At 52.7% G+C, this 115,343-nt stretch carries 100 protein-coding genes and 1 tRNA gene (2 of these 101 only partly in view); 49 read left to right on the top strand and 52 right to left on the bottom strand.

The window, feature by feature from the left end:
- Positions 1 to 968 carry the 3' portion of a molybdenum ABC transporter ATP-binding protein gene (modC, locus tag QUD59_RS17775; protein WP_286238611.1) on the top strand. 148 nt of this gene lie to the left of the window's left edge, so 968 of the gene's 1,116 nt are visible here — the last part of the coding sequence; its start codon lies beyond the left edge, outside the window; it ends in the stop codon at positions 966 to 968.
- 70 nt (positions 969 to 1,038) lie between these two features.
- On the opposite strand, the gene ydiJ is transcribed toward modC, so the two are convergent.
- Positions 1,039 to 4,107 carry a D-2-hydroxyglutarate dehydrogenase YdiJ gene (gene ydiJ, locus QUD59_RS17780; protein ID WP_286238612.1) on the bottom strand — a complete coding sequence of 1,023 codons (3,069 nt, stop codon included), beginning with the start codon at positions 4,105 to 4,107 and terminating at the stop codon, positions 1,039 to 1,041.
- Positions 4,108 to 4,252: 145 nt separating this feature from the next.
- On the opposite strand from ydiJ, the gene QUD59_RS17785 reads away from it, so the two are divergent.
- Together QUD59_RS17785 and QUD59_RS17790 are read left to right on the top strand one after the other, a co-directional pair.
- Complete coding sequence (locus QUD59_RS17785; RefSeq protein ID WP_286238613.1) at positions 4,253 to 5,209, top strand: LysR family transcriptional regulator; 957 nt, start codon at positions 4,253 to 4,255, stop codon at positions 5,207 to 5,209.
- Positions 5,210 to 5,258: 49 nt separating this feature from the next.
- Positions 5,259 to 5,990: a helix-turn-helix domain-containing protein gene (locus QUD59_RS17790; protein WP_286238614.1), complete on the top strand. Its 732-nt coding sequence runs from the start codon at positions 5,259 to 5,261 to the stop codon at positions 5,988 to 5,990.
- A gap of 6 nt (positions 5,991 to 5,996) precedes the next feature.
- Here QUD59_RS17790 and QUD59_RS17795 read toward each other — a convergent pair whose 3' ends face one another.
- Positions 5,997 to 6,707, bottom strand: a complete 711-nt coding sequence (locus tag QUD59_RS17795) for a hypothetical protein (protein WP_286238615.1) — start codon at positions 6,705 to 6,707, stop codon at positions 5,997 to 5,999.
- 223 nt (positions 6,708 to 6,930) lie between these two features.
- Between QUD59_RS17795 and QUD59_RS17800 the strand changes: the two genes are divergently transcribed.
- Both QUD59_RS17800 and rrtA read left to right on the top strand, forming a co-directional pair.
- A complete protein-coding gene (locus QUD59_RS17800) occupies positions 6,931 to 9,051 on the top strand; it encodes a VIT and vWA domain-containing protein (RefSeq protein ID WP_286238616.1) in 2,121 nt (706 codons plus the stop codon).
- Between the two features lie 10 nt (positions 9,052 to 9,061).
- Positions 9,062 to 10,129: a rhombosortase gene (rrtA, locus tag QUD59_RS17805; protein ID WP_286238617.1), complete on the top strand. Its 1,068-nt coding sequence runs from the start codon at positions 9,062 to 9,064 to the stop codon at positions 10,127 to 10,129.
- 35 nt (positions 10,130 to 10,164) lie between these two features.
- Here rrtA and QUD59_RS17810 read toward each other — a convergent pair whose 3' ends face one another.
- Positions 10,165 to 11,724 carry an amidase gene (locus tag QUD59_RS17810; RefSeq protein WP_286238618.1) on the bottom strand — a complete coding sequence of 520 codons (1,560 nt, stop codon included), beginning with the start codon at positions 11,722 to 11,724 and terminating at the stop codon, positions 10,165 to 10,167.
- A gap of 14 nt (positions 11,725 to 11,738) precedes the next feature.
- Positions 11,739 to 13,037, bottom strand: a complete 1,299-nt coding sequence (locus tag QUD59_RS17815; RefSeq protein ID WP_286238620.1) for an OprD family outer membrane porin — start codon at positions 13,035 to 13,037, stop codon at positions 11,739 to 11,741.
- Positions 13,038 to 13,337: 300 nt separating this feature from the next.
- Here QUD59_RS17815 and QUD59_RS17820 point away from each other — a divergent pair, with 300 nt between their 5' ends.
- Positions 13,338 to 14,108, top strand: coding sequence for a helix-turn-helix domain-containing protein (locus QUD59_RS17820; RefSeq protein WP_286238622.1), 771 nt, complete (start codon positions 13,338 to 13,340; stop codon positions 14,106 to 14,108).
- Between the two features lie 25 nt (positions 14,109 to 14,133).
- On the opposite strand, the gene ppsA is transcribed toward QUD59_RS17820, so the two are convergent.
- Positions 14,134 to 16,515, bottom strand: coding sequence for a phosphoenolpyruvate synthase (gene ppsA / locus QUD59_RS17825; RefSeq protein ID WP_286238623.1), 2,382 nt, complete (start codon positions 16,513 to 16,515; stop codon positions 14,134 to 14,136).
- 232 nt (positions 16,516 to 16,747) lie between these two features.
- Between ppsA and ppsR the strand changes: the two genes are divergently transcribed.
- Complete coding sequence (gene ppsR / locus QUD59_RS17830) at positions 16,748 to 17,566, top strand: posphoenolpyruvate synthetase regulatory kinase/phosphorylase PpsR (protein WP_286238624.1); 819 nt, start codon at positions 16,748 to 16,750, stop codon at positions 17,564 to 17,566.
- Between the two features lie 7 nt (positions 17,567 to 17,573).
- Here the strand turns inward: ppsR and QUD59_RS17835 are convergent, their stop codons facing one another.
- Complete coding sequence (locus QUD59_RS17835; protein WP_286238625.1) at positions 17,574 to 18,029, bottom strand: type II secretion system protein; 456 nt, start codon at positions 18,027 to 18,029, stop codon at positions 17,574 to 17,576.
- 281 nt (positions 18,030 to 18,310) lie between these two features.
- Positions 18,311 to 19,516, bottom strand: a complete 1,206-nt coding sequence (gene pobA, locus QUD59_RS17840) for a 4-hydroxybenzoate 3-monooxygenase (protein ID WP_286241062.1) — start codon at positions 19,514 to 19,516, stop codon at positions 18,311 to 18,313.
- 511 nt (positions 19,517 to 20,027) lie between these two features.
- Here pobA and QUD59_RS17845 point away from each other — a divergent pair.
- The gene (locus QUD59_RS17845) at positions 20,028 to 21,962 is read left to right on the top strand and encodes an FAD-dependent monooxygenase (protein WP_286238626.1); all 1,935 of its coding nucleotides are present in this window, start codon (positions 20,028 to 20,030) and stop codon (positions 21,960 to 21,962) included.
- Positions 21,963 to 22,034: 72 nt separating this feature from the next.
- On the opposite strand, the gene QUD59_RS17850 is transcribed toward QUD59_RS17845, so the two are convergent.
- From QUD59_RS17850 to QUD59_RS17860, 3 genes are all read right to left on the bottom strand, one after another.
- Positions 22,035 to 22,376, bottom strand: coding sequence for a DUF4144 family protein (locus QUD59_RS17850; protein WP_286238627.1), 342 nt, complete (start codon positions 22,374 to 22,376; stop codon positions 22,035 to 22,037).
- Between the two features lie 111 nt (positions 22,377 to 22,487).
- Positions 22,488 to 23,378: an alpha/beta fold hydrolase gene (locus QUD59_RS17855; RefSeq protein ID WP_286238628.1), complete on the bottom strand. Its 891-nt coding sequence runs from the start codon at positions 23,376 to 23,378 to the stop codon at positions 22,488 to 22,490.
- Positions 23,379 to 23,610: 232 nt separating this feature from the next.
- On the bottom strand, positions 23,611 to 24,396 hold the full coding sequence (locus QUD59_RS17860; protein ID WP_286238629.1) for a YqjF family protein: 786 nt from the start codon (positions 24,394 to 24,396) through the stop codon (positions 23,611 to 23,613).
- Between the two features lie 474 nt (positions 24,397 to 24,870).
- On the opposite strand from QUD59_RS17860, the gene nhaA reads away from it, so the two are divergent.
- Positions 24,871 to 26,322: a Na+/H+ antiporter NhaA gene (gene nhaA / locus QUD59_RS17865; RefSeq protein ID WP_286238630.1), complete on the top strand. Its 1,452-nt coding sequence runs from the start codon at positions 24,871 to 24,873 to the stop codon at positions 26,320 to 26,322.
- 558 nt (positions 26,323 to 26,880) lie between these two features.
- On the opposite strand, the gene QUD59_RS17870 is transcribed toward nhaA, so the two are convergent.
- Positions 26,881 to 26,957, bottom strand: a tRNA-Met gene (locus QUD59_RS17870).
- A 371-nt stretch (positions 26,958 to 27,328) separates the two neighbouring features.
- On the opposite strand from QUD59_RS17870, the gene ilvC reads away from it, so the two are divergent.
- From ilvC to QUD59_RS17905, 7 genes are all read left to right on the top strand, one after another.
- The gene (gene ilvC / locus QUD59_RS17875; protein ID WP_286238631.1) at positions 27,329 to 28,804 is read left to right on the top strand and encodes a ketol-acid reductoisomerase; all 1,476 of its coding nucleotides are present in this window, start codon (positions 27,329 to 27,331) and stop codon (positions 28,802 to 28,804) included.
- Positions 28,805 to 28,911: 107 nt separating this feature from the next.
- Complete coding sequence (gene modF, locus QUD59_RS17880) at positions 28,912 to 30,354, top strand: molybdate ABC transporter ATP-binding protein ModF (protein WP_286238632.1); 1,443 nt, start codon at positions 28,912 to 28,914, stop codon at positions 30,352 to 30,354.
- Between the two features lie 191 nt (positions 30,355 to 30,545).
- Positions 30,546 to 31,043, top strand: coding sequence for a putative pterin-binding protein (locus QUD59_RS17885; protein WP_286238633.1), 498 nt, complete (start codon positions 30,546 to 30,548; stop codon positions 31,041 to 31,043).
- Positions 31,043 to 32,992 (top strand): putative bifunctional diguanylate cyclase/phosphodiesterase, encoded by a 1,950-nt coding sequence (locus QUD59_RS17890; RefSeq protein WP_286238634.1) that lies wholly within the window; start codon positions 31,043 to 31,045, stop codon positions 32,990 to 32,992. The genes QUD59_RS17885 and QUD59_RS17890 overlap by 1 nt, the downstream gene beginning before the upstream one ends.
- A gap of 64 nt (positions 32,993 to 33,056) precedes the next feature.
- Complete coding sequence (locus tag QUD59_RS17895; RefSeq protein ID WP_286238635.1) at positions 33,057 to 33,887, top strand: AraC family transcriptional regulator; 831 nt, start codon at positions 33,057 to 33,059, stop codon at positions 33,885 to 33,887.
- Positions 33,888 to 33,968: 81 nt separating this feature from the next.
- Positions 33,969 to 34,664, top strand: a complete 696-nt coding sequence (locus tag QUD59_RS17900; protein WP_286238636.1) for an AzlC family ABC transporter permease — start codon at positions 33,969 to 33,971, stop codon at positions 34,662 to 34,664.
- Positions 34,664 to 34,969 carry an AzlD domain-containing protein gene (locus QUD59_RS17905; RefSeq protein WP_286238637.1) on the top strand — a complete coding sequence of 102 codons (306 nt, stop codon included), beginning with the start codon at positions 34,664 to 34,666 and terminating at the stop codon, positions 34,967 to 34,969. Before QUD59_RS17900 ends, QUD59_RS17905 begins: the two co-directional genes overlap by 1 nt.
- Here the strand turns inward: QUD59_RS17905 and QUD59_RS17910 are convergent.
- Entirely contained in the window at positions 34,966 to 35,904 is a 939-nt protein-coding gene (locus QUD59_RS17910; RefSeq protein ID WP_286238638.1) for a D-hexose-6-phosphate mutarotase, read from the bottom strand. The genes QUD59_RS17905 and QUD59_RS17910 overlap by 4 nt on opposite strands.
- Positions 35,905 to 36,030: 126 nt before the next feature.
- Between QUD59_RS17910 and QUD59_RS17915 the strand changes: the two genes are divergently transcribed.
- Both QUD59_RS17915 and QUD59_RS17920 read left to right on the top strand, forming a co-directional pair.
- Positions 36,031 to 37,038: an MsnO8 family LLM class oxidoreductase gene (locus QUD59_RS17915; RefSeq protein WP_286238639.1), complete on the top strand. Its 1,008-nt coding sequence runs from the start codon at positions 36,031 to 36,033 to the stop codon at positions 37,036 to 37,038.
- A 66-nt stretch (positions 37,039 to 37,104) separates the two neighbouring features.
- Positions 37,105 to 37,680 carry a DNA-J related domain-containing protein gene (locus QUD59_RS17920; protein ID WP_286238640.1) on the top strand — a complete coding sequence of 192 codons (576 nt, stop codon included), beginning with the start codon at positions 37,105 to 37,107 and terminating at the stop codon, positions 37,678 to 37,680.
- Positions 37,681 to 37,826: 146 nt separating this feature from the next.
- On the opposite strand, the gene QUD59_RS17925 is transcribed toward QUD59_RS17920, so the two are convergent.
- From QUD59_RS17925 to QUD59_RS17935, 3 genes are all read right to left on the bottom strand, one after another.
- Complete coding sequence (locus tag QUD59_RS17925; protein ID WP_286238641.1) at positions 37,827 to 41,534, bottom strand: AAA family ATPase; 3,708 nt, start codon at positions 41,532 to 41,534, stop codon at positions 37,827 to 37,829.
- On the bottom strand, positions 41,531 to 42,985 hold the full coding sequence (gene sbcD / locus QUD59_RS17930) for an exonuclease subunit SbcD (protein WP_286238642.1): 1,455 nt from the start codon (positions 42,983 to 42,985) through the stop codon (positions 41,531 to 41,533). Before sbcD ends, QUD59_RS17925 begins: the two co-directional genes overlap by 4 nt.
- A gap of 97 nt (positions 42,986 to 43,082) precedes the next feature.
- Positions 43,083 to 43,499: an acyl-CoA thioesterase gene (locus tag QUD59_RS17935; protein ID WP_286238643.1), complete on the bottom strand. Its 417-nt coding sequence runs from the start codon at positions 43,497 to 43,499 to the stop codon at positions 43,083 to 43,085.
- 190 nt (positions 43,500 to 43,689) lie between these two features.
- On the opposite strand from QUD59_RS17935, the gene trxC reads away from it, so the two are divergent.
- From trxC to hmuQ, 3 genes are read left to right on the top strand one after another with little or no spacing between them, the layout of a single operon-like run.
- A complete protein-coding gene (gene trxC, locus QUD59_RS17940; RefSeq protein WP_286238644.1) occupies positions 43,690 to 44,118 on the top strand; it encodes a thioredoxin TrxC in 429 nt (142 codons plus the stop codon).
- A gap of 8 nt (positions 44,119 to 44,126) precedes the next feature.
- On the top strand, positions 44,127 to 46,424 hold the full coding sequence (locus QUD59_RS17945) for a Tex family protein (protein ID WP_286238645.1): 2,298 nt from the start codon (positions 44,127 to 44,129) through the stop codon (positions 46,422 to 46,424).
- A 37-nt stretch (positions 46,425 to 46,461) separates the two neighbouring features.
- Positions 46,462 to 46,764, top strand: a complete 303-nt coding sequence (hmuQ, locus tag QUD59_RS17950; RefSeq protein ID WP_286238646.1) for a heme-degrading protein HmuQ — start codon at positions 46,462 to 46,464, stop codon at positions 46,762 to 46,764.
- Between the two features lie 56 nt (positions 46,765 to 46,820).
- Here the strand turns inward: hmuQ and QUD59_RS17955 are convergent, their stop codons facing one another.
- The 6 genes from QUD59_RS17955 to QUD59_RS17980 form a co-directional block, all read right to left on the bottom strand.
- Complete coding sequence (locus QUD59_RS17955) at positions 46,821 to 47,567, bottom strand: phosphate/phosphite/phosphonate ABC transporter substrate-binding protein (RefSeq protein ID WP_286238647.1); 747 nt, start codon at positions 47,565 to 47,567, stop codon at positions 46,821 to 46,823.
- 5 nt (positions 47,568 to 47,572) lie between these two features.
- Positions 47,573 to 48,040, bottom strand: coding sequence for a PAS domain-containing protein (locus tag QUD59_RS17960; protein ID WP_286238648.1), 468 nt, complete (start codon positions 48,038 to 48,040; stop codon positions 47,573 to 47,575).
- 35 nt (positions 48,041 to 48,075) lie between these two features.
- Positions 48,076 to 48,438, bottom strand: a complete 363-nt coding sequence (locus QUD59_RS17965; protein ID WP_286238649.1) for a roadblock/LC7 domain-containing protein — start codon at positions 48,436 to 48,438, stop codon at positions 48,076 to 48,078.
- A 65-nt stretch (positions 48,439 to 48,503) separates the two neighbouring features.
- Entirely contained in the window at positions 48,504 to 49,136 is a 633-nt protein-coding gene (locus QUD59_RS17970) for a hypothetical protein (protein ID WP_286238650.1), read from the bottom strand.
- Between the two features lie 23 nt (positions 49,137 to 49,159).
- Positions 49,160 to 50,512, bottom strand: a complete 1,353-nt coding sequence (locus QUD59_RS17975; RefSeq protein ID WP_286238651.1) for a hypothetical protein — start codon at positions 50,510 to 50,512, stop codon at positions 49,160 to 49,162.
- A gap of 20 nt (positions 50,513 to 50,532) precedes the next feature.
- Complete coding sequence (locus tag QUD59_RS17980) at positions 50,533 to 50,997, bottom strand: hypothetical protein (RefSeq protein ID WP_286238652.1); 465 nt, start codon at positions 50,995 to 50,997, stop codon at positions 50,533 to 50,535.
- Positions 50,998 to 51,381: 384 nt separating this feature from the next.
- Between QUD59_RS17980 and acnB the strand changes: the two genes are divergently transcribed.
- A complete protein-coding gene (gene acnB, locus QUD59_RS17985; protein WP_286238653.1) occupies positions 51,382 to 53,982 on the top strand; it encodes a bifunctional aconitate hydratase 2/2-methylisocitrate dehydratase in 2,601 nt (866 codons plus the stop codon).
- 108 nt (positions 53,983 to 54,090) lie between these two features.
- Here acnB and cysB read toward each other — a convergent pair whose 3' ends face one another.
- The 3 genes from cysB to rluC all read right to left on the bottom strand — a co-directional run bounded on the left by cysB (position 54,091) and on the right by rluC (position 57,256).
- Positions 54,091 to 55,065 (bottom strand): HTH-type transcriptional regulator CysB, encoded by a 975-nt coding sequence (cysB, locus tag QUD59_RS17990; protein WP_286238654.1) that lies wholly within the window; start codon positions 55,063 to 55,065, stop codon positions 54,091 to 54,093.
- A gap of 110 nt (positions 55,066 to 55,175) precedes the next feature.
- Positions 55,176 to 56,267: a DNA-binding protein gene (locus tag QUD59_RS17995; protein WP_286238655.1), complete on the bottom strand. Its 1,092-nt coding sequence runs from the start codon at positions 56,265 to 56,267 to the stop codon at positions 55,176 to 55,178.
- Positions 56,268 to 56,290: 23 nt separating this feature from the next.
- The gene (gene rluC, locus QUD59_RS18000; protein ID WP_286238656.1) at positions 56,291 to 57,256 is read right to left on the bottom strand and encodes a 23S rRNA pseudouridine(955/2504/2580) synthase RluC; all 966 of its coding nucleotides are present in this window, start codon (positions 57,254 to 57,256) and stop codon (positions 56,291 to 56,293) included.
- A gap of 509 nt (positions 57,257 to 57,765) precedes the next feature.
- On the opposite strand from rluC, the gene rne reads away from it, so the two are divergent.
- The gene (rne, locus tag QUD59_RS18005) at positions 57,766 to 60,603 is read left to right on the top strand and encodes a ribonuclease E (protein ID WP_286238657.1); all 2,838 of its coding nucleotides are present in this window, start codon (positions 57,766 to 57,768) and stop codon (positions 60,601 to 60,603) included.
- A 62-nt stretch (positions 60,604 to 60,665) separates the two neighbouring features.
- Here the strand turns inward: rne and QUD59_RS18010 are convergent, their stop codons facing one another.
- Both QUD59_RS18010 and QUD59_RS18015 read right to left on the bottom strand, forming a co-directional pair.
- Positions 60,666 to 60,833 (bottom strand): hypothetical protein, encoded by a 168-nt coding sequence (locus QUD59_RS18010; RefSeq protein ID WP_286238658.1) that lies wholly within the window; start codon positions 60,831 to 60,833, stop codon positions 60,666 to 60,668.
- The gene (locus QUD59_RS18015) at positions 60,826 to 61,011 is read right to left on the bottom strand and encodes an oxidoreductase-like domain-containing protein (protein ID WP_286238659.1); all 186 of its coding nucleotides are present in this window, start codon (positions 61,009 to 61,011) and stop codon (positions 60,826 to 60,828) included. The genes QUD59_RS18010 and QUD59_RS18015 overlap by 8 nt, the downstream gene beginning before the upstream one ends.
- Before the next feature lie 371 nt (positions 61,012 to 61,382).
- Here QUD59_RS18015 and QUD59_RS18020 point away from each other — a divergent pair, with 371 nt between their 5' ends.
- Positions 61,383 to 63,611 (top strand): NADP-dependent isocitrate dehydrogenase, encoded by a 2,229-nt coding sequence (locus tag QUD59_RS18020; protein WP_286238660.1) that lies wholly within the window; start codon positions 61,383 to 61,385, stop codon positions 63,609 to 63,611.
- Between the two features lie 148 nt (positions 63,612 to 63,759).
- Here QUD59_RS18020 and sthA read toward each other — a convergent pair whose 3' ends face one another.
- The 10 genes from sthA to QUD59_RS18070 all read right to left on the bottom strand — a co-directional run bounded on the left by sthA (position 63,760) and on the right by QUD59_RS18070 (position 74,150).
- Positions 63,760 to 65,160 carry a Si-specific NAD(P)(+) transhydrogenase gene (sthA, locus tag QUD59_RS18025; protein WP_286238662.1) on the bottom strand — a complete coding sequence of 467 codons (1,401 nt, stop codon included), beginning with the start codon at positions 65,158 to 65,160 and terminating at the stop codon, positions 63,760 to 63,762.
- A gap of 90 nt (positions 65,161 to 65,250) precedes the next feature.
- Complete coding sequence (gene nqrM, locus QUD59_RS18030) at positions 65,251 to 65,487, bottom strand: (Na+)-NQR maturation NqrM (protein ID WP_286238663.1); 237 nt, start codon at positions 65,485 to 65,487, stop codon at positions 65,251 to 65,253.
- Positions 65,488 to 65,497: 10 nt separating this feature from the next.
- Entirely contained in the window at positions 65,498 to 66,559 is a 1,062-nt protein-coding gene (locus QUD59_RS18035; protein ID WP_286238664.1) for an FAD:protein FMN transferase, read from the bottom strand.
- A complete protein-coding gene (gene nqrF / locus QUD59_RS18040; RefSeq protein WP_286238665.1) occupies positions 66,543 to 67,769 on the bottom strand; it encodes an NADH:ubiquinone reductase (Na(+)-transporting) subunit F in 1,227 nt (408 codons plus the stop codon). Before nqrF ends, QUD59_RS18035 begins: the two co-directional genes overlap by 17 nt.
- A gap of 34 nt (positions 67,770 to 67,803) precedes the next feature.
- Positions 67,804 to 68,412, bottom strand: a complete 609-nt coding sequence (gene nqrE, locus QUD59_RS18045; RefSeq protein WP_286238666.1) for an NADH:ubiquinone reductase (Na(+)-transporting) subunit E — start codon at positions 68,410 to 68,412, stop codon at positions 67,804 to 67,806.
- A complete protein-coding gene (locus tag QUD59_RS18050) occupies positions 68,412 to 69,071 on the bottom strand; it encodes an NADH:ubiquinone reductase (Na(+)-transporting) subunit D (RefSeq protein ID WP_286238667.1) in 660 nt (219 codons plus the stop codon). The genes nqrE and QUD59_RS18050 overlap by 1 nt, the downstream gene beginning before the upstream one ends.
- 3 nt (positions 69,072 to 69,074) lie before the next feature.
- The gene (locus QUD59_RS18055; protein WP_286238668.1) at positions 69,075 to 69,851 is read right to left on the bottom strand and encodes a Na(+)-translocating NADH-quinone reductase subunit C; all 777 of its coding nucleotides are present in this window, start codon (positions 69,849 to 69,851) and stop codon (positions 69,075 to 69,077) included.
- Positions 69,841 to 71,049 (bottom strand): NADH:ubiquinone reductase (Na(+)-transporting) subunit B, encoded by a 1,209-nt coding sequence (locus tag QUD59_RS18060; protein WP_286238670.1) that lies wholly within the window; start codon positions 71,047 to 71,049, stop codon positions 69,841 to 69,843. The genes QUD59_RS18055 and QUD59_RS18060 overlap by 11 nt, the downstream gene beginning before the upstream one ends.
- A gap of 2 nt (positions 71,050 to 71,051) precedes the next feature.
- Positions 71,052 to 72,392: a Na(+)-translocating NADH-quinone reductase subunit A gene (locus QUD59_RS18065; RefSeq protein ID WP_286238672.1), complete on the bottom strand. Its 1,341-nt coding sequence runs from the start codon at positions 72,390 to 72,392 to the stop codon at positions 71,052 to 71,054.
- 324 nt (positions 72,393 to 72,716) lie between these two features.
- Entirely contained in the window at positions 72,717 to 74,150 is a 1,434-nt protein-coding gene (locus QUD59_RS18070; protein WP_286238673.1) for a glyceraldehyde-3-phosphate dehydrogenase, read from the bottom strand.
- Between the two features lie 262 nt (positions 74,151 to 74,412).
- Between QUD59_RS18070 and mfd the strand changes: the two genes are divergently transcribed.
- Complete coding sequence (gene mfd / locus QUD59_RS18075; RefSeq protein ID WP_286238674.1) at positions 74,413 to 77,865, top strand: transcription-repair coupling factor; 3,453 nt, start codon at positions 74,413 to 74,415, stop codon at positions 77,863 to 77,865.
- Complete coding sequence (locus tag QUD59_RS18080; protein ID WP_286238675.1) at positions 77,865 to 78,560, top strand: CsiV family protein; 696 nt, start codon at positions 77,865 to 77,867, stop codon at positions 78,558 to 78,560. Before mfd ends, QUD59_RS18080 begins: the two co-directional genes overlap by 1 nt.
- 176 nt (positions 78,561 to 78,736) lie before the next feature.
- Here QUD59_RS18080 and QUD59_RS18085 read toward each other — a convergent pair whose 3' ends face one another.
- From QUD59_RS18085 to sohB, 7 genes are all read right to left on the bottom strand, one after another.
- Entirely contained in the window at positions 78,737 to 80,023 is a 1,287-nt protein-coding gene (locus tag QUD59_RS18085; protein ID WP_286238676.1) for a uracil-xanthine permease family protein, read from the bottom strand.
- Between the two features lie 15 nt (positions 80,024 to 80,038).
- A complete protein-coding gene (gene upp, locus QUD59_RS18090) occupies positions 80,039 to 80,665 on the bottom strand; it encodes a uracil phosphoribosyltransferase (protein ID WP_286238677.1) in 627 nt (208 codons plus the stop codon).
- A gap of 130 nt (positions 80,666 to 80,795) precedes the next feature.
- Positions 80,796 to 81,929 (bottom strand): mechanosensitive ion channel family protein, encoded by a 1,134-nt coding sequence (locus QUD59_RS18095; RefSeq protein WP_286238679.1) that lies wholly within the window; start codon positions 81,927 to 81,929, stop codon positions 80,796 to 80,798.
- 3 nt (positions 81,930 to 81,932) lie between these two features.
- The gene (nagZ, locus tag QUD59_RS18100; RefSeq protein WP_286238680.1) at positions 81,933 to 82,937 is read right to left on the bottom strand and encodes a beta-N-acetylhexosaminidase; all 1,005 of its coding nucleotides are present in this window, start codon (positions 82,935 to 82,937) and stop codon (positions 81,933 to 81,935) included.
- 5 nt (positions 82,938 to 82,942) lie between these two features.
- Positions 82,943 to 83,422, bottom strand: coding sequence for a L,D-transpeptidase (locus tag QUD59_RS18105; RefSeq protein WP_286238681.1), 480 nt, complete (start codon positions 83,420 to 83,422; stop codon positions 82,943 to 82,945).
- Between the two features lie 2 nt (positions 83,423 to 83,424).
- On the bottom strand, positions 83,425 to 84,084 hold the full coding sequence (locus tag QUD59_RS18110; RefSeq protein WP_286238682.1) for a TetR/AcrR family transcriptional regulator: 660 nt from the start codon (positions 84,082 to 84,084) through the stop codon (positions 83,425 to 83,427).
- Between the two features lie 83 nt (positions 84,085 to 84,167).
- Positions 84,168 to 85,232, bottom strand: a complete 1,065-nt coding sequence (sohB, locus tag QUD59_RS18115; RefSeq protein ID WP_286238684.1) for a protease SohB — start codon at positions 85,230 to 85,232, stop codon at positions 84,168 to 84,170.
- Positions 85,233 to 85,319: 87 nt separating this feature from the next.
- Between sohB and QUD59_RS18120 the strand changes: the two genes are divergently transcribed.
- The gene (locus QUD59_RS18120; RefSeq protein WP_286238685.1) at positions 85,320 to 85,655 is read left to right on the top strand and encodes an SCP2 sterol-binding domain-containing protein; all 336 of its coding nucleotides are present in this window, start codon (positions 85,320 to 85,322) and stop codon (positions 85,653 to 85,655) included.
- Here QUD59_RS18120 and nudC read toward each other — a convergent pair.
- Positions 85,629 to 86,450, bottom strand: a complete 822-nt coding sequence (gene nudC / locus QUD59_RS18125; RefSeq protein WP_286238686.1) for an NAD(+) diphosphatase — start codon at positions 86,448 to 86,450, stop codon at positions 85,629 to 85,631. The two genes, QUD59_RS18120 and nudC, sit on opposite strands and share 27 nt — an antisense overlap.
- Positions 86,451 to 86,997: 547 nt before the next feature.
- Here nudC and nhaB point away from each other — a divergent pair.
- Complete coding sequence (nhaB, locus tag QUD59_RS18130) at positions 86,998 to 88,503, top strand: sodium/proton antiporter NhaB (RefSeq protein ID WP_286238687.1); 1,506 nt, start codon at positions 86,998 to 87,000, stop codon at positions 88,501 to 88,503.
- Positions 88,504 to 88,608: 105 nt separating this feature from the next.
- Here the strand turns inward: nhaB and dnaQ are convergent, their stop codons facing one another.
- From dnaQ to QUD59_RS18145, 3 genes are read right to left on the bottom strand one after another with little or no spacing between them, the layout of a single operon-like run.
- Positions 88,609 to 89,325: a DNA polymerase III subunit epsilon gene (gene dnaQ / locus QUD59_RS18135; RefSeq protein WP_286238689.1), complete on the bottom strand. Its 717-nt coding sequence runs from the start codon at positions 89,323 to 89,325 to the stop codon at positions 88,609 to 88,611.
- Entirely contained in the window at positions 89,322 to 89,762 is a 441-nt protein-coding gene (rnhA, locus tag QUD59_RS18140; RefSeq protein ID WP_286238690.1) for a ribonuclease HI, read from the bottom strand. Before rnhA ends, dnaQ begins: the two co-directional genes overlap by 4 nt.
- On the bottom strand, positions 89,759 to 90,532 hold the full coding sequence (locus QUD59_RS18145) for a class I SAM-dependent methyltransferase (RefSeq protein ID WP_286238692.1): 774 nt from the start codon (positions 90,530 to 90,532) through the stop codon (positions 89,759 to 89,761). The genes rnhA and QUD59_RS18145 overlap by 4 nt, the downstream gene beginning before the upstream one ends.
- Positions 90,533 to 90,626: 94 nt before the next feature.
- On the opposite strand from QUD59_RS18145, the gene gloB reads away from it, so the two are divergent.
- The 7 genes from gloB (at position 90,627) to QUD59_RS18180 (ending at position 99,043) form a co-directional block, all read left to right on the top strand.
- Positions 90,627 to 91,400 (top strand): hydroxyacylglutathione hydrolase, encoded by a 774-nt coding sequence (gene gloB, locus QUD59_RS18150; RefSeq protein ID WP_286238693.1) that lies wholly within the window; start codon positions 90,627 to 90,629, stop codon positions 91,398 to 91,400.
- Between the two features lie 83 nt (positions 91,401 to 91,483).
- Positions 91,484 to 93,088 carry a LysM peptidoglycan-binding domain-containing protein gene (locus tag QUD59_RS18155; RefSeq protein ID WP_286238694.1) on the top strand — a complete coding sequence of 535 codons (1,605 nt, stop codon included), beginning with the start codon at positions 91,484 to 91,486 and terminating at the stop codon, positions 93,086 to 93,088.
- Positions 93,089 to 93,104: 16 nt separating this feature from the next.
- On the top strand, positions 93,105 to 93,353 hold the full coding sequence (locus QUD59_RS18160) for a hypothetical protein (protein ID WP_286238695.1): 249 nt from the start codon (positions 93,105 to 93,107) through the stop codon (positions 93,351 to 93,353).
- A gap of 110 nt (positions 93,354 to 93,463) precedes the next feature.
- A complete protein-coding gene (locus QUD59_RS18165) occupies positions 93,464 to 95,296 on the top strand; it encodes an extracellular solute-binding protein (RefSeq protein ID WP_286238696.1) in 1,833 nt (610 codons plus the stop codon).
- The gene (locus tag QUD59_RS18170) at positions 95,296 to 96,387 is read left to right on the top strand and encodes a microcin C ABC transporter permease YejB (protein ID WP_286238697.1); all 1,092 of its coding nucleotides are present in this window, start codon (positions 95,296 to 95,298) and stop codon (positions 96,385 to 96,387) included. Before QUD59_RS18165 ends, QUD59_RS18170 begins: the two co-directional genes overlap by 1 nt.
- Complete coding sequence (locus tag QUD59_RS18175; RefSeq protein ID WP_286238698.1) at positions 96,387 to 97,433, top strand: ABC transporter permease; 1,047 nt, start codon at positions 96,387 to 96,389, stop codon at positions 97,431 to 97,433. The genes QUD59_RS18170 and QUD59_RS18175 overlap by 1 nt, the downstream gene beginning before the upstream one ends.
- On the top strand, positions 97,430 to 99,043 hold the full coding sequence (locus QUD59_RS18180; protein ID WP_286238699.1) for an ABC transporter ATP-binding protein: 1,614 nt from the start codon (positions 97,430 to 97,432) through the stop codon (positions 99,041 to 99,043). Before QUD59_RS18175 ends, QUD59_RS18180 begins: the two co-directional genes overlap by 4 nt.
- Before the next feature lie 47 nt (positions 99,044 to 99,090).
- On the opposite strand, the gene QUD59_RS18185 is transcribed toward QUD59_RS18180, so the two are convergent.
- On the bottom strand, positions 99,091 to 99,738 hold the full coding sequence (locus QUD59_RS18185) for a hypothetical protein (protein WP_286238700.1): 648 nt from the start codon (positions 99,736 to 99,738) through the stop codon (positions 99,091 to 99,093).
- A gap of 339 nt (positions 99,739 to 100,077) precedes the next feature.
- On the opposite strand from QUD59_RS18185, the gene QUD59_RS18190 reads away from it, so the two are divergent.
- Positions 100,078 to 101,382, top strand: coding sequence for an NAD(P)/FAD-dependent oxidoreductase (locus tag QUD59_RS18190; RefSeq protein ID WP_286238701.1), 1,305 nt, complete (start codon positions 100,078 to 100,080; stop codon positions 101,380 to 101,382).
- Between the two features lie 35 nt (positions 101,383 to 101,417).
- Here QUD59_RS18190 and QUD59_RS18195 read toward each other — a convergent pair whose 3' ends face one another.
- Together QUD59_RS18195 and QUD59_RS18200 are read right to left on the bottom strand one after the other, a co-directional pair.
- Positions 101,418 to 101,804, bottom strand: a complete 387-nt coding sequence (locus QUD59_RS18195) for a tautomerase family protein (RefSeq protein ID WP_286238702.1) — start codon at positions 101,802 to 101,804, stop codon at positions 101,418 to 101,420.
- Between the two features lie 96 nt (positions 101,805 to 101,900).
- A complete protein-coding gene (locus QUD59_RS18200) occupies positions 101,901 to 102,266 on the bottom strand; it encodes a hemerythrin family protein (protein ID WP_286238703.1) in 366 nt (121 codons plus the stop codon).
- Between the two features lie 458 nt (positions 102,267 to 102,724).
- Here QUD59_RS18200 and QUD59_RS18205 point away from each other — a divergent pair, with 458 nt between their 5' ends.
- The 4 genes from QUD59_RS18205 to QUD59_RS18220 all read left to right on the top strand — a co-directional run bounded on the left by QUD59_RS18205 (position 102,725) and on the right by QUD59_RS18220 (position 105,776).
- Positions 102,725 to 103,498 carry an ABC transporter ATP-binding protein gene (locus QUD59_RS18205; RefSeq protein WP_286238704.1) on the top strand — a complete coding sequence of 258 codons (774 nt, stop codon included), beginning with the start codon at positions 102,725 to 102,727 and terminating at the stop codon, positions 103,496 to 103,498.
- 46 nt (positions 103,499 to 103,544) lie between these two features.
- Positions 103,545 to 104,294, top strand: a complete 750-nt coding sequence (locus tag QUD59_RS18210) for an ABC transporter substrate-binding protein (protein WP_286238705.1) — start codon at positions 103,545 to 103,547, stop codon at positions 104,292 to 104,294.
- A 67-nt stretch (positions 104,295 to 104,361) separates the two neighbouring features.
- On the top strand, positions 104,362 to 105,054 hold the full coding sequence (locus QUD59_RS18215) for an ABC transporter permease (protein WP_286238706.1): 693 nt from the start codon (positions 104,362 to 104,364) through the stop codon (positions 105,052 to 105,054).
- On the top strand, positions 105,051 to 105,776 hold the full coding sequence (locus QUD59_RS18220; RefSeq protein WP_286238707.1) for an ABC transporter permease: 726 nt from the start codon (positions 105,051 to 105,053) through the stop codon (positions 105,774 to 105,776). The genes QUD59_RS18215 and QUD59_RS18220 overlap by 4 nt, the downstream gene beginning before the upstream one ends.
- On the opposite strand, the gene QUD59_RS18225 is transcribed toward QUD59_RS18220, so the two are convergent.
- Positions 105,777 to 106,424 carry a LysE/ArgO family amino acid transporter gene (locus QUD59_RS18225; protein WP_286238708.1) on the bottom strand — a complete coding sequence of 216 codons (648 nt, stop codon included), beginning with the start codon at positions 106,422 to 106,424 and terminating at the stop codon, positions 105,777 to 105,779. It abuts the gene before it with no gap.
- 216 nt (positions 106,425 to 106,640) lie between these two features.
- Between QUD59_RS18225 and QUD59_RS18230 the strand changes: the two genes are divergently transcribed.
- The 3 genes from QUD59_RS18230 (at position 106,641) to QUD59_RS18240 (ending at position 109,752) form a co-directional block, all read left to right on the top strand.
- Positions 106,641 to 107,876: a GGDEF domain-containing protein gene (locus QUD59_RS18230; protein WP_286238709.1), complete on the top strand. Its 1,236-nt coding sequence runs from the start codon at positions 106,641 to 106,643 to the stop codon at positions 107,874 to 107,876.
- A 67-nt stretch (positions 107,877 to 107,943) separates the two neighbouring features.
- On the top strand, positions 107,944 to 108,858 hold the full coding sequence (locus QUD59_RS18235) for a LysR family transcriptional regulator ArgP (RefSeq protein ID WP_286238710.1): 915 nt from the start codon (positions 107,944 to 107,946) through the stop codon (positions 108,856 to 108,858).
- A 147-nt stretch (positions 108,859 to 109,005) separates the two neighbouring features.
- Complete coding sequence (locus QUD59_RS18240) at positions 109,006 to 109,752, top strand: GGDEF domain-containing protein (RefSeq protein ID WP_286238711.1); 747 nt, start codon at positions 109,006 to 109,008, stop codon at positions 109,750 to 109,752.
- A 13-nt stretch (positions 109,753 to 109,765) separates the two neighbouring features.
- Here QUD59_RS18240 and moaE read toward each other — a convergent pair whose 3' ends face one another.
- On the bottom strand, positions 109,766 to 110,224 hold the full coding sequence (gene moaE, locus QUD59_RS18245) for a molybdopterin synthase catalytic subunit MoaE (protein WP_286238712.1): 459 nt from the start codon (positions 110,222 to 110,224) through the stop codon (positions 109,766 to 109,768).
- A 162-nt stretch (positions 110,225 to 110,386) separates the two neighbouring features.
- Here moaE and QUD59_RS18250 point away from each other — a divergent pair, with 162 nt between their 5' ends.
- The 6 genes from QUD59_RS18250 to QUD59_RS18275 all read left to right on the top strand — a co-directional run.
- The gene (locus tag QUD59_RS18250) at positions 110,387 to 110,836 is read left to right on the top strand and encodes an NUDIX hydrolase (RefSeq protein WP_286238713.1); all 450 of its coding nucleotides are present in this window, start codon (positions 110,387 to 110,389) and stop codon (positions 110,834 to 110,836) included.
- Positions 110,837 to 110,849: 13 nt separating this feature from the next.
- A complete protein-coding gene (gene mnmA / locus QUD59_RS18255) occupies positions 110,850 to 111,968 on the top strand; it encodes a tRNA 2-thiouridine(34) synthase MnmA (protein ID WP_286238714.1) in 1,119 nt (372 codons plus the stop codon).
- A 19-nt stretch (positions 111,969 to 111,987) separates the two neighbouring features.
- Positions 111,988 to 112,644 (top strand): high frequency lysogenization protein HflD, encoded by a 657-nt coding sequence (hflD, locus tag QUD59_RS18260; protein WP_350227810.1) that lies wholly within the window; start codon positions 111,988 to 111,990, stop codon positions 112,642 to 112,644.
- Between the two features lie 158 nt (positions 112,645 to 112,802).
- The gene (purB, locus tag QUD59_RS18265) at positions 112,803 to 114,167 is read left to right on the top strand and encodes an adenylosuccinate lyase (RefSeq protein WP_286238716.1); all 1,365 of its coding nucleotides are present in this window, start codon (positions 112,803 to 112,805) and stop codon (positions 114,165 to 114,167) included.
- A gap of 65 nt (positions 114,168 to 114,232) precedes the next feature.
- Positions 114,233 to 115,069 (top strand): alpha/beta fold hydrolase, encoded by an 837-nt coding sequence (locus QUD59_RS18270; protein ID WP_286238717.1) that lies wholly within the window; start codon positions 114,233 to 114,235, stop codon positions 115,067 to 115,069.
- Positions 115,070 to 115,078: 9 nt separating this feature from the next.
- A protein-coding gene (locus QUD59_RS18275) for an RNA methyltransferase (RefSeq protein ID WP_286238718.1) crosses the window boundary here: on the top strand, positions 115,079 to 115,343 show its start. Its footprint extends 464 nt past the window's final position; the window shows 265 of its 729 coding nt (coding positions 1–265); the start codon lies at positions 115,079 to 115,081; its stop codon lies beyond the right edge, outside the window.

Below are 115,343 nucleotides of genomic sequence, written 5' to 3' on the forward strand. Positions count from 1 at the left end.
GTTCAGGTAAAACCACCTTTCTTCGCTGTGTGGCTGGCTTAGAACAGCCCGACGCCGGTGAGCTCCGGGTGAATGGCCAGATCTGGCAACAGGAGCGGTTTTCGCTGGCCACTTACAAGCGTCCCCTCGGGTATGTATTTCAGGAATCGAGTCTGTTTGCGCACCTCAATGCCCGGGAAAACCTTAAATATGCGATTAAGCGCTCCGGGCAACCCTGCGACAACGAATTTTATCAGCAGGTGCTCGACATCATGGGCATTAACACAATTCTCAGTCGCTACCCGGACCAGCTCTCCGGCGGCGAGCGTCAGCGCGTTGCTATCGCCCGGGCCCTGCTTATACAGCCAAAACTTCTGCTGATGGATGAGCCATTGGCAGGACTGGATATCGCCCGGAAACTGGAAATCCTCCCCTATCTGGAGCGCCTGCGACAACACTTTGCGATCCCGATGCTATACGTCAGCCACTCCATTGATGAGGTCACCCGGCTGGCCGATTATACGGTTGTTCTGGAGCAGGGCCGGGTCATCGCAGAGGGCCGCACAACTGAGGTATTTTCCCGTATTGACCTGCCGATCCGCTTTGAGCAGGATGCCGGTGCGGTGATTCCGGGAACGCTGGTTGAGCGGGATGAGCAGTGGAAGCTGATTCGAATGCGCTTCAGCGGCGGGGAATTATGGTTGCGTGACAGCGGTACCCCGTTGGGTGATGAGATACGGGTGAGAATACTGGCAAGGGATATCAGTCTGGCACTGACGCCTCAGGAGGATATCAGCATTCAGAATCGCCTGCCGGTTGAGATAGTCGAGATCGCCCCGGATCAGGATGAAGCCATGACCATGGTCCGGCTTAAAGCGGGTAATGAATATCTGATCGCCCGCATCACACGCCGTGCAGCAGCCCAACTGAATCTGGCTCCGGGTAAGCAGATCTGGGCACAGATTAAGTCTGTCGCGATTGTGGCGTAAGCGCGTTACTGCGCGCGCCGTATTCCGATCGGCGGATAACGGGCGGAATATCAGATTCCGCCCGATGTTTTTATTTTTCCTGCAATAACCCCAGCAGCATCTGGATCGGATGCGGAACCTGCACCTGATCTATGCGTTTCACCTGACTCCGGCAGGAGTAGCCCGTCGCCACCAGCTTATTGCTGTTGGCCGGGTCATTGATCACCTCCGACCAGCTCAACTGGTAGATATTGCGTGAGGTTTCAGCATTCGCGGTTTCATGGCCGAAGGTACCTGACATACCGCAACAACCCACCGGCTGCAGAGACAGCTTAAGCCCCAGCGCTTCATAGATCTGCTGCCACATGCGGATACTCGGTGCGGCATTGGTTTTTTCCGTACAGTGCGCCAGCAGTTTGTATTCTGTTTCTGTCTGATCGGCTCTGGCGACCGCAGCCAGTTTATCGCTTTGCGTCGACAGCCATTCCTGAATCAATTGAACCTCCGGCAGGTCTTTTTCAGGCACCACATAGCCATACTCCTGACGATAAGTCAGGGTCATGGATGGGTCGATACCAATTAATGGCACGCCGGTCTGGTTCAGCGCTTTAAGCATCTGCGCGTTATCTGCTGCCGCTTTTTCAAAGGCTTTCATAAAGCCATGTACATGCAGCGGCTTACCATTCGGTTTGAAAGGCGCCATCAGGACATAGAAACCAAGGCCGGTCAGCAGATCGACCAGATCCAGCACCAACTGGGTTTCAAAATAGCTGGTAAATGCATCCTGAACGATGATCACCGCATCCTCGCGCTCTTCTGCGGTGAGGGATTTAATCAATGCCGGGGTTGCAAACGCAACACCACGGGATTTCATACCGGAGATCAGACTGTTGCGACAGATACTCGGGCTATCCACCATCCCGGCATGTTTACGGAAGATTCCCTGTAGTGTCCGGTTCTGCATCGCCCAGTTGTAGGGCGCCGGGAACCTGGCCAGCCAGGGGATCATGTACTCCAGCGACCCGACCATATAGTCCTTAGCCGGACGCAGGTAACGGCCATAATAGACCTCAAGGAACCGGGCCCGGAAATCCGGTACATTCACCTTGATGGGGCACTGCCCGACACAGGATTTACAGGCCAGACAGGCCATCATCGATTCATGCACCTCATGGGAGAAGTCATATTCCTGATCGCGCTTCTTCGACAGGGTGTTTTTGATCCGTTTTGGCAGTGAACCGAGAAAAGAGCTGCGTTTCACCTTATCAGCTTCAGACACCAGATCAGTGCCGGTTTTCTCCATCAGTCGCAGCCATTCACGAATCAGTGACGAACGTCCTTTCGGCGAATGAATACGCTGCCGGGTTCCCTTCCAGGAGGGGCACATGGCATCGTTTGGATCGTAGTTAAAGCAGGCGCCATTACCGTTACAGAACATGGCCGCATCATACTCCTGACGTACCATAGGGCTGATCTGACGATCATACTGACCACGGGTCGGCACCGCATCGATCTTCAGCAGCTCAGCACCTTCAATAGCCGGTGTCGCGATCTTACCCGGATTCATCTGGTTACGCGGATCAAACCCGGCTTTAATGCGCTGCAGTTCCGGGTAAAGTTCACCAAAGAACTCCGGCGCGTATTCGGAACGCACCCCTTTACCGTGTTCACCCCAGAGCAGGCCCTTATATTTCACGGTCAGTGCCACGACTGCGTCGGTGATATCCCGAATCAGGGATTCCTGCGCCTGATCCTTCATATCGATCGCCGGGCGCACATGCAGCACCCCGGCGTCCACATGGCCGAACATCCCGTAAGCCAGATTACGGTCATCCAGCACCTTGCGGAACTCCATAATAAAGTCAGCCAGATTTTCCGGCGGCACCGCGGTATCTTCAACGAACGGGATAGGTCGTTCCTGGCCCTGAGCGTTACCAAGCAGACCCACCGCCTTCTTACGCATCGTCCAGACTTTATTGATCTCTGCTGCACCGAAGACCACAGAAAAACCAAAGCTTTTACCACTCTGGCCCGCTACTGCCGTCAGATGCGCTTCCAGTTTAGCCACATCCTCTCGTAGCGCCTGTTCATCATCCGAGGTGTATTCCACCAGATTAATACCCCGAATCTCCGGCTCACCCTCCGCCTGAGGGAAATACTGACTGACGGTATCCCAGATAATATCGCCCATCGCCAAATTCAGGACTTTGGAGTCGATTGTCTCGATAGAGGTCGGGTTCCAGTCCATCAGATCGGTCGCGTCACGCAGCGAGGCTTCAAAGCTGTCGTATTTAATATTCACCAGCGCAGCGTATTTAGGGATTGGTAACACATTCAGTTTGGCTTCGGCGATAAACGCCAGTGAGCCTTCGGCCCCACAAAGCACCGAATTCAGATTGAAACGCCCTTGCTCATCACGAATATGTGCCAGATCATACCCGGTCAGGCAGCGGTTAAGTTTCGGGAATTTGGCATCAATAAGGTCTTTCTTCTCTGTGAAGACATGATCAACCAGACGGTGAATCTCACCCACCCGGTCCTCGCGCTGTTTGATCTGCTCCAGCTCATCATCGGTCAGTGGTTTTGAGTTCCACAGCGCACCGCCAAGCAGCACCGAGTTCAGCTCAAGTACGTGATCACGGGTCTTGCCGTACATCACCGACCCCTGACCACTGGCATCTGTATTGATCATGCCGCCGACAGTGGCCCGGTTACTGGTAGACAGCTCCGGCGCAAAAAACAGACCGTAAGGCTTCAGTGCCCGGTTCAGCTGATCCTTCACCACACCGCCCTGCACCCGCACCCAGCGCTCTTCCTGATTGATCTCCAGCACTTCGTTCATATGCTTGGATACATCAACAATCAGGCCGTCAGTCAAAGACTGGCCGTTAGTACCTGTACCGCCGCCACGGGCACTCATCTTCACCTCAGCAAAGCGCGCTTCGTCTGCAAGCTTTGCGATCAGCACCAGATCGGCTGCATGTTTCGGGTAGAGTACGCCCTGAGGCAGCATCTGGTAGATACTGTTATCCGTGGACAGCACAATACGGTTGGCATAATCGGGATTCAGATCGCCGGCAAAACCCGCCTGTTTAAGGGCTTCAATAAACTCGAGATAGATCGCTTCGGTGGTGTCCACCTGGGAAAGACGAGGAATCATAAACGCTCACCTGAAATACCCATCGCACGTTGGCCTTGCTCAGGGGCCTGCAAATGGGTACTGAGATTAAATTGATAGATTGGCCGCTATAATGCAGAATTGTGATTTATCATTCAAACGATAAAATTCAATGAATTAATTGATTATGTCGAATAATATATCGATCCGTCATCTCCGGGCTTTTATTGAGGTGGCAGCCTGCGGCAGCTTTACCCGGGCAGCCAGAAATCTACACCTCACCCAATCCACCCTGACCGCCACGATCAAGCAGCTTGAGGATCAGGCCGGCCTGAAACTGCTCGATCGCACCACCCGGCGGGTTTTACTCTCAGGTCAGGGAGAAGCCTTTTTACCCGTTGCCGAAAAGCTCCTCTCAGATTTCGACACCGCTTTCAGTGACCTGCAGGCCACTGCAAGCCACCAGCAGGGCAAGGTTGGTGTCGCCGCCTCCCCCTCCATGATCAGCCGGATTCTGCCAGAGATTATTAAACACTATCACCAGCAATATCCGGGCATCGGCATCTACCTGCGCGACGACAATGCCGGCGGGATAGAACGGCGGGTACTGGAAAACGAGGTTGATTTCGGCCTCGGCGGCAATCACTCCAATCAGCCTGAACTGAATTATCAGCCGGTTCTGCGAGACCGCTATGGTGTCGTGCTTGCCAGCGATCACCCACTGGCCGGCTCAGCCCGGCTCTGTTGGCAGCAGATCGCCGGATTACCACAGATACAGCTAACGGCGGATACGGGTACCCGTTCGCAACTTTTGAAACTGCAACAGGCCAATAATCTTGAACTCAACCTGCCTGAAGCATTAATCGAGGTCTCGACCCCCGCAGGGCTGGCCGAGATGGTCAGAGCAGGTCTCGGGATCGCCCTGTTGCCCGCACTGGCCGCCAGTACCAGTGCGTTTACCGGCTTAAATTTCATTCCCCTGAGTGATCCGGAGCTGCAACGCCAGATCTGTATTATCAGCCGTCAGGGCCGTGCACTGAGCCCCGCCGCGGAGAGCCTGCTGCAATTGATCGGACAATCCTTTACCGACATGGGGCTGCCGCATCATGTCAGCCTCAGCCATGGCGCGGTATTCCGTGATTAAAGCCCCGGCATTGGGTATATTCCGTTAACCAAACCAGTCGGAGCAGAAAATGGCACAGGTAAGCGCACTGATCGACACCCTGAAACGGGAGCTTAAAGCTCAGGGAAAAACCTATTCAGATGTGGCCGCGCAACTGGAACTCAGTGAAGCATCTGTTAAACGTCTGTTCGCAGAGAAAAATTTCACCCTGCAGCGTCTTGAATCGATCTGCGATCTGCTGAACATGGAGCTTTCCGAACTGGTCCAGCAGATGAGCAAAGAGCAGTTCCAACTGACTCAACTGACACGCGAGCAGGAAAAAGAGATCGCCCATGATCTGATCCTGCTACTGATCACCGTCAGTGTGATAAGCGGTATGACTTATCAGGATATTCTTGATACCTATAACATTCCCGAAACCGAATGCATCCGTAAACTGGCGCAGCTTGACCGGCTTAAAATCATCGACCTGTTACCCGGCAACCGGGTCAAACTACTGGTGGCACCTAACTTTCACTGGCTGCCTAACGGCCCGATCCAGCAGTTTTTCCAGCAGAAAGTGGAACAGGATTTTTTCAGCTCACGCTTTGATAAAGCCAACGAGAAGCTGATCGTCAGTAACGCCATTCTGACGGACAGCTCCAACGCACAGTTGCAGAAGAAGATGGAGCGACTGCTCAGCGAGTTTAATGAACTGATGCAGGAAGACCAGTCGGCGCCGAACCATAAAAAGCACGGCACCACCATGGTCCTTGCTATCCGCCAATGGCAGTATTCGCTGTTTAAAAAAGTCCTTAAGTAACAGCGATCACACCAGCGCCTTACCTTCTGAGACGACGCTCACCCTGCCCTCATCTGTAAAGCTGAGGGCCACCGCGGGATAGCGGCGATTCTCTCCGAGCAGATGGCTGAACTGCTCAAGCACCGCGTCAATCTCAGCCTGAGAACCGGCCTGCTCATAAGCTTCATGGAATGGCTCCAGCGCTTTCAGGGCAGCTACGTGGGAAGACAGTGCATTGAGAGTACTCATCTCCCTCGCCACGGCCGGCTCCTCTTTCAATGCCTGCCGGAACTGATCCGCATAGGCATAGTCTGCCGGAAAGACCGGGTTGCCGGCACCATCGTAGCGGATCTCAGACGGCATCTCCGGAATATCATGGCGCTGCAGAAACCCCGGCAGGATGCCGGAAAGATGATCCTGTAACGCTAACAGGTTTTCACTGCTGGGCAACAACAGACTGTCCAGATCGAACAGGTCGCCTGTGGCATTGGTTTTCGGTTCGAAATAGCTGTCCAGATCCACATCCCGATCACCACCAGCGGTCTTAAGCGTATAAACAGACTCAGACTCACTCAACCGCTTTGCATCTTCAGACAGAGACACCTGATTGCCGCTCTCATAGTCGGAGCGGCCAATGTTTGCCCCTGAAGCCGCTTCCGGGCTCACCAGGCTCCGGATATTCTGACTCCGCTCTACCGCCGAGAGATACTGATAGGTCTGGCTATTCTCTAGTTGCATGGCATGCGTCCTTCAATGTCGTCCTTGTATAAGTCTGTAATTAACAGCAAGTTCAGGGCCAACAACGAAGAGAGGATGCGCCTCTTCTGATTCCGCTCTTTGGCTGACAGCAGGTATCGCATATTGCAACCTTGAGCTTAGTTTTACTGAACTTATTCTTAATAAGTATTATTTGACCCTGTACAGGCGCACTCTGCCTCCACTTTCTCTGGAGGACACAACCATGAAACACTCGTCTGCAATTCTGAAGACTACCCCTCTGATCAGTGCCATGGCACTGGCCGGCGCACTGCTGCTATCTGCCGAGGCAGAATCAGCGGGCCTGCTTAAGCCCCACAATACCCACTACCCTGACCTGCAGATCAAATCTCATCATGTCGATGTCGTGATTGAAGATATGTATGCCACCACTACGGTGGAACAGGTTTTCCATAACCCTAATCCCAGCGATCTGGAAGCGATCTATTCATTCCCGGTACCCGACAAAGCGGCTGTCGGTGAATTCAGCTACTGGATCGACGGCCAACCGGTATCCGGCGAGGTCATTGAAAAACAACAGGCCAGACAGATATACGAGAGCGAGAAGCAACAGGGCCGGGAAGCGGCACTGGTGGAGAAAGACAGCTATAAAACTTTCGATATATCCGTGTTTCCTGTGAAAGCGAATCAGGATGTACGGATAAGGCTGGTCTATCTGCAAAACACAATGACCGATACCGGCATCGGCCGTTATGTGTACCCGCTTGAAGACGGCGGTGTCGATGAGCAGAAGCTCAGCTTCTGGAGTCGCAACGAAGCGGTTGAAGAAGCCTTTTCCTTTAACGTAAAACTACGCACCAGCTATCCGGTGGACAGCATTCGTATGCCAAAGCACCCCGGCGCCAACCTGCAACAGATCGGGCCACACGACTGGAGCGCAACGCTGACCAATCAGGCCAGCATGACAGGGAGCAGCGAAGAGCACTCAGGCCAGATTCAGACAGCACAGCCTGTGGCAAACCTGAATCAGGATATCATGCTGTATTGGCGACATGCCCCCGACCTGCCTGCTGCAGTCGACATGCTCGCATACAAAGAACAGGGTAACCCGCGCGGTACATTCAAACTCAGCCTGACACCGGGCAGCGACCTGCCCCGGATATCAGCAGGCCGGGACTGGGTCTTTGTGCTGGATATCTCCGGCTCGATGCAGGGCAAGTTTTCCTCTCTGGTTGAAGGAGTCCGTCAGGGACTTGGCAAACTAAGCCCCAACGACCGCTTCCGCATCGTACTATTTAACGACCGGGCACAGAGTTTCACCCAGGGGTTCATACCGGCAGAACCGGGTCAGATTAACAGCATACTGCAGCAACTTGATCAGGTTCGCCCCGGCAACGGCACCAATCTCTATGCGGGCCTGAAAACCGGCATCGATCAGTTGGACACAGACCGCAGTACCGCACTGGTACTGGTAACAGATGGGGTGGCCAACGTCGGTAATACCGAGAAACGCAGATTCCTTGATCTTTTGGAAAAACGCGATCTGCGACTGTTTACCTTCATTATGGGAAACAGTGCTAATCGGCCTCTGCTTGAAGAGATGACACGGGTCTCAAACGGTTTCGCCCTGTCCATCTCCAATGCGGATGATATTGTCGGTCAACTGATGCTGGCACAGCAGAAAATGAGCCATGCAGCCCTGCGCGATATCGAAGTTGAAATTGACGGCGTTCGCAGCAAAGATCTGGTGAAACCACGTCTGGCGAATACCCTTTACCACGGCCAGCAACTGACGCTGCTGGGTCATTACTACCAGCCAGGTGAGGCTGAAATCCGCCTGACAGGCACCGTTAATGGCCAGAAGAAAACCTACACAACCCGATTTAATCTGCCGGAGACCTCAGAAACCCATCCCGAACTGGAGCGACTCTGGGCGTTTGCCGCCATTGAGGAACTTCAGGCAGAGATGGACTATCTCGGCGTGGATAAGGATAGCGAACAGGCCATCGTCGATACCGCTGTAGAGTACGGTCTGGTAACTGACTACACCTCGATGATTGTGGTGCGGGATGAGGTGTTTAAAGCGCTGAATATCCAACGCAGCAATCAGCAGCGTATCGCTAAAGAGGAACAGGCACGCAGCTCACGTGCCACTCAGCCTGTCACTGCCGAACAGCACCGTGTTGATAAACAGCAACCGATGTTTGTTGATCAGAATGCAGCACAGGCCAATCAGAGCCAGCCCCGTGCCAGCGTATCTCCCTCACGCTCCGGCTCCGGTGCCGGTGCCGTGTCTCCCTGGTTAGTGTTTCTGATCGCCGCCAGCATAGCGCTGCTACAGCTACGCCGCCTGAAGCAGAACTGAGCCGGAGCTGATGATCACCATGCAAAATCCCATTCAAGCCAGGGCCGCCCTTACGGGCGGCCCTGAAGGTCACGCCGGTCGGTGGCCTTTTATCACCCTGATGACCGCGGCCTGCGTACTGTTGAGCGCTCTGGTACTGCCTTTAGAGATGTCGCTGCAAGTCTTAAGCTTTGATTACACAGCCATCACCAACCAGTATGAGGTTTGGCGCCTTATTACCGGGCATTTGGTACATAGCAGCTATGACCACCTGTTCTGGGATCTGCTCGCCTTCAGCGCCTGCTGTTATTACCTTGAAACCCGCGCTTACCACCTGCTGGTTCCCGGACTGCTTGCTGGTTTAGTCAGCGTTAATCTGTATTTGCTCTCCCCTTATGCCACAATCGAGTATTACAGTGGCCTTTCAGGCGTTCTGTATTGCCTGTTCCTGCTCAGCGGCTGGCACTGGGCACAATCGCAAAACAGCCTGATTGGCGCTGTTCCACTGGCTTTATTGCTGGGCAAAACCTTAGTTGAATGGATGCAGGGAGATACGGTGTTTGTAAACCAAGGCTGGCAACTGCTCAATGAAGCTCATCTTTCCGGTCTGGCTGGCGGTGTCGGCTGCCTGCTATGGCATCGCCTCGCCCGCTACAGAAACATCATCCTTATAGCGGGTATGCCCTTGCTTCTGAGCGGATGCTCCATTGCCGCGTATTCGCCGGTCGTGCTCTCTGATCTTTCCGGCGCAGGTGATAAGGACTTATCGCAGCAGGCACCGTTCAGCCAGTACATCGGTCAGCCCATGCATTTCACAATCAACACATCTGAGCGCTGGTACCTGAAACGATTTCGGAGCGGCCGCCTGACGATTGAGCCCGCAACAGAACATGAGCAGAAAACTCGAGTATGCAGTTTAAATAAACCCGATAGCTATTTGATTATTAAAAGAATTTATTACAAACAAAACTACCATCAGAATTATTATGATGCTGATGTCAGATGCAGCGGACAGACCTATTTACAGGTTCCGCTGAATATCTGGAGCGATAATTTTGCGGACGCTATAAGCCCGGCGGATACAAAAAAGCAGCCCTGAACCGGCTGCTTTTTGATGCTTAGCTGATCAATCGATCAGGCTTTAAGTGAGGGTTTAATCTCTGTAAGCCGTGAAGCTTTTTCATAAGCATGGGCGATCTTCAGCAATTTAAGATCTTCCTTGTTGCGTCCTATCAACTGGATACCCATCGGCCTGCCCTGAGCATCAAACCCGGCCGGGACATTAACCACCGGACAACCTGACAGAGTTCCCGGCGTAACGATCTGCATCCAGCGATGATAAGTATCCATCGGGGTGCCATTGATCTCTTCTGGCCAATGGGTTGCGGCAGCAAAAGGAAATACCTGCGCCGTTGGTAGTGCGACCACATCATACTGATCAAACAGTTTATCCAGCGCCAGGTACCATTGGGTGCGCGCTTTTGATGCAGCATAGACATCCATCGCAGAGAGTTTAAGTCCGCCCTCGATCTCCCAGATTGCCTCAGGCTTCATCAGGGCACGGTTACTCTCTTTGGCGTAAAGCCCACTGGCAATGCCGGCAATCAGGAAGTGACGCAGTGTTAACCAGGTCTGCCAGAGCTCATCCACAGAATACTGCATGGTCACCGGTTCAACACTGCAACCCATAGTTGAGAAGTGCTTCAATGCACCTTCACACAGGCTCATCACCCCCGGCTCTGTCGGCAGATTACCATTGAAATCCCCCAGCCAGGCGACTTTCATCCCTTGGGTATCAGTGTCCAGTGAATGCATAAAGCGGTTGGGATCTGATTTATGTGACAACGGCACACGGGAGTCATAACCGGACATGACCGACAGCAGCATCGCCGTATCCTTAACCGTGCGCCCCATCGGCCCCTCATAACCCAGTTGCTGGAAGAACACCTCTTTGGTCGGCCCAAAAGGAACAACTCCCTGAGAAGGACGGAAGCCAATGATGTTGTTGTAGGCGGCCGGGTTACGCAGAGAACCCATCATATCACTGCCATCAGCCACCGGAACCATGCCTGTGGCAACCGCCACCGCTGCACCTCCACTGCTGCCACCAGCACAAAGCGCCGGATCATAGGCGTTGCGTGTCACCCCGAATACTGTGTTATAGGACTGAGAACCCAGTCCGAATTCCGGCGTATTGGTTTTACCGATCAGGATCGCGCCGGACTGACGCAACCGCTCGACAAACACCGCATCATGCCCGGGCACCCAGTCCTTCAGAATCGGTGAGCCCAGCGATGTTTTAATCCCTTTGGTAGCAGCCAGATCTTTAACGGCATGGGGAAAACCGTGCATCCAGCCTCGATACCGCCCCTGATCCAGATCCTTATCCGCCGCTTTGGCCTCTGCCAGCAGCGATTCCTGATCCCTTAATGAGACGATAGCGTTATAGACCGGATTGTAGCGTTCAATCTGTGCCAGGTAGCTCTGCATCACCTCAACACAGCTAACACTGCGGCTGCGAATCGCCTTCGACAGATCATCAGCGGTTAATGACAGAAGCTGTTCCGGGGAGTTAACAGCCACACGCTCTCTAGCCTGAGCCATCGAACTGATCAGATTAGCAGAAGCGGCCAGAACGCCGAGACTGCCGCCTTTTTTCAGCAACGAACGGCGGGAAATTGCTTCAGTACTCATATGCTCACTCCTGATTAGAATTTAACGCTGTAATTGAGATAGATACGATCGGCATGGTGGGTAATCAAACCTGCATTTGAATACTTGGCCGCTGTGCGTTTAACGCCATCCGGTGTGCCATCGGTATTGTGTTCCACATGCAGCCAGGCCAGATGTAATCCTTCCAGCGCACCACCGAAGCGATACTGCAATACACTCTGCAGCTCATCCCGGTCGAAATCATCAAAGCCTGCCGCTTCAGTCGAATAGGCATAATGCGCATCCCAACGCAGTGCCGGCAGCCCCAGATCCGCAAAGCTCATACCGGCACTGACTTTGAACATGCGTTCATCTTCAAGACCAAACCAGTAAAAGTTCTTGGCACTGCTGTCCCAGGTTCCGTAATCCTGAGCGAAGAAAGTGCGATCGTAATCATCACCCCTCACTTCCGTCATACTCAAACCAACGTAGTAAGGGCCGTGACTGTATTTCGCACCCAGCTCATAAAAGCGGGCACTATGTTCCGGTTCACTGCTGAACGGGCCTGCACCGGCATATTCAAACAACGCACCTGCGTCCTTCTGTTGCCCGTACTGGAGTTTAAGATTCAGGGCATCTTTATCTCCCAGTGCAATCTTATGGGAAAGTGCCAACTGATAAGATTTGAGGTAATCATCTGATTCAGCGTATTCGACACAGAGCCGGGTGTTTTCGCTGAAGTTATAGCTCGCGCCCATCAGACGCAGATAGTCGATCTGATCACCGTTGAAGGTTCTCAGGTCTTCAGAGAAGGTTGAACCGTTACGCGGGCTGAAACCGTCTATCTGGGTGAAGTAAACAGAACCGCCATCAAAACGATAATCCATATCCCACCCCAGCGTGCTGGTCGGCAGTATCCGGGTAGTGTTGTCTTTATATTGCATCCGGTTACGGACTTTTTTACCCAACCCTACGTGTAATGAGATACTGCCTTTCTCGTAGCCTTTCAGCTTCAGATAGGCTTCGGTCAGCTTACCTATCCCATCAGGGTTCTGGATCGAATCATCCGCATTCAGGTTAGTCACATTATTCGCGTCAGCACCGATATTCAGATCCCCCGCCATGGCGGCTGTAATATTCAGGGCAAGCAGATCGCGATAGTAACCAGACTGGAATCCGAGCTGCAGTGCATGCACCCACTCGTCACGGGTCGGGCCGACACCATCATCCGGATCTTCATTCCAGTAATACTGGGCGTAACGCACACTCGTGGCCGCATCATCCACAAAGCTGTCTGCGAACACCGGGAAGGGGGTGAGCAAAGCCACCAGACTTATGATTTTTTTATCATTCATTGTTTTACTTTTTATTGATGATTGAAGAGGAGTAAAAAATACTAAGTCGGGGTGAATCGCGGAGTAAATCGAATCTGGTTTCACATTATGGAACCAAACCGTTTGTCGCAGGTTGCGTTACAAATCCTGCAAGATCATTACATTTGGTTACCATTTATTAAATTCAATTATTGATTGCTGATTAAAATACAGTCACGATAAATAAGCTCTGTATGCTCAGACAGGAGACCTGCGAATAAGGCCCGCAGTATATGCAGAGTAGTATGAGGACGTATTCGCAGGTTTCACAGGCAATGCAGTATGACCACTAAATCCATCGCAAAAGCCAGGTCCCTGATGGACCTGCTGGCCACGTCCTGTGAGGGCAGCGCGAACCTGGAAACCCTGCATATCCTCTCGGGTTACCCAAAGGCAACCGTTAAACGGATTCTGGACGATATGCAGGAGCTGGGGCTTGTCTATCGCCGACTCGCGGATAAACGCTATGTTCTGCTGAATATGGATCAGGCGACCTTTGATCCGATCAATATACTGGTTAAAGACCTCTCTCCGGTACTGCAACACCTGCATCAATCAACCGGGCTGTTCTCCGACTTCGTGATGCTGCGTCAGGGACAGCCCAGCATAATAGAAAGCAACTTCAGCCTGTCTAACCTGCGCTCAACGGCTGACCGGGTGATCGGTGCCCGGCCGAGTCTGCGGGAATCCGCCGCCGGGCGCACTCTGTATGCCGAAACCAATGCCTGCCCGGAGCTTGATAAAATTCATGAGCACTGGGCTGATACGCTGCAACAGGAAAAGTCCAGAGGCGTCTACCAGCGCATCGAAGGGAGCTGGGAGTATGGATTCGACAAACCATTTGATATACGCGCCATCGCCCTGCCGGTGCGCTTCAAAGGAGAAACCATTGCCGCACTCAGCCTTTACTGGAATGGTCGCATACAGCAACAGGCCGGCAACAACCATGAGCAAGTACGCTTGCTGGCTGGCGCCCGGGATAAAATGGAAGAGATTATTGCGGATCGTGCGATGCTGTATCGGCGCTTAGCGCTGGAGCTGCCTTTCGACTAGCCCAGCGCTAAGCGGTGTGCAGCGTTTACGCTTCGCCGGGTTCTGAACCATTGTTGGCCAGGAAGAACCAGGTATCCAGTACTGAATCCGGGTTAAGCGATACGGTACTGATGCCCTGCTCCATTAACCAGCGGGCCAGATCAGGATGATCTGACGGGCCCTGACCACAGATACCGATATATTTACCCTGCGACTTACAGGCACTGATCGCCATGGAAAGCAGTTTCTTAACCGCTTCGTTCCGCTCATCAAACAGGTGGGCAATCACACCAGAATCACGATCCAGCCCCAACGTGAGCTGAGTCAGGTCATTGGAACCGATAGAGAAGCCATCAAAATGTTCCAGGAACTCATCCGCCAGCAGCGCATTAGACGGAATCTCACACATCATAATGATACGCAGACCATTCTCACCACGCTTCAGGCCATTTGAGGCCAGCAGATCAACTACCTGCTTTGCTTCACCCGGTGTACGAACGAACGGGATCATCACCTCCACGTTGGTCAGCATCATCTCATCACGGACGCGCTTCAGAGCACGACACTCCAGCTCAAAGCAGTCACGGAAGCTTTCTGAGATATAACGCGCCGCACCGCGGAAGCCCAGCATCGGGTTTTCTTCGCTTGGCTCATACATATCACCACCGATCAGGTGGCCATATTCGTTAGACTTAAAGTCCGACATGCGCACAATCACTTTCTTCGGATAGAAAGCCGCAGCCAGTGTCGCGATCCCCTCAACCAGTCGGTCGACGTAGAAATCCACCGGGCTGTCATAGCCGGCGATACGACGGGTGATAGTCTGCTGCAGTGCAGGTGGCTGACTGTCAAAATTCAACAACGCTTTAGGGTGCACGCCAATCATACGGTTGATGATGAATTCCAGCCGGGCCAGACCTACGCCGGCATTGGGCAGTGCCTGAAAATCAAATGCCCGATCCGGGTTGCCGACGTTCATCATAATATCGAACGGCAATGGCGGCATTGAATCAACACTGTTGGACTGATGCTCGTAATCAAGACGACCCGCGTATACGCGTCCCGTATCACCTTCCGCACAGGAAACCGTCACCAACTGTCCGTTAACGAACTGCTCCGTCGCATCGCCACAACCAACAATCGCCGGAATACCCAGCTCACGGGCAATAATCGCCGCGTGACAGGTACGGCCACCACGGTTCGTTACGATTGCCGATGCGCGCTTCATCACCGGCTCCCAGTCCGGGTCGGTCATATCAGTGACCAGAACCTCACCCGGCTGTACCGTATCCATCTCACTCAGATCATGGACGATACGAACATGGCCGGAACCGATCCGATGCCCGATTGAGCGACCTTCCACCAGCACTTCACTGGTCTCTTTCAGCAGGTAACGCTCAATTACCGCCTGATTGCTCCGGCTCTTCACCGTTTCAGGGCGTGCCTGAACGACAAACAGCTCACCGGTATCGCCGTCTTTGGCCCACTCAATATCCATTGGACGGCCATAGTGCGCTTCGATCTCCAGCGCAATCCGCGCCAACTGCTGTACATCGTCATCGTTAATCGAGAAGCGATGACGCTCTTCAGCCGCCACATCCACGGTGCTGACCGGGTTTTCAGAACCCGGTGCTGAATACACCATTTTGATCGCTTTAGAACCCAGCGTTTTACGGATGATCGCCGGGGCGTTCATCTTCAGCGTCGGCTTGTAAACGTAGAACTCGTCCGGATTCACGGCCCCCTGTACCACGGTTTCACCGAGGCCATACGCAGAGGTAATGAAGACAACATGATTGAAGCCGGATTCCGTATCCAGTGTAAACATCACCCCGGATGCGCCGGTCTCACTACGAACCATGCGCTGAATACCGGCCGAAAGTGCCACTTCGCTGTGTTCGAAACCATGATGCACACGGTAGGAGATGGCGCGGTCGTTATACAGAGAGGCAAACACCTCTTTAATGGCGTGTTTTACGTTATCCAGCCCACGCACATTGAGGAAGGTTTCCTGCTGACCGGCAAAGGATGCATCCGGCAGATCTTCAGCGGTTGCAGAGGAGCGTACCGCGACCGCCAGATTCGGATTATCGGCAGACAGCGTCTCCCAGTATTGGTTAATCGCTGCATCCAGCTCAGGCTGAAAGTCTGCCTCCATCACCCAGTCCCGGATCGTCTGACCGGCCTCTTTCAGGGCCTGAATATCATTAGTATCCAACTGGTAAAGTTTCTGGTTGATCTTCTCTTCCAGACCGCCATGGGCAAGGAAGTCACGATAAGCATCAGCAGTGGTTGCAAATCCGTTCGGGACTTTGACATTAGCGCCTGTCAGTTCCTGAAGCATTTCCCCAAGAGAAGCGTTCTTACCACCCACCTTCTCTACATCGTTCATACCTACCTGATCCAGGCGAAGTACATAGTTCTGCAACGGCTTATCTCCTACTCTGGTGTTCTGATCATGCGTTTTTATAGCGGAATCTTACTGTACCTCGACGGAAAAATCCTTAACACAAAGCGGCAATTTCAGGAGATTCTCATCTAAACCTGATCTATCACGCCCTTTAGCCCCATGTTCAGGAAGATCCGGCACTTTATCCTCTTTTTCCGACGCCGATCTGGTATAGTTGCTGATCATTTTTGGCACAGTTTGTAATAGTAAGATGAAACGCACCGCATTTTTTATCTCCGATGGAACCGGTATCACCTCAGAAGCACTCGGGCACAGCCTGCTGGCGCAGTTCGACGGAATCGAATTTGAGCAGATCACCCTGCCCTATGTGGATGATCTTGAAAAAGCCCGGGAGGTAGTTCAGCGTATCGATCAGACTGCGCAGAAAGATGGAATTCGCCCGTTGATCTTCGATACGGTGGTCAATGAGGATATTCGCAAAATCATCGCGCAATCCAATGCGTTTCAGATCGACGTGTTTTCAAGCTTCCTCAAACCGCTGGAACATGAACTGGGTGCACACTCCAACTATTCTGTTGGTAAATCCCACGGTATTGTTGAACGTAATCGCTACAAAGACCGTATTGATTCGGTCAATTTTGCGATTGATAACGACGATGGTGCCCGTACGAAACAATACGATAATGCCGACATCATTCTGGTCGGTGTATCCCGTTGCGGTAAAACACCCACCTGCCTGTATATGGCGATGCAGTTTGGCATTCGTGCGGCAAATTACCCGCTCACCGAAGAGGATCTGGAGTTCAACAATCTGCCTAAAGCACTGGAACCCCATCAGCATAAACTCTACGGGCTAACCATAGATCCCTTCCAGTTGGCTGCGATTCGCCATGAACGTCGCCCTAACAGTCGTTACGCTTCACTGGATCAGTGTGACTTCGAAGTGCGGGAAGTGGAGCGCTTGTTTAAAAAGCTCAATCTGCCTTCTATCAATACCACCAACTTCTCGATAGAAGAGATCTCTACCCGGATTATGGCTCAGGCAGGTCTGGAACGGCGGATGAACTGAGCCCGGGCTAACATCCGGTTTCTACCCTCACCAGATAGGGCTCACTCAGGTCAGGATTATGCGGCCAGCCCGCATAGTTATAGTCAATCCGGCAGTCTGTCCGCGGTGTTTCGCTCCACAAAAACCACCCGGCCCCACTCATGTAATCAAACCCGGAAAAGTTGACTAACAAGCCGATAGCATTATCGGTGGGGTAGCCATTTACCATGCTGATTATCTTTCCATCCACCATGATGGGATCATTGGGCCCCAGGCCTGATATCGTTTGTTTAACATGAGCCATATTGGCAGCCGTGATCAAGCTGCCTGACAAACTGTCAAACATTGCGCTGCGTGTATCCTCGCGCAGATCAAGAAAACGGGGTAACGCCACCACCGACAGTATGCCCAGCAGAGCAATCACCATAACCAGCTCGATAATGCTGAAACCCCGTTGCCACTGTTTACCTTCTGCTCTCTCCATGCATAACTCCTGCCCTGACTGCAAAAATGACCTGTCCGTTCAGATCGCGCTTCAACGGAAACAACGGCCCAATAACTACAATTATTTATAGCCTGACTACGATTTATAGTAGTTTTGGAAGTAAAATTCCAGAACAAAACGGTCATTCCGTAGAAAAGTGGCTACGGGTGAAGCTATTCAGGAAAGAAGAGATCAGAAGGAGTAAACAGATAAACCCGGCGCACTGCACAGTACACCGGGCGGGAGATGGGTCTCAGATCGATTAAACTCAAAAACTCAGCTCAATCCGTAAGTTCCTCATAAGGCAGGCCTACATACTGCTCTGCAATGACTCTGCGTCCATTCTCAGAGCCCAGGAAATAACCCAGTTCAGAATCCATAAAGCGCTTGAATGTCGCCGCATCCATGTCACCGGTTTCCATCTGACCGAAGTTATGCAGCATGTTACTCATCCACCACGAGAAGCGCTCACCATTCCAGACCCGGCGCAAGGCAATATCGGAATACTGGCTGATGCAATCCGGATCATTCTGCTGGTAAACCCGGGTCATAATCTTATACAGGGTTGCCACATCGGAGGCGGCCAGATTAAGTCCTTTGGCGCCGGTAGGTGGCACAATATGCGCCGCATCCCCCACCAGAAACAGGCGACCATACTGCATGGGTTCACACACGAACGAGCGCAGCGGAGCAATACTTTTTTCAAGGCTTGGTCCGGTGACCAGATTCTCTGCAATATCCTGCGGTAACCGCTTTTTCAGCTCAGCCCAGAATGCGTCGTCTGACCAGTCTTCGACTTTATCAGCCAATGGCACCTGCAGGTAGTAGCGGGACCGGGTTTCAGAACGCATACTGGCCAGTGCAAATCCCCGCTCGTGTTTACAGTAGATCAGCTCAGAATGGGCCGGTGGCGTGTCACTCAACAACCCCAGCCAGCCAAACGGATAAACACGCTCATACTCAGTCCGTACCTCTTCTGGAATGGTCTGACGCGATACACCGTGGAATCCGTCACAGCCGGCGATGTAATCGCACTCCAGTCGATATGACTCACCCTGATACTCAAACGTCAGGCTCGGGGCGTCGGTTTTAACATCCTGAGGCTGCACATCGTTTGCTTCATAGAAGGTTTGCAGTCCGGCCGCCTCACGCGCCAGCATCAGGTCCTGCGTGATCTCGACCTGACCATAGCAAACCACCGTTTTACCACCGGTCAGCCCTTTCAGGTCAATACGTACCCGTTTGCCCTCTGAAGCAATATCGAATCCATCATGCACTTCTCCTTCAGCATCCATACGTTCAGCCACACCTGCTTCCCGTACCAGATCAGCAAAACCCTGCTCAAGGATTCCCGCACGGATACGCCCGAGCACATAGTCCCCGGTCACACGCTCAAGGATAATATTGTCGATCCCCTGCTTTGCCAGCAACTGTCCCAGAAGCAGGCCAGACGGGCCTGCACCAATGATTGCAACCTGAGTTTTTATAGTTTTCATAGTGGTTCCTGCTTGTATTACGGAGCACCAGCGCCCTGCGTTTGTTATCCCCTATGGTGGCCCAGCGTTGCTTTGCTCTGAAGATACGCATCCATCAAAGAATGGTACTTTTTTAACAGTATGTACTTTCACGAACAGTCGGCGCCGCCCTTCTCAACTCAGTGTTGCACGGGTTTTCACAAGCCCTGATCAAGCCCTGCTCAGCCATCTCTTCACATTTGTCGGGCTACTCAGTGCATGCTTTTACATTCGTTTAAGCAGCAATCGGTTAACCCGAAAGATCGATGAAATCCAGACACTACAACCGCTGCGGCGCTGTCTGGCGGCTATACTGTCAATCATTGAAATAGCAGGTCGAGGGCTGGCTATGTGTCTGAAATCTCATCTTTACAAAGACCCTCATCACATAATCTTGCATTGGGGGCCCCTCTGAAATATCATTAACATGTTAACTACTATAAGACACATTAACAGCAGGACCACAAGCCAAGAGGATCGCGGAATGCAATATCATTTGAATGGGTTTAAACCCGGCAACTATCAGGTTCCCGATGAGGCCAGAAAGCCTTACCCCAACCCACCGGTTGTTGACCTGCCCGCTGAAGTGGATGTGCTGATCATCGGTACTGGCCCTGCCGGTCTGACCATGGCACGTCAGTTGTCTGAGTTTTCTGATATTAAAACCTGCATCGTTGATATGGCGCCCGGCCCTCTGCTGTTTGGTCGCGCCGATGGTATCTCCTGTCGCACCATGGAGATCATGGAAGCGTTCAACAGCAGTGAGATGGTAGTGAAAGAAACCTACCAGCTTAAGCAAAACACATTCTGGGAGCCTGACGCGGCTAATCCTCAGAACATCAAACTGACGCACAAGATTCCTGACGCCCGGGCCGGACTCTCGGAGTTTACCCACGGCATTGTTAACCAGGCGCGACTGCATGAACTGCTGGTCGATGGAATGGAGCGATCCATTACCCACCTTAGCCCGCATTACAGCCGTGAACTGGTTGAGATGAACATCGACGACAGCCTGACACAGGATCTCGACGCCTACCCGATCACAGCGACGTTCAAGCGAACCGACGAGGCCGGTGCCGGAAAAACTGAAACCGTTAAAGCCCGTTATGTCGTAGGTTGCGATGGTGCCAGAAGTAAAGTGCGTAAAAGCATGGATATACCCCTGCAGGGCGATTCCGCCAACAAAGCCTGGGGCGTGATGGATATACTCCTGAACACCGATTTCCCGGATATCCGCGTTAAGAGCTTCATCCAGTCCAAAGATCATGGTGCGGTCATGACCATTCCACGTGAGGGTGGCTACCTTTGCCGCTTCTATGTGGAACTGGATCTCCTCGGCAAGGACAAACGTGCTGCCGATGTTAAACTGACTGAAAAAGATATCATTGCTAAAGCCCAGAAGATCTTCACCCCTTACACACTGGATGTAAAAGAGGTGGCCTGGTGGTCAATCTATGAAGTGGGTCAGCGTATTGCTGAACGCTTTGATAATCGCCCGGTCGACAGTTCTGAAGATGTTATTCCCCGCGGATTTGTGGCCGGTGACGCCTGCCACACCCATAGCCCTAAAGGCGGCTGGGGTCTCAATACTTCACTCCCGGACACATTCAATCTGGGCTGGAAGCTGGCTTCCGTACTGCAGGGCAAAAGCCACCCTAAACTGCTCAGCACTTACGGCACCGAGCGCCGTAAAGTAGCACAACAGTTAATCGATGCTGACCGCGAACTGTCTAAACTGGTCGCAACCCGCCCGACTGCCGGCGATGAATCTGAGCAGGCCAAAGTGGATACCGCCAAGATCGAAGCCTTTATGAAACGCCAGAGCGGTTTTGTAGCGGGTACCTCTATCGAGTACTTCCCGTCTTACATCTGTACCGGTCAGGAAAATCAGCATCTGGCCCCCGGCTACCACATTGGCCAGCGATTCCACTCTGCTGAAGCAACCCGTGTTGCCGATGGTCGCAGCCAGCATCTTGGCCACCTTGTAAAAGCAGACGGTCGCTGGCGTATCTTCCTGTTTGGTGACAAGCAGAATCCGACGGACAGTTCATCTGCGGCGTATCAACTCATCGACTTCCTGGCAAATGATGCCACTTCGCCGGTGAACCGATACACACCAGAAGGTGCTGATATTGATTCAGTGATTGATACCTACGCGATCTTCCAGCAACAGAATCTGTCGATGCACGATCTGCATGATTACCTGTGGCCGGCCAAAGGCAAATACGGCCTGCGTGATTATGAGAAGGTGTTCCATGCCGAAGAAGGCAACGACATCTACGACCTGCGCGGCATTGACCGCACATCCGGTTGCATGGTGATTGTCCGGCCTGACCAGCACATCGCTAATATTCTGCCACTGACGGCACATCAGGAACTGTCTGAGTTCTTTGATTTCTTTATGCTTGAGCAGAAATAATTCGCTGACTGGCTGAAACACACAGTCGTAAAGCCCGCCGGTTTATACCGTGCGGGCTTTTTTACGCCCGCGTCAGCGCGGGTCATCCCCCGACGATCTGACGATCTGTATCGCCTGCGCAACACTGCTCACCGCAAATTTGGCAGCGCAGCACGCCCCGACAGATGAAAAGTGCGCCTGAATCAGTTGGTTGATTTCATCTTTCTCAACATACTGACCGGCAACTCTTCGTATTACAGCCCCTGCGGAACCTTCATCGAGCGCATACACAGCACCCGATGAGTCAATTAACCGGTCATCCTCGTCATAACAGCAGCCGTTAAGATCCGCATCAGTTTGCCATGCCGACTCAGACTCAACTAACTGCAGCTCATTTTCACCTCTGAATTGAATAATTGCGGGCCAGCAGATCACTTCGTTTTCCTGAATATGGGCTGTTGTTGAGGGTTGTATGTAGAGAGTTATACTGACACTGCTATGGATCTGTTTCAGCCATCACTTATGTAATCATGACACAGTGCAGATTTATTCTGCAGCCTGCGCTTTAAAAAAGCTGATCAGCCAGCCAGCCGTTTCTTCGGGCGCTTCTTCAGGCAAAAAGTGACCACAATCGAGCGCCTCACCTTCGACCTGTTCCGCATAACGGCCCCAGACATCCACCACATCATACAGCATAGCCACCAGCCCTTTGGCACCCCACAATGCCTGCACAGGCATCGTAAGCTGAACACCGGCATCTTGCTGATCATGGTCCAGATCGATAGTCGCTGCGGCGCGATAGTCTTCACAGGTTGAATGGATCGCCTCCGGGCTGAAGCAACGGACATATTCCCTGACCGCTTCCGGCGCAAACGCCGCATCATTACCTTTACTCCAGGCACTGAGCTTCGCCGTCAGAAAATACTCAGCGTCGCCACCGATCAGACGCTCGGGTAACGGCGAAGGCTGAATCAGGAAGAACCAGTGATAATAGCCTGTGGCAAAGGTACGTTCCGTTTGGGCATACATATGCTCCGTCGGCACAATATCGAGAAAAGAAACTGCTTTCACTGCATCAGGATAGTCCCGCGCTAATCGATGCGCGACACGTCCACCCCGGTCATGCCCGGCAACAAAGTAGCTGTCATGGCCCAACTGCTTCATCAAGGCTGCCTGATCTGCTGCAAGCTCACGTTTTGAATAAGGCAGATGATCTTCATCGGTTTCCGGTTTGTCCGAATCGCCGTATCCGCGCAGATCACTTAACACCACATGAAAACCGGCATCAACCAGCACCGGCGCTACTTTGTGCCAACAGACATGCGTCTGGGGGTAACCGTGAAGCAGCAACACCACCGGCCCCTGACCCGCAGTCCGTACCCGCAAGGTAATACCAGAAGATAGCTGCACCCTGTCGTCGGTAAAATTCTCAAACATACCTTCATCTCCTAGACGCGATCGGTGTCAGGTATAGCCAACCTGATGCACACAAATATTAAGTAAGAAGCCGGTGAACTGAGTGTAAGCGAGGATAAAGGAATAACAAAAGCAGAACGCGCAACCGAAGCCTACTCTTCAGATTATGAAAAGACAAAATACGACATTTAGTGATCGGAAGGCTTTGCTGATTGGCACCACGAAGTGTCAGATCGAGCAACCTGTTAAATCGTCAGTTTACGATTTGGGGTGGTAAATAAATCGTAAATTCATTTACTGGTTCTATCAAAACACTATGAGGCGTCTGTTGCTCAGCAATAGAAACGAGCCCCATGCGGTCTAATAGAGAAAATTCCGCATTTAATAACCGCCCTGCCTTAACGTTTAGCCTATCGTGCCATACCCGGTAAGTTCCAAGCTTACCATCTCTACGATGATAGAATCCGGCCAGTGGATGAGTTAAAAATACCAGACCTGTTTCTGCATTCGGGAAGCCGGGGAGCTTCAATTGGGCACCTTCATCCTGAACGAGCTGAACACTGGCCTGCGCCCAGTTCGATTCGGTTTTCATTTTATATCTGGTGTACAGCCCGCTCGAATCATTTTCACAGTCGAAGTGCACTTTTCCGGGATACCAGGGGAGATTCCAAAGATACCTTGGAACAACGATAGTCCATGAATCGAGTGTTGTTCCGATGAACCATACGCATTTCTCACCGGTTACTGTATCAACGATATAAATACGATAATTCGTTTGCCCCATTCTGAATTTAGGGAAGGGATATACCGCTGACGTGAAATCAACATCAATAAAAGGAACCACTGAAATCATAGCCCGCGGCTGACCATTAATCTCCACCAGATCAAGCGCAAACCGATCTGGGAATAAGCCCCGGAACCTGTCTGGATCGACTGCATAGGTTATGATTGAAAAATGCTGAAGCTTACATAGAACGTCGATGCCTACAGGATCAGGCCGCTTATGTATGTAGTCCCTGAATTCCAGATTCCCTTGCACTCTGCTTCCCTCAGATTTTAATGTGCACAGTTAGCTCAGAATGCCTTTTCCTGTTATCAGTTTCCAGAACTTTGGGTGCATAAGGCTCTACCCCGTTACTACGGACACACCCAAAAAGAAGGTTCCTGATCGCCAGATTCCAGCAGCCCGTATCTGGAAGAGGTTCGCCTCTGACACAAACCAGCCCTCCTCTTGCCTTTCTGCATTTTTTTTTCTGCAGTACAAAGCAGACCCTAAGGCACGAAAGGGATTTTGCACAGGGCGTGCAGTGTATCGGTCTCTGAACCCTGGCAATCTGTATCCTGTAAAAAAATCTCATCTGCAAAAAGCGCATAAATCTGACCCCTGTCATTTATCCATACAAAAGGGGTCGCAGACAGATATATCCAAAGAGGTAGTTTTTTTGATCCTTTGGCCGTTATCTGTAGAATTGGAACGATCTACAAGCCCAGTTAATTACCAAAGGGTCATTATATGAAGCGTGCTAAAGGAAAACGGCTTAAACGATTTGCAGGGAAAGAGCATGTTGCTCCCTGGGAGAAAGCCTTTGATCGTGTGCTGACTCCACTCGAAGAGTTTATTCATCGTCAGACCACCAGTGGTATATTGCTGATGCTCTGCGCACTGATTGCTCTGGTCATCGCAAACGGTCCGTTTGCGGAGGCTTACCACCATATTTTTCAACAGTACCTGACCATTGGTCTGGAAAACGTCAATCTTTCCAAAACAATCCACCACTGGGTTAACGACGGCCTGATGGCCATCTTCTTTCTAGTGGTAGGTCTTGAACTTAAACGTGAGCTTCTGGTGGGCGAGCTGGCCAACCCGAAGCAAGCGATGCTGCCAATCATTGCCGCGCTTGGCGGCATGATGGTGCCTGCCGTTATCTACCTGATCACTAACCCGACCGGCCATACCGCGCACGGCTGGGGTATTCCTATGGCAACAGACATTGCCTTCGCGCTGGGTGCACTGGCGTTGCTTGGTAACCGCGTGCCTAAAAGCCTGCTGATGTTCCTGATCGCAGTGGCCATTGTGGATGACCTTGGCGCTGTAGTAGTAATCGCCCTGTTCTATACCGAATCCATCAACATGATAGCGCTGAGCCTTGTCGGTGTGTTCACATTCCTGCTCGTCTGCCTCAATCTGGGTGGTGTTCGACGCTTATTGCCCTACCTGATCATCGGTATATTCCTCTGGATTGCCATGCTCAAGAGTGGGGTTCATGCTACGCTGGCCGGGGTCATTCTCGCCTTTATCGTGCCAATGAAACCCAAATACGACCCCAAGCTGTTCCTCAACCTGATTGGCGAAAGCGTGGATCGTATCAAGGCAGCGTATAAAAATGATGAGAACATCGTCATCAATGATTCCCTGCGGTCGCAGGTTCGGTCGCTGAGTAAAGGTGCTTATCTGGTACAGGCGCCGGCACAGGTGCTCGAGAGCAGGCTACACCTTTCTTCCGCGTACATCGTCATCCCGATCTTTGCGATCGCGAATGCCGGTGTCGCAATCGATTTCTCGAACATTGCTGGCATTGTGCTGCACCCGGTTGCCATGGGAATAGGCGCGGGTCTGGTAATCGGCAAGCTGATTGGTATTGCCGGCTTTACCTGGATTGCGGTGAAATCAGGTCTTTGCACGTTACCTGCTGACCTCAATATGAGACATATCATCGGTGTGGCATTTATGGGTGGGATTGGCTTTACCATGTCGATCTTTATCGCCGAACTGGGCTTTGCCAATTACCCTGCCGACCTGCTGATGGCGAAAACAGGTATCCTGTTCGCATCCTTCACGGCCGGAATCATCGGGTTCATCTGGCTCTACCTGACCTCGAAACGAGAGCAGAATATGGAGAACTCCGAAGAGATGGAGATTGATGACACCGTTGAAGAACCGGGGTCACCCACGACTCAGGGTTAATCAGCACGACACTTGCCCCCGACTCAGGGGGCAAGTTGTTTCTGGCCCCGGAAATCAGACAAGACGACCCCTTACCCCGTAGGGTGTAATGGCAAAGCATATTGCACCAACCTGGCATCGCGCATTACATACCATCTCTTTTTTTGGGTTACGCTCCGCTAACCCAACCAACGAGTACGCCGTAGGTGCAATAGCGAAGCGTATTGCACCAATCTGGCATCACGCATTACATACCATCTCTTTTTTTTGGGCTTACACTCCGCTAACCCAACCTACACATAGACAAGCAACGCGACCAACGAATACACCGTAGGGTGCAATAGCGAAGCGTATTGCACCAGAAACGATATAAAGGCAGGTAGGTTGGCATGGGGGCTGGATTGATTGGTTACAGCTTCTTGCTGTAACCACCCTTCGGGCTTCGCGCTGACGCGCTCGATGGTGATTGCTGCGCAATCGCTGAACCAAGGGTATCAAAGGAACAAAACCAGAACTCGTTTACGAGGTTCTGAAAATAAAAAAGGCCATCCTTGCGGATGACCTTTTTTATTTTGAATCTGGTAGCGGGGGCTGGATTTGAACCAACGACCTTCGGGTTATGAGCCCGACGAGCTACCAAGCTGCTCCACCCCGCATCAACATTTCTACATTGCTCAGAGCTAGCTGCCCCGCATCAACGTGGTGCGCATAGTATAGAGCTGGTCTGCTGTTGGCAAGCACTATTTAACGCAACTGCGAAATAAAGTGTGACTTTGTATTTTTGTACACTTTTCAATCAGTTAATTAATGAATCCTGATCAACATCAGATTTTTAACCGGATCATGGTTTTTTTCTGGATACTCAAAACAGACACGCTATCATTAGTTCACTTTGGGTTTCCGCATTGCGTAAAACGCAATAGAGCAATCCATATATATCATTTTACGCGACACTCACGATCCATTAGAGTGGAGCGCATAACAAACTGATGTCGGTTTTCCGGCTATTAATTACGGAATAAAAGAAATGTCTAACAACTATTTCAACACACTGCCACTGCGTGAGCAGCTGGAGCAGCTGGCTAAATGTCGTTTTATGTCTATGGATGAATTCAGCGATGGCGTTGAAGCTCTGAAAGGCAAAAAAATGGTCGTTATCGGCTGTGGTGCACAGGGTCTGAACCAGGGTCTGAACCTGCGTGACAGTGGTCTGGACGTTTCTTACGCTCTGCGTGAAGCTGCAATCGCTGAAAAGCGCCAGTCCTGGAAAAACGCGACTGAGAACGGCTTTACTGTAGGTACTTACGAAGAGCTAATCCCTACTGCTGACGTTGTCCTTAACCTGACTCCTGACAAGCAGCACACTTCTGTTGTTAATGCAGTTATGCCGCTGATGAAAGAAGGTTCTTGCCTGTCTTACTCCCACGGTTTCAACATTGTTGAAGAAGGTATGCAGATCCGTGACGACATCACCGTTATCATGGTTGCCCCTAAGTGCCCTGGTTCTGAAGTACGCGCTGAATACGTGCGTGGTTTTGGTGTACCAACACTGATCGCCGTTCACGAAGACAACGATCCTAAAGGCGAAGGTCTGGCACTGGCTAAAGCTTACGCTGTAGGTACCGGCGGTCACAAAGCAGGCGTTCTGATGTCTTCTTTCATCGCGGAAGTTAAATCTGACCTGATGGGTGAGCAGACTATTCTGTGCGGCATGCTGCAGACCGGTTCCATCCTGTGCTTCGACAAGATGGTTGAGAAAGGTATCGATGCAGGTTACGCCTCTAAACTGATTCAGTACGGTTGGGAAACCATCACTGAAGCACTGAAATACGGCGGCGTAACTAACATGCTGGATCGTCTTTCTAACCCGGCTAAGATCAAAGCATTTGATCTGTCTGAAGAGCTGAAAGTGATCATGCGCCCACTGTACAACAAGCACCAGGATGACATCATCGACGGTACTTTCTCTCGCGTGATGATGGAAGACTGGGCGAACGATGACAAGAACCTGCTGGGCTGGCGTGCAGAAACTGCTGAGACTAACTTCGAGAAGACTCCGGCAGGCGACGTAGAGATTTCAGAACAGGAGTTCTTCGACAACGGCATCCTGATGGTGGCTATGGTTAAAGCAGGTGTTGAGCTGGCATTTGAAACTATGACGGCTGCAGGCATCATTGCTGAATCAGCTTACTACGAGTCTCTGCACGAAACTCCGCTGATTGCTAACACCATCGCGCGTAAGAAACTGTACGAAATGAATGCAACGATTTCTGATACTGCAGAGTACGGTTGCTACCTGTACAACCACGCTTGCCTGCCACTGCTGGCTGACTTCATGAAGAAGATCGACACTGATGTTATCGGTAAAGGTCTGGATCTGGCAGACAACGGCGTAGACAACGCTCGCCTGATCGAAGTTAACGCTGCACTGCGCTCTCACCCTGTTGAAGCAGTAGGTGCCGAGCTGCGTAAGCACATGGCTGACATGAAGAAAATCGTATAAGTCACTATAACTTAAACGATTTTCCAGGCTAGAAATCAAAAGCCAGGGCCTGCGCCCTGGCTTTTTTTTACCCATGATTTTGCGGCTCTGGCCGCTTAGGTTTCCGCATGAACAGTATCCAGATCGAAAATTACAGCGCTGAATTTGGCGAGTCGTTTACCCTGAAAAATATCAACTGGCAGATCGAACCGGATCAGCACTGGGTGATTACCGGCACCAATGGCTCCGGTAAATCTGCCCTTTCCGCTATCCTGGCAGGCGCTGGTGAGCACATCTCCGGCAGCATCAGCGGCTTGCCTGAACGGGTCGCACTGGTGTCGTTTGAAGCCCAGGCTGAATTGATTGAGCGCGAGCTGAAAAAAGACGATGCGGATATCATGGATGTGATCTCCGAGGGTACGCCGGTGCGGGAGATACTGGAGGAAGGTAAAGCCGACAACCCTGACTTTGACGCTGAGCTACTGAACGAGCTGATCGATAAATTCAAACTGCACACAATGCTCGAGCGCAGCTTCCGTAAGCTCTCAACCGGTGAAACCCGGAAGATCATGCTGATTCGCGCACTGGTTAACAAACCGGGCCTGATCATTCTTGATGAGCCTTTCGATGGTCTCGACGTTGATTCCATGGCGACCCTGAATGAGTTGCTGCAGAGCCAGATCGATACCGTACCGATGGTGCTGGTGCTTAACCGATTCGATGAGATGCCGGAGTTTATCACCCACATCGCCTACGTCGATAAGGGCGAGCTGCATCATACGGTTGATATCAACGATCAGCAGGCATATGACGATCTATACCAACTGCTGCACCTCAAAACTACCGATCTGGAGGTACCACCTACCGATGAATCCGATCGACCACCAGCTCTGAATCCAGATGAACCGCTGGTTAAGCTCAGCAATATCCGGGTGGCCTACGGTGATAATACGGTTATCGACGGACTCGACTGGACCATCAAACCCGGCGAGCACTGGCAACTGAGCGGCCCCAACGGCAGTGGTAAAACCTGCCTGCTGAATCTGATCACCGGCGATCATCCGCAGTGCTACACCAACGACATTTTTGTCTTTGGTATGCAGCGCGGTAATGGTGAAACCATCTGGCAGATCAAACAGTACATCGGCTATGTATCCACCGCGCTGCAGTGGGAGTACCGGGTCAGTATCAGCCTGCGCAATGTCATTATCTCCGGATTCCATGACAGCATCGGCATGTACAGTAAAAGTACCGATCGCCAGAAACAGGTTGCTGATCAGTGGCTGGAACTGCTGGGCATGAAAGACCGGGCTGATCAGCCATACAACCAGCTCTCTTTCGGCGACCAGCGGTTATTGTTGATAGCACGGGCCATGGTCAAACACCCAACCCTGCTGATTCTCGACGAACCCTGCCTGGGTCTGGATGATATTAACCGTCAATTGGTACTCGCCCTGATCGAGAAGATCTGCACCAGCTCCGGTACAACCGTACTCTACGTGAATCATCACGCCGAAGACCAGATCAGTGGTATTCAGCAGTTCATGCAACTGGTTAAAGCTGACGCCTGAGCAGACTCAAGGCCGCTTCTGCAACACACTGTAAAAGCGGTCTTTCTCCCTCTTCCTGCCCTTTTTCAGGCCCTGTTTTCAAACAGAAAGTATGAGAACAAACACTCATTATTTATCCGGCTTAACTAGAATAGACCCACCATTTTTGCTAATAATAAGGGAGCTATAATAATTCGAATAAGGCTTACCCAATGAAACGGTTGTTTATTCTGCTGGCAGTGCTGGTGCTTTCTCCGGCCCTGCAGGCAGACACCCTTCCCAGCCCTGAAGGCAAAACCATTCTGACCCTGTCAGGCAACATCCGGCATACTCAGGATGGCAGCCATGCAATGTTTGATCTCTCTCAGTTGCAACAGCTTGAAAGCCAGACCTTCAACCTGCACACCCGCTGGACCGATCGTAGCCATGAATACTATGGCCCGCTTCTGACCGCCATACTGGAGAAAGTCGGCGCACAGGGAGACACGCTCGTTCTGACTGCACTGAATGATTACTCCATTGCAATTGACCGGGCCTTTGTCGATAAATATCAACCGATTCTGGCCTGGCGGGATGATGGCAAACCCATGACAATCCGGGACAAAGGGCCGCTCTGGCTGTTACTACCCCACGATAAATACCCGGAACTGAATTCGGAAGACAATACAGGGAAGATGATCTGGCAGCTCTCTCATATTGAGATCCGATAATGTCCAGATTATTGCTGCTTAAGCTCGCATCCCGCTACAAGAACTTATGGCTTTTTCCGATTGTTCTGGTCTTCTTTGTCAGCGCGATGGTGAGCCTGGTTCAGCTTAATCAGTCCATCAACATTCTTGATAGCCGCTATGGCACCAGCGTCTGGTCCCTGTTTCAGCTAAAAGTTGAGCTGCGCCGCTTCTATGACACCCTGAGCATTTACCGTGCCGACCCCAGCGAATTCGACGAAGTCAGTAACCGGTTCGATATTCTCTGGAGTCGCTTCCCGGTTCTGATGAAAGGTGAAGACGCAGCCCAGCTCTCCAAAATAGAAGGCGCCACCGCTCAGATTGAAAGCATCTTCAACCTGATTCGTTCTCTGGAACCGGTAGTGCTGGAACAGCTCCCCGACCAGCCAGAGAAAGCAGCCATGTTGCAGAAGGCGCTGTCTCCGCATATCGCCGCCATTGATCAGTTGGCGCTGGGCAATTACCACTACAACAATGCTTTTTTCAATCGTAGCGACAACACCGTCAGTCAACTTCAGAAGCAGTTGGTCTGGCTGATGTTCGGCCTGATTATCAGTGGTCTGTTACTGCTGCTGATGGTCCTGAGAGAGAACCGTATCAACCGTTATCAGGCTGAACATGACAGCCTGACCCACCTCCCCAACCGCGCCTTCCTCCGTGGCAAGCTGACCGAGCTCTGCGAGAAGAAACAACCTTTTGCGCTACACCTTATTGATCTCAACGGTTTTAAGGATGTGAACGATACACTGGGGCATCATACCGGTGATGTACTCCTGCAGGCCGTATCTGCCCGCCTGCTTGAACATATCGACCATGAACATGGCTGTATCACCTGCCGTCTCGGTGGCGATGAGTTTGCTATTTTGCAGCCCCGCTATCGCCATAGCAAAGACCTGCAGGCGATCGGCCAGGCCATTATTCAGGCACTTGAGGAGGAGTTTCTGGTTGAGAGTCACCCCTGTTTCATCGGTGGCAGCATCGGCAGCGTCGTCTACCCCGATCACGGCCGTGATGCCAGCCGCCTCCTGACCCACGCCGATATTGCAATGTACAAGGCCAAAGAATCCGCTCCGGAATCGACCCTGATGACCTTTGACTACAGCATGGACGCTCAGATCAACCGCCGCCAGCAACTGCATAAAGACCTGCGGGATGCACTGGAACATGGCAAGCTGACACTGGAATACCAGCCTATTATTGGCTTCGAAAACAACTGTGTTGAGTATTTTGAAGCACTTTTGCGCTGGCACCATCCGGTCTACGGCCATATCGCCCCGCCTGAGGTGATTGAAGTCGCAGAACAGTACGGTCTGGCCCACCCGCTGGGCTGCTGGGTAATCGAACAGACCTGCCGCCAGATTCAGCAGTGGCAGGAACAGGGCCTGCAGCCTCTGCCGGTTTCCGTCAATATATCACCGGCCATGTATCGTCTGGATCTGGTGGCAACCATCAACAATGCACTCGACAACTGCGGCCTGCGCAAAGGCCTGCTCTGGATCGAAGTGACCGAAGATACCACCATGCACAGCATAAAAGAGGCAAATGAGATGCTGCCCCGGTTGCAGGAACAGGGTGTCATGATCGCGCTCGATGATTTCGGTACTGGCCTCTCCTCTTTCAGCCACTTGCAGCAACTGTCGATTCAGACCCTGAAGATCGATCGCAGCTTTATAAAGGATATCGTCGACAACCCCACCAGCAGTTCACTGGTTAATAATATTATCGCTATTGGCCATGATCTCGGCATGAAGGTGGTTGCAGAAGGTATCGAAAATCAAGCCGCCGCAGACATTCTTCAGCAATACGGTTGCGATCTCGGTCAGGGCTATCTGTACAGCCGGCCGCTTCATGCCGATCTTGTTCCGGATTTCTGCCACACCTATCCCGCCCCTGCTGCCGGCATCAACACTACACATCGCGGCGTTTGCTGATAGCACTGCGTAAAAGATCAATTTTGTACAAAAAAGCCGGCACGATATGAAGTAAACTAGCGGGATGAAAACCTCCAGAGAAATTGCTAATTATCATAGAGTTGATGAGCTCGGCGGCTTAGAAGTGCTGAGTGCCCGCTATGAACAGCAAACCTTCTCCCGGCACACACACGCCGGTTATACCCTCGGTGTTATCGATCAGGGCGCACAGCGCTTTCTGCGCAATGGAGCCAACCATATTGCGCCGCAGGACAGTATCATTCTGGTTAATCATGACGAAGTGCATGACGGCCACTCGGCCAGCGAGGGTGGCTGGTCTTATAAAGCTATCTATCCGCTGCCTGAGCAACTTCAGCTCATACGTAGCGAAGCAGGCCTGAGCGATACCGGCTCCCTCTACTTCCGCGAGCCGGTGGTCCATGATCCCGAACTCGCGGGCCTGCTGCGTCAGGCATTACATAGTCTGCAGCACTCTGCCAATCGTCTCGAACGTGAAACCCTGCTTTATGGCGCTCTGCTGAAACTGATGCAGCGGCACGGTAAAGAGCGCCGCGCTCTGGAGGAGCCTGCCGCAGCGCGTAACCGGATAGAACTGGTCCGTAACTTTCTCCATGACCAGCCGGCTGCGGATATATCACTTCAGGAACTGGCAAATCTGGCAGGTATCAACAGTTGTCATCTGGTACGTCAGTTTCAGCGCTATTATGGCCTGCCTCCCCATGCCTACCAGATTCAACTGCGGGTGCGGCTGGCTCAGCGTCTGATCCGATCAGGCCATCGGTTAATGGACGCTGCACTCGATGCAGGTTTTACCGACCAGAGTCATCTTAACCGGCATTTTAAAAAGACCCTCGGCGTCACGCCCGGCCAGTATGCCAGGCAGCAATCTCACTAAAGCCTGAGCTCAATTTTGTCCAAGACGGGTGTCCATGGCTGCACTATGCTGAGCGCCATGTTTTTCTTTAAAGGCAGTCCCATGGAACAGCAACCGACCGTCTCAGCCCGTAGCTCATTTTTACGCGGCACCCTCGCGATGATCCCCCTGATTGTTGCCGTCACCCCCTGGGGTATTCTGGTGGGCGCATACGGTATTGAATCCGGTCTCAGCGCCCTGCAAACACAGTCACTTTCATTGCTGGTGTTTGCCGGAACCTCACAACTGGTCGCCATCGGCATGCTGCAGGCCGGTCTCGGAATAGTCAGCATACTGGTCACCACATTGCTGATCACCTCGCGGCATCTGCTTTACAGCATGGCAATGCGTGATCGAATCAGCCCGCTGCCACTGCGCTGGCGTCTTACCATGGGTTTCCTCCTCACCGATGAACTGTTCGTTAATTCAGCAGAAGATTCCCGGCGCTTTAATCGCTGGTATGCCCTGGGAGGCGGTCTCAGTTTCTATATCGCATGGAATCTCGCAACACTGGCCGGAATACTCGCCGGCGCTGTGATTCCGGATCTGACGCAGATCGGTCTGGATTTTGCGGTGGTCGCAACCTTTATTGCGATTGTCGTGCCGATGGTCAAAAGCCGCTCGGTGTTCGCCTGCGTAGTGGTATCTGCCATTGTCTCGGTGTACTGCACGCTGCAGCAATATCAGGCAGGCCTGTTACTGGCCATTATCAGCGGCATGATCATTGGCTACCTGAGTTATAAAGGAGGGAAACGCTGATGCTGTTCTGGTTACTCATGCTCGGGATGGCCGCACTGGTATTCGCCAGCCGCTACCTGTTTCTGGAGCCCCGACTGCCACTGAAACTCAACGAGGAGGTGTTACGCCTGCTGAGTTATTCAGCCCCCGCGGTACTCGCGGCCGTGATTGCGCCGCTGGTATTTGTGCATCAGGAGCAGGTTGATATTTCGACAGACAACCCTTACCTGCTGGGGGCAGTAGCCGCGATTGGTCTGATGCTGATCACGCGGAATACACTGCTGACCGCGACCCTGAGCATGGGCCTGTTTTTATGGATCAGCTAATCCTGTGGCAACGAATCAATCTGTAACCGCAGGCAGTGAGATTGCTCCGGCTCAAGGCAGATCATATTGTCCAGCAAGCACGCCGTTTCCAGACAGAGCATGCGTTGGTAATCCTGTTCGCCGAAATGGCTCAGGCGACGTGATTTATCGATCCAGGGATTCCAGACCACCATGTCCGGAGCCCCTTCGGCCTGCAGGCCTATCCGTCGATTGTAACCCTGATCGCAGATCTCGACCCTGCCGGGCAGACTGGTGTATACCCGATCCACCTCTGCGTTGATCCGCAGGGGGGTCACACTGCAATGCTGTTGCCAGTCATCCAGTGTATCCAGGTAAGGCTGTCCCTCAAGGCCCCTGACCTCAACGGACTCAAGACGACTGAGGTTAAAGTAGGTATGCAGTGCGGTGGTGTAGCAGAATGCCTGCTTACCGGTATTAGTGACACTGAACCGGTACTCAAGCCGGGGACCGATGCACACCTCCAACTGCAACCGCGCCGGATAAGGCCAGGCGGGTTCAGCCGCGAAATCCAGCTCCAGCGTCAACCAGGTTGTTTCGCTGTCGGGCTGACTGATGGCCACCAGTTGCCATTCCCGCTCACGAACCAGACCATGCATAGGCAAGTCGCTTTCCCCCAACTGCTGCTGCAGACGCAGGGGGTTGCGTAGCGGATCACCGAACCAGGGCCAGCACACAGGAACACCGCCACGTAGTGCTGTAGCGGCCTGATAATCACAATGATCACTCAACCAGAGCAGCGGTTTCTCTCCCAGCCGGCAGTATTCGGCCAACTGTGCGCCCTGCAAAAACAGGGTGGCAGCCGCAGCTTCATTCCGTACCGATACGGCAATCAACTGTTTATGCAGTTCTATGGTGATGCCTTTTTCAGCGCCAAATCTGGCATACAGCGCCTGAATCTTTTCGGCCAATGGCATGGCTCTTTTCCAACTTCCGGGAACGAAGCTACATTTTACCTTTTTATAACAACCTGCATAGCACCGGATTGAATCGTGACGCATAACTATTTAACATATTAATCATTACAGAGGAGCATTCGCTTTATGTCCATTAAACTCTCCGTCGTGGATCAGTCACCGGTACACGGTTGCCATGAACCTTCAGAAGCCCCCGCTCTGAGCCTTGAACTGGCGAGAGCCTGTGATCAGTTGGGTTATCATCGTTACTGGGTTGCTGAACACCATGACAGCATCCATTTTGCCAATCCATGCCCGGAGGTCCTGATTGCTTCCATCGCTGCGGTCACCCGCCAGATCCGGGTCGGCAGCGGCGGCGTTATGCTCAGCCACTACAGCCCACTGAAGGTGGCCGAATGCTTCAAGATGCTCAGCACCCTCTATCCGCAACGGATCGATCTCGGCATCGGGCGGGCCCCGGGCGGTACCGGGCTGACCTCCCATGCCCTAGCCTATCCAAACTCACCCGGTCATGGCGATCTCTATGCGGAACAGGCCCAGTTACTGAAAGGGTTTATTCAGCAGAATCTCGAGTCAGATCATCCCTATGCCGGTATCAGCCCCCTGCCCGACAATAACCACCAGCCCGGGCTGTGGATGCTTGGCTCCAGCGGTGGCAGTGCAGAGCTGGCTGGTGCACTTGGCTACAACATCGCACTGGCGCGGTTTATCGACCCGGATAATTGCCGTCCGACCATTTTTCGCGCTTATGATGCAGCCTGGCAGCAAGCCGGCCATGAGGGTAAGGCTAATAAAATGCTGGCTATTGCCTGTATTTGCGCAGAAACCGATGAGGAAGCGCGTATCAGAGCAGGCACCGCAGTTTATCGCAAACTGGCTGCACAGATGGGCCAGCGCGAACCCTTACTGTCGCCTGAAGAGGTGCAGGACCGTTATCGCAAACTCCCGCTCTCCTATCAGAACGAGTACGACCATATCCTCAGTGGCTACACGGTAGGCAGCCCCGACAGTTGCTGGCAGGAGATTGAGAAGCTCAGTGCGGCCTATGGATGTGATGAAATCGGTACTGTCAGCGTGACTCACAGCTTTGCAGATCGCCTTGACAGCTATCAGCTACTGGCCCGCCAGCGCTGAGTGAGGCTGGCTTTGTCGGTTCTATCGGGATAGGCTTACGCCATCGTCAGCCAGTAAGCCATCCCGATGACACAGAACCCGCTCACCCTGCCGGTTGCCGCCATCTTGCGGCAGCAAACCGCAGCGCTCAGTGAATATGAATTACTCCAAGCACTGCAACTGAGCAGTGAAGCGTTTCTGGACGCTGCTGAGGGTGACTCTGACCTTGCGCTTTTCCGGCAGCACTTCCTGATCATGAATGCGCTCTACAGTCTGCAACCACTGTTCCTTGAAGAGGGTTGGTTACTGGAGATTTCAGCATTAAAAATCGAATTGCTACCCGCTAAGGCAAGTGACGGTTTGCCCGCCATGCCCGGTGAGGACGCCATCCGGGCGTACTATCTGGACTGGTCTGAATTTGAGAACAGCAGCAGCCAGTCGGTGCAGGCGCTGCTGGACAGCTTCTGGCAGCGTTACCATGCAGAAGATGAAACGGCACAGGCATTAAGCGATCTGGGGCTTGAGAATGGCGCAGACTGGCAAAGCATTAAGCAGGCATACCGAAGACTGGCCGCGCTGCACCACCCCGACCGGGGCGGAGACGAAAAACACTTTATCCGGATACGCGAGGCTTATGAGACTCTGGCGTGCCTGAACACGTAAACAGAAAAATAATCGCCGCTGAACAGGCAAAGTCAGCCATGCTGAACTACACTCCAGTCTCCAGCGAAAAACCTTAACATCTTATCAGCCGGCAGTGCAGAATCGATTAGCAGTCGATTCTGCCTCCGGCATTTTTTTCTGATGGCTTATGCGCTGACCATCCGGTACTGATCGTCAAGACGGCTTAAACCCAGGCCACTCATTTTACGCACTTTTATCTGTAGCGGTATCCGCTCTTTCATCGCTTCGATATGACTGATCACCCCGATCATTTTGCCAGTGGCATTCAGACTATCGAGCGCATCCAGCGCGGTATCCAGCGTTTCACCATCAAGGGTGCCAAAGCCTTCATCAAGGAAAAGCGAATCGATACTGGTTTTCTGACTCACCAGATCCGACAAGGCTAACGCCAGTGCAAGACTGACCAGAAAACTCTCGCCCCCTGACAGGGTCCGAATATCCCGCAGTGTATCCGCCTGCCAGGTATCCACCACCTGTAACTCCAGCGCCTCACTCTGCTTACGCTGCAACTGGTAGCGCCCATGCAGCCGGTCAAGCTGCTGATTGGCCAGGTGAACCAGATGATCCAGCGTTAACCCCTGCGCGAAACGGCGGAATTTATCGCCTTTCTGCGAACCAATCAGAGCGTTGAGATAAGCCATCTCATCATACGCCTGACGACAGCGCTCAATCTCCTGCATCAGCTCGGACTGATCCTTACGCCGCTGCTGATCCTCTGCCAACCGGGAACTGATCTCCCCCTGACGCAGCGTGATCTCTTTCAGTTCAGCCTGCAATGTCCGGATCTGTGTATCGCATTCATCCGCGTCCCCGCTGCTGATACCCAGCGCCAGCCGACTTTCCTCCAGTGTTGCCAGCATCTGGGTCGCCTGACTTTGTAACAATTCCGCCTGCTGCTGTTGCCGCTGTAACTGTTCAGAGAGTTGTTGCAGTTGCTCTCGCTCCTTAACACTGAGCAGTGCCGACTGAAAGGCGTCCTCATCAGCAAATGGGCTGGCCTGTAACGCCTCATGCCACTGTTGCTGTAAATGGGCGGTTTCTTCACTCTGCAGCTTCAGAATCTGCTTAACTTTGTCTGTTTCGGCCGATTTACCGCCCAGCTTCTGCTCGGCTGCCTGCAGGTTTCGGTTTAATTCGGCTACATGCTGCTCCGCCTGAGTTTTCGCACTGCTGGCTTTTTGCCGCTCTTCGGCAGCATTGCGTTCGCCAAACAAAGCCTGACGCTCTTTCTTACGCTCAGCGAATGTCTCACTCATATCACGCAACATTTGCTGGCGCTGCTGCAACTGATTCTGCAACTGTTGAAGCTGCTCGCTGCGCTGCTGCAGTGATTGTTCAGTACGCTGCCGGGCCTGATGAATCTCTGTCTGCTTCTGCACCTCAGCCTGAAACGCTTTCACCTCCCCCTGAATCTGATCAAGCCATGCAGGGATTTCGACCCAGTCAGGCAACGTCCTGTCAGCCTGCCCGACTCGCCCGGTAAGCGCTTCGAGCCCACGCTGCTGCTCATCGCCAAGGTTATCGAGGCGGGATTGTTGCTCCTTGATTAACAGTACGCTGTGCTCACAGGCCTGCTCATTCAGCCGTACCTGAGTCTCTGCCTGTTGTAACTTCTGCCGGAACTCACTTAACTCATTGACGATCTGTTGCTCTGCTACACCCAGTTGGCGCAGCTCCGTGAGTTGATGCTGCAAATGATTCAATTCGGCTTCTGTCGCCGTCATAGCCGCACGAATCTCATCGGGCCCGGTCAGTTGCAGACCCTCGCCCAGCGCGGTAATCATCTGGTTGCTGGTAGTATTTAACTGTTCCAGCTCTTCTTTGAGTCTGGTTTCACGTAAGCTGAGCTCCGGGAGCAGTCGTTCCCGGATAGCCTCCAGTTTCGCGGCAACCCCTTTACCATCTGACTCCAGAGCGTCCAGTTCCTGCTGCAATGCTTCCAGCCGGGATTCAGTGCTGTCAGGGTCCTCCACACCGGGAGTATCCACGTAGGGATGTTCCAGCGAGCCGCACAGCGGACATGGCTGATCCGGCTGAAGCCGTTGTCGTTCCGCCTCCAGACTGGCGACTTTGCGCTCCTGCTCAAGCAGACGTCTCAGATCCTGACGGTGCTGATGCCTGGCCTGATAGCTCTCACGCAACTGCTGTCGACGACCCTCCAGTGACACCGCCTCCTGATTCAGTTCAGCGTAACGCCGGCTCAGCTCATCCTGCTCAGCCAGCAGGCGTTGTTGCTCCCGGGCAATACCTTCCAACTGCTGCAACTGTGACTGTTGTCGCTGTTTCTGTTGCCACTGCTGCTCAAGCGTGCTCAGTTCAGCCCCTGCCAGCAGGGTGCTTTTCTCTTCCTGCAAACGGGCATAACGCTCAGCCTGATGTGCTTCACTGTGCTTTAAACGCTTGATCTCTTCACTCAGCGCCGACTGCCGTGCCCGTTGCTCTTCAAGTGTTGATGTTAACTGCACCCGCTTTGCCTGAGCATTCGAAAGATCTGCTTTGAGCTGCGCAAGGCGATCATATTCAGCATGCCAGAGGGGCAGATCACTGATCAGTTTTTCAGTGACATTCAGCGCCTGCAAATGCTGCTCACAGATAGCTAATGTATCTGCCAGTTGCTGCAGTGAGTCCTGATCGCTTTGTTGCTGCTGCTCAAGCCGGGCCTGTTCCTGCCGGGTGTTGTTAACTTCCTGTTCTGCATCCTGACAACGCTGAGCCAGTGCATCGCACTCGGCATCCAGCGGGATCACTTTATGATTAAGCAGCTCCAGCAACTGTTGCTCAGCGGTTAAGACTTCCTGAAACCGCTGCTGACTTTGCTCCTGTTCAGTTTTCAGCCCAGCCACAGCGGTGTTGAGCGCTTCCAGTACCGCCTGAAGCTGTTCCAGTTCGTGCTCAGCGGAGCTCTGACGTTGTTGCGCTGCCGTATAGAGCGAATAGGGCCCGCGTAGCTGTTCAGCGGGCAAACTTTGCTGCAGGCGTTCAAAATCCTGTTGATGCAGCACTCTCTGTTCATTGCAGGTCTGCTGCAACTCAGCCGCTTCCTGTTGCCTTGCCTCTGCTCTGGATTTTTCCTGCCACCATTGCTGCTGTTTCTGGCTGCGCTGTAACGAGGCTTCACGGACCTCAGCCTGTTGCTGCAGTTGTTCCAGTTCGCTGTTCAGCGCCGTTCGTTCATCATCATTGAGCAACGCGATCCCTTTCAGCCGCTCCTCTCGCTGCTTCAGCGTGCCTTCGGTATCCCGGAACAGGGCATAAACACGTTCTGAGATCAGGCCGTAGATCTCCGTGCCGGTCAGCTCTTCGAGCAGCTCAGCCCGGTCATTGGCATCCGCGTTGAGGAATGCGGCAAACTGGCCCTGAGACAGCATCATCGATTTGGTGAAACGCTCGAAATCTAATCCACTGATCGATTCGATCAACTGATTCTTGCGCTTCACCTGCGAGGCCAGTATTTCGCCACTGTCGCTGTCTGCAGCTAATTTTGCCAGCTCAACCCGGGCCTCCTGCAGATTGCCATCAGCCTGATCACGAGATCGACGCTGACTCCAGAACGCCCGATAACAGACACCCTTAACTTCGAACTCAACCTCAGTCAGTGCATCTGCGGTGCCGCGGGTCATCAACTCATTGCTGCTCTGAGATATGATTTTCAGCCGCGGTGTGCGGTGGTAAAGCGCCAGACAGATGGCATCAAGAATGGTCGTTTTGCCCGCCCCTGTTGGCCCGGTGATGGCGAACAACCCGTTGTCCTTAAACTGGTCAGCGCGGAAATCGATCTTCCACTCACCTTTAAGCGAATTAATATTCTTAAAACGGAGGCTGAGTATTTTCATGCGCCCTCCTCCGGTCCGGCAAACAGATCAACCTGTTCTGTTTTTTCGGCTGATTCTGACGGAGCCCTGCGTACCGGCAATTTTTCCAGTTTTTTTCGCTCAGGCTCAGCAGGCACTGGCTCCTCAATGGGCAGCGTATCAAACATCACCGCCTGCTCACCGCCCGATTGTGTTACTTCAGCAGCACGGGCCTCTTTATCTTGCGGCGGCTGAAAATGTAAGCCTCGCTCGGTCTGTATCGTTTCCAGTACCCAGGTAAAATGCTGCTGTACCTTCTGTTTCAGATGCTGCTGATCAGCACCGGAAAAATCCTCCAGTTCCAGACGCCGAGCAAACACCTCATAGGGATTCAGCTCTTCCAGCGTTTCTTTGCGCTGGCGACTAATCTGCTGCTGGCGCTTACCCCGCGCCCGGCGTAACAGCAGTACTTCTACATGGCGTCCCTGACACAGGGCGGCCACCCGGTTTTGCAGATCACTCAGATAATCCTGCGTTTCCACCTCGATCGATAACCAGGTGGGCAGCTCCCCTTCTACAGGCTCCGCATACGCCTCCAGCGCGGCTTCGATCTGTTTAAGGTTGCCGCGTATAACCGCCATAGGCTGAAACACCGGCACCATTAACGGTGTAATCACCGGAGGCTGCTCCGGGCTGAACTCCACCAGCAATACCTGCTTTTCATTATTCAGCTCATCAAAGCTAAGCGGGATGGGTGAGCCGCTGTAGCGAATATGTTCGCAACCCGCGACCTTCTGCGGCCGGTGAATATGCCCCAGCGCGATATAGTCAGCCTTGGGCAGACTACTGACAGGGAACGCCTCAAGTGTACCTATATAGATCTCACGCACTGAATCGCTGCTGCTGGCCCCTACCGTTGTCAGGTGACCTGTTGCCATAATCGGCAGATCAACGCCCAACGTCTGACGCTTTTTCTGAGCAAGTTCAAATAAGCGCTGATAGTGCTCAGCAATCGCTTCAGCCAGCGCCCTCGCCTTAGCTTCGCCTGATTGATCAGCCTGGCTCTGCAACAGATCGCGGGGACGAATAAATGGGACAGCACAAACCAGCAACCCCGGTTCACCCTGCCGGTCAGGCAGGTGCAGTACCTGTGAATCCAGCTCAGCTGACGCAGCAGTCACCAGATCCGTATCGAGACAGGAAAGCAACGATCGGGACTCATTCAGCATCGCCACCGAATCGTGGTTGCCGGCCAGAATCAACAAACGACAATTGCGTTTATTAAGACTGGCGACAAACCGGTTATACAGCTCACGGGCATAACTCGGTGGTGTTCCGGTATCAAACACATCACCGGCAATAACTACTGCATCTACCTGAAATTCATCTACTTCTTCCAGAAGCCATTGAATGAACTTCTGGTGTTCGGCGAGCCGGCTTTTACCAATAAAGTGCTGTCCTAAGTGCCAGTCTGAGGTGTGCAGAATGCGCATAGATATGACTCAGTTTTCCCTGTAATGACCAATCGTTATTGCGAAGATAAGTGAAATGAACCGGCTCACAGAATCCCCCTGTCAGCCGGTTGTACGGCTACACTACGTAATCCGGCAGATCCTCAACCGCAGGTACCGGTGTCGGATTGCCCGCATCATCGATAGCCACAAATTTGAACGTGGCCTCGGTTACTTTTTCCCGCTGCCCAATCCGGCCACGACGAACCCAGCACTCGACATGAATATCCATTGAGGTGCGTCCGACTCTGACAATATCGGTATAAACGCCGAGAATATCCCCCACCTTAACCGGGCGAATAAAGCTCATACTGTCGAGGGAGACCGTCACCACACGACACTGGGCACGTTGCCCGGCGCAGATTCCCGCCGCAATATCCATCTGGGAAAGCACCCAGCCTCCAAAAATATCACCTGCCGGGTTGGTATCGGCCGGCATCGCCATAGTACGGGTGGTCAGACGGCCACGTGCTTGATTCTCATTTGATTCAGACATGATTGTTAGCTACCTACTTACATGAAGCCGCCACTGTATCATTTAAGCCTGCAGCGAATAAGACCCTGATCACGCTGGCCGCAGCAGATACCCTTCCCTGTGCCGGTAAAACAGAGTAAGTTTAGCCTTGGTTAACCGGCTGAATGCCGGCTGTAGTGCTTTTCCTGTCTGAATTATCTGTGTCCACGTCATGATTATTATCTGCCCTCACTGTTTTACCCCGAATAAAATTCCCGCTGAGCGTTCCCATACCGAAGGCAAATGCGGCAAGTGCAAACAGGGGCTTCATAGCTTCAGCCCTGTGGAACTGAACGATCAGAACTTTCAGCGCTATATCGAAGGCAATGAGCTGCCGGTCATCGTAGATTTCTGGGCAAGCTGGTGTGGCCCCTGTCAGATGATGAAACCGATCTTTGAAAAAACCGCAGCCCAGTCCGAAATGCTGTTGTTTGCCAAGGTCGATACTGAAGCCGCTCCGGTCAGTGCCGGCAATGCGGGTATTCGCAGCATTCCTACCCTGATCATCTACCAGCAGGGCAAAGAGATCGACCGTATTTCCGGCGCCCTGCAGGAGCCGCAGCTCAAACAGTGGATTCTGCAGACACTGCAATCAGCCTGAGTACAGCGATGTCTATTCAACACACAATTGCCCATGAACTGGGCGTCAATATTCGTCAGGTAGAAGCCGCACAACGGCTCCTTGATGAAGGCGCAACCGTACCGTTTATCGCCCGTTACCGTAAAGAAGCCACCGGCGCGCTGGATGATCAGCAATTACGCCAGTTACAATCACGCCTCACCTATCTTCGCGATCTGGAGAGCCGCCGCGCTACGATTATCGAGCAGCTGGGGAAACAGGCGAAGCTCACCCCTGACCTGCGCCAACTGATCTCTCAGGCTACCGGCAAAACTGAACTCGAAGCGATCTATGCGCCCTTCAGGAGCAAACGCCAGACCAAAGCACATAAGGCACGGGAAGCAGGACTGGAAGCGTTGCTGGAAGCGATTATCAATCAACCTTCAGCTTCACCACGGCAACTGGCCTGTGCCTTCTTACGCCCGGATCAGGGCTATCCTGATCCTGAATCGGCACTCGAAGGGGCCGCTTCAATTCTTGGCGAACACATCAATCTGCGACCCGACCTGATTCAGCAACTGCAACAGCAGATCTGGAACAGCGGCAAACTCCTGGTTAAAGTCATCACCGGCCAGGAAAATCAGGCCAGCAAATTTCGTGACTACTTCGATCATACCGAGGCGCTGCGCAGTGTCCCCTCCCATCGCATGCTGGCCATTGAGCGCGGCATCGCCGAAGGGGTGCTGAAAGTCAGCCTGCAACTCGACATCGAGCAACAGTTGCCATCCGGCCTTATCCAGCCACTTAAACTTCCGACCTCAGGGCCGGCAGGCCACTGGATCCGTGAAGCGGTAGAGCAACACTGGAAAAGCAGTCTGCGGCCCAAGCTGTTCAAAGCCCTGCTGAATCAGCAGCGCGAAGCTGCAGAAACAGAAGCGATTCAGGTATTCAGCCGTAACCTGAAAGCACTGTTACTGGCCTCTCCCGCCGGTGCCCGCACGACGCTGGGTCTGGACCCGGGACTGCGCACCGGGGTTAAAGCCGCCATAGTAGACCCGACCGGGAAACTGCTGGAATACGCCACCATTTACCCTCACGCACCGAAGAACCAGTGGCAGGAATCCCTGCATCGTCTGCATCAGCTCTGTGAACGCCATAAGGTTGAACTCATCAGTATCGGCAATGGAACGGCTTCCCGGGAAACCGATAGTCTGGTCAGCGAACTGCTAAGTCAGTATCCGCACATCAAAGCGCAGAAGATTATCGTCAGTGAAGCAGGTGCTTCGGTGTACTCGGCTTCAGAATTAGCCAGCCGTGAATTTCCCGACCTGGATGTAACAATCCGGGGGGCAGTATCGATTGCCCGTCGCCTGCAGGATCCACTCGCGGAACTGGTAAAAATCGAACCGAAAGCGATCGGCGTCGGCCAGTACCAGCATGATGTGGATCAGGGCCACCTGTCAGCCGGTCTTGAAGCGGTTGTGGAAGATTGTGTCAATGCCGTAGGCGTCGACCTTAACCAGGCATCTGAAGCGATTCTGGCGCGTATCTCCGGGCTTAATAACAGTCTGGCGGCGAACATTGTCAGCTACCGCGACGAACACGGTCGTTTTAACAGCCGCAGCGAGCTGAAAAAGGTAAAACGCCTTGGCCCTAAAGCCTTTGAACAGGCCGCAGCATTTCTGCGTATCCGGGAAGGTAAGGAAATTCTCGACAGCTCCAGTGTCCACCCGGAAGCCTATCCGCTGGTCAGGCGCATCGCTCAACACAATAGCCGCTCCGTTGAGAGCCTGATCGGTGACAGCAGCGCATTGCAGAAACTGGATCCGGGCTGCTATACCGATGAGCAGTTTGGTCTGTATACGGTTCGTGATGTAATCAGCGAGCTGGATAAACCCGGCCGGGACCCACGACCGGAGTTCCGCGCCGCACGGCTTAAAGAAGGAGTCAACGCGATTACCGACCTGACGGAAGGCATGCGCCTTGAAGGCACAGTGACCAATGTCACCAATTTTGGGGCGTTTGTTGATATTGGTGTCCATCAGGACGGGCTGGTTCATATATCTCAGTTGGCGGATCGTTTTATTAAAGATCCTCACACGGTGGTTCAAACCTGCGATATCGTCAATGTGCGGGTAACGGAAGTAGACGTTCAGCGAAAACGTATCGCACTGAGTATGCGCAGCGATGAAGCGCCTGTGTCAGACAGGTCAAAACCGGACACCCGAACGTCTCAGCGACCGGCGCCAAAACCAAATCCAAAACCAAAGCCCCGCTCAAAACAACCATCGACAGATCAGAACAGCCCGATGGCAGCCGCGTTTGCCCGGGCCAGAAAGCGCAGCTGATGCTGCCTCACCTATGAAAAGCAGATCAGAGGAAAGTATGTATATTGCAATGAACCGATTCAGGGTAGCCCCCGGCAAGGAAGCCGAGTTTATCGAGATCTGGCGCAATCGTGAGACCTTTTTAGACGAGGTGCCGGGATTCAAGCGCTTCAACCTCCTTCAGGGCCCAACCGATGAAGAGTGCACCCTGTTTGCCTCCCACAGTATCTGGGAATCTGAAGACGCTTTTCAGGCGTGGACCCGCTCAGAGGCGTTTCGTAAAGCCCATGCTAATGCGCGCCCGGCCAAAGATATCTATTTAGGCCCGCCTAAATTTGAAGGCTTTGCGGAAGTGCTTTAAGCAAACGCGCACAAAAAAAAAAGCGGCACCTGCCGCTTTTTTTTTGTGCATGAGAATCAGTCAATCAGGGTATCAATCAGATCGATCATAAATTCCGTTTCTTCCTCAGTCATCACTTCCCAACCGAGCAGATTCATACTTTCAAGCACGCCGCGGCCTTTCTCATCCTGAGACATCGCCACTAAACGCTGCTGCAACTGAGGAATGACTTTTTGCAGTCGCGGCCCCACCAGCAAAGCATGATGTACTACGCTGATTTCGCTGCTGACCAGCACTTTCATCTGCTTGCGGATCAGTTCAGATAACTCGTCATAGGCATCTTTGAGAAAGAACCCGGCCTCGGCCTGACGATTCAGCAGGTGGCGGGCAACAATCACATAACTGTCCACGGTATTTAACCGGGTGTTATCCTGATCAAGGTCCGCAGGTTCCAGCATAATCATGCCAATGCGGTTAACGTCCGGATCATCGGTCGCTACCAACTGAGCACCCGGCTTCAGGTCCTCAACACAATTGATTTCCGATTCTGCATGAGCCGCAATAATGGTTTCATCGGATTTTTGCAGCGGCCTGACCACCGCCCTGAAACCAAGCTCACGTACCAGCATCGATGCATCAAACGGGTTCGCATACACCAGATCATACTGCCCGGCTTTAATCGCCTCGCGCTGCTCTTCAAAACTGTCATAGAGCTCTAAATGCACCTGATGATTCAACTGCCGCTGCAACCAAGTGTTAAAGATAAACCAACCGGAGATGTGGTCAGGCGCAAAGTCAGGGCTGACCGTCAGATTAAACGTCACGTTATTTACCCCTGCATCAAGGTTTTGTAGAGAGCCTCGCTTTCAGCAATCTTGCTGCGCGATGGTTTTCGCCTGACAGAGGTATAGCCGACAACTTCACCGTTACGGATATTCGGAATCACGGTGGCTTTGACCCAGTAATAGGCCCCGTCTTTACGCAGGTTTTTTACGTAACCGTGCCATTTATTACCTGATTCGATGGTTTCCCATAATCCGGCAAATGCCACCGCCGGCATATCCGGATGACGAAGAATATAGTGGTTCTGACCGATCAGTTCCTCATGCTCGTAACCAGACATATCAATAAACGCCTGATTCGCGTGAGTGATAATTCCTTTAGTATCGGTACGGGATACGATCAGTTTACCTTCGGGATAAGGCACTTCCCGATCGCAAATGGTGGCTGTTCGTGAGGTGCCATCAAAATAATCGATCACCACTTCACGAACATCAGTACTCCCCTGTCCTGACATCCAATCACCTGAAAAGTGTATAAAACAATCTTTATTTAAAGGATCTTGCCGATCGCTTCTGCGGCACGCTTCACATCAAGGAAAATCAATCCAAGACGGGCGTTAGGTTTGGCAACAACCGTCAGCACTGATTCGTCATTCGCATGCGTCATCAGGATATAGCCGTTATCACCTTTCACCAGCACCTGCTCCAGCTCACCCCGGGCGAGCTCCTGAGAGGTACGATCACCCAACGAAAGCATAGCTGCACTCATTGCACCAACACGATCCTCATCCATGCCTGCCGGAAGAAGTGCCGCGATCATCAGACCATCGGTTGAGATGACTGCGGACGCTTCAATTTCGGCTGAAGTCCCATTCAAGTCACTCAGGATAGAGGTCAACATTTCTGAGCGCATATACTTACTCCTTTAACGTAAGTCGATAAACATACCAATATCTGGAAGGTCCATATTGACCGATATCAATAGTCCAGATAACGACGTGCTAATACACTTAATAAATCTACAAAATTATTTTGATTCAGACGCGGCATCTGATCAATGATCAGAACAAAGCGCTGATGCCCAAGGTGAATCACCCAGAAACCGATCTGGCTCAAGCCGACCGGATCAAGCATTCCCCAGGACTCCCCCATCACCTGCATATCACGGTTTAACAACAAGCTGTGCCGTTCATGCAATGAGCTTAAATCTGCCGCTAAAGCGCAGAGAGCTTCAGCCTGCTCTTCTTCAAAACCGGTTGAGCCCAGACAAAACCCGTGGTCATCCGCTAACGCGACTTTGCCGCTGTCAGACAAACCCACCAGCAGTTCTGGCAAAATCTTTTCGACCGACTCGGTAATGACTCTGGCCGGCGTTTTACTTAACTGAATAAAGTTTCTGTCGATCAGCTTATCAAATAATGCTTTGGCTTCTGCCTCATCGAGGTCGGTCAGCTCCATGATCAGCTCATGGCTGAACGGCAACGACGCATCAGAGCTTAACAACTGAAGCAGTAACGCCCTTGCGTCATCAGGCTCTGAACCTACGGTCGCATAGAATGCCCCGGAAGGGCAGATCTGGATAAACTGATTCTGGATAGTCGCACTTGTCACAAATTCACTCCGAAACCTTTTCCTTATCCTGTTTTTTTATCCTGAAACCATCCCAGAGAATATGCCCCGGCCATAAACGAGAAAACAACACGTTGGGGCAGATCCAGTATTCTGGCAACATCCAGTGCAGATAGACGGTGCCCGGCCCAGACATCAGAGATCTCTTCGCAGCGCGGTAGCGGCTGGAAATGATCGAACTCAGGCCGGTTGGTCAGCTGTACTGGTTTTTCAGGGTCCATTCCGTTAAACAAACGTCCTCTTGCTGTCCAGAGCGCCACCTTCCAGATCAGCGAATCAGCATCTGCAGCCAGATGCTTACCTTTCTCCTCCAGTTCAAAATCACCCTTGGCTTCGAGGTCGAGTTCACCGTATCCGAAACGGGTCAGTGCAATCTGATTGAGAAAATCGTCACTAAAGGTGGAATAGAACTGGCGCTGCTCAGGGAACAGAAACATCTGCCCGGGCAAGCCGGTTATCTCCACCGGCTGTTCAAGCTTATGCGCCAGCTCCACCGCCTCAGTCATTTTGACCAGCAATGAACCTTCCGGATTCAGAAAAATACTGCGGCGCTCCTCAATCCGGTTCATGTCCACATCCGAAGCGTTACCACAGCATTGTCTGATCTCTTCTGCAGAGAGCGGCCACTCTTTATAAACCACGGGTGCTTCACTGCCCTCCATTTCGAGGACAGAAGGCTGATTTTTCTTGTGCTGGGCAGCCAGTTTTTTCTTCAGCAGCTTAACTTTTTCGGCGGCCTGTCGTTTTTTCTCGGCTTTAAGCTTTTCATCAGCAGCGCTGGCTGCTTTGGCCTGTTCGGCCTGTTCGGCCGCTTCCTGCTCGATTTTTGCCTGAGCCTGCTTCTGCTTAAGCTCATCCTCGATCTGTTTAACCAGACGATCAGCTGCATTAACAATCAACTTGCCACGCATCAGCTTCTGCTTCAGCGCTTCTCCTTTGCGCCTGCGAGCGTAATTCGCGCCGCGATAAAGCGCGGGATCTTCGTCTGCTACGGTTTTGCCTGAATCCTGCGGTTGTTGATTGCCTTCAGGTATCTCAAAGCTATTAACCAGATCCAGCAGGGCTTGAGCGGTATGCGGTTTTTTCAGGCAGGCGCACTCTGACCAAGCAAGATCACGAACACTGATCACAACATAGTGTGCATTGGGAGCGATTTGCTTGATATGCCACTGCACATCTTCATCACTCTTTGCCTGATCACCGTTAACGATAAGCACATGTGCCTGTGCCGGGTCAGAAAGCTCACAACTATCGGCCGAAGCAAAACAGTACTCCAGCATCGCTTCATTGGGGCCACTGAAGCCATCTAAAGCCACCCGGCGAATTTTATCCGGCTGATTACGCTTTTTATTAACCATGCAGAACTAACACCTGTGACTCATCCGTCTAAACGGGCTGGCTGAAAACGACCATTAATCAGCACGGAATGCTCTGCAGAAAGCACCGAAAGTGCACCCAGATCATCCTCTTCGATCGCTTTTTGAATGACATCGCGGGCTTCGGGTTTGAGTACAGGTTTAGCCTGCTCAAACAACCGCTGCCTTAATTTAGGTCCTTTATTGCCAAGCACCATCAGAAAATCAGCAAAGGCCCCTTCCAGTGCATCACTGTCGTAGCAGGCAATGGAGAGGTAGATTCGTTTTGTGTGAAGACGCAGTTCATCAGGTTCCGCCGCGACCATACGGGTGAAATGATAGAGAATGCGGCGCCCCTGATGCCCTCTGTAGATAAGATAACGCGGGTGCTGAGCGTCGAAAGCGGCCTGAATACGCCGTGTATTGGGGCTGTCAAAGTCCGCGTTCAGCTCCCAGTCCGCTAAGGCATCCCATATTGGAGAACTCACAGCAAGCTCCTGCTCTATCCAGTAGTTACAAAACCAAACACTTGTTCGCTTTTATATCCCGCCAGCCTTGATAATACAAACTTATTGCCCCAAAAAAATATTTTTACTGATTTAACTCAAACGCTTAGCTACGGATGCCCGCTTTTATCTGAAGCACCGTATTCCGGGCCATTATCGGAATAAGCATAGTCCAATTTTACTCATTCGGATGGGTTTATCAGAAAGTATAAGCCCAGAAATTGTCGACAAACTTAACTTTGTAACGCGAATTCGATAGAATTCTGGCCGCCAATCAACAATCGATTCCTAGGTTTCCTAGACGATAAGCCACCGGCATACCTATTACGATTACGACCGGTGGTATCAAAAGATGAGGGCTCTATCGTGCTTGAAGCTTATCGTAAACATGTAGAAGAACGCGCCGCAGAAGGCGTGCCACCTAAGCCACTGGATGCTGACCAGACTGCTGCTCTGGTTGAGCTGGTTAAAAATCCTCCTGCTGGCGAAGAAGAATTCCTGCTGGACCTGCTGACCAATCGTGTACCTGCAGGTGTTGACCAGGCTGCTTATGTAAAAGCAGGTTTCCTGGCAGCAGTGACTAAAGGCGAAGCCGAGTCCCCACTGCTGGACAAAGTAAAGGCAACTGAACTGCTGGGCACTATGCTGGGTGGTTACAATATCCAGCCTCTGATCGACTGCCTGGACAATGACGAACTGGCAGCAACTGCCGCTAAAGCACTGTCCTACACTCTGCTGATGTTTGACGCGTTCTACGACGTTAAAGAGAAAGCAGATGCTGGCAATGAATACGCCAAGCAGATCATGCAGTCCTGGGCTGACGCTGAATGGTTCACTTCTAAGCCGGAAGTGGCTGAGAAAATCACCGTTACTGTATTTAAGGTACCGGGTGAGACCAACACCGACGACCTGTCCCCTGCTCCTGATGCATTCACTCGCCCTGACATCCCACTGCACGCAAATGCGATGCTGAAGATGGCTCGCGAAGGCATCGAGCCTGAAGTACAGGGCGTTAAAGGCCCGATCTCACAGATCGAAGCCGTTAAAGCAAAAGGCCACCCGGTTGCCTATGTAGGCGATGTGGTAGGTACAGGTTCTTCCCGTAAGTCCGCAACCAACTCTGTGCTGTGGTTCTTCGGCGATGATATCCCGGCGGTTCCTAACAAGCGCGCTGGCGGTTACTGCTTCGGCGGCAAGATCGCACCAATCTTCTTCAACACCATGGAAGATGCAGGCGCTCTGCCAATCGAAATGGACGTTACCAACATGAACATGGGTGACGTTATCGATGTATACCCATATGAAGGTAAAGCCGTTAACGCTGAAACCGGCGAAACCCTGTGCGAGTTCTCTCTGAAAACGCCTGTTCTGCTGGATGAAGTACGTGCCGGCGGCCGTATCCCTCTGATTATCGGCCGTGGTCTGACCACTAAAGCCCGTGAAGCACTGGGCCTGCCTGTTTCTGACCTGTTCCGTACACCAGAACAGCCTGCTGATACTGGCAAAGGCTACTCTCTGGCACAGAAAATGGTTGGTAAAGCGTGTGGCGTAGACGGTATCCGCCCGGGTACTTACTGTGAACCAAAAATGACCACAGTAGGTTCTCAGGACACCACCGGCCCAATGACCCGTGACGAACTGAAAGACCTGGCATGCCTGGGCTTCTCTGCGGATCTGACCATGCAGTCTTTCTGTCACACTGCCGCTTACCCTAAGCCAGTTGACGTTCAGACTCACCACACTCTGCCGGACTTCATCATGAACCGCGGCGGTGTTTCTCTGCGCCCGGGTGATGGTGTAATCCACTCCTGGCTGAACCGCATGCTGCTGCCTGATACCGTGGGTACCGGTGGTGACTCTCACACCCGTTTCCCAATCGGCATCTCCTTCCCGGCAGGCTCCGGTCTGGTAGCGTTTGCTGCGGCAACTGGCGTAATGCCACTGGATATGCCTGAGTCTGTTCTGGTTCGCTTCAAAGGCGACAAACTGCAGCCAGGCGTTACACTGCGTGATCTGGTAAACGCAATTCCATACTACGCGATCAAGCAGGGTCTGCTGACCGTTGCTAAAGCGGGTAAGAAGAACATCTTCTCCGGCCGTATTCTGGAGATTGAAGGTCTGCCAGATCTGAAGGTAGAACAGGCATTCGAACTGTCTGACTCTGCTGCCGAGCGTTCCGCAGCGGCCTGCTCCATCAAACTGAATGAAGCGCCGATCCGTGAATACCTGAACTCCAACATCACCATGCTGAAATGGATGATTGCGGAAGGTTACGGCGACCCACGTACTATCGAGCGCCGCATCAAGGGCATGGAAGAGTGGCTGGCTAAGCCAGAACTGCTGGAAGCTGACGCAGACGCTGAATACGCAGCCGTGATCGAAATCGATCTGGCTGACGTTAAAGAGCCGATCGTTGCCTGCCCGAACGACCCGGATGACGTTAAGCTGCTGTCTGAAGTTGCTGGCGACAAGATCGACGAAGTATTCATCGGTTCTTGTATGACTAACATCGGTCACTTCCGTGCTGCCGGTAAACTGCTGGATGCCGCTGGCTCTGCTGTACCGACCCGCATGTGGATTGCTCCACCAACCAAGATGGACGCAGCCCAGCTGACTGAAGAAGGTTATTACAACATCTTCGGTAAAGCCGGTGCCCGCATGGAGATGCCAGGTTGTTCCCTGTGTATGGGTAACCAGGCACGTGTAGCTGACAACTCTACCGTTGTTTCTACTTCTACACGTAACTTCCCTAACCGTCTGGGTACAGGCGCTAACGTATACCTGGCTTCTGCTGAGCTGGCATCCGTTGCTGCACTGATCGGCAAGCTGCCAACGCCTGCGGAATACCTGGAATACGCAAACAAACTGGATACGATGGCAGACGACGTTTACCGTTACCTGAACTTCGACCAGATCCAGAGCTACCAGGACGTAGCCGCAACGGTTATCCCAACCGTTGAAGCTTAAGCCTGCCGCCTGATAAAAAGCCCCGCTGATGCGGGGCTTTTTTTTGCGCAGAGCAAACGCAAGACAGAAAAAAACCGGCCCAACGGCCGGTTTTCTTTGCGTATCTGCTTACAAATCCGGAAGCTTCACATGCGCAAACAGCTCATCCACCTCATTGCGGTTAGAACACTCCTGAACCTGACGTACCACATCCGGCGTCAGATGCGGCGCAAAGCGCTGAATAAAATCATACATATAACCCCGCAGAAAGGTTCCTTTACGAAAACCAATTTTGGTAGTGCTCGGCTCAAACAGATGACTGGCATCCAGCGCCACCAGATCACTGTCCTGTTGCGGATCAAAAGCCATGGTCGCAATAATCCCAACCCCTAGCCCCAAACGAACATAGGTTTTGATGACGTCGGAATCCACCGCCGTAAACACCACCTTGGGTTCGAGCCCTTCATTGAGGAAAGCATCATCAAGCTTAGACCGCCCGGTGAAACCGAAGACGTAAGTCACTATGGGCTGAGCCGCAAGGTCAGCCAGCGTCAACCGGGAAACCTGAGTCAGCGGATGATCTTTAGGTACCACGACTGAGCGGTTCCAGCGGTAACAGGGCATCATGATCAGATCAGAAAAATGCGCCATCGCTTCCGTTGCAATCGCAAAATCGACTGAACCGTCCGCCGCCATCTCGGAGATCTGCATCGGTGTGCCCTGATGCATATGCAAAGAGACATCCGGATACTCTTTCATAAAGCCGGTGATGGTATGGGGCAACGCATAGCGAGCCTGGGTATGTGTAGTGGCAACATCCAGACTACCCTTACGTTCATCACTGAACTCCTGAGCAACCTGCTTGATACTCTCCACTTTCTGCAGAATCTCGCCCGCGACGGTCAGTATGGCCTGCCCGGCCGGGGTTACCCGTGTCAGGTGCTTACCACTTCGGGCAAAAACCTCAACGCCCAGCTCATCTTCCAACAGGCGAATCTGCTTACTAATCCCCGGTTGCGAGGTGTACAGGCTCTGGGCTGTAGCCGACACATTAAGATCATGACGCGCGACTTCCCAGATATAACGCAATTGCTGCAGTTTCATCAGATTCTCCTGAGTCCTTCGAGAATATTTAGATCGTTTTTATAGCAAATGTAGCAGTCATTATAACAGGCCAGAATAAATTGAATAACTTTCCGCCTGCGCTGATCCGACTACAGATGGCTATTCAGACGCCTGACCTCTTCATCCTGAGTAATCACTTTTTTCTCCAGCGCAGCAATTCGCGCCATCGCCCGAACCAGTTCCTCATCTTTGCCTTTATACTGATTCCGGATTGAAGCTTCGCGACGGGCATGCTCGCTGGCCAGCGTGACCTGCTTCTGCCGGGCCTTTTTAAGCTCTTCCTCAAGCTCTTTAAGTTTATCTTCTAAGCGCTTGTTTTTATTGGTTTCCGAAAGCAAGGAAGTATTCAGCTTTGACAGATCCCGACTACGGGTACTGCTGTCGAGCTTAATTTTTTTCAACTCTTCTTCAAGGCTTTTAATCTGGGTTTTCTGAGTGTCACTCTTAACATCTTTACGCGCCAGCTCAGCCTGAAGGTCATGAATCGACTTCGTCAGGGCGGACTCTTTCTTACCCACTTCATCACGCAACTTTTCCAGTGCATTACGGTAATAACGCACATCCGCTTCCGCTTTGCTGACCGCATCGAGACTATGCCGCTGCTCATCTTTGATCCGCTGATCGAAGGTACGCTTGGTATCGTCATGGGTTTTACGCAGGTGATTCAGCTCCTGCTCAAGATTCAAACGCGCCTGCTCTTCCTGCTTTCGCAAGGTTGTTTCGGTCATCAGGCTTTGCTTAAGGACACCGATCTCAGCCTCGTACCCTTTTACCTGAGATTGAATCTCTTCGGTTTTGCCGGTCTGTTCGCGCAATTTACCTTCAAGGTCGAGCAACTTCCCTTTGGATTGCTGAAGGCTCTCATCGGCCTCCCGGCGCACCTCATCCAAACCGATATTCTGGCTATGCTTCTCCACCACATACTGGCTACCCGCCTCCTGCAGCGCCTGTTGCCAGATGCGGGCAAAGGCCTGACCGAGCACTTCCGGCACATCCGGCAGAATTACCGGCGCAGCGGGTTTAATCAGACGCGTAGGAACCTGTTCCCACCAATCAGCCAGAACCGTTTCAACCTCTTCGACAGTAAGCTGTAACTGTTCTGCAATCAGCGCCGCAGCCGGTTGTTTACCGGCAGCCAGCAGGTTATCCGCCTTATCAAAAATCTTTTCTTGCAAATCCATACGATCCATTGAGCATAAATCCGTTAATTGTTTCTGCTTTTTAACCCGTTAAGTGCGCGCTGTAGCGGTATTTCCAACGGTGCCTTAATCACTTTTCGGCCACCTGATGGCAGTGGAAAACGTAGCTCCGCGGCATGCAGAAACAGCCTGTTCACACCCCGCTCCCGCATCAACGCATTATCCTGATCACTGGTGTATTTATCATCACCGGCAATCGGATGCCCGGCAAACTGGCAATGCACTCTGATCTGGTGTGTACGTCCGGTAATCGGCCTTGCCTCCACCAGCGTTGCTTCGCGCCCATAACGTTCCAGCACTTTATATTCGGTCAGGGAAGCCTTGCCGTCTGCGGCCACCTTAACGACCCTTTCGCCAGACTTGAGTTCATTTTTTCTTAACGGCGCATCGATGCGCTGCTTACGCTCCGGCCAGCTACCGATAACCAGCGCATGATAGATTTTGGTGATACGGCTTTTCTGCAGCGATTCATGCATAAGCCTTAGCGCGCTGCGCTTTTTAGCCAGAAGAATACAGCCGGAAGTGTCCCGGTCGAGCCGGTGCACCAGCTCCATAAACTTACACTGGGGGCGAATCTGGCGAAAACTTTCAATCAGCCCGAGACTGATGCCGCTGCCACCATGTACCGCGAGCCCTGAGGGCTTATTTACGACAATCAGATCATCGTCTTCATAAAGAATCGCTGCTTCGAGTTGCTCAACCAGTTGTCCACTGGCTTTGGCCGGCGCCGGTTTATCGGCCAGACGTACAGGAGGGACACGCACCAGATCACCGATCTGGAGGCGATATTCAGGCTTGATCCGCTTTTTATTAACCCTGACTTCACCTTTTCGCAGGATACGATACACCAGACTTTTGGGTGCGCCTTTCAGAGCGGTGATCAAGAAATTATCGATGCGCTGCCCCAGATTATCTTCGGTAATTTCTATAAAACTGACTTTTGAGCCGGTAGAGCTGTTTTCTTGCGACATATTGACGAGTTAAACCACTTAGCGAATTGATGCCCTATTTGAATGCTGCTATATTCTAGCGCTGCTGCTGGCTGTTGGCTTTATCTTTTTTCCAGGTGCCGTAATACAGCCTCCTATCGAAGCGCTGAGAAAGCTCAGCTAAACCGGGCAGCAAATAACAGATTAAATTACTGCTTTTCACCCAGCTGGGTAATTCATTCAGTTGGAGGTAGAGACGTACATTAGCCAGGAACCTGCCCATCGGGCAGCCACAATTAGAAAGAAAGAAGAATACAGGCTGATGATTCCTCTACCGCGGACGATTACTGCGCCGGTTGCGCACTAATGTTCAAACCGTCAGATTACGACGCCCGTTCCTGCCAAGGCATTTTTGCCATCAAGGCAGATGTAAGGCCCCTGCCCGTGCTTAAAAAGCCAGGCATTGCTCTGATGTATGAGTCCAAAAGACTGGCCTGAGCCGCCAACAACGGCCTACCTGCTGTGTGAAAAGCGTTCTACATGAGAACGCTATGAAAAGAATGCTAATAAACGCAACTCAGCCCGAAGAGTTGCGCGTAGCGCTGGTTGACGGCCAGCGCCTGTATGATCTGGATATCGAATCCGGCTCCCGTGAACAGAAAAAAGCCAATATTTACAAAGGTAAAATCACCCGCATCGAGCCCAGCCTTGAAGCGGCATTTGTAGATTACGGCTCTGAGCGTCACGGCTTCCTGCCGCTGAAAGAGATCTCCCGCGAATACTTCACTCAGCCCCCCAGCCGTGGTTCCCGCCCGAACATCAAAGAAGTACTCAAAGAGGGTACGGAAGTTATTGTTCAGGTCGATAAAGAGGAGCGCGGTAATAAAGGCGCGGCCCTGACCACGTTCATCAGTCTGGCCGGTCGCTATCTGGTACTGATGCCAAACAACCCGCGTGCAGGTGGTATCTCCCGTCGCATTGAGGGTGAGGACCGCTCACAGCTTAAAGAAGCACTGTCCGGCGTCGAAATTCCAAAACAGATGGGCATCATTGTCCGTACAGCAGGCGTAGGTCGAAGCAGTGAAGAACTGCAGTGGGACTTTGAATACCTGCAGACCCTGTGGACCGCTATCAAACAAGCATCTGAGACCAAACCGGCTCCCTTCCTGATCTATCAGGAGAGCAATGTTGTTATCCGGGCGATCCGTGATTACCTGCGCGCTGATATCGGTGAAGTCCTGATCGATGATGCTCAGGTTTACCAGGATGCGAAGAATTTCGTCACTCAGGTAATGCCGACTTATGAAAATAAGGTGAAGCATTACACTGAGCAGACACCACTGTTTAACCGCTTCCAGATTGAGACCCAGATCGAGACCGCTTTCCAGCGCGAAGTAACACTGCCTTCCGGTGGCTCCATTGTTATCGACCCGACCGAAGCGCTGGTTTCAATCGACATCAACTCCGCCCGCGCAACTCGCGGTGGCGACATCGAAGAAACCGCACTACACACCAATCTGGAAGCAGCGGACGAAATCGCACGCCAGCTTCGCCTTCGCGATATTGGCGGTCTGGTGGTTATCGACTTTATCGATATGACGCCGATCAAGAATCAGCGCGAGGTTGAAAACCGCCTGCGTGATGCACTTAAACTGGATCGCGCACGCGTACAGATGGGTCGTATCTCCCGCTTTGGCCTGCTCGAGATGTCACGTCAGCGCCTGCGCCCTTCTCTGGCCGAAACCCGTGGCGTTGTATGCCCTCGCTGTAACGGTCAGGGCACTATTCGTGATACCGAATCTCTGGCGCTGTCCATCCTGCGTCTGATCGAAGAGGAATCCGGTAAAGATCGCACTGCGCAGATCCGGGCTATCCTGCCGGTAACAGTGGCAACCTACCTGCTGAATGAAAAACGTCATGCGGTGCATGATATTGAAGTGCGCCAGAACGTACGCGTTGTTATTGTGCCGAATCCAAACATGGAGACACCGCACTACGAAGTGGTACGTCTGCGTGATGATCACACCGTAGCCACAACCAATGACGCCAGCTACACACTGCAGCCAGAGCCCGCCGGTGATGAAGAATTTGAAGCCGCTGCTACCTCTCAGGTCACCGTTCAGCGCGAACAGGCTGCGGTACGCAGCGTAGCGCCGAAAACACCGGCCCCTGAAGCAGCGCCTGCACCTGAAGCCAGCGCACCCGCTGCTCCTGTAGCGACACCGGAAGCAAAGCCAACCGTATCAATCGGCAGTCGCGTTCTGGGTATGTTTAAAGGCATCTTCGGCGGCGGCGAAGAGAAAACTGAAGCTGCTGAAAAGCCACAGGCGAAGCCTGAAACCAGCAACAAAGAGAAACAGAAAGAGCGCAAAGATCAGAACGAAGGGGGCCGCAAGCGCCGCCGTCGCGATAACGATCGCAAGCCGCGTAATAAAAACAAGCAGAACGATGAGATCATCACCGTTCAGCCTGATCTGGATCTGCCACCTACCGGCACAACCAGCAGCGAAAACGAAGAAAAGCCAAAACGTCGTCGCCGCAAGCGCAAGAGCGACGCCGACCGCGCTGAAAACAAAAACCGTGATGAGAATCAGGTAGAAACTAACGACAGCAAAGACGACAAAGAGGAAACACCTCGTAATCCTCGCCGTCGCGGACGTCGTCGTCGCGGTTCAGAGCGTACTGCAAAACGCAGTGGTGAAAACAACGACATTCAGCAGGAAAATAATTCTGACGACGCTGTCAGCACCGACAGCCAGACCGCAGCACCTGCCGCAGAGGAAAAATCAGTAGCCGCTGAAAAACCGCAAACGGCTACAGTAGCTACCCCTGCACCTGAGCAAGCGGACCAGACCGAAACGCCTGTTACTGCAGAGAACGAAGCAACAGCATCAACAGAAGCACAGCCGAAATCCGCTGATACTTCTGCAGAAGCCGAAGCTCCAGCAGAGCCAGTAGCAGAGCAGACAGCAGGCCCGGCCAGCAAAGCTGATGCCAGTGAGACCGCTGAAGTCGCGACCGACGCAGACAACAGCAAACCGGCTGAAGAAGCTAAAGCAGCCGATAAACCTGTCGAAGCAGAAGCGCCTCAGGTAGCTGAAGAGCCGGCAGCGGAAGCAGCCACTGAGGAAGCATCAACGCCAGAGGAATCCCGGGACGCGGCAGAAACCGCTGCAGCCGAGGTAGCTCCGGACTCCGCAGAAGCTGAAAAACCAGTCACTCCAGTCACTGAGGAGCAGCCTGCGACCACTGAAGCAGTCAGCAGCGGCGAACAGGAAACCGCTTGCGAAACCGGCGAACAGGCGCGTCCTGAACGCAAACGTCGCACGCGCCGTGCACCCAACGATCCTCGTGAAGTGCGCCGCCGTCAGGAAAGCAGCGACGCCTGATGCGCAGCTACTGAAAACCTACTAAAAAGGGGCCTCTAAGGCCCCTTTTCTTTATATTCTGATCAGCGTTTCTTTTTAAAAATATTCAGTAACTTTTTTTTCGGATCCGTTTCTTCGGTTGGCAGCGCTTTTTCAAACCGTTGCTGCAAACGCCGAAACTTCTCCTCTTTACGTTTATGACCTAAACGCTCGCGTGAAGCCCCCAAATCAACGACGTTATCATCAGCCATCTTCCGCCACTTCCTCGGCCAGCTCAGTCTCAGCAGCCTGCTCTGCCTTAGCAGCCATCTGCGCTGCGTTCCAGGCATTTAACTCTTCATAATAGGTATCCCACACACAGGGAGAGCAACCGCTTTCGCAGCATTCATACTCACCGGGAGGTGTAGGCCGTTCTGGGGAATTTGTCATAAGTCACCTCTAATCTGTAACCACATTTTACCCTTCCCGGTCCTGACAGGCCAATTACACCTGGGTCTAAAGTATCATCTAACAATGATCATACGCCCTAATCTGGTGCAATTTCGTAACAGCACTACAAAACAAGTGGTTAGCCAACCCCCTTTGCTGCACTGCAACAGCAGAAGCCACTGAAAAAGTTGTAAAAACACAACAGCATTAGCCATAAGTACATAGGCCAGACGTATGACTCAGGTCGCATTTTCAGTATAATTCTGTCACCAAATTACAACCATCGGGTTTGAAAATAGTGGAGAAAGGCGATCACAAGTTGCCTTTTTCAAACCCTTGGCTGCACTGCCATAAATATCTTGGGGATTACAATGACTACAACGAAACAAACGATCTACTGGACCCTGACCGACGAAGCGCCATCCCTGGCAACCTGCTCTTTCCTGCCGGTTGTTCGCGCATTCACTTCCGCTGCAGATATCGATGTAAAAATTTCTGATATCTCTCTGGCAGGACGGGTACTGTCAACCTTCCCCGAAAACCTTTCTGAAGAACAGAAGGTTGAAGATGGTCTGAAATTCCTGGGCGAACTGACTCAGGACCCGGAAGCCAACATCATTAAGCTGCCGAACATCAGCGCCTCGATCCCTCAGCTTAAGGCCTGCATCACAGAACTGCAGGCTCAGGGTTACGATATCCCCTCCTACCCTGAAGATCCGCAGTCCGATGCGGAAAAAGAGATCCAGGCTCGTTACTCAAAAATTCTGGGCTCCGCTGTTAACCCTGTTCTGCGTGAAGGTAACTCTGACCGTCGCGCACCGGGCGCTGTAAAAGCATTCGCGCGCAAATTCCCGCACTCCATGGGCAAGTGGAGCAAAGCGTCTCAGACCCATGCGGATTACATGCGTAAGGGAGATTTCTTCTCTAGCGAACAGTCAATCACTATGCCTGAAGCTGGCAACGTGCGTATCGAATACGTTGACCCACAGGGCAACGTTGAAGTGAAAAAAGAGCTGAGCCTGGAAAAAGGTGAAGTACTCGACAGCATGCGCATGAGCTGCCAGCCACTGCGTGAGTTCTTTGAAGAATCCCTGCAGGATGCAAAAGAAACCGGCGTAATGTGGTCTCTGCACGTTAAAGCGACCATGATGAAGGTATCTCACCCGATCGTATTCGGTCATGCTGTGACTGTGTTCTACAAAGAGCTGTTCGAAAAGCACGGCGAGCTGTTTGAAGAACTGGGCGTAAACCCTAACAACGGTATCGGCAGCGTTTACGACAAAATCGCTTCCCTGCCACGCTCTAAACGCGAAGAGATTGAAGAAGATATCCACGCCTGCTACGAGCACCGTCCAAAGCTGGCCATGGTTGACTCCGTTAAAGGGATCACCAACCTGCACGTACCTTCCGATGTCATCGTTGACGCGTCTATGCCGGCAATGATTCGTAACGGCGGCCAGATGTGGGATGCAAACGGCCAGACCGCTGACACTAAAGCCGTCATGCCTGAATCTACCTATGCCCGTATCTATCAGGAGATGATCAACTTCTGCAAAACCAACGGCGCATTTGATCCGACCACCATGGGCACCGTTCCCAACGTCGGCCTGATGGCGAAGAAAGCCGAAGAATACGGATCTCACGATAAGACCTTCGAAACCGAAGCCGGTGTAATGCGTGTGGTTGCTGCAGACGGCACCGTACTGATGCAGCACGATGTAGAAAAAGGCGATATCTGGCGTGCCTGCCAGACTAAGGACGAGCCGATCCGCGACTGGGTTAAACTGGCCGTTACCCGTGCACGTCAGTCTGACACCCCTGCAATCTTCTGGCTAGACCCAGAGCGCGCTCACGACATGGAGCTGGCGAAGAAGGTTGAGGCTTACCTGCAGGAACATGACACCGATGGTCTGGATATTCGCATCATGTCTTACGTTGAAGCGATCCGCCTGTCCATGGAACGTCAGATTCGCGGTCAGGATACTATCTCCGTAACCGGTAACGTACTGCGTGACTACCTGACCGACCTGTTCCCGATCATGGAACTGGGCACCTCAGCGAAAATGCTGTCTATCGTTCCAATGCTGAAAGGCGGCGGCATGTACGAGACAGGTGCCGGCGGTTCTGCTCCTAAACACGTACAGCAGGTTGAAGAAGAAAACCACCTGCGCTGGGATTCTCTGGGTGAGTTCCTGGCTCTGGCCGTTTCTCTGGAAGATCTGGGCTACAAAAAAGGCAACAAGCGCGCGGCAATCCTGGCTAAAACTCTGGATTCAGCGACCGGAAAACTGCTGGAGAACAACAAGTCTCCATCCCGTAAGACCGGCGAGCTGGACAACCGTGGCAGCCACTTCTATCTGGGCATGTACTGGGCACAGGAAGTTGCTGCTCAGACTGAAGATACAGAACTGGCCGCTGAGTTCAAAGCACTGGCTGATACACTGACCAGCAACGAAGAGAAGATCGTAGCTGAGCTGGCTGCCTGCCAGGGCACACCTGCTGAACTGAATGGTTACTACCACGCTGCCCGCGATACCGTTAAGAAGGTAATGCGTCCAAGCGCTACCCTGAATGCTGCGCTGTCCTCTGCGACTAAGTAAGCCTTCAGCTTAACCTCCAAAAGCCCGGCAACTTGCCGGGCTTTTTTGTGCCCGGCTTAAGCCACAATAATCAACCGGCCCGCCCATCTGAGTGTAAGGCACAAAAAAAGCACGCAGGTGCGTGCTTTTATCGTTCATGTGACCGGTATCAGAGATTGGCAACCCGGTTCAGACCAGCAATAGCCGCCACCCGATAGGCTTCAGCCATGGTCGGGTAGTTGAAGGTCGTGTTGATGAAGTACTTCAACGTATTCGCCTCACCCTCCTGAGCCATAATAGCCTGACCGATATGCACGATCTCGGACGCATGTTCACCGAAACAGTGAATACCGAGAATCTCAAGCGTTTCACGGTGGAACAGGATTTTCAGCATGCCGACAGGCTGACCGTAAATCTGAGCGCGAGCTGTATCTTTAAAGAACGCCTGACCCACTTCGTAAGGAACACACTCCTCCGTCAACTGCTCCTCGGTTTTACCTACAGAGCTGATTTCAGGAATCGTGTAGATACCGGTCGGCACCTCATTGATATAACGGAAATCTTCAGCAGAGAGCATATCCGCTGCCGCAGCACGCCCCTGATCAAGGGCAGCCGATGCAAGACTCGGCCAACCCACCACATCGCCTGCAGCATAGATGCCTTCACAGGCGGTACGGTAGTGACCATCTACCTCAACCTGACCGCGGCTGTTCGCAGTCAAACCAATATTTTCGAGCTTCAGTTGCTCGGTATTACCACTACGCCCGTTACACCAGAGGAAGGCATCAGCACGGATCTTTTTACCCGACTGCAGACTCAGAGTGACACCGCGCTCATCCGCGACAACGCTTTCGTAGGTCTCATTGTGGCGAATTTTCACCGCATTGTTACGCAGGTGATAGCTCAGCGCATCAGAGATCTCTGCATCCAGGAAAGAGAGCAAACGACTCTGACTGTCGATCAGATCCACCTTAACCCCCAGACCGCTAAAGATAGAGGCGTACTCAGAACCGATAACGCCGGCACCATAAATGATCAGGGTACGCGGTGTGTGGCTGAGCTTGAGGATGGTGTCTGAGTTATAGATACGCGGATGGCTGAAATCGATATCTGCAGGCGTGTAAGGGCGAGAACCGGTTGCGATGATAATGTTCTTGGCACGCAGGGTTTCATCGCCCTTCACCGTACCACGTACAATAACCGTTTCTTTATCGGCAAACTCAGCAGCACCAAAAAACACATCGATACGATTGCGGGCATAGAAATTCGTGCGCAGGACTACCTGACTGGAAATTACCTTCTCTGCACGCTTCAGCACCTTAGGGAAGGAGAACCAACGTGGCTCACCAATATCACGGAACATAGGGTTGGTATTGAATTCGATGATCTGCTTCACCGAGTGACGCAGCGCTTTGGATGGAATGGTACCTTTATGGGTACAGTTACCACCGACTGAATCCTGCTCCTCGATTACCGCAACACGGCGCCCTTTTTTGGACGCATTCATGGCCGCCCCTTCACCAGCAGGGCCAGAACCAATCACAATGACATCGTAGTCATATACCGCCATCACATTCCCCTATCAATTATCGTTATCTTATTGTTTCAGTAGTCTTTTTACCGATACGAACCAGCTTACTCCGACTACGGGTGCACTCAATTATTCTTTAGATTTAAGCTCATAGGAAAGATCTTCGCCCTGCTCTTTAGCCTGGCGCTCCTGCTCCTCTTCACATTTCTGCGGGTTTCCACCACAGATATCACATGCCGTGTCCATGCCCAGATTCGCCATACCGCCACACGAACCTGCGATCGGTTTACGGCCGAGCAATACACCCACTGACATGGCAATAATCACCAGCATTAACACTACAAAAGCCAGAATCATCGTACTCATCACTCAATCCTCACTGTACCAGGAACTGTTTAAATCCCGGCGTCATTCGTTCTGTAAAGCCCTGGTCGGCTTTAACGATAAAAAATGCACTGATACCCTGTTCTATAGCAAATGCCTCAGCACGTTCAGGCCCCATCACCATCATTGCAGTGGCATAGGCATCTGCTTCAGCACAGGTGGGCATTAACACCGTAACCGATGCTAATTTATGCCTGATCGGCTTGCCATCGACAGGGTCAATGGTATGGGAGAAGCGGATACCGTTCTCCTCAAAATAGTTGCGGTAGTCACCCGATGTAGCGACGCCCACATCTTTAACTGCAATAATTCGCTGAACTTTTCGTTCCGGGCCCACCATTGGCGACTCAATCGCTATTTTCCAGTTTTGCCCGTCCGGCTTAATACCTTTAGCACGCAGCTCACCGCCTATCTCTACCAGATAGCGGTCAATCCCCTGCTGCTCGAGAACCATCGCTAACTTATCGACACCGTAGCCCTTGGCAATGGCTGACAGGTCAATATAACTGTCACGCTGCTTCCTCAGAAAGCCCTGACTTAAATCCAGATACTGAAAACCCACCCGTGTTCTAATCTCAGCAATTTGCTCTGCAGCCGGGGCGTGAATCACCCGGCCATCCGGGCCAAAACCCCACAGATTAACCAGCGGCCCCACAGTAGCATCAAACGCCCCACGAGTTTCACGGCTGATCCGGTCTGCAACACTTAAAACAAAACCCAGCTCATCAGAAACCGCCACCTCACTGCCGGCCGGCAGTTGGTTGATACGGGAGAGCTCAGAGTCATTAATATAGGTAGACATGCTCTGATTCACATCAACCAGAGCCTGATCGATCTGCTGACGGAGCTGCGGATTATCATCCATAGCCAGCCACTTAACCGTAAAACTGGTGCCCATGGTCGCTCCCTGATGGATCAGGATACGGGGCTCAGGATCACTCTGGCAACCACTCAGCAGAGAGAGGAATAAAAACAAAGGGGCCAGCAGCAGAGCTGCCGGCCATCTGGAGGTTTGTCCTGCGACAAACATGTCTTGCTTAACCACCAAAGTCATCAAGGAAGATGTTCTCGCGCTCTACACCCAGATCCAGAAGCATCTGAATGACCGCAGAGTTCATCATCGGTGGTCCACACATGTAGTACTCACAATCTTCCGGCGCTTCATGATCCTTCAGATAGTTTTCATACAGTACGTTATGGATAAATCCGGTAAGGCCGTCCCAGTTGTCTTCCGGCATCGGATCAGACAGGGCCAGGTGCCACTGGAAGTTATCATTTTCCGCCTGCAGCAGATCGTACTCTTCGTTATAGAACGATTCACGCATGGAGCGCGCACCGTACCAGAAAGAGATCTTACGCTTGGACTCAAGACGTTTGAGCTGGTCGAAGATATGTGAACGCATTGGCGCCATACCTGCACCACCACCGATAAAGACCATTTCACAGTCGTTATCAGTCGCAAAGAACTCACCGAACGGTCCGTAAACAGTGATCTTATCGCCTTCTTTCAGATTAAATACGTAAGAAGACATGATCCCCGGCGGGAAGTCAGTACCCGGAGGCGGTGAAGCGATACGGATATTGAACTTAACAATACCTTTCTCTTCCGGATAGTTCGCCATGGAGTAAGCACGAATCGTCGGCTCAGTCACCGTAGAGGTGTACTTCCACATGTTGAACTTATCCCAGTCTTCACGGTACTCATCCTGGATTTCGAAGTCTTTGTAGTGAACAACGTGCGGCGGACATTCCAGCTGCACATAACCACCGGCACGGAAGTCTACGTTTTCACCTTCTGGCAGACGCAGGGTCAGCTCTTTGATGAACGTAGCAACGTTGTCGTTAGACTCAACCGTACACTCCCACTTCTTAACCCCGAAGATCTCTTCTTCGAGTTCAATCTCCATATCCTGCTTCACAGCCACCTGACATGACAGACGCCAGCCATCTTTGGCCTCACGCATCGTAAAGTGAGATTCCTCGGTAGGCAGCATCGAGCCACCACCGCTGTGAACTTCACATTTACACTGCGCACAGGTACCACCGCCACCACAGGCAGATGGGATAAAGATCCCCTGATCCGCCAGGGTCTGCAGCAGCTTACCACCTGCAGGAACGGTTACAGCTTTTTCCGGGTCGTTATTGATCGAGATCGTCACGTTACCGGAGCTAACCAGTTTAGAACGGGCTGCCAGAATTACCGCAACCAGTGCAAGCACCACTGCGGTAAACATGACAACACCGAGAACGATTTCAGCATTCATTGGCTAATCCTTCCTTTAGTTGACCATGTTGGCATTACAGCTGAACGCCGGAGAATGACATGAAGCCCAGAGACATCAGACCTACAGTAATGAAGGTGATACCCAGACCACGCAGTCCTTCCGGAACGTCGCTGTATTTCAGTTTTTCACGGATACCTGCCAGTGCAGTGATGGCCAGAGCCCAACCTACACCTGCGCCTACACCGTAAACCACGGACTCACCAAAGGTGTAATCACGCTCTACCATAAACAGAGCAGCACCCATGATGGCACAGTTTACTGTAATCAGCGGCAGGAACACGCCCAGTGCGTTGTACAGTGCCGGAACGTACTTATCCAGGAACATCTCAAGGATCTGTACGATCGCAGCAATTACGCCGATGTAAGAGATGTAACCGAGAAAGCTCAGATCAACTTCCGGGTAACCCGCCCACGCCAGTGCGCCTTCACGCAGCAGCAGGTTGTAGATCAGGTTATTGACCGGCGTAGTAATCGCGAGCACGACAACAACCGCGATACCCAGACCCAGAGCTGTCTGCACCTTCTTGGAGATCGCCAGGAAGGTACACATCCCCAGGAAGAACGCCAGCGCCATGTTTTCAACGAAAATCGCCTTAACGGCAAGGCTGATGTACTGTTCCATTACACAGCCTCCTTCTTAGTGTTCTTAGCCAGTTCAAACTCCGGTGCTTCTACCTGATCCTTGTGGAAGGTGCGCACCAGCCAGATGAACATACCAATAATGAAGAATGCACTTGGTGGCAGCAGCATCAGGCCATTAGCCATGTACCAGCCGCCATCAGTAACCAGTGGCAGAATCTCATAACCAAACAGCTTGCCGGCGCCAAACAGCTCACGCAGGAAGCCAACGAAGATCAGAACCACACCGTAACCCAGACCGTTACCGATACCGTCCATAAAGGAGATACCCGGAGGGTTCTTCATCGCAAAGGCTTCAGCTCGACCCATTACGATACAGTTGGTGATGATCAGACCTACGAATACTGAAAGCTGTTTTGATACATCGTATGCAAAGGCTTTCAGAATCTGGTCAACCACAATTACCAGAGAGGCAATGATGGTCATCTGACAGATAATTCGGATGTTACCCGGAATATGGTTACGGATGATCGAAACAAACAGGTTCGAAAATGCCGTTACCGCGATTACGGCCATGGTCATAACCATGGCAGTATTCAGGTTTGAGGTAACCGCCAGCGCAGAACAGACACCGAGGATCTGAAGACCGATCGGGTTGTTCTTGAAAATAGGAGTACCCAGTACTTCTTTAGCTTGTGACATCGCTTACGCCTCCCCTGCTTTCAGGTTAGCCAGGAAGGGAGCATAACCGTTCGCGCCCATCCAGAAGTGAACCAGATTGGTTACACCCACACTTGTCAGAGTTGCACCGGACAAACCATCAATCTGGTGTTTAGCATTGGCAGAAGCCGGATCAACAGCACCTTTGATCAGACCCAGCGCCGGCTCCATAGAACCTGCCGGATATACTTCTTTACCAGGCCAGATCGCTTTCCAGTTAGGGTTATCTACTTCACCACCCAGACCCGGGGTCTCAGCATGAGAGTAGAAGCCCAGGCCAACCACAGTATTCAGGTCGCCTTCCAGCGCCAGGAATCCGTAAAGCGTAGACCAGAGTCCGTAACCATGAACTGGCAGAATCACCTTCTCGATCTGACCTTCACTCTCAACCAGATAAACCGGCATGATGTTAGCCTGATACTTAATAGAAGCGATATCTACATCTTTGCTCAGTGCTTTGCCGAGCTGCGGATCTTTAGCTGCTTTCTTGGCATCGTACTTTGCAGGTACATCCGTTGTGAATTTGCCGGTTTCCAGATCAACGTACTTAGTTGTGATCTGAGCAAACAGCTCATCTACAGATTTACCCGGCTGGTTGATACCTGCCGCAGCCAGAATGTTGCTCTTACGGTCCAGATCTTTGTTTGCAATCTGCTTAGGTTTCAGCAGTACCGCCGCAGCAGATACGATCACCGAGCAGACAACACACAACAGAACGGTAACGGTAATCGTCTTACCGATAGTGTCATTATTAGCTGACATCGCGCGCCTTCCTCCGTTTAATGTTTGCCTGGACAACAAAGTTGTCAATCAGCGGTGCGAACAGGTTACCGAACAGGATCGCCAGCATCATCCCTTCAGGGAAAGCCGGGTTAACCACACGGATCAGAACCACCATCACACCAATCAGCGCACCGAAGTACCACTTACCTTTGTTGGTCATGGAAGCAGACACAGGGTCTGTTGCCATAAAGAACATACCAAAGGCAAAACCACCCAGTACCAGATGCCAGTAGAATGGCATGGCAAACATCGGGTTAGTCTCGGAACCGATCAGGTTAAACAGGGTCGAGGTCGCAACCATGCCCAGGAAGACACCGGCAACGATACGCCACGCAGCCACCTTAGCAATCAGCAATACCAGACCACCCAACGCAATCGCGAAGGTAGATACCTCACCTACCGAGCCCTGAATGTTACCGATAAAGGCATCAAACCAGGTGATGTTCGCAGCCAGGATCGCATCGATACCACCTGCAGCAGCGAGGCCCAGCGGTGTAGCGCCGGAGAAGCCATCAACGGCAGTCCAGATCGCATCACCTGACATCTGCGCCGGATAAGCGAAGAACAGGAACGCACGACCGGTCAGTGCCGGGTTAAGGAAGTTTTTGCCGGTACCGCCAAATACTTCTTTACCAATAACCACACCGAAGCTGATACCCAGCGCAACCTGCCACAACGGAATAGTTGGCGGCAGAATCAGCGCAAACAGTACGGAAGTCACAAAGAAACCTTCGTTCACTTCATGACCACGCTTCATCGCGAACAGGACTTCCCAGAAACCGCCTACAACAAAGGTAACGATGTAAACAGGCAACCAGTATGCCGCACCGTGGATAATGTTGTCCCACAGGCTGTCAGGATTAAAGCTGGTCAGAGCACCGGCAATTGCACCCTGCCAGGAAGACGCTTCAGTCATGCCCAGCTGCGCCATCGCAGTGTTAGCCTGCAGGCCAACGTTGTACATACCGAAGAAAATCGCCGGGAAGGTACACATCCATACCAGGATCATCATACGTTTCAGGTCAACTGCGTCACGTACGTGCGCCGCTGTTTTGGTAACGTGTCCCGGAGTGTAGAAAATGGTATCCGCGGCTTCATAAAGCGCGTACCAGTTTTCATATTTGCCGCCTTTATGGAAATGCGGCTCCATCTTATCGAGAATATTTCGCAAGCTCATGATCAGGCCTCTTTCTCAATACGCGTCAGATTGTCGCGAAGGATCGGACCGTACTCATATTTGCCCGGGCAGGCGAACGTGCACAGCGCAAGATCTTCTTCATCCAGCTCAAGGCAGCCCAGCTCCATCGCAGATACGATATCACCAGTCACCAGAGCACGCAGAAGCTGAGTTGGCAGAATATCCAGAGGCATCAGCTCTTCAAACTGACCCACAGGCACCATGGCACGTTCAGAACCATTGGTCGTTGTGGTGAAATCGAATTTCTTCGAAGAACGGCTCAGGAAAGAGCTGAATACATTCAGCACTGAGAACTTATCGCTGCCCGGTTTCAGCCAGCCTATAAACTCACGGGTGTCACCCTCTTCCAGAATACTGATCTGGTTGGCATAACGCCCGAGGAAGGCAAACGGACCGTTCGCAGTACGACCGTTCCACACGGAACCACTGATCACACGGTTATGCTCGCCCTGCTGAGCACCTGCCAGCAGCTCGTCCAGACTGGCGCCCATACGGGTACGTACCAGACCAGGTTTAGCCGCTTTAGGGCCTGCAACGGCAACAACACGATCAGTAAACAGCTTACCTTCGGTAAATAGTTTACCAATGGCAATCACATCCTGATAACCCACTGTCCAGACGGTTTTCTTCTGAGAAACCGGATCCAGGAAATGGATATGCGTGCCGGCATTGCCCGCCGGATGGCCACCCGCAAACTCTTCTACAGAAACCCCTTCGGCTGAAGGAATATCAGCACCCGGTGCTTTACACAGGAATACCTTGGTTTCTGTCAGCTTATTAAGGATAGTCAGACCCTGACTGAAGGCTTCAGCCTGCTCTGCAATCACTACGGACGGATCAGCCGCCAGCGGATTGGTATCCATCGCTGTAACGAAGATGGAGTGCGGTTTGCTGCCCGGCGCTGGTACACGGCTGAACGGACGGGTCCGCAGGGCGGCCCACATACCGGAATCGATCAGATTCTGTTCAACCTGCTCTGCACTCAGACCAGCAAGCTCAGTTGCACTGTATTTATTGAATTCAACCGCATCGTCGCCGTCCAGTTCAATCACGACAGACTGAAGTACACGACGTTCACCACGGTTAATGGCCTTAACTACACCCGCACCTGGTGCTGTGTAGTGAACGCCTTCTGTTTTTTTATCGGAAAAGATCACTTGACCGAGTTTTACTCGATCACCCACCTTGACGGCCATGGTAGGTTTCATACCTACATAGTCAGAGCCGATTACGGCGACGGAACTCACTGCTGGGCCATCTGTAATAGATTGCTCAGGTGCGCCCGTGATCGGTAGATCCAGACCTTTGTTGATCTTGATCATACGCCTCACCCAATTACGTTAAACTCTTTCAGGATTCTATTCGCGATTTCGGTATCATTTGCGACCTGTCCCCGAGCGCAAGGGATACCTTTGTATAGTTATTACGCGAATAGAATTACCCCACCCAAAAATCCGACTAAGTATACCTGAGCAACGTGTCATTTTTCTACAAACAGCCTTACATATCAGTGCCTTCCCTTAACTAAAGTAGGCACCCTCGCGTAGACCTGTTTGTTATATATATATTCCATTAAGATATTTAGAATACCAAACAAACAAAAAGCCACCCTATTGGTGGCTTTTTAATCAATCAGTTATTACAGCTTAGCCTTCTACAGGGAACGCCGGCAGAGTGCACTGTGCCATTTTCTGAACCATACGGATCACCTGGCAGCTATAACCGAATTCGTTATCGTACCAAACGTACAGTACACAACGCTTACCGCCGGCAATCGTCGCCAGCGCATCAACAACACCTGCAGCACGGGAACCGACAAAGTCAGTAGAAACCGCTTCAGGGGAGTTGCTGAAATCGATCTGCTTCTGCATTGGACCGTGCAGAGCAGCATCACGCAGGTATGCGTTCAGCTCTTCCTTCTCGGTCTCACTTTCCAGATTCAGGTTCAGGATTGCCATGGAAACGTTTGGCGTAGGTACGCGAATCGCGTTACCTGTCAGCTTGCCTTCCATTGCCGGCAGCGCTTTAGATACCGCTTTTGCCGCACCGGTTTCAGTGATAACCATGTTCAGGCCAGCCGCACGACCGCGACGATCACCTTTGTGATAGTTATCAATCAGGTTCTGGTCGTTGGTGTACGCATGCACAGTCTCAACGTGACCGTTTTCGATACCGTACTTGTCATAAACCGCTTTCAGAACAGGCGTGATCGCATTGGTTGTACAGGACGCAGCAGACAGAATCTTGTCCTGAGCATCGATGTCACCATCGTTAACACCCATTACGATGTTCTTAACACCTTTGCCCGGCGCAGTCAGAACCACACGGGATGCACCTTTAGATTTCAGGTGCAGGGACAGGCCCTCTTCATCACGCCATTTACCTGTGTTATCGATTACAACGGCATTGTTGATGCCGTACTCAGTGTAATCAATTTCATCCGGAGAGTTAGCGAAGATCACCTGGATCACATTACCGTTGGCAGTGATGGTGTTGTTTTCTTCATCGACAGTGATGGTGCCTTTGAAAGAACCGTGTACAGAATCGCGACGCAGCAGGCTGGCACGCTTTTCCAGATCTTTCGCCGCTGCACCTTTACGCACAACCATTGCACGCAGACGCAGGGCCTGACCACCACCGGTGCGCTCGATCAGCAGACGCGCCAGCAGACGTCCGATACGACCGAAACCGTAAAGAACGATATCGGTGGCTTCACGATCTTCAGAATCAATCACTTCAGCCAGTTCAGCTTTCAGGAAGGACTCCAGATCCTGACCGTTACCTTCGTTACGGTATTTGATCGCCAGCTTACCCGCATCGATGTGCGCGTTGCGAACGTTCAGTTTTTTAACCGTTTCCAGAATCGGGAAGGTATCAACCACATTCAGTTCCTGATCTTCGATCTGGCGGGCATAGCGATGCGCCTTCAGAATGTCGATAACGGAACGTTTGATGATCAGACGACCGAAAACAGAGGTTTCGATATTGCTGTCACGATACAGACCACCTACCAGTGGTACCATTGCTTCGGCTAGGGCTTCGCGTTCTTTCCAGTCAGCGAAAACTTGATCTTGGCTCACATGAAACTCCAAAAAGTTATTTCAACTCTTGGCTACCGCCGGCGGTCAGAATTGCCACCAGTCGGCCCTTAAAAATTTGGTGCGCGCATTATCCTCTTTTCTCCGTCATTGAGCAAATGCACAACAATAGACTTTCGGACAGCGCAAAAAGTTTATTAATACCTGTCCGGAGCGAATATTCGGGTCGAGACACCTACCATTTACCACTTCAGCCGTTAAACTAGGCCTCCGTACCGATTCACCAGCGATTTAGGAGCGTGCCGTGCTGCAACTGAACTACCCTTTACCTACCGGAGCCGGAGACCGCAAGCAACTGGGTCAGATCCATGGCGCGGCAGCGGGTGTCATTATCAGTGATGCAGCCAGTCGCTATCAGGGTTTCACACTCGTCATCACCCGCGACAGCCAGCAAGCGGTTCGCCTGCATGATGAAGTGGCATTTTTCAATCCGCAGCCAGAAACGCTGGAGCTGCTCTCTTTTCCTGACTGGGAAACGCTGCCCTACGATACGTTCTCTCCGCATCAGGACATTATCTCGGAACGTATTGCAACCCTGAACCGGCTACCCCGGCTGCAGCGAGGCATACTGATTGTCCCTCTCAGCACACTGATGCACCGCACCGCCCCCGCCGAGTTTATTGCCGGCAATTGCTTTGACCTCAAAGTCGGCGAAACCATCAACCCCGAAAACCTGCGCAAACAACTGGCTGACGCCGGCTATCATGCCGTGGACACCGTTCTCGAACATGGTGAATTTGCCATTCGCGGCGCCATCATCGACCTGTTCCCTACCGGTAGCGACCATCCCTACCGGATAGAACTGTTTGACGATGAGATCGAAACCCTGCGCACCTTTGATCCGGAAACCCAGCGCTCGGTCGATAAAATTGATGCCATTAATCTGCTGCCCGCCAAAGAGTTCCCGTTTGACAGCCGGGCTATCAGCCACTTTAAGGCCCGCTGGCGGGAACGGTTTGACGTGGATTACCGTCAATGCCCGGTATACACCAACATCAATGACGGACTGACCACGCCCGGAATTGAGTATTATCTGCCCCTGTTCTTCGATGAGTGCAGCTCGCTGTTTGACGCGCTGCCTGATCAGACACAGATCTTTATCGACAGTGACCTTGAACAGGTCGCTGAACAGTTTGCCGTTGAGGTGGCTGAGCGCTATGAACAGCGCCGTCACGATATTACCAATCCGGTACTCGCACCCAATGAACTGTTTCTGTCTACCAGCGACCTGTTTGCAGCACTTAAACAGTACGGTCGGATCAGCCTGCACAGCAGCGAGCTGGAAAGCAAAAGCGGCCGCAGCAACCTGCCTTTTGAAACACCTCCGGCGCTGCCGGTAGATTCGCAGCAGAAAAACCCGCTGAAAGCGCTGCAGGAATTTCTTATGCAGCGTGACGGCCCGGTTCTGTTCTGCGCAGAATCAGCAGGTCGCCGTGAAGCCCTGCTCGAACTACTCGGCCGGATCAACATCAAACCAACCCTGTGCAAAGGCTGGCAGGCTTTTCTCAATTCTGATCTTGATCTGGCCATTACCGAATACCCACTGGAACTGGGCCTGTCTCTGCCCGGCCAGCTATATCTGATTACCGAAACCCAGCTTTTTGGCCATCAGGTATTTCAGCGCCGCCGTCGCTCCAAAGAGCAGGAACAAAGCGACCAGATCATTCGCAACCTGTCAGAACTCAACACCGGCTCACCGGTTGTCCATCTCGAACACGGTGTCGGCCGCTACCTTGGCCTGCAAACCATTGATCTTGAAGGTCAAACCAATGAGTTTCTGACACTGGAATATGCTGACGGTGCAAAACTGTATGTACCGGTCTCTTCGCTGCATCTGATCAGCCGCTACAGTGGCGCCGGCGACGAGCACGCGCCGCTGCACCGGCTCGGCACCGAACAGTGGAGCAAAGCGAAACGCAAGGCGGCCGAGAAAGCCCGTGATGCTGCAGCAGAACTACTCGATATCTATGCCCGGCGCGCCGCACGCAAGGGCTTCAGCTTCAGCGATCCGGATCAGGATTACCTGCAATTTGCAGCTTCATTTCCCTTCGAAGAAACGCCGGATCAGGCCGCTGCGATCGGTAATGTCATCCGCGATATGACCGCACCTCAACCAATGGACCGTCTGGTATGCGGTGACGTTGGTTTCGGTAAAACCGAAGTAGCCATGCGTGCTGCCTTTATTGCAGCCCAGAGCGGAAAACAGGTAGCGATACTGGTACCCACTACCCTGCTGGCTCAGCAGCACTATCAGAATTTTCAGGATCGTTTTGCAGACTGGCCAGTGAATATCGAACTGATCTCCCGCTTCCGTACCGGTAAGCAGCAGAGCAGTATTATCGAAAAGCTTGAGCAAGGCAGTGTCGATATTGTCGTCGGCACCCACAAACTACTCTCCAGCGATATCCAGTTTAATAACCTCGGCCTGCTGATTATCGATGAGGAACACCGCTTTGGCGTACAGCAGAAGGAACGCCTGAAATCCCTGCGCTCCGAGGTCGATATCCTGACCCTGACAGCCACGCCGATTCCCCGGACTCTGAATATGGCCATGTCAGGCATTCGCGATCTGTCGATTATTGCCACCCCGCCTGCCCGCCGCCTCTCTGTTAAAACTTTTGTCCGCCAGAGCGACACGACACTGGTAAAAGAGGCTATTCTGCGCGAGCTGCTCCGTGGCGGTCAGGTTTACTACCTGCACAACGAAGTTAAGTCGATCGAGAAAACCGCCGAAGAGCTGCGCGCACTGGTGCCGGAAGCTCGCATAGGCGTCGGCCACGGGCAGATGCGTGAACGTGAGCTGGAACAGGTCATGTCCGATTTTTACCATAAGCGCTACAACATTCTGCTTTGCACCACAATTATCGAGACCGGTATCGACGTACCTAACGCCAACACCATTATCATTGACCGGGCTGACAAATTTGGTCTGGCACAGCTGCACCAGTTGCGCGGCCGCGTAGGACGATCACACCATCAGGCCTACGCTTATCTGCTGACGCCGCATTATAAATCGATGACTAAAGACGCCATCAAACGACTTGAGGCAATTGAATCTGCCGATGATCTCGGGGCCGGCTTCACGCTGGCCACCCACGACCTTGAGATTCGCGGCGCCGGCGAACTCCTCGGCGAGGAGCAGAGCGGCCAGATGCAGACCGTCGGCTTCAGCCTCTTTATGGAGATGCTGGAACAGGCGGTTGAATCGATCAGGCAGGGTAAAACACCGAACATGGATCAGCCGCTCAAGCAGGGTGCCGAAGTTAACCTGCACCTTTCTGCACTGATTCCTGATGACTACCTGCCGGATGTGCACAGTCGCCTGCTGATGTATAAACGCATCTCCAGTGCCCATTCCGAGAAAGAGCTCAAGGAGCTGCAGGTCGAGATGATCGACCGGTTCGGTCTGCTACCGGAACAGACCAAAAACCTGTTCCGTGCCACAGCAATAAAACTCAGCGCCGAAGCCATGAATATTGTTAAAATCGACGCCGGCAGTGAGATTGGCCGCATCGAATTCTCTGGCGATGCTAAAGTCGATCCTTTAACGCTGGTAAAACTGGTTCAAAATCAGCCGCAAAAATATAAACTGGAAGGCGCAGACAAACTGCGTTTCAGCCTCAACATGGAAAAGCCCGAGCAACGCTTCAGTGCCGTAGAAGGCCTGCTGCGGGACTTGGCAGTTAAGAGATCATGATGAAATATTTACGCCTGCTCGCACTCCCCTTCCTGCTCCTGACCGGCTACAGCCAGGCAGCCGACCTGTTCAAAGTTGAAGTCATCGCCTTCGCCAACAAAGATCAGGGCGCCCTGAGTGATGAATACTGGCCGGTTATCAATGAGATCCCGGAAAAATCCCGGGCCATCTATCTGGGAAGCGACTCCGCTGGTTATCAACGCCTCTCAGGTGGCAGCCTGAACCTGCATGACGAAAAAAACCGTCTGCGCAACAGCGGTCATTACCGGATTCTCTACCACGGAGGCTGGGTGCAGCCTGTTTATCAGACGCTTGACCCGCGCCCGATCCGAATTCAGGCCGGCGAGATTCTTGATAACGGCATGTATGAGCTGGACGGATATATCGCCGTAGGCCGCGGTCGCTATCTGCACTTTCGCCCGGACCTTTATCTCAGCCAGCGGCTGAGTCCTGCACAGACAGAACAACTTAAACGCAGCCCGGGCAAACAGCAGCCTGACACCAGCACGGCCGCCATGCTCAGCATGCAGAGCAGCAGCACCGCTGTCAGCACCCTCAGCTCAGCACAGTTCCCGGTGATTCCGCAGATTCTGACCGTACATCAGGATCAGGCAAGAAGGATGCGCTCATCCGAGCTGCACTACATCGACCACCCACTGCTGGGAATTGTGGTTCAGATCACGCCGGTTAACTAAGCATTCCAGCCCGGCCGGACCGGCCGGGCTCCCTCACGGCTTTAACACCCTGCCAGCAACCTGCTAACAACCCCACACCCCCGTACCGCTCTACTCCAGAGTAAATCGGACACATAAAAAAACGGTCAGCCGGATAACCGACTGACCGCTTACAGAGTCAGTATTCTAAGTGTTACTTAACGACCGTGTTTAACCATATCGTCAACCACTGCCTGCTCTTCGCTGAGATCATCATGCTCAGGCTTAGCCTGCGGCAGAATCAGGTTCAGAACAATCGCCACAACACCGCAAAGACTTACGCCCTGCAGGTTCAGATCACCGCTTCCGATCGCCATACCACCAATGCCAAATACCAGCGTAGTAGAAACAATCACCAGATTGCGCTGCTGAGCCATATCTACCCGCGCCTTAACCAGCGTATTCAGCCCGACTGATGCGATTGAACCAAACAGCAGAATCAGAATACCGCCCATCACCGGTGAAGGTATGGTTTGCAGCAGCACGCCAAATTTAGCAACAAAAGCGAGTAAAATGGCAAATACCGCAGCCCAGATCATCACGAGCGGATTAAATGAACGGGTCAGCATCACGGCACCGGTCACTTCCGAATAGGTGGTATTCGGCGGCCCACCAAACAGGGAAGCAGCCGACGTAGCCAGACCATCACCAAACAAGGTACGGTGCAGCCCCGGCTTTTTCAGGTAATCCTTGCCGGTGACATTGCTGATCGCCAGAATGTCGCCTACGTGCTCAATCGCAGGCGCGATAGCTACAGGCAACATAAACAGAATCGCCGCCAGACTGAACTCAGGCCAGACAAAGTCAGGCACCGCCAGCAAAGGCGCTTCAGATGCTTTACTCAGATCAACCATACCCATGAAATAGGCTGCCAGATAACCCACCAGCACACCGGAAAGAATCGGCACCAGACGGAAAATACCTTTGCCCAGCGTGGCTACCAGCAGAGTTGTCAGCAAAGCCACCATGGATACGATCATCGCATCTGCATAAGGAAACAGCTCCAGCGAACCGTCACCTGATCTCCCCATCGCCATATTTACCGCGATAGGCGCCAGCCCCAGACCGATCACCATAATGACCGGGCCGGTCACGACCGGCGGCATGATCCGATGCAGAAAACCGGATCCACGCACTTTAACCAGCAGCGCCAGCAGCATGTAGACCACACCCGCTGCAAACAGCGCGCCCATGGTTGCCGCTACACCCCATGTCTGGGTGCTGTAAGTGATCGGCGCGATGAAAACAAAGGATGAGGCCAGAAAGATCGGTACCGTGCGCTGCGTCACAAACTGAAACAGCAACGTACCAATACCCGCAGTAAACAGAGCCACGCTCGGATCAAGACCGGTCAGCAGCGGCATCAGCACCAGTGCGCCAAAGGCCACAAACAGCATCTGTGAGCCGGCCAGCACGGTACGCAGGCCCGACTGAGTATCACTCATAACACTACCCTCAGATTATTTAGTGCCGAAAATTTTGTCCCCGGCATCACCCAGACCCGGAATAATATAGCCCTGTTCATTCAGGTGACTATCGATAGATGCGGTATACAGATCCACATCCGGGTGTGCTTCCTGTACCGCCTTAATCCCTTCGGGAGCCGCCACCAGAACCAGCGCACGAATGGTGTCACAACCCGCCTTTTTCAGCATATCGATGGTGGCAATCATTGAGCCGCCGGTAGCCAGCATCGGATCGATCACCAGCGACATACGCTCTTCGATGTCGTTAGCCAGTTTCTCAAAATAGGCGACCGGCTCCAGAGTTTCTTCATCACGATACAGACCCACCACACTGATACGCGCTGTCGGTACCAGCTCGAGCACGCCGTCGAGCATACCGATACCGGCACGCAAGATCGGCACAACCGTAATCTTTTTGCCCTTGATTCGCTCGCAGGTCACTTCACCACACCAGCCATCCAACTGATACTCTTCTAACTCAAGATCCTTGGTCGCTTCGTAAGTCAGCAGACAACCAACTTCAGCGGCCAACTGACGGAAACTGCGGGTACTCATTTCACTGGAACGCATCAAACCGATCTTATGCCGGACCAGGGGATGCTTTATCTCATGCACACTCATAACAAACCTCAGAGAACTGATACAGAAACGCCGCCCGAAGGCGGCGATTTATGGCACAAAGATTAGCAAAACACGCTTTTCTTTTCATCCTAAAGTTGCATGGGTCTGAGCCCGGCAATCCGGATTTCTGTCATGGCGATGCAGCCGCCTTCAGCATCTCAGGCTCCGGCTGAAACGGTTGTGCATCGGTATGCAGATGCACCGTGGTGGTCGGGTAAGCAATCTCAGCACCCTGTTCATCAATAATCTGCATAATCTTTACCATCACATCCTGCTTAATCTCATGAAAACGGATCCAGTTGGTAGTTTTGGTAAAGGTATAGATAAAGAAATCCAGAGATGAGGGCCCAAAGCGATCGAGATTCACGATCAGCGTCTGATTGGTATCGATGTCAGGATGCGCTTCAAGCATTGCACGCACCCGCTCAATCACCCGGGTAACCTGATCTGCATCCTGATAACGCAAACCAATATACTCATAGATCCGGCGGTTAGTCATGCGCGACGGATTTTCCACAGAGATACTCGCAAACGTTGCGTTAGGCACGTACAACGGGCGCTTATCAAAGGTCCGGATCCGGGTCTGGCGCCAGCCTATATTCTCAACCGTACCTTCAATCTGCTTGTCAGGCGAACGTATCCAGTCACCTACTTTGAAAGGCCGGTCCAGATAAATCATCAGACCGCCAAAGAAATTAGCCAGCAGATCTTTTGCCGCAAAACCAACCGCGATGCCACCGATACCACCAAAGGCAAGAATCCCGGAGACACTGAAGCCGTAGCTCTGCATCACAATCAGCAGCATCAGAACCGATACAATCAGGCGTAACAACCGCCCCAGAGCCGATACTGTAGTCTGGTCCATCGGCTTCTTCATCCGCTCGGGATCAATCAGCAGACGCTCCAGACGCTTGAGGAAACGAATACAGGCCCAGGCCAGTAAAAGGGTCACCACCAGATTCGGTAGCGGACTGTCAGAACTGAGAATTTCCAAATCGAAATTCTGCTCTGCCAGCTCAACCAGCCAGAAGGTGGCTGCAAGCCAGATAAGCAACAACAAGGGCTGGCGGATCGAGCGAAGAAAAATATCATCAAACCGCAGGCTGCTGCGCTCTGCCTTGGCGATCAGCCTGCGCAGCGCTGAGCGCAAAACAACATGCACCACCAGACCCAGTAACAGAATAATGCTGGACAGTATCATCCAGGCAGCATCGGAGAACTGCGGAAAATACTCCGCCAGCATTCGATTTAACAACTCAATCATAAATCAATCACCCAATAATCGCTGCGCCAACTGCTGCCCTCGCAGCAAACGTTCCGGCTGAAGCTGCCACTGTGCCCCCTTGAGCCGGGAAATCGACGATAGCGGACGACAACCGGATGACTCAAGATACTCAAGAATCTCCAGTGTACCCTGCCGCTCATTACAACACAGTAACGCCTGACACCCCGCCGCAAGCGCATGCCGCGCCCGGTCAGCGTAACCGCCAACCGCGTGAGCCGCCTTCATGCTGAGATCATCACTGAATATAACACCCGTAAACCCGAGCTTCTGCCGCAACACCTCCTGCAACCAGAACGATGAGAAACCCGCTGGCGCAGCGTCACAACGCGGATACAGCACATGAGCAAACATCATGGCGGCAACCCCCTGCTCAACAGCACGGCGGAACGGCAGCAAATCGCTATCCCACAGCTGCCCGAACTCCCGCTCATCGAGCGCATCATGCAGGTGCGTATCCGCATCGGCCCAGCCATGACCGGGAAAATGCTTCACCGTAGCCACCATACCTGCGTCCTGCATCCCCTGAATATAAGCCCGGGACAGCGCGCAGACATCCTCTGCATTATCAGCGAAGGCGCGATCTCCTATCACCGTATTACGGCCATAATCCACGTCCAGCACCGGCGCAAAGCTCAGATCAACATCGAGCTGGCGCAACTCAGCAGCCATCAGATAAGCCAGATCTGCCGCCTGCTCAAGACCCTGTTGCGGATGACGCTTATAGTCATCGGCCAACGCCTTCACTGCCGGCAAACGGGCCACCCCCTGCCTGAGCCGCTGTACCCGGCCGCCTTCCTGATCGAGACTGATAATAAGCTCAGGACGCACCGCACGAACACAGCGGACCAGCTCTGCCACCTGCTCAGCACTTTCCGTATTACGGCCAAACAGAATAATGCCGCCAATCAGCGGGTTCTGTAGCAGCGCCGCTTCCTCCGGCTGCAGTATGGTGCCATCAAGATCAAGAAATAGGGTTGCTTCGGTCATAGATCTCATTCTTCTATCAAAATGCGGGTGCCGGGTTCTACCCGATCGAACAGCTCAATAAGGTCGGTGTTACGCATGCGGATACAGCCATGGGAACGGGCCTCCCCCATAGGCTCGGTATCAGGGGTACCGTGAATGTAGATATAACGCTGCATGGTATCGACCTTACCGAGGCGGTTTACGCCGGGCTCCAGACCACTGAGCCAGAGAATCCGGCTGAGAATCCAGTCCCGCCCCGGGTGCTCAGCCGCAAGCTGAGCAGAGTAGATTTCACCGGTGAAGCGACGACCAACCAGCACCGCATTCAGCGGCAGGTCATGGCCAATTTTTGCGCGAATATAATGCATTCCACGCGGCGTACAACCGGAGTTTTTTAATTCGCCGGGGCCGTTAAGGGCGGTCGATATGGAATAGGAGGCCACGAGCCTCTCCCCCTCCATCAGACGGAGAGACTGCCGGGCGATGGAGAGGTGCAGGGAAAACATGATCAGAGTCGGCAAAAATAGGTTTTATCAGCCCGCGCCTGCAAGCCGGCAGACAAGACCGGGATCATCCGATGAAGGATAATTTCGACTTCTGCACCGGTTGAAAATTCACGTTTTTCCAGAGCATGCAGGGTATGGTAGTTAGACAGGGTAAAGGTGATACTGCCCAGCATGAAATGCAAGCGCCAGAAGAACTCATCGTCCTCCATCGGCGCGGCATCATGACGTAGCAACCGGATGAAAGGCATCAGCTTACTCTGGTAGCGACCCAGCAGGAATTCACGCAGCTCTTCCTGATTTTTCATATAGGAGAGCTCAAGCAAACGCATAAATACCGCCAGTGCATTTACGTTTTCACGGTTAACCACCAGCAACGCCCGCATCAGCATCTCCAGCAGCTCTTCTAGTGAAGGCTGGCCGGCAGAAGTCACTGAGAGGCGCTCATCCAGCATCGATTCAAGCTGACTGCACAACGGATTGAGAAACTTCTCAGCGACCGCCTGGATCAGCCCTTTTTTAGAACCAAAGTGATAGTTAATTGCTGCCAGGTTCACTTCAGCACGACTGGTAATCTGACGCACAGTGGTCTCGGTAAAACCCTGCTCTGCAAATAGCGATTCTGCAGCCTTGACGATACTTGCGGATGTCCCTTTGTGTTGCATCAGTTCTCCAAACCAGCGTTTAAAACAGTAAACCGTAGATTATAACGGCAATACCGGCACTGAAATCAAGTCAGATAATACCTTTAGCGAGTCCAGGTGCGGGCCTGAGTAAGGCGCCCCCACCAACGCGTCAACACGCGATCACCGGAATCGACCGCCAGATCAGATATTTTATCCTGCAGGCTTTTCTTCTCTTCATAACGAACAATAAAGATATCGGCCTGATCCGCTGCATCCATCAGGTATTGATCTGAAGTAGACAACTCATCGATCAGCTTATTTTCCAGCGCCTGCTTACCAAACCAGATCTCACCGGTGGCAACAGAATTAATATCGACCTGTGGCCGATATTCCTGAACAAAACCTTTAAACAGATCGTGGGTTTCCTCCAGTTCCTGAACAAATTTTTCACGCCCTTTTTCCGTGTTCTCGCCGAATACGGTCAGGGTGCGCTTGTATTCACCGGCGGTCAGCACTTCGTAGTCGATATCATTCTTTTTCAGCAAGCGGTGGAAATTCGGCAACTGCGCAATAACACCAATCGAACCCACGATCGCAAATGGTGCCGCTAACAGTTTATCTGCAAGGCAGGCCATCATGTATCCACCGCTGGCAGCCACCCGGTCAACACAGATCGTCAATGGAATCTGCTTGCGCTTAATCCGCTCAATCTGAGACGAAGCAAGACCATATTCATGCACCATACCGCCGGGGCTTTCCAGACGGATAACGATCTCGTCTTCAGCTTCTGCCAGTAACAGGACGGCCGAGATCTCCTGACGCAGCGGTTCCACTTCACTGGCTTTTACATCGCCGTCAAAATCAAGCACGAAGATCCGCTTGCGATGCGCCTCTTCCTCTTCAGGCTGCTTGTTTTTCTTACGTGCTTTTTTCTCTTCTTTCTCTTTCTTCTTCTCGGCTTTGTGCAGCGCTTTGAGCTCCTCTTTATCGAGAATGGCGTCTTCCAGCGCCTCTTTCATATCCAGCAGCTCATCATTGAAGTGAATCACTTCAATATCCCCGTGTTTTGCATCTTTACGGGAACGGGAGGAGACCACGGCGATGCCAGCCACCAGCGCGATAATTGCGAAAACCACAGTGACAGATTTAGCCAGAAACAGACCGTAATCAGTGAAAAACTCAACCACAGAGAAAACTCCGAAATTAACTATAGGAAGAAGGTGAGCTAATGTATCATACTTCCCTCCGTTACCCACCTAGTTTAAGGCTCAGACATGCCCCAAGAGATATCCGTCGCCAAAGTCATTGAGAAGCTTCCAGGTCGTTTTGTACGAGAGAATGCAGAGGACTTTACAGCGACCTTTCAGTTCCTGCTGGAGGATGAACAGGATTTCTTTATTCAGGTGGCCGATCAGGCCTGCGAGATCAAGCCCGGCGAACACCCGGACCCGGATGTCACCCTGATTATGGAAGCGGCCACCATGATCGAGGTCATCAATGGCGAGAAAGACGGCATGAGCGCCTTCCTCAGTGGCAAGCTGCGTGCCGAAGGCAACATCATGCTTGCCACCAAACTGGGCAAACTATTCAGCCGGGAAAAACAGAGCTGATCCGGAATCCAGCTCAACTCCCTGTTCAGCAAAAAAACGATCAATCAGGCGTCTGGCAATTGTGAATTTCGGCGGCAGATTTGGCAGATCATCAACACTGAACCATTGAGCATCAAGAATCTCGACCCCGTCCGGCCTGAGCTCACCTGCCGCGTAGTCCGCCATAAAACCGAGCATAAATGAGTGCGGGAAGGGCCAGGACTGGCTGAAGCAGTACTCAATATTCTTCACCTCAATGCCCACCTCTTCCATCACCTCCCGCGCCACTGCGGATTCAGCACTTTCCCCGGCCTCAATAAATCCTGCCAGCGTGCTGTACCGATCAGAATTAAATTTTGCCGCATTCGCCAGCAGGCAGCGCTCGCCGTCACGTACCAGAACAATGATACAAGGCGAGATGCGCGGATACTGATGGTGTCCGCAACCCGTGCAAACTTTGGCCATTTCATCCTTATGCAGGCTCAGGGGAGTCGCACAGCGCGGGCAGTAACGGAAAGATTCATACCAGATGGCGATCTGAGCTGCCGATGACAGCATCACATATTCTGCCTCGGTATTGATACCACCCAGCAGGCTGCGCAGACCCAGCAACTGTTCCCGATTCACACCATCAGGCAAGCACTTGCTGCGCAGAATCGCCAGCTCCAGCGATTGCCCTGTTATCAGCCCCAGAGGCAACGTGACCTCAACGTCCAGATCAGCCAGTTGTTCAGCCGTACAGCGTATAACGCCCTGTTCAGTCCCCAGCAGGCGCTCCTGACAGGCCAGCAGGTATTCAGTATTTGATTCGGACAAAAATTTCTCCTTAAGTACTGCAGACAAAAGTACCGCAGATATACACCCGCCAAATCCGCGATAATACGCCCGGCGGCGTCCATAGAAAATGCTAAGAAAACGACCTGTTCGCAGGTGAAGAGCGCAATTTTATGCGCTGAGGCAGTAGTTTAGTCTTCAGCTTTAATAACTCAACTGCTACCCTTACGCCTGATTTTAATAACCCATGAATTTAAGGAATCTGCAAAACGATCCAGAACTCATTCTGAGTGCGTTAAATCAACCGCGTGCGCAGCCTCCAGCCTAGCGGAACGGCGATCCCTTTCCAACTGCGCTGACAATGCACCCTTGTGTTTGACGCTGCTGGTTGCCCCTACCGGCCAATCAGCGCTTTTCGAGCCATCCGACCTCAGCGTTAGTTGTTTACACCCGGCACCCGCAGGGCGTTAATCGCTACTTTGATCTCGCGCAGCAAGAAAGCCAGAGTGGCTTTGGCTAAGCCGCAGGTACCCATAACAATTACAACTACTTAAAACTTATGGCTGTTCTGGCATAGGAAGAACAATCAATGACCAACACCTTATCGCAAGCATTTGTTCGGAATTTCCTGGGAAACTCCCCTGTTTGGTATAAACAGGCGATCATCGGTTTTCTTATTCTGAACCCGATCATTCTGTACACACTCGGACCTGTTGTGACCGGCTGGTTACTTATCTTCGAGTTTATTTTCACTTTGGCACTGGCGCTGAAGTGTTACCCGCTTCAGCCCGGCGGTCTGCTCGCTATCGAAGCGATTATCATCGGCCTGGCCACCCCGGAATCGGTTTCCCACGAAATCGAATCCAACCTTGAAGTTATCCTGCTACTGATGTTCATGGTTGCCGGCATCTACTTTATGAAGAGCATGCTGCTCTGGGTATTTACCAAGATCCTGCTCAAAGTTCACTCCAAGACAGCCCTCTCTCTGCTGTTCTCCTTCTTTGCAGCGTTCCTCTCAGCGTTTCTGGATGCGCTGACGGTTACTGCCGTTCTGATCAGCGTGGGCGTTGGCTTCTATGCGGTCTATCACAAGGTAGCTTCTGGTAAAGCCTATCATCACCCTGAGCACGACCATGCCGATGATGAGGCCGTACAGCAGAACCACCAGGCCGATCTGGAACAGTTCCGCGCTTTCCTTCGCAGCCTGCTTATGCACGGCGCTGTAGGTACCGCTCTGGGTGGTGTCTGCACGCTGGTAGGCGAACCTCAGAACCTGCTGATCGCAGAAAAAGCCGGCTGGGATTTTATTCAGTTCTTTGTACTGATGGCACCGATCACCATGCCTGTTCTGATTGCCGGCCTGCTGACCTGCGCTCTGCTTGAGAAGCTCAAGCTGTTTGGCTACGGCTCAACTCTGCCGGAAAACGTGCGTAATGTACTGATCGATTACGCCGGCGAGATGGATGCCAAACGCACCACCCGTGATAAAGCAACCCTGATGGTACAGGCTGTTATTGCCGTATTTCTGGTTTTCGCGCTGGCCCTGCATCTGGCGGAAGTCGGCCTGATCGGTCTGACCATTATCATTCTGCTGACAGCCTTTAATGGCATCGTTGAAGAACACCAGATCGGCAAAGCGTTTGAAGAGGCCCTGCCCTTTACTGCACTGCTGGTTGTCTTCTTCTCGATTGTCTCTGTGATCCACGAACAGCACCTGTTCCAGCCGATCATCGAAGCCGTTCTGGCCATGGATACAGCCGTTCAGCCGGGTGTCTTCTTTATTGCCAACGGCCTGCTGTCAGCGATCAGCGATAACGTCTTTGTTGCCACGGTTTATATCAACGAAGTGGTTGCCGCTTTCAATGCGGGCAGCATTAGCCGCGAACACTTTGATCATCTGGCAATCGCTATCAATACCGGCACCAACATCCCAAGTGTAGCAACACCGAACGGCCAGGCCGCTTTCCTGTTCCTGCTGACCTCGGCACTGGCTCCACTGATTCGCCTCTCCTATGGCCGCATGGTAATCATGGCACTGCCCTATACCATCGTGATGAGTCTGGTAGCCTACGCGGCACTGCAAGCCTACCTGTAAAGCAGGGACGCCAGGCCCTGGCCTGCTCCCGAAACAAAAAGCCCCACCTTCACGGCGGGGCTTTTTTTATTCTTTTACGGCTGAAGATTACGGCTGAAGAGAAGATCAGTCTGCCGGCTTATCAGCCGAGAGCCAGAGACACTCTCCCCCGCTCTTTTTATCCAGCATTTGCAGGAATGCTGCATGCGCCTGCTGATCTTCATCCGGGACCTGCACCAGCGGCAACTCATCTGCACCACTGACACGACGGATCGCCAGTTCATCTTCATCACTGCCATCACCGCTACCACCCAGTGACAGGTCGGTCTGCCCCCCGGTCAGCGCCAGATAAACATCGGCGAGTATCTCAGAGTCAAGCAATGCCCCGTGCAGTTCACGGTGTGCATTGTTGATACCGTAACGATTACATAATGCATCCAGATTGTTTTTCTGACCCGGATGCTTTTTCCGTGCCAGCAGCAGGGTATCGGTAACCAGACAGAAATTTTCCATCCTCTCCGGGTAACCATTACGCTGCAATTCCGCATTGAGGAAGCCAATATCAAAGGCTGCGTTATGAATAACCAGCTCGGCCCCGCGGACAAACTCGATAAACTCCTCCATCACCTCATTGAAGCGGGGTTTATCTTCGAGAAAGTCATTGGTGATACCATGCACCTGAACCGCCTCGGCATCCACTTCACGATCCGGCTTGATATACTGGTGATAGGTACGCCCGGTCTGGCGTCGGTTGAGCATCTCAACACAACCGATCTCAATAATATTGTGCCCTTCACCCGGTTCCAGACCGGTTGTTTCGGTATCCAGTACAATCTGTCTCATGCCCGATTCAGCTCCTCAACCCCTTTATTAGCCAACTGATCCGCTAACTCATTTTCCGGATGTCCACTGTGCCCTTTCACCCAACGCCAGTCGACCTGATGCTTAGCCGCCGCCTGATCCAGACGCTGCCAGAGGTCAGCGTTTTTGACCGGTTTATTCTGCGAATTTTTCCAGCCTTTACGTTTCCAGCCGGTAATCCACTCAGTAATCCCCTGACGCACATATTGGGAGTCTGTGGTTAACACGACCTCACAGGGGCGATTAAGCGCTTCAAGCCCCTGAATCGCAGCCATGAGCTCCATCCGGTTATTGGTAGTACCCTGCTCGCCACCATACAACTGTTTTTCAGACTCGCCGTAGCGCATAAAAACGCCCCAGCCACCGGGACCCGGGTTACCTTTACAGGCACCATCAGTAAACATCTCTACAACTTTCACGAATTTTCCTTTAACGATCCTCGCGTGGACGGTTCTGCTACGGGGAGCGATATCAGCCTGCGCAACCCCCAGCCTGAGCGTAGCGGCGTCATCCCGGCGATGTCCTTACGTGCCAGCAGCACACTGAAAGCACCGCTATGTCCGGGGCCGCGTTTCGCCAGCCCGCCAATAAAACCTAATCGCTTACGCCAGCGCCCGCTTTCAAAAGGCAGCCGATGATACCCGGAAAGATGGCGTAATTCAGTTAATTCGAGCAGTTTCAACCAATCGGAAAGACGCCCATGACTGATAAAATGCCCACTCCATGGCGGGAGCGCCTTCTTCCGCCAGCAAAACCTATACATTCCCCAGTAACTCAGCGGGTTAAAACCGACAATCAGCACATGACCACCGGGACGCAGAATCCTTGACGCCTCACGGAGCACCTGATGCGGCGAAGCGGTAAAATCCAGTGCATGATGCAGGACCACCACATCGACACTTTCGTGGGCCAGAGGCACTTCGGCGTTATCAGCAACGATACAGTTATCTGCCATCCCCAGCTCCATTTGCGGAACCAGTGAGAAGCAGTGGCTGACCTGACTCTGGCTGAATAACTGAACTCTGGAGTCAATAGAAAACTGAGCCAGATGCACGCCATACAAACCCTGCAGCAGACCATCGACTACAGCCGACTCAGCCTCCAGCAGCTCTTTACCCAGCTCAGTATCGAACCAGGCTTTCAGTTGGGGCAGCAATATTTCAAGCGGTGCCTGTTTATGAAAACTCATAGTAAATTCAATTTTGCGCTAGCTCAGCAGAATAGAAGCAGTATTATATTTCTTAAACTGCACTGCAAATCAGTAATCTGACCGAGGCCATCCTATGTATAACGTGACCCCTGTCCGGGCATTCTCCGACAATTATATCTGGGTTATTTCGACCCCTGATAGCACTCAGGTTGCGGTCGTTGACCCCGGTGATGCGGCGCCGGTACAAACCTATCTCGACGCGCAGGGGCTTTCGCTGTGTGCGATTCTGATCACCCATCATCACAATGACCACACCGGCGGTGTCGCGGCACTCACCGAAGGACAGAGCATACCCGTGTACGGCCCCGCAAGCTCGCCGTTTAAAGGAATTAATCGCCCCCTCAAAGGCGGAGACCGGATCTCCCTGCTGGGCACAGAACTGGAAATTGCCGAAGTCCCGGGCCACACACTGGACCATATCAGTTACTTTTCTCGTACCGGGCAGCCTCAGCTATTCTGTGGCGATACCCTGTTTCTGGCCGGCTGTGGCCGCCTGTTCGAAGGCACGGCCGAGCAGATGCTCAATGCAATGAACTACTTCGCCGGCCTGCCGGATGACACTGAAGTTTACTGCACCCACGAATACTCGCTGGCCAATCTGGCGTTTGCTGAAGCCGTTGAGCCCGGCAATCACGACATTGAAGCGGCCATCGAACAATGCACCCAACTGCGCCATCAGGACAAACCGACCCTGCCCAGCAATCTGGCTCAGGAAAAGCGGATCAATCCATTTATGCGCACTGACCGGCAGAGCGTAATCAATGCAGCCAATCGTTTCAGTTCAGACGCGCTGCATACTCAGACCGAAGTTTTTGCTGCCATTCGCGAGTGGAAAAATCAGTTCTGAGCAGCCCCTGATCCTCGCCTATTGACCGGGCATGAGGCACTGCTAGAATGGTTCGATTTTATCGACTCATCCATCGGAGCCTCATGTCTGTATCATCTAAATCAGCCCTGCTGTGCCTTATCACCAGCGTGGTCCTGAGCGGCTGTCAAAGTGTCGCTGAGAAACCGTCCAACTCTGATCCACGCGGGCCTGTTGCTCCACAGAGCCAATCCAGCATTACCCCGGACAAGACCGTCTCACAGTCTGCGACAAAGGCCCCCACTCAAGCCCGGCCGGTTGCCGACCTGTGGCAATTGACCCGGCAGAATATGAGCCTGCCATCGCACCTCGATCAGCCGCGGGTAAAGGCGCAACTTAACTGGTACAAAAAACACCCGGATTACATGGGTCGTGTCGTCAAGCGCGCAACACCTTACTACCACTATATCCTGAATGAGACACTTAAACGGGGCATGCCTGCGGAACTGGCCCTGCTGCCAATCGTTGAAAGCGCCTTTGATCCATTTGCCTATTCCCATGGCCGCGCGGCTGGCCCCTGGCAGTTCATTCCCTCCACCGGTAAACATTTTGGCCTGACCCAGAACTGGTGGTATGACGGTCGCCGCGATATCACACGTTCCACTGACGCAGCACTGGATTATCTGCAGCAGTTAAATCGCCGTTTTGATGGCGACTGGCTGCTCGCTCTGGCAGCCTATAACGCCGGTGGCGGCAATGTATCACTGGCGATTAAACGCAATAAACGTAAAAATCTGGCCACCGATTACTGGTCTCTGAAGCTGCCTAAAGAGACCATGGCTTATGTGCCTAAGCTACTCGCGGTCTCCGAGCTATTCCGCAATGCCGGGCAATACGGGCTTAACCTGAACCCTCTGCCCGATCAGCCCTATTTCGCACAGGTCGATACCGGTAGCCAGATCGATATTGCCCAGGCAGCCAGCATGGCAGGGATCAGCACCAAGGAGATGTATCTGCTGAACCCCGGCTTTAACCGCTGGGCTACCGCACCCGAAGGCCCTCACTCCCTTCTGGTTCCCGTTGCGAAAGCGGAACAGTTTCGCTCAGCTCTCAGGGAACTTCCGGTTGAATCACGCATAAAATGGGCACGCTATACGATTAAACCCGGCGACTCCCTGATCAGTATTGCGAAAAAGCACAACACCACCGTAGATCAGATTCGCAACAGCAATAAGCTCCATGGCAATAGCATCCGGGCGGGTAAAACGCTGTTGATCGCTACCGCCAGCAAGCAGTCGAGTGAGTACGTCCTCAGCCAGCATCAGCGTCACGCTGATCGCCAGAAATCGATCGCCCGCAGCACCAACCGGACCGAGCAGTACCATCGGGTTAAGTCTGGCGAGAGTTTCTGGAGCATTGCCCGCAAATACAAAGTAGGCGTCCGTCAGCTCGCCCGCTGGAACAGCATGGCACCGGGTGACCCACTCAGCGTTGGCAAACGCCTGGTTATCTGGAGTCAACCGGCAACGCCTGCCCTGAACAGCGAAGAACGGCAGATTATCCGCAAAGTCGGTTATCGGGTGCGCAACGGGGATTCTCTCTATCGGATTGCCGACCGCTTTAATATCAATGTTGCAGATATTCAGCGCTGGAATAAGCTGGATAAATCAGTTTACCTGCAACCCGGCCAGCGCCTGACCCTGTACGTGGATGTCACCCGCTCGCCTTAACCTGTAGAGATTTAAGATGGACGCTACCAGCATCTTCATTATCGTGATCGCCACCGCACTGGCGATCATCTTTAAGCTGGTTCTGTATCGGCGGATACAGGGCTGGATGGATCGGGATCTGATAAAAGGACTGGCAGCAGACAATGAGGAAAAGCATGCCTTTCTCCTCGACCAGTATCAGCAATTAAAGGCTGCCGGGGTCCATCGTAAACATTACCACAGCCGCCTCACGGAGCTGGCGGCTGAATTTGAACAAAAACACTGATTCATGGTCTCAGCTTGCAGCCGCCAGGTTCCTCCGATTGCCACTGGCGGCCAAGCCAACTCACTGATATAAATAGTGATAATCATCCGCGCTGAGTAAGGAAAAGTATCTTGATTAGGGCCATCCACCGGAATCGTAAGCGCCATTCGATACTCATCACTCTGTTTACCCTGTTCTGTTTCTGCGCTGCGTTCAGCCGTGCCGATGCAGTGCTTACCGGTCACGGTATCGCCATGCACGGTGACATGAAGTACCCACCCGGCTTCAGCCATTTTGATTACGTCAATCCGCACGCCCCTAAAGGCGGCACTGTGGTGGAATGGGCTCAGGGCACGTTCGACAGTTTCAATGGTTTTATCGTCAAGGGGAACCCGGCTGACGGTCTTGGCCTGATCTACGACAGTTTGCTGGCCCGGGCGCACGATGAACCCTTCACCCTGTATGGGCTGATCGCCGAAAGCGTTGAATACCCTGCTGACCGTAGCTGGATCATCTTTAATCTGCGCAAAGAAGCTCGTTTCAGTGACGGTCACCCGCTGACAGCAGATGATGTGGTTTTCAGTTTTGACCTACTGCGCAGCAAGGGCGCGCCTTTCTATCGCGCCTACTATGCCGATATAGACACCGTTGAAGCCCTGAACCCGCATCGGGTTCGCTTCAGCTTCAAAAACGCAACCAACCGCGAACTGGCCCTGATTGTCGGCGAAGTCTCTATTCTGCCCAAACACTACTGGCAGGAACGAGATTTTGAAAAACCCTCTCTGGATCGCCCGGTGGGCTCAGGCCCCTATCAGATAGATCAGTTTGATGCCGGACGCAGCATCACCTACAAACGACGTGATGATTACTGGGCACAAGACCTGCCGGTACGGCGCGGTATCTATAATTTTGATTACCACCGTTTCGATTATTATCGGGACGATACGGTAGCCATGGAGGCCTTCAAGGCGGGCGAATACGATTTCCGTCAGGAAAACTCCTCTAAACGCTGGGCCACCAGCTATACCGGCACCGCCTTCGACGAAGGCCGGATCATCGTCAAACAACTGGAACACCAGAATCCTACCGGCATGCAGGCGTTTGTCCTGAATACCCGACGTGAACAATTCAGCGATCCGCGTGTTCGTCAGGCGCTGGCACTGGCGTTCGATTTTGAGTGGACCAACCGGAACATTTTCTATAACGCCTACACCCGCACCCACAGCTTTTTTTCTAACTCAGAGATGGCAGCGACCGCCCTGCCCACCGAGAAAGAGTTACACATTCTCGAACCGATTCGCGATCAGGTACCAGCAGAGGTTTTCACCCGGGTTTACCGGGCGCCGGAAACCAACGGCGACGGCCGCATCTACAGCCAACTGCGTCAGGCCAAGCGTCTGCTACTTCAGGCTGGCTGGGAGTTCCGCGATGGTAAGCTGATCAATCAGCAGAGCGGCAAACCGTTTAAAATAGAGATGCTGCTCTATTCACCGACTTTCGAACGGGTAGTGGCACCCTTTATCCGCAATCTGGAGCGTCTCGGCATCGAATCCAGTATCCGCCTGATCGATGTATCTCAATATATCGGCCGGCTGCGTAAATTCGACTTTGATGTGATCGTCGGCGGCTTCGGTCAGTCCTCATCACCGGGTAATGAACAACGCGATTACTGGCACTCTTCCGGTGCCGATGCTGAGGGCAGTCGTAATCTGATCGGCATCAAAAACCCCGCAGTAGACTATCTGGTAGAACAACTGATACAGGCCCCGGACCGGGAGCAACTGGTGCTGCGCACCCGGGCACTGGATCGCGTTTTGCAATGGAATCATTACGTTATTCCGCAATACCATATCAATAAGTACCGGATCGCCTACTGGGATAAATTCGCCATGCCTGCCACCCGCCCTCTTTACGACCTGGGCTTTGCAACCTGGTGGGCGAAGGATGAGGGAGCCAAACGCTGATGGCCTCCTATATCCTGCGGCGATTGCTGCTGATCATTCCGACCCTGCTTGGCATACTGACCATTAATTTCATTATTATTCAGGCAGCTCCCGGCGGCCCGGTCGAACAGACGATCGCTCAGCTTGAGGGCCTCGATGTATCAGCCACCGCCCGGGTAAGCGGCAGTCAGAACGACTTGTCGGCACAAACCGGAGGCAGCAGCGAAGGCAGCTACCGCGGGGCGCGCGGACTGGACCCGGAAATTATTCGTGAAATTGAAGCCATGTATGGCTTCGACAAGCCCGCCTATGAACGCTTCTGGCTGATGCTGAAAAGCTACGCTCAGTTTGATTTCGGCAACAGCCTGTTCAGCGACAAGTCGGTGGTGGATCTGATTATCGAAAAACTCCCGGTCTCTATCTCGCTCGGGCTATGGGCTACGCTGATCACCTACGCGGTATCGATCCCACTGGGGATTCGCAAAGCAGTCCGGGACGGCACCCCTTTCGATCTCTGGACCAGCAGCGCCATTATTATCGGTTATGCGATTCCCAACTTCCTGTTTGCCATCCTGCTGATCGTAATCTTCGCCGGCGGCACCTGGCTTGACTGGTTCCCGCTGCGAGGCCTGACTTCGCCCGACTTCGACCAGCTCAGCCTGTGGGGCCAGATTAAGGATTATTTCTGGCATATCACCCTGCCGGTACTGGCGTCTGTTATCGGCAGCTTCGCCACACTGACCATGCTCACCAAAAACTCGTTTCTTGATGAGATCAACAAACAGTATGTACTGACCGCCCGGGCCAAGGGACTGAATGAAAATCAGGTACTCTACGGCCACGTGTTCCGTAATGCGATGCTGATCATTATCGCCGGCATGCCAGCCGCGCTGATCTCGATCTTTTTTACCGGCTCAATGCTGATTGAGGTCATCTTCTCACTGGATGGTATCGGCCTGCTTGGCTACGAGGCCGTGATCAACCGTGATTACCCGGTCATATTCGGCACCTTATACATTTTCACCCTGATCGGACTGCTGTTAAAACTGATCAGCGATATCACCTATGTACTGGTTGATCCACGCATCGACTTTGAAAGCAGGGAGCAATAATGCTGGGAGTATTAAGCCGTCGCTGCAGCCCGCTTAATCAGCGTCGTATTGAAAATTTCCGCAATAACCGCCGCGGCTACTGGTCTCTCTGGATCTTCCTCAGCCTGTTTCTTCTGTCCCTGTTTGCCGAGCTTCTGGCGAATGACCGGCCACTGGTGGTCAGCTATCAGGGCGATCTCTACTTCCCGGTCGCGGCAGAGTACACTGAACGCACCTTTGGGGGCGAGTTTGCGAGCCCCGCCGATTATAAAGACCCCTATATTCAGGATCTGATCAAGCAACAGGGTAATGGCTGGATTCTCTGGCCCCCCATTCGCTACCGCTATGACACCATCAATTATGACCTGCCGGTACCTGCCCCCTCTCCGCCAAGCTGGGATAATCCGCTGGGCACCGATGATCAGGCTCGCGATGTACTGGCCCGGGTCATTTATGGCTTCCGTATCTCCGTGCTGTTTGCGGTGGTGCTGACCCTGGCCAGCTCCGTTATCGGGGTCATTGCCGGTGCGGTGCAGGGTTATTACGGCGGCAAAGTAGACCTCTTCTTCCAGCGCTTTATCGAAATCTGGTCCGGCCTGCCGGTTCTGTTTCTGCTGATTATTCTGGCCAGCATCGTCGAACCTAACTTCTGGTGGTTGCTGGGGATTATGCTGCTGTTTTCCTGGATGCAGCTGGTTGATGTAGTCCGTGCTGAGTTTCTTCGCGGCCGTAATCTGGAATATGTCCGTGCCGCACGAGCACTGGGCCTGAGCAACCGGATGATCATGTTTCGCCATATTCTGCCCAACGCCATGGTGGCGACCCTGACCTTTATGCCATTCATCTTTAACGGTTCGGTGGTCACGCTGACCGCACTGGACTTCCTTGGTTTCGGACTGCCACCGGGCAGCCCTTCGCTGGGTGAACTGGTTGCGCAGGGCAAAACCAACCTGCACGCTCCCTGGCTGGGCGTCACTGCCTTTATGACCCTGTCGGTTATGCTGACCCTGCTGATCTTTATCGGCGAAGCGGTACGCGACGCATTTGACCCAAGGAAAGTAGCATGAACGATACCCTGTTAAGTGTGCGCAACCTTTCAGTCCGCTTTAATCAGGCTGACAACCACGCCGTAGATGCGGTCAGACAGGTCAGCTTCGATATCCGCAGAGGTGAGACTCTGGCGCTGGTAGGCGAATCAGGCTCCGGTAAATCCGTATCCGCCATGTCGATTCTGAAGTTGCTGCCTTACCCCAAAGCCAGCCACCCGACAGGCGAAATACTTTATCAGGGAGAAGATCTGCTGCGCTTAAATGAAGTGCAGATGCAGCAGTTGCGTGGCAATAAGATCAGCGTCATTTTTCAGGAACCAATGACCTCGCTTAACCCACTGCATACCATCGCCAAACAGATCGGTGAAAACCTGCGCATCCATCAGGGTATGAACCCGAAACAGAGCCGCACCCGGATTATTGAACTGCTCAGTCTGGTCGGAATTCCTGAACCGGAGAAACGGCTCAACAGCTATCCTCACGAACTCTCTGGCGGGCAGCGTCAGCGCGTAATGATCGCCATGGCGCTGGCCAATGATCCTGAGCTGCTGATCGCTGATGAACCGACTACCGCTCTGGACGTAACGATTCAGGAACAGATTCTGCAGCTACTACAGGAACTGCAGCAGAAACTCGGTATGGCAATTCTGCTGATTACGCATGACCTGAATATCGTCCGCCGCTACGCTCACCGGGTCAGCGTTATGCATCAGGGGCAGCAGGTTGAATATGCTGACTGTCAGCAACTGTTTAATAATCCCGGCCATGCCTATACCCGCAAGCTGCTCGATGCCGAACCTTCCGGCAAACCTGCCAGCGTTGCCCGGCCCGATGAACCCCTGCTCCAGACAGAGGCAGTTAAAGTCTGGTTCCCGGTCAAACAGGGCCTGCTGCAGCGCGTTCGTGAGCATATAAAAGCGGTCAACCGGGTCGATCTGACCCTGAACCGCGGTGAAACTCTGGGCATAGTCGGTGAGTCAGGCTCCGGTAAAACCACCCTTGGTCTGGCCATTCTGAAACTGATCCGCAGTGAGGGTCAGATCCGCTTTTCCGGCACAGAGCTCAGCCAGCTCAATCAACAGGCAGTTAAACCTCTGCGCCGAAAAATGCAGATTGTGTTTCAGGACCCCTACGGCAGCCTCAGCCCCCGGATGTCAGTCTCAGAGATTATCGCCGAAGGGCTGCAGATCCATCAGTCTGAATCCACTGCAACCCACGAGCAGCAGATTATCGAGGTGCTTCAGGAAGTTGGGCTCGATCCCGAAAGTCGCCACCGCTACCCGCATGAGTTTTCCGGCGGCCAGCGCCAGCGTATTGCCATCGCCCGGGCACTGGTACTGAAGCCCGAACTGATCATACTCGATGAACCGACCTCTGCACTGGATCGGACCGTACAGAAACAGATCGTTGACCTGCTACGTAACCTGCAGCATAAATTCGGACTCAGCTACCTGTTTATCAGCCATGATCTGGCGGTAGTGAAAGCCCTCAGTCATAAGCTACTGGTTATGCGTCATGGTGATGTGATTGAGCAGGGAGATGCTGAACAGATCTTCGAGTCTCCGCAAAATCCTTATACACAGCGATTGCTGGATGCAGCGTTTCTGGCTGACAGCCATCACGATTAGCACAGCCTGATAACCGGACCGGCCAAACCCGCTGCACTAAGGCTGAATCACTCTTTTTGCGGCCTTTGCTTGCTGACACTGTGCGAAATTTCAAACCAGTAGCAAGCCGCTGCCAGAGCGATTAATGCGTAAGCGAGCAACTCAATCCCCTCTTCGGAGAGATTTTTAACATCACGGACAAAGGCTTCCCCCATGACCGCAAGCCACAACTCCGACATGCCATAAAGGCGCGAAAAAACCAGGAGCAGTGACAGCCCGATGAGCAACACACTGAAGCTCCGGCAACTGATCAGCCACCGAATACTCTGGTAACTCAATTCTCGCTGCCTTAGCGCCAGCGCCAGAGCAACCAGCGCCACCAGCCAGGCGGGGTATTTCCAGAAACCATGAACGATCTGATCCAGCAGCGCATCCATCTCCCGGATCGCCAGACAGATAAAAAAGGCAGCAAACAGATAACCTGCCCGGCGATACACCGGAAAACGCAGCGCTATTTTCAGAAACAGAACACAGGTAATCGCCAGAAACAGCAGTTGCAACTGCTCAATGAGAGAGCTCTCACCGGCCACCTCCCGGCTGGCAGCACTGTAATGGATGACACCGGCTACCGCAGCCAGATAGACACTAAGCCCAAAAAACCGGATCAGACCGGCGCGCAGCGAAAGGGGCTGCCCCTCTCTCTCAGACAGATTCATTCTCGTCTCACCACTTTATGCGTGATTAATACAATTTCCCTATTGTCGAGAACAACAGCGGCAGGTTGTGCCCTATCATCAACATTCATCTGTAGCTTATTCCGAAGCCGCAATTCGTACAACACCCCCTGCGCCCCTCCGAACGTTTTTAGCGTTCCCACCAACAGCCCACTACTTACCACCCTGTCGGTTTTATTCCGTTCTCATTCTTTAGCGCCATTTCCCATGGTAGGTATTTACATTTCCCAACGACAAGACCAAAGTATGAGCACTTAGAAAATATCGGTTTAATGCCCACCCCCAAGGCATTAACCCCATATTTTTTAAGGATTTAACAGCATGAAAAAAATTGAAAACCCACATCGCATCCTGGTGATCGGTGGTGGCGCAGGAGGACTGGAGCTGGTTACCCAACTGGGTCACCGCTATCGTAAAAACCCTAATATCCAGGTCACACTGGTGGATCAGAAACGTTCCCATATCTGGAAACCTCTGTTACATGAGGTTGCCACAGGTACACTCGACCCCAGCACTGACGCAGTGGTTTACCCGGCCCATGCAGCCAAACATTATTATCAGTTCCAGCTTGGCTCTTTCTGCGGTCTGGATCAGGAGAAGCAGACCGTTACCCTGGCAGAGATCCTCGACGAAAACGGCGAACAGGTGCTTCCCGAACGTCATCTCGACTACGACACCCTGATTCTGGCGATTGGCAGCGTCAGCAACGATTTCAATACGCCGGGTGTTAAGGATAACTGCTTCTTTCTGGACACAGCCAGACAAGCGGATCGTTTCCATGACGCCCTGATCAATAACTTTCTGCGCACCAACCAGCAGGACGAGGGTGTGCTGAAAATTGCCATTGTCGGTGGTGGCGCAACCGGAGTTGAACTGGCGGCAGAGCTTTACAATGTCACTACGATGCTGCACACCTACGGCCTGCGTAAGATGACGGCAAGCCAGCTCAAGGTCCAGCTCATAGAAGCCGGCCCGCGTATTCTGCCCGCACTGCCGGGACGAATTTCCGCTGCTGCACGTAAGGAACTGACCCATCTGGGCGTAGAAGTCTGCGAAAACACCATGATTAAGTCAGCGACCAGCGAAGGTTTTATCAACGCTGATGATCAACTGATGGAAGCGGATATGATGATCTGGGCTGCCGGCGTAAAGGCACCGGATTTCCTCGCCGATCTGTATAAATTCGAGCTGAACCGAAACAATCAGATTATGGTTAAGCCGTCTCTGCAGTGCAGCAACGATGAGAATATTTTTGTTATCGGCGATTGCTGTGCCTGTCAGCAGGCCGATGGTAGCTGGGTGCCTCCCCGTGCCCAGTCGGCCCACCAGATGGCTAGTCTGGTTAAGCAGAATATCGAGCTGCAGCTAAACAATAAGCCATTGAAATCATTCATCTATAAAGATCATGGCTCACTGGTTAATCTTAGCCGATACAGTACCGTAGGCAGCCTGATGGGTAACCTGACAGGAAACAGTATGTTTATTGAAGGGAAAATTGCCCGGGTTGTTTACATCTCACTCTACCGGATGCATCAGATTGCGATTCACGGCTTCTTTAAAGCGATGATGGTGTATATCGCCGAGAAGGTCGGCAAGGTTGTCCGACCGAAAATGAAACTGCACTGAGCTAACTGAGTTCCAACCGCCTCGATTCGGGGCGGTTACTTCCAGCGCACCACCTCACCGTGGTCGAACAGATGCCCGGAACTGACCTTACGATAGCTGATAAAGATATTGCTGTAGGATACGCCACTGCGTTTGGATATGGAGAAAGCGATACATTCCATCATCGCTTCTACACTGCTGTCGTTGTGGAAGCTTGGTGCATGTAACTCCACCAGAACCGGGTGACTGCCACTCTGCGGCTGAGATGCAGGCCGCAACCCCGCCACCGAGTATTGTCTTGCCGGTATAAACTCCCAGGTCACCGTAATATGTTCAATACTGACCTCAGAGCCACGGGCAAAATCTTCGGTAATGCTCTTAATCATTGCCGAAACATCAATCTCGTCCTCGAAAGGCAATGATTTGATACAGATAAGTGGCATAGTCCCTTTCTCGTCGCAGCTATCGTTTAACGCAACTTAGAACAAACGCTGCGGAAAAACAATTGCTAAAGGGGCCAATTTCCTGAACCGACTCAGTCACTTGCGTTCGGAGTGCATAATAAAAGCCTCTAACTTTTTATCGACACCAAAAATATGCCGACGCAGCCACTCACAGAGAAAATCTGACAGCATGTCACGCAACTGAGCATCATACTCACTGTGTTCTGCCAGCATATGCTGCAGTTCTTTACGGAATTTATTATGTGATTGCAGATGAGCCTCATACTCCGGGTATTCCAGCGCCTGCATGTAGGCTTCTTCGATACAGAAATGGTGCTCGGCGTAATCGTTCAGACGGATAAAGGTGGTACTGTCGACATGATCGGCCTTGATCTCGTCGATCAGTTCAAAAAGAACCTGGTGTTGCTGATCCTGCCAGATGAGCTCACTACTTAAGGTCATATGATGCTCCTGATTATATTTATTTTGTGCATCTGGCCCTCTATTCTGGGCAACAATCCCCTCGCAGACACTGACATAAATCAGTAACCGGCCACCCCCTGATCTATAAAATACTGCAGTCCGGTTTAGCCGCCAGCCCGGCGGAACCGCCGTTGACCCCGGTTTCGGGACACGGCCCCATGACGATCTGAATCAATATTTTTGACAAACATGTGAATTATTTTGCTATAGGCATTACCACTGGAAAGCCAATAAAATGCAGAAAATAACCATGCATACAGGCGCTGTTCAGTGGCATCGACTAGCCTTAAGCCAGAACGCTTAATTTATTGCTACGCCGCACCCGGCTTCAGGTGCTTTGTTGGTGTTTAAACGCTCAACAAGTCATTGCGCCGGTTAAGGCTTTTTGCTGTAATGCGCCGTTTCTTTCAGAACAGAAACACAGGGATATACCCTTTATGACAGATGCAGCGATTGCACTGGAAATAAATGACCTCCATAAAAGTTACGGTTCCCTTGAGGTACTTAAAGGTATCTCCCTGACCGCGAAGGTTGGCGACGTTATCTCTATTCTGGGCTCCAGTGGCTCCGGTAAAAGTACCTTTCTGCGCTGCCTTAATCTTCTGGAATCTCCCTCCTCTGGCGAGATCAGCTTCAGCGGCGAATCTCTTCAACTGAAACCTGCCAAAGAGGGTGGATTGCAGTCTGCTGACCAGAAGCAGCTCGAACGGATGCGTGCCTCCATCGGATTTGTATTTCAGAACTTCAATCTGTGGCCGCATATGACCGTGATTGAAAACATTATGGAAGCGCCTGTTCAGGTCCTTAAACAGGATAAAGCGAGTGCCCGTGCGACTGCCGAATCCTACCTGAAAAAAGTCGGCCTCTATGAAAAGCGCGACAGCTACCCGAATCAGCTCTCCGGCGGACAACAGCAGCGTATTGCGATCGCCCGTGCACTGGCAATGGAACCTCAGGTACTGCTTTTCGATGAACCCACCTCCGCGCTTGATCCTGAACTGGTAGCAGAAGTGCTTAATGTAATGCGCGAACTCGCCGCCGAAGGCAGAACCATGCTGATTGTAACCCACGAGATGCGATTCGCCCGTGAGGTATCCAGCCAGATCGTATTCCTTCATGAAGGGCAGGTTGAAGAGATGGGTGAACCGGAAAAGGTTTTCACCAACCCCGATTCCGAGCGCTGCAAAGCGTTCCTCAGCAGCCACTTTTAATCAACGTATACTAACGATAATAAACATCCGCAAGGAGACGACGTAAATGGGCTTTAAAAAACTGATTACCGCAGCCGCGCTGGTTGCAGCGACGATTACAACCCCTGCTATCGCCGGTGATAAGATCCGTATCGCAACCGAAGGTGCCTACGCTCCATTCAATATGATCAACTCCGAAGGTGAGCTGACCGGGTTTGACGTGGATATCGCCAAAGCACTCTGTGCAGAGATGAAAGCTGACTGCAGCATTGTCGCTCAGGACTGGGATGGCATCATTCCCGGCCTTAAAGCGCGCAAATATGACGCCATCATCGCCAGCCTGTCGATCACACCGGAACGTAGCCGTGTTGTTGCCTTCTCTGATCACTACTACTCCAACTCCCTGACCTTCGTGACCGGTAAAGACACCCAGTTTGATCCGGCCATGGTTGAAGGCAAAGTGATTGGCGCACAGCGTGCAACAATCGCCGGTCAGTATCTTGAAGATAACCTGGGCGATAAAGCGACGGTTAAATTGTACGACACTCAGGACAATGCTTATCTGGATCTGGCCAACGGCCGACTGGATGCCATCCTGTCTGACAAACTGCCTGCCTATGACTGGCTGCAGTCTGAAGAGGGTCAGAAGTTTGAATTCCGCGGCGACAAGATCGATATCGATGACAAAATTGCCATCGCCGTGCGCAAACAGGACTCTGAGCTGAAAGAACGCTTCAACCAGGCGCTTAAAGTGATTCTGGAAAATGGTACTTACGAGAAGATCAACGCTAAGTACTTCCCGTTCTCCATCTATTAAGTTCCAGACGCACAAAACCAGGTTTGGCCGCTGTTAGCGGCCTTTCCTGTTTCATCAGGTAAATATTATGGATCTGCAGGGCTTTGGCCACCTCTTAATGAGCGGGGCCTGGATCACGCTACAACTGGCAGTTTGCAGCCTCTTCGTCGGCCTTATTTTCGGCATCATCGGCGCATCGGCGAAACTATCCTCGTCAAAAATTGCCAACACCCTGGGCAACAGCTATACCCTGCTCGTCAGGGGCATGCCGGAACTGCTTCTGGTACTGACCATCTACTTCGGCTCCTCTGCCGTACTGATGGCCATCGCCAGCCTGTTCGGTTATGACGAGTATATAGAACTGAGCCCGTTCGTTGCCGGGGTCACCGCTCTCAGTGTCGCTTTCGGCGCTTATGCCACCGAAGTGTTCCGCAGCGCCATGCAGGAGATTCCAAAAGGCCAGCGTGAAGCCGCTGTTGCACTTGGCATGACCCGCTTTCAAACTTTCCGCCGCATCATTTTGCCTCAGGTATGGCGCCTTGCCCTACCCGGCTTAGGTAATCTGTTTCTGGTTCTGCTCAAGGACACCGCACTGGTGTCGGTGATCGGTCTGGATGAGCTGATGCGCCAGACAGCCGTTGCCGTTGGCAACACCAAAGAACCCTTCACCTTCTATTTTGCCGCTGCCATGGTTTATCTGCTTATGACATCGATCTCTATGGCAGGCCTGCACCTGCTTGAACGCAAAGCCAACCGGGGCTACCAGGGGGCACGCGCATGAGTTGGGAATGGGACGTCATTATTGAGCATTTTCCACGCCTGTTGCAGGGCGCCTGGCTGACCCTCGAACTGGTATTGCTTTCCGGCTTTATCGGCCTGATGCTGGCAATCCCACTGGCGTTGATGCGGGTATCTCACCGCAGCTGGCTGCAGGCATTTCCTTTTGCCTATATTTTCTTTTTTCGCGGTACACCGCTGCTGATTCAGATCTTTCTGGTTTATTACGGTGCATCTCAGTTCGACTTCATCAAAAACTCCGCACTCTGGCCAATTCTGCGCGAACCCTACTGGTGTGCCATTATCACGTTTGCCCTGCACACCGCCGCCTACATTGCGGAGCTGCTGCGTGGCGCCATTCAATCGATTCCTAAAGGCGAGATCGAAGCAGCCAAAGCGCTGGGGATGAGCTACCCCCTCATGTTGCGCCGGATCATTCTGCCACGGGCGTTTGGCATTATGATGCCCTCCTATGGCAATGAAGTGATTCTGATGCTGAAGGGCAGCGCACTGGCCAGCACCATCACCCTGCTCGATCTGACCGGTATGGCGCGAACTATCATTGCCCGTACCTATACGCCGCTGGAGATCTTCCTTGCCGCCGGCGTCATCTACCTGATCATCAGCGCGCTGCTTATTCTCCTGTTCCGCTTTCTGGAAAAACGCTTCAATCGTCACCAGCACTGGCCTGACGAGAAACCAAAGGACCTCGATCCACAACATTGATCAGGCCACTGGCGTCGCGATCACGGGCCAGAGCAGCGTTGCTGCGATGGCCCACATCATCCCGCACACCACCAGATCCAGCACCTGCCAGGCTCTTGGCTGCCTGAACACCGGTTGCAGAAAACGCGCCCCCAGCGTCAGCGAAAAAAACCAGATACAGGAAAATGCGATCGCACCGGCCGCAAACCACCCGCGCTCATCTGCCGGATACTGGCCTCCGATACTGCCCAGCAAAACCAGCGTATCGAGATACGCGTGCGGATTCAGCAACGTGACCGCCAGCGTCGTCAGCAGCGCCGCCTTAAGGCTGCCTACCATTTTTCCTTCGGCGCCCAGATGCTGAGCGCGAAAAGCAGAACGCAAGGAACGCGCTCCATACCAGAGCAGGAACAGAGCCCCGCCCCAGCGCGCCGCTTCCATCAGCACAGGTGACTGTGTCACCAGCAGCCCCATTCCTGCCACACCGAGACTGATCAGTACAATGTCAAAGAAAGCACACAGCCCCGCTACCGGCCAGTGGTACTGGCGGCGCAACCCCTGACTCAGAACAAACGCATTTTGTGCACCAATCGCCACAATCAAGCCGGCGCTGGTTGCCAGTCCTTTAAGCAATGCCCCCACTTGTGCGGCGGTAATCAGCGATAACATTTCAGAATCACTCAACAGATTTATTTGCCGCGCATCATCCAAAAAGCCGCATCGTAAGTAAAACTGATATTTCTTATCCATAATTAGAAATTCTTATGATTGAAATCAGAGACCTCCGTCACCACGATCAAAGCTGTGCTTATAAAGTTTTCTCTTTATAATCACAGCGGCTTTAAAATCAATGCGTTAATAATTCTAACAAGTAGTAACGAGCCCATGAGCGTAAAACAGCACCGCAAAACCAATCGCCTTATCTTTGGTCTGGCCAGCACCATTGCACTGCTTATTCTGGTCAATGGCGGCTTTGCTTACTGGCAGATGCAGCAGGTTAAAGCAGAATTTTATGAGGTCGCCCATCGTGATCTGCCCCTGGCCTCTCAGCTATTGCCCCTGATCGATCGTCAGTTTGAACAAACCCTGCTGATCGAAAAGCTTCACCAGATTGAGGACCAGCACCGCCGGCAGATGATTCATATACTGGAAGAGAGCTTCATCCGTACCGGTGATAAGTTTGATCAGGCTTCCGCTGAGCTGAATACCATGCTCTCGGCCATGCTCGACTCTCCACGCGAGGCGACCCGGCAGAAAATAACCCGGATCCGCCAGCTCCTTTCACAGATCATTACCGAGCATCGCCAGTATCAGGATCAGGTGTTATCTATGGTCAACCTGATGAAAACTGATAACAAGCAGTATCAACCCGCTTTTATCAATGTGCTCAGCGCTGAAGAAAAAGACCTTACCCGTGAGCTGATCTCCCTGAGGGATGAACTGCAGCGCTTTACCCTGGCCTCAGCGCATGCGGTTGAGCGACATGAAGCCTGGGTGATCAAAGGTGTCGTTATCTTTACCCTGTTTGTATTCTCACTCGGCGCGATTATGCTGCTGATGATGCGACAGGTGATGCGGGGACGCGAGCAGGCAATTGAGAAGATCACCTACTACGCCAGCTATGATCCCCTGACTGATCTCTACAACCGTCGCCACTTCTTTGAACAATTGCAGTTGCAGATTGAACAATCGATTAAGCAACAGCGTCCGCTGAGCCTCTGTGTTTGTGACCTTGACCACTTTAAGCAGGTCAATGACAGCCGCGGCCATCAGATGGGTGATCAGGTGCTGAGCCGGTTTGCCGATGTGCTCAAACAGCAGGTCCGTAGCTCTGATTTTATCGGTCGCTTCGGCGGCGACGAGTTTGTCATCTGCTTCCCGGATACTGAAGCCGCCGAGGCCGCAGCCGTTGCAGAGCGGGTACGCAAATGCTTTGCCGAGAGCCTGTTCCGCAGTGATGGTGACAGCTTTTCAGTCAGCTCAACCTTTGGCGTTGCAGAGCTGGATCCGCGCTTCAGCCATGAGGACCACCTGATGGAACAGGCCGACATGGCCCTGTATCAGGCCAAGGATCTGGGGCGAAATCAGGTTTACTTTAACGCCCGCAGCGAATCAGATTGAAGATTCACTTGCCGACCGGATCAGGATCAGCAAAACTGAATAAAATTTACCTTAATTGGTTTTGCTAATGATCGACTATAAACAACTGCAGGCGCTGGCAGCGATACTGGAAGAATCCAGCTTCGATAAAGCTGCAAATCGCCTGCATATCTCTCAGTCTGCCGTTTCGCAGCGCCTGCGCCAGCTTGAGGAACAGATCGGTCAGCCGCTGGTGATTCGCAGCAACCCGGTACAGGCTACGGCAGCAGGCCAGCACCTGCTGAAGCACTACCGACAGGTTGCCCTGCTGCAAACGGAACTGCAGCAGGAACTGTCACAACAGATGGGCGCAGGGTTTACACCGGTCTCCATTGGTATCAATGCTGACAGCCTGGGTACCTGGTTCCTTGAGGCTGTACAGCCTCTGGTGGAGCAGGAGAACCTGCTGCTTGATCTTAAAGTTGAGGATCAGGATCAGACCCACCACCTGCTCAAAAGCGGTCAGGTCATCGGCTGTATCAGCTCCAACCCGGACCCCATGCAGGGCTGCAATTGCCTGCCTCTGGGGGTGATGCCCTACCGCTGCCTCGCCAGCCCCGCCTATCTGGCCCGCTATTTTCCAAACGGTGTTTCAAGTGAAGCGTTCCGCGCCGCTCCGGTTGCCGAGTACAGTAACAAAGACGAACTGCAGAACCGTTATCTGGCCACCTATTTTCAGCTTGGCCCTAACGATTACCCCAGGCACCGCATACCGGCCACAGAATCTTTTCTGCAGATGATCGTCCTCGGCATGGCCTGCGGTATGGTGCCGGATCAGCAGAGCCACCCCTTTCTTGAATCCGGCGCTGTGGTTGATATGAGCCCGGGCCAATACCTTGCCATCCCGCTGTACTGGCATGTCTGGAATCTCAAATCCAATCTCTACCGCAAACTGACGCACCACCTCAGCCGCGCTGCGGAACAGCAGCTCGACCCGTTCACGCTGCATCAACATCTGCTCTAACCCCGTTACCCCGATCACCTTAAAAAGCACCTGCCAGCCGTTCTCATCCTATACTTACAGAGCCTGACGGAGTTCAGCAGCGCTTAGCCAAGGGATCTTTGGCCCACCTGATATCGTGTTAGCGGATCTCTGCGGATAGAGAGTAAGATGCCATCAAGCCGTGAATCTGAATTTAAAACCAGTGCCCGAGTCGATCTGATTCTGATTTTGGTCGTTAATCTGTTCTGCCTGTATATCTTCACCCGGATCGATATGCTGGAATGGATGGTGGAGTTTGCACAAGATCACGAAGAGTGGGAGCTGGATGAGCTGATTCCTCTGGCGTTCAGCCTGGCCATCTCGTTTGTCTGGTTCGCCTGGAAAAGGGCCTGCGAAGCCCGGCAACTGTATCAGCATACCCGCCACCAGGCCCTGCGCGACCCACTGACCGGCCTCTACAACCGCCGCTTTATAGCCGAATGCATCACCAAAGAGATTGCTAACAGCCGTCGCAACGGCAGCCGGTTCGCTATCCTGCTGATGGATCTCGATAACTTTAAACAGGTTAACGACCGCTACGGACACAACACCGGTGACGAGGTTCTGCAGCGCTTTGCCACTGTACTGCACCGCCAGATACGCCATTCCGATGTTGTCGCACGCTGGGGAGGTGAAGAGTTTGCCATGCTGTGTCGGGATACAGATGAAACCGAGGCCTGCACAGTCGCCGAAAAACTACTGACTCAGTTCCGGCAAGAAGCCTACCCCGAAGACCTCCGGGTGACTGCGACCATCGGCATCGCCGTCTCCTGCGGGAAAGAAACGATGTCGCAGGTACTGCATAAAGCTGACAAGAACCTTTACCGGGGTAAAGATCTGGGTAAAGATCAGGTGGTGTTCGAGGGCTCAGCCTGAGCGAAGTTACCAATTACCAGTTATCTGCAGCATCCAGATCACTCTGTTTTTGCTCAACCCAGCTCTCGCCCTGATCGGTAATCTCTTTTTTCCAGAACGGCGCGTCTTTCTTCAGGTAATCCATTATAAACTGCGCCGCATCAAATGCGTTTTGCCGATGCGCACTGCCCACACCCACAAAAACGATATTCTCATTCAGGCTCAGGCGCCCTACCCGGTGGCAGATAACAATATTCCCCAGCTCCCAGCGCTGCCTTGCCTGATCGGCTATCGCATGCAAGGCCTTCTCCGTCATGCCCGGATAGTGCTCCAGAAACAGAGCATCCAGATGACTGTCGGCTACTTCAAGCTCACGGACAATTCCGGTAAAAGTGACCAGAGCCCCGCTGCTGCCATCCGCCGCCCGGACCTGCTCACTCAGGGTTCCGATATCAAATTCTTCGTTCTGGATATAAATTGCAGTATCAGCCATCAGTCTCTCCTTACACCGGAGCCCGATCATAGCACTTAATCACCGCGATGACCGCTCTAATCAGTGCTCCGGCTCTACCTTACAAAGCCGTTTAATGGTAAGGTTTGCGGCTTGATTTTCAGCTTTAATCCGAACATTTTCGGAGTAGTACCGAGGGAAAAGATGGTCTGGTACCCCCATGCGACCGTAGCCGTCATTGTTGAACAGGAAGGGAAGTTTCTGCTGGTCGAAGAGCACTCTTCAGGTCAGATCGTCTTCAACCAGCCCGCCGGGCACATTGAAGAAGATGAAAGCTTTGTACAGGCGGCCTGCCGTGAAACCCTTGAAGAAACGGCCTGGCATATCCGGCCGCAGGCACTGGTTGGTTTTTACGTCTACAAATCGGGCAGCAACAATACCACTTACCATCGCGCCTGCTTTATTGCCGACGCCATCCGCCACGAGCCCGACCTGAAACTGGATGAGGGCATTATTCGCGCCGTCTGGATGACCCGTGATGAAGTGGCCGCTCAGGCAGAAAAACTGCGCAGCCCGATGGTACTGCAATGCATTGATGATTATCTGGCGGGCCAGCGTTACCCGCTTGAGTTAATCCACGAACACAGTAACTGAATCGAATACAGAGATGACAGATCCCAAGCAAACCAAAGTGATCGTCGGCATGTCCGGCGGTGTTGACTCCTCAGTTTCCGCCCTGCTTCTGATGCAACAGGGCTATCAGGTCGAAGGCCTGTTTATGAAAAACTGGGATGAGGACGATGGCACAGAATACTGCACTGCCAAAGAGGATCTGGCCGACGCACAGTCGGTGTGTGACAAACTTGGCATCACTCTGCACACCGCCAATTTCGCCGCAGAATACTGGGATAATGTATTCGAACATTTCCTTGAAGAGTACAAAGCCGGCCGCACGCCAAACCCGGATATCCTCTGTAACCGTGAAATCAAATTCAAAGCGTTTCTCGAATACGCGGTCGAACTGGGTGCCGACCTGATCGCCACCGGTCACTATGTCCGTCGCGGCGAGCGCGATGGCAAAACCCGGTTACTGAAAGGGCTCGATAACAACAAAGACCAGAGTTATTTCCTGCATCAGGTCGGTCAGCGTGAAATTGAGAAAACGCTGTTCCCGGTAGGCGAACTGGAGAAACCTGAAGTTCGCAGGCTGGCAGAAGAACACGGCCTGACCACCCATAACAAGAAAGACAGCACCGGTATCTGCTTTATCGGCGAGCGCCGTTTCAGCGACTTCCTGAAACAGTACCTGCCGGCACAACCGGGCAAAATTGAAACGCCCGACGGCGTGGAGATTGGCGAGCACGCAGGGCTCATGTACTACACCATCGGTCAGCGTCAGGGGCTGCAGATTGGCGGTCTCAAAGACTACCCGGAAGAACCCTGGTTTGTTGCCGCTAAAGATCTGGAGCGTAATGTTCTGGTTGCCGTACAGGGCAAACAACATGAGCTGCTGTTTACAGACTGGCTCACCGCCGACGAGCTGTTCTGGATCAACGAAGAAGAACCCGCGCTGCCATTGCGCTGCAAAGCCAAAGTGCGCTACCGCCAGTCCGATCAGGACTGTGTCATCGAGCGCCAGGGCGATTCCGGCTATCTGATCCGTTTTGACGAGCCGCAACGGGCGATCACCCCCGGCCAGTCTGTCGTCATCTATGACGCTGACATCTGTCTTGGCGGTGGTGTAATCGAACACACCGGCAAGACCCAACAGCCGCCTGCTAACTGAGGACTGAACCGTGGCACGTATGCATGATGAACAAACCCTTGGCCTTGCAGGCCTGTTTCAGGCAGCCGCACTGGTAGAGCAGATCGCTACTCGCGGCATGGTTTCACAGAACAGTCTGGAAACGTCGATCTTCAGCATCATGCAACTGAATCCCTCTGTCAGCGAAGATATTTTTGGCGGTGCCGACGCCCTGCCTTACAACCTGCACCTGGGCCTGCAGAACCTGAAAGACCTGATCGACAAGCCGCGTTCCGAGCACAACAAAGATGTCATCCGGTATGCCCTGAGCATGATGCATCTGGAACGCAAACTGAGCGCCGACCCGGAGATGATGCAAACCATCGCCCAACGCCTCAATCAGGTCTCGGAACAGGCCCGCTACTTCAGCCCGGATGACCCGGATGCACTGCAGAACCCGGCCACCTTCTGCCACCCGAATGTGATCGCCAATATCGCCAGTCTGTATCAGGACACCATCAGCACCTTCAGCTTCCGTATTCAGGTTACCGGCGACCCGCGACATCTGCAGAACAGCGAAAATGCAGCAAAGATTCGCGCCCTGTTGCTGGCCGGAATTCGCAGCGCCATGCTCTGGCGGCAAAAAGGCGGAAAACGCTGGCACCTGCTGTTTTTCAAGTCGCGTATGCGCCCGTCCCTGAAGAAATTTATGAACTGAGTTTGCGCAACCGCCAGCCCCTACGAAAAGGCCGGCTTCTCGGTTATAATGCGCGCCTTACTTTTAACCTGAAGAATCTTTGAACAAGACCCTGAGCTCCTGTCTTTCAGCACAGCTCCTGTCTTTTCACAGCTTCCCTAACTTATAGAGAACGATTCATGGAGCTTTCCGCACTGACTGCCGTTTCTCCGGTTGATGGTCGCTACGGCAGCAAAACCGCTGACCTGCGTGATGTATTTAGTGAATATGGTCTGATCCGCTTCCGCGTGGAAGTGGAAGTACGCTGGTTACAGAAGCTGGCCGCCCACCCGCAGATTTCAGAAGTGCCTCCTCTGAGCAGCGATGCCAACGCCCTGCTGAACTCAATCGTTGACAACTTCGGCCCTGCAGACGCGGAGCAGGTTAAAACCATTGAACGTACCACCAACCACGACGTTAAAGCGGTTGAGTACTTCATTAAAGACAAATTCAAAGACAACGCTGAACTGATGGCGATCAACGAATTTGTTCACTTTGCCTGCACCTCCGAAGACATTAACAACCTGTCTCACGCGCTGATGCTGAAAAACGGCCTTCAGGTGGTTCTGCCTCAGATGCAGCAGGTGACCGAGGAGATCGCCCAGTTAGGTCGCGATTTCGCCGAGCAGCCAATGCTCTCCCGCACCCACGGCCAGACCGCCTCTCCGACCACCGTCGGTAAAGAGATGGCGAACGTGGCTTATCGTCTGCAGCGCCAGATCAAACAGATCGAAAGCGTTGAACTGCTGGGTAAGATCAACGGTGCCGTAGGTAACTACAATGCACACCTGTCTGCTTACGCAGATATCGACTGGGAAGCCAATGCCAAAGACTTCGTTGAAAGCCTTGGCCTGAGCTGGAACCCGTACACCACGCAGATCGAGCCACACGACTATATTGCCGAGCTGTTTGACGCGGTGTGTCGTTTCAATACGATTCTGATCGATTTCGACCGTGATATCTGGGGCTACATCTCTCAGGCTTACTTCAAGCAGAAAACCATCGCCGGTGAGGTGGGCTCATCCACCATGCCGCACAAGGTTAACCCGATCGACTTTGAAAACTCTGAAGGTAACCTGGGTATCGCCAACGCGATCTTCGGCCACCTGGCTCAGAAACTGCCGATCTCCCGCTGGCAGCGCGACCTGACCGACTCCACTGTACTGCGTAACATGGGTGTTGGCTTCGGCTACAGCCTGATCGCTTATCAGTCCTCCCTGAAAGGGATCAGCAAGCTGGAACTGAACCCGGCTCAGTTGAACGAAGATCTGGAAAATGCCTGGGAAGTACTGGCTGAACCTATCCAGACCGTTATGCGCCGTTACGCAATCGAAGAGCCGTATGAGAAGCTCAAGGCGCTGACCCGCGGTCAGGATATGAGCAAAGAGACCATTCTGGCCTTTGTTGATACGCTGGAGATGCCGGAAGAAGCCAAACAGGCACTGAAAGAGCTGACGCCGCACAGTTACATCGGTAACGCAGTAGCGCAGGCGAAAAAAATCTAAGCGTCTGTGTACGCAGCAGATTGACAGATAAACGGGGCATCAGCCCCGTTTTTTAGGTAACGAAGATGGAATCACTCAGTCGCGAAGACGGTACGACCCTGCACTATATCTCGCTTGGTCAGGGCGAAAAGACACTGGTATTTCTGCATGGCTGGACCGCCAGCGTCAGAGAGTGGCTCCCTTTTGCTTCGGAGCTGGCACAGAACCATCGGGTAGTCTGCTGGGATGCCCGCGGTCATGGGGCGCACACGTATCAGCCTGACAGCGAAACAAGCCTGCCAGCGATGGCGACAGATCTCGAAAGCCTGCTCACACATCTGAACATTAATGATGCCATTCTGGTCGGCCACTCCATGGGCGCACTTACCGCCTGGGAATATATCCGCCAGTATGGGCAGCAGCGTCTGGCCGGCCTTTGTCTGATTGACCAGTCACCCAAACTGGTGACCGACCAGCACTGGAGCCACGGCGTCTACAGCAACTTCGACAGCCAGCGCAATCAACGCTTTCTGCAACGTCTGACCGAGGATTTCCCGGAGGCGGTGCTGGAGCTGATAGGTCAGGGTATGAATCTGCGTTCGCGGCAGAACTATGAGCAGAACTCCCGTGGCTTCCAGCAGATGCGCGAATACCTTGAGCAACTACCCGGCGCCCTGCTGACCCGGTGCTGGGACAGCATTACGCAGCAGGATTACCGCCCGGTACTGGCCGCTATCGAACGCCCTGCGCTGCTGATTTATGGCGATCAGAGCCAGTTCTACAGTGCAGAACTGCAGCAATGGGTGCATCAGCAGATCAGTGGGTCTGAACTGCATATATACGAAAATTCCGATCATTCGCCGCACTTGTGGCACAAAGAGCGATTTATCTACGACCTGAACCGGTTTGTAGATGCATTGTGAGAGTAAGCGATGTTATCTAACGTTAGAGTTGTCCTGATCAACACCTTCCATCCGGGCAATATCGGCGCTGCAGCCCGCGCCATGAAAAATATGGGGCTGAGCAAACTCTATCTGGTAGACCCTGAAGAGTATCCGAGCGCTGAGGCCGATTCCCGCGCGGCGGGCGCAAAAGACCTACTCGACAGTGCCATAGTCGTCAGCACCCTCGAAGAAGCCATTGGCGACTGCCAGTTGGTAATCGGTACCAGCGCACGCACCAAACGCACTTTTGATC

The organism is Neptuniibacter halophilus, assembly GCF_030295765.1.
Lineage (GTDB): Bacteria > Pseudomonadota > Gammaproteobacteria > Pseudomonadales > Balneatricaceae > Neptuniibacter > Neptuniibacter halophilus.

Bases quoted from the DNA above. Each gene is read 5' to 3' on its own strand.
- QUD59_RS18170 (WP_286238697.1), top strand. From the start codon at position 95,296: ATGGCCTCCTATATCCTGCGGCGATTGCTGCTGATCATTCCGACCCTG.
- modF (WP_286238632.1), top strand. From the start codon at position 28,912: ATGAACAGTATCCAGATCGAAAATTACAGCGCTGAATTTGGCGAGTCG.
- QUD59_RS18065 (WP_286238672.1), bottom strand. From the start codon at position 72,392: ATGATCAAGATCAACAAAGGTCTGGATCTACCGATCACGGGCGCACCT.
- QUD59_RS18220 (WP_286238707.1), top strand. From the start codon at position 105,051: ATGAGTTGGGAATGGGACGTCATTATTGAGCATTTTCCACGCCTGTTG.
- QUD59_RS17855 (WP_286238628.1), bottom strand. From the start codon at position 23,378: ATGTTTGAGAATTTTACCGACGACAGGGTGCAGCTATCTTCTGGTATT.
- QUD59_RS18270 (WP_286238717.1), top strand. From the start codon at position 114,233: ATGGAATCACTCAGTCGCGAAGACGGTACGACCCTGCACTATATCTCG.
- ilvC (WP_286238631.1), top strand. From the start codon at position 27,329: ATGTCTAACAACTATTTCAACACACTGCCACTGCGTGAGCAGCTGGAG.
- sbcD (WP_286238642.1), bottom strand. From the start codon at position 42,985: ATGCGCATTCTGCACACCTCAGACTGGCACTTAGGACAGCACTTTATT.
- QUD59_RS18155 (WP_286238694.1), top strand. From the start codon at position 91,484: ATGTCTGTATCATCTAAATCAGCCCTGCTGTGCCTTATCACCAGCGTG.
- QUD59_RS17895 (WP_286238635.1), top strand. From the start codon at position 33,057: ATGAAAACCTCCAGAGAAATTGCTAATTATCATAGAGTTGATGAGCTC.
- hflD (WP_350227810.1), top strand. From the start codon at position 111,988: ATGCATGATGAACAAACCCTTGGCCTTGCAGGCCTGTTTCAGGCAGCC.
- QUD59_RS18055 (WP_286238668.1), bottom strand. From the start codon at position 69,851: ATGTCAGCTAATAATGACACTATCGGTAAGACGATTACCGTTACCGTT.
- cysB (WP_286238654.1), bottom strand. From the start codon at position 55,065: ATGAAACTGCAGCAATTGCGTTATATCTGGGAAGTCGCGCGTCATGAT.
- upp (WP_286238677.1), bottom strand. From the start codon at position 80,665: ATGAGTGTGCATGAGATAAAGCATCCCCTGGTCCGGCATAAGATCGGT.
- mnmA (WP_286238714.1), top strand. From the start codon at position 110,850: ATGACAGATCCCAAGCAAACCAAAGTGATCGTCGGCATGTCCGGCGGT.
- QUD59_RS18020 (WP_286238660.1), top strand. From the start codon at position 61,383: ATGACTACAACGAAACAAACGATCTACTGGACCCTGACCGACGAAGCG.
- QUD59_RS18120 (WP_286238685.1), top strand. From the start codon at position 85,320: ATGCCCCAAGAGATATCCGTCGCCAAAGTCATTGAGAAGCTTCCAGGT.
- purB (WP_286238716.1), top strand. From the start codon at position 112,803: ATGGAGCTTTCCGCACTGACTGCCGTTTCTCCGGTTGATGGTCGCTAC.
- nqrF (WP_286238665.1), bottom strand. From the start codon at position 67,769: ATGAATGCTGAAATCGTTCTCGGTGTTGTCATGTTTACCGCAGTGGTG.
- nhaA (WP_286238630.1), top strand. From the start codon at position 24,871: ATGAAGCGTGCTAAAGGAAAACGGCTTAAACGATTTGCAGGGAAAGAG.
- QUD59_RS18230 (WP_286238709.1), top strand. From the start codon at position 106,641: ATGAGCGTAAAACAGCACCGCAAAACCAATCGCCTTATCTTTGGTCTG.
- QUD59_RS17960 (WP_286238648.1), bottom strand. From the start codon at position 48,040: ATGTCAGGACAGGGGAGTACTGATGTTCGTGAAGTGGTGATCGATTAT.
- QUD59_RS17800 (WP_286238616.1), top strand. From the start codon at position 6,931: ATGAAACACTCGTCTGCAATTCTGAAGACTACCCCTCTGATCAGTGCC.
- QUD59_RS18205 (WP_286238704.1), top strand. From the start codon at position 102,725: ATGACAGATGCAGCGATTGCACTGGAAATAAATGACCTCCATAAAAGT.
- dnaQ (WP_286238689.1), bottom strand. From the start codon at position 89,325: ATGAGACAGATTGTACTGGATACCGAAACAACCGGTCTGGAACCGGGT.
- QUD59_RS17835 (WP_286238625.1), bottom strand. From the start codon at position 18,029: ATGGAGAGAGCAGAAGGTAAACAGTGGCAACGGGGTTTCAGCATTATC.
- QUD59_RS18080 (WP_286238675.1), top strand. From the start codon at position 77,865: ATGAAATATTTACGCCTGCTCGCACTCCCCTTCCTGCTCCTGACCGGC.
- QUD59_RS18225 (WP_286238708.1), bottom strand. From the start codon at position 106,424: ATGTTATCGCTGATTACCGCCGCACAAGTGGGGGCATTGCTTAAAGGA.
- QUD59_RS18145 (WP_286238692.1), bottom strand. From the start codon at position 90,532: ATGAGTTTTCATAAACAGGCACCGCTTGAAATATTGCTGCCCCAACTG.
- QUD59_RS17900 (WP_286238636.1), top strand. From the start codon at position 33,969: ATGGAACAGCAACCGACCGTCTCAGCCCGTAGCTCATTTTTACGCGGC.
- QUD59_RS18235 (WP_286238710.1), top strand. From the start codon at position 107,944: ATGATCGACTATAAACAACTGCAGGCGCTGGCAGCGATACTGGAAGAA.
- QUD59_RS17905 (WP_286238637.1), top strand. From the start codon at position 34,664: ATGCTGTTCTGGTTACTCATGCTCGGGATGGCCGCACTGGTATTCGCC.
- nqrM (WP_286238663.1), bottom strand. From the start codon at position 65,487: ATGAGTACGATGATTCTGGCTTTTGTAGTGTTAATGCTGGTGATTATT.
- QUD59_RS18210 (WP_286238705.1), top strand. From the start codon at position 103,545: ATGGGCTTTAAAAAACTGATTACCGCAGCCGCGCTGGTTGCAGCGACG.
- QUD59_RS17790 (WP_286238614.1), top strand. From the start codon at position 5,259: ATGGCACAGGTAAGCGCACTGATCGACACCCTGAAACGGGAGCTTAAA.
- QUD59_RS17965 (WP_286238649.1), bottom strand. From the start codon at position 48,438: ATGCGCTCAGAAATGTTGACCTCTATCCTGAGTGACTTGAATGGGACT.
- QUD59_RS18195 (WP_286238702.1), bottom strand. From the start codon at position 101,804: ATGCCACTTATCTGTATCAAATCATTGCCTTTCGAGGACGAGATTGAT.
- nagZ (WP_286238680.1), bottom strand. From the start codon at position 82,937: ATGACCGAAGCAACCCTATTTCTTGATCTTGATGGCACCATACTGCAG.
- QUD59_RS18180 (WP_286238699.1), top strand. From the start codon at position 97,430: ATGAACGATACCCTGTTAAGTGTGCGCAACCTTTCAGTCCGCTTTAAT.
- QUD59_RS18240 (WP_286238711.1), top strand. From the start codon at position 109,006: ATGCCATCAAGCCGTGAATCTGAATTTAAAACCAGTGCCCGAGTCGAT.
- gloB (WP_286238693.1), top strand. From the start codon at position 90,627: ATGTATAACGTGACCCCTGTCCGGGCATTCTCCGACAATTATATCTGG.
- QUD59_RS18015 (WP_286238659.1), bottom strand. From the start codon at position 61,011: ATGACAAATTCCCCAGAACGGCCTACACCTCCCGGTGAGTATGAATGC.
- moaE (WP_286238712.1), bottom strand. From the start codon at position 110,224: ATGGCTGATACTGCAATTTATATCCAGAACGAAGAATTTGATATCGGA.
- QUD59_RS18185 (WP_286238700.1), bottom strand. From the start codon at position 99,738: ATGAATCTGTCTGAGAGAGAGGGGCAGCCCCTTTCGCTGCGCGCCGGT.
- rrtA (WP_286238617.1), top strand. From the start codon at position 9,062: ATGATCACCATGCAAAATCCCATTCAAGCCAGGGCCGCCCTTACGGGC.
- ydiJ (WP_286238612.1), bottom strand. From the start codon at position 4,107: ATGATTCCTCGTCTTTCCCAGGTGGACACCACCGAAGCGATCTATCTC.
- QUD59_RS18060 (WP_286238670.1), bottom strand. From the start codon at position 71,049: ATGAGCTTGCGAAATATTCTCGATAAGATGGAGCCGCATTTCCATAAA.
- QUD59_RS17910 (WP_286238638.1), bottom strand. From the start codon at position 35,904: ATGCCATTGGCCGAAAAGATTCAGGCGCTGTATGCCAGATTTGGCGCT.
- QUD59_RS17785 (WP_286238613.1), top strand. From the start codon at position 4,253: ATGTCGAATAATATATCGATCCGTCATCTCCGGGCTTTTATTGAGGTG.
- nqrE (WP_286238666.1), bottom strand. From the start codon at position 68,412: ATGGAACAGTACATCAGCCTTGCCGTTAAGGCGATTTTCGTTGAAAAC.
- QUD59_RS18035 (WP_286238664.1), bottom strand. From the start codon at position 66,559: ATGACTTTGGTGGTTAAGCAAGACATGTTTGTCGCAGGACAAACCTCC.
- QUD59_RS17810 (WP_286238618.1), bottom strand. From the start codon at position 11,724: ATGAGTACTGAAGCAATTTCCCGCCGTTCGTTGCTGAAAAAAGGCGGC.
- rne (WP_286238657.1), top strand. From the start codon at position 57,766: ATGAAAAGAATGCTAATAAACGCAACTCAGCCCGAAGAGTTGCGCGTA.
- QUD59_RS17820 (WP_286238622.1), top strand. From the start codon at position 13,338: ATGACCACTAAATCCATCGCAAAAGCCAGGTCCCTGATGGACCTGCTG.
- QUD59_RS18110 (WP_286238682.1), bottom strand. From the start codon at position 84,084: ATGCAACACAAAGGGACATCCGCAAGTATCGTCAAGGCTGCAGAATCG.
- QUD59_RS17845 (WP_286238626.1), top strand. From the start codon at position 20,028: ATGCAATATCATTTGAATGGGTTTAAACCCGGCAACTATCAGGTTCCC.
- QUD59_RS17915 (WP_286238639.1), top strand. From the start codon at position 36,031: ATGTCCATTAAACTCTCCGTCGTGGATCAGTCACCGGTACACGGTTGC.
- hmuQ (WP_286238646.1), top strand. From the start codon at position 46,462: ATGTATATTGCAATGAACCGATTCAGGGTAGCCCCCGGCAAGGAAGCC.
- QUD59_RS17945 (WP_286238645.1), top strand. From the start codon at position 44,127: ATGTCTATTCAACACACAATTGCCCATGAACTGGGCGTCAATATTCGT.
- QUD59_RS17975 (WP_286238651.1), bottom strand. From the start codon at position 50,512: ATGGTTAATAAAAAGCGTAATCAGCCGGATAAAATTCGCCGGGTGGCT.
- ppsR (WP_286238624.1), top strand. From the start codon at position 16,748: ATGAAACGCACCGCATTTTTTATCTCCGATGGAACCGGTATCACCTCA.
- QUD59_RS17995 (WP_286238655.1), bottom strand. From the start codon at position 56,267: ATGGATTTGCAAGAAAAGATTTTTGATAAGGCGGATAACCTGCTGGCT.
- QUD59_RS17815 (WP_286238620.1), bottom strand. From the start codon at position 13,037: ATGAATGATAAAAAAATCATAAGTCTGGTGGCTTTGCTCACCCCCTTC.
- QUD59_RS18050 (WP_286238667.1), bottom strand. From the start codon at position 69,071: ATGTCACAAGCTAAAGAAGTACTGGGTACTCCTATTTTCAAGAACAAC.
- QUD59_RS18175 (WP_286238698.1), top strand. From the start codon at position 96,387: ATGCTGGGAGTATTAAGCCGTCGCTGCAGCCCGCTTAATCAGCGTCGT.
- QUD59_RS18095 (WP_286238679.1), bottom strand. From the start codon at position 81,929: ATGATTGAGTTGTTAAATCGAATGCTGGCGGAGTATTTTCCGCAGTTC.
- QUD59_RS18085 (WP_286238676.1), bottom strand. From the start codon at position 80,023: ATGAGTGATACTCAGTCGGGCCTGCGTACCGTGCTGGCCGGCTCACAG.
- QUD59_RS18010 (WP_286238658.1), bottom strand. From the start codon at position 60,833: ATGGCTGATGATAACGTCGTTGATTTGGGGGCTTCACGCGAGCGTTTA.
- QUD59_RS17935 (WP_286238643.1), bottom strand. From the start codon at position 43,499: ATGTCTGAATCAAATGAGAATCAAGCACGTGGCCGTCTGACCACCCGT.
- QUD59_RS18215 (WP_286238706.1), top strand. From the start codon at position 104,362: ATGGATCTGCAGGGCTTTGGCCACCTCTTAATGAGCGGGGCCTGGATC.
- QUD59_RS18190 (WP_286238701.1), top strand. From the start codon at position 100,078: ATGAAAAAAATTGAAAACCCACATCGCATCCTGGTGATCGGTGGTGGC.
- QUD59_RS17890 (WP_286238634.1), top strand. From the start codon at position 31,043: ATGTCCAGATTATTGCTGCTTAAGCTCGCATCCCGCTACAAGAACTTA.
- QUD59_RS17925 (WP_286238641.1), bottom strand. From the start codon at position 41,534: ATGAAAATACTCAGCCTCCGTTTTAAGAATATTAATTCGCTTAAAGGT.
- trxC (WP_286238644.1), top strand. From the start codon at position 43,690: ATGATTATTATCTGCCCTCACTGTTTTACCCCGAATAAAATTCCCGCT.
- sthA (WP_286238662.1), bottom strand. From the start codon at position 65,160: ATGGCGGTATATGACTACGATGTCATTGTGATTGGTTCTGGCCCTGCT.
- QUD59_RS18160 (WP_286238695.1), top strand. From the start codon at position 93,105: ATGGACGCTACCAGCATCTTCATTATCGTGATCGCCACCGCACTGGCG.
- QUD59_RS18105 (WP_286238681.1), bottom strand. From the start codon at position 83,422: ATGTTTTCCCTGCACCTCTCCATCGCCCGGCAGTCTCTCCGTCTGATG.
- QUD59_RS17920 (WP_286238640.1), top strand. From the start codon at position 37,105: ATGACACAGAACCCGCTCACCCTGCCGGTTGCCGCCATCTTGCGGCAG.
- QUD59_RS17885 (WP_286238633.1), top strand. From the start codon at position 30,546: ATGAAACGGTTGTTTATTCTGCTGGCAGTGCTGGTGCTTTCTCCGGCC.
- QUD59_RS17795 (WP_286238615.1), bottom strand. From the start codon at position 6,707: ATGCAACTAGAGAATAGCCAGACCTATCAGTATCTCTCGGCGGTAGAG.
- rluC (WP_286238656.1), bottom strand. From the start codon at position 57,256: ATGTCGCAAGAAAACAGCTCTACCGGCTCAAAAGTCAGTTTTATAGAA.
- QUD59_RS18250 (WP_286238713.1), top strand. From the start codon at position 110,387: ATGGTCTGGTACCCCCATGCGACCGTAGCCGTCATTGTTGAACAGGAA.
- QUD59_RS18200 (WP_286238703.1), bottom strand. From the start codon at position 102,266: ATGACCTTAAGTAGTGAGCTCATCTGGCAGGATCAGCAACACCAGGTT.
- nhaB (WP_286238687.1), top strand. From the start codon at position 86,998: ATGACCAACACCTTATCGCAAGCATTTGTTCGGAATTTCCTGGGAAAC.